Origin of the sequence: Allobosea sp., assembly GCF_035999205.1 — a bacterium.
In the GTDB taxonomy this organism is placed as follows: domain Bacteria; phylum Pseudomonadota; class Alphaproteobacteria; order Rhizobiales; family Beijerinckiaceae; genus Allobosea.
The window spans coordinates 53279-163588 of record NZ_DASYHA010000021.1; the positions used below are offsets into that span (position 1 = coordinate 53279).

A 110310-nucleotide genomic window follows, 5' to 3' on the forward strand; every position below is an offset into this window, starting at 1 on the left:
GGGCGTGGGTGATCGGGGCTGGCTTACCGCCTTGCCGTCGAACCTCCTCGTCATTCTGGACGCAGCGAAGCGGAGATCCGGAAACCATCGAAGGGCGATGCGTTCTACGATGGATTCCGGAGCGGCGCCGCTTGCGCGGCTTGTCCGGAATGACGGTGTGGGGATGATCGATGCTGGAGCCTGAAGATGGCGGCGTTGGCGTGAGCCGGGCCATGGCCCGCGCCTACACGCTCACCATCTGGGGCATCGCGCTCGGCATCCTCGTCTTCGCCATTGGTGTCGTCGCCTGGGCGCTCGCCGTCGGCAACGCGCAACTGTTCAAGGACGGCGTCGATTGGGTCTATGACGTCGCGCTCTATGGCATCGCGGCGCTCGTGTTCGGGCGCGACGGCCGGGCCGAGCGATTGGCGGCGATGGCGATCGGCGCGGTGATGGCCGTGGCGGGGTTGCACACGTTCTACGATCTCGCCGCGAAGATCATTGCGCCGCGGCCGATCGAGGTCTGGGCGCTCGGCTTCTCGGCCGGCAGCGCTGTCGTCATCGCGATCCTGATCGTCGGCGTGCTCTGGCGCTTCCGGCGCGAGGACAATCCCGTCATCAAGGCGACCTGGCTGTCGTCGCGCAACGACGTGATCTCGACGACCGGCTTCGCACTGCTCGGCCTCGCTGCCCGCGTCGCGCCGGTGCGCTGGCCGGAATATCTGTTCGACCTCTTCGTCGCCGGTATCTGCTTCCAGGCGACATGGGCGATCTGGCGCTCCCTGCGCGGGAAGCCTGCCGATCCGCCTGTGCAGGATAAGGCGGCGACAGGGCAGGCGGCCGGGCTATAAAGGCGGCACGCCTTCCGAGGAATGCCGCCAAGGACTCTGGCCCATGTCGATCGCCGAGAAACTGCCCTCCATCCTGATCGCCAATCGCGGCGAGATCGCCTGCCGGGTCATCCGCACGGCGCAGCGCCTCGGCCTGCGCACGATCGCGGTCTATTCGGAAGCCGATGCCGAGGCGCTGTTCGTACAGATGGCGGACGAGGCCTACCCGATCGGTCCGGCACCGGCGCGCGAAAGCTATCTCGACGCCGACAAGATCCTGGCGGTCGCCAAGCAGGCCGGCGCCGCCTGCATCCATCCCGGCTATGGCTTCCTCTCCGAGAATGCCGATTTCGCCGAGGCCTGCGCGGCAGCCGGCATCGTCTTCGTCGGGCCGCCGGCTTCCGCGATCCGCGCGATGGGATTGAAGGATGCCGCCAAGGCGCTGGTCGAGAAGGCGAATGTGCCTGTGGTGCCGGGCTATCACGGGGCCGAGCAGGGTGCCGATTTCCTGCGGGGCGAGGCGCGCCGGATCGGCTACCCCGTCCTGATCAAGGCCGTAGCCGGCGGCGGCGGCAAGGGCATGAGACGCGTCGAGCGGCCGGAAGATTTCGACGAGGCGCTGGCGAGCGCCCAGCGCGAGGGACAGAACGCCTTCGGCGATGCCCGGGTGCTGGTCGAGAAGTATGTGCTCTCGCCGCGTCATGTCGAGATCCAGGTCTTCGGCGACAGCCATGGCAATGTCGTGCATCTCTACGAACGTGATTGCTCGCTGCAGCGCCGCCACCAGAAGGTGATCGAGGAAGCGCCGGCGCCGGGCATGACCGCTGAGGTCCGCGCCGCCATGGGAAGGGCCGCGACCGAAGCCGCCCGCGCGGTCGGCTATGTCGGTGCCGGCACGGTCGAGTTCATTGCCGACGGGCGCGAGGGGCTCCAGGCCGATCGCTTTTACTTCATGGAGATGAATACCCGGCTTCAGGTCGAGCATCCGGTGACGGAGGCGATCACCGGGCTCGATCTGGTGGGGCTGCAATTGAAGGTCGCGGCCGGCGAGCCGCTGGGCTTCGCTCAGCAGGACGTCCGCGCGACCGGGCATGCCGTCGAGGCGAGGCTCTATGCGGAGGATCCGGAGAAGGGCTTCCTGCCCTCGACCGGCAAGCTCTGGGCGCTGCAGTTTCCCGAGGGCGAGGGCATCCGCATCGATACCGGCGTCGAGGCCGGCGATACGGTGACGCCGTTCTATGACCCGATGATCGCCAAGGTCATCGCCCATGGCGCGACCCGCGATGAGGCACTGGACCGGCTCGGCGAGGCGCTGGGCGAGACCCTGGTCGCCGGCCCGCGTACGAACCTCGCCTTCCTCAAGGCGCTGACCGAGGCGCAGGGGTTCCGTGACGGGCCGTTCGACACAGGTTTCATCGAGCGCAACCTCTCGGCGCTCGGCGCCGAGCCGCAGCCGCTCGACGCGGCGGCGGTAGCGGCGGCGGCACTCCAGCTCGAGGAGGAGCGCCAGCTCGCCGGGCTGACGCTGGCGTCCGAGCGGGCCGATGGCGAGCATCGTTCGCCCTGGCTCGATGCCGACGCGTTCTCTCTGATGCCGCGCCCTCCGCTGGGTCTGCCGCTGAACGTCGATGGCGAGCGCATCGAGGCCCGGATCGAATGGCATGAGGACGGCGCCATCGTCAGCCTGCCGGGCCATGACATCGGTGAGGGCGAGCATGAGGTCGCTCTCGCCGAAGCCGAGCCAGGGGCCTATTTCGCGCTCCATCGCGGGCGGCAGACGGCGGTCTCGCTGTTCGATCCCTTCGGCGTCGATCTGGACGCGGCGGCGGGCTCGGGTGGCGTCGTCAAGGCGCCGATGCATGGCAAGCTGATCGCGCTCTTCGTGTCAGTCGGCGACGCGGTGGTGAAGGGCCAGCGCCTTGCCATCGTCGAGGCGATGAAGATGGAGCATGTGCTGACCGCTCCGCGCGACGGCACCGTCAGCGAGGTCGCGGGCGTGCCGGGCTCGCAGGTGGCCGAAGGGGCCAAGGTGGTGGTGCTGGGGGAATAGGCGAGGCCGTGGAGTCGGTTGCGGTCGTTCTTTCGCGGACTGATTCAGGGCCTCGCAGTGACGGCGAACTTTCTCGCTACCCCAACCGCCCGATGACCGGAAACTGCTCGGCTTCATAGATCTGGCCCGAGACCGGCGCACTCTCGTCCGAGAGCCAGAAGGCGGTGTGGGCAGCGATTTCCTCCGGCTGCATGATGCGCCCGCTCGGCGCGTTGCGGAGCGGCACGTCCTTCTCCCAGCCGGGCTTGCGGCCCTCTCGCTGCTGGGTCGCATCCTCGTTGGCGGTCCAGGTCCAGCCGACATTGAGCTGGTTGACGCGGATGCGCTCCGGTCCGAGCGCGTCGGCCAGGTTGCGGGTCATCGTCATCAGCGCGCCCTTCGACATGGAATAGACGGTCAGGTTCCGCAGGCCGCACCAGGCGTTGAGCGAGCCGACGGTGACGATCGCGCCGCCGGACTTCTGCCGGCGGAAGGCGCGGATGGCGGCCTCGGCGCAGAGCAGCGGGGCGCGGGTGTTGACGGCGAACATGTGGTCGAAGAACTCCGCCGTGGTCTCGCCGATGACGCCGCGCGGATAGATGCCGGCATTGTTGACCAGGCCGTCGATGCGCCCGAAGGCCTGCAAGGTTGCGTCGACGATGGCCTGGGCCGTCATGGGGTCGGCGAGGTCTCCGGTCGCTCCGTGCGTGGAGGATCCGAGTTTGGACACCGCCGCTGCCACCTCTGCCGGGTCGCGCCCGTGGATCAGGACCTTCGCGCCCTCATCGACAAGACGCTTCGCCATCGCCTGGCCGATCCCGGTCGAGGAGCCGGTGACGAGAATGACCTTGCCTGCAAGTCCGAGCATGAATGCCTCCCTGTTTTCGGCATTGATAGCGCAGTCCCGCCCGTCATGCTCGGGTCTGCGTTTCGCTTCGGCGGAGAACGATATGTGCCCTTGCCGCATCTGTGGAGAAATGCCGCAGGTGCTGGCCGGGTCGCCGCGTCGGCATTAGGTTGCGCGGCATGGCTCTCCACCTGCTCAAGCTCTGCGTCGGCGCGGAATCGATCAGCGACCTCGAGGAATGGATCGAGGAGCGGATGGCGCTGGAGCGCCGGCTGGGGCTGCCGCAGGAGCAGACCCACACGACCCGCATGGTGCCCAAGAAGATCGAGGAGATCCTCGATGGCGGCTCGCTCTATTGGGTGATCAAGGGCCAGATCTCGGCCCGCCAGCGTCTCACCGATATCCGTCCCTTCACCGATGGCGAGGGCATCGGCCGCTGCCATCTGGTGATGGAGCCGGTCGTGGTGCCCGTCGAGCCGCGGCCGTTCCGGCCCTTCCAGGGCTGGCGCTATCTCCAGGCCAAGGACGCGCCGCGCGATCTGACCGATCGCGGCAGCGGCCTCGGCGAGATGCCGGAAGAGATGCGGCGCGAGCTTGCCGGGCTGGGGCTGCTCTGAGCGCCGGGACGATTTTCCCTACAACATCTTTATGCCGATCAGGCTCGGCCACCATCGATAACCTATGGAGGTGGTTCTATCTTCTTGCATGCCGCCGGTCGTATCGGCCGGACGCATCAAAGTAGAACACCATGTTCAGAACTCTTGCCGTCGTCCTTTCCCTCGCCAAGCGGCTGGATGTCCGCCTCACCAGCGGCGTCGGGATGCATGGACGTTACCTCACCGGGCTGAACCGGGCCCGGCCTGCTCGGCGCGCCGCCCAGCGCCGCCGGTCCGCGCCGAAGCACTGGCCAACGACCTTCGCGACGCACTGAGAGCGCGGCCTGGCGCTGCCAGAGCCCAACCCGTCACTCCCCGATATTGTCGATCAGGCGCGTGCCGCCAATCCGCGCGGCGACCAGCAGGCGGATCGACAGGGCAGCATCTGACCGATTTCCGCCCTTCACCGGTGGCGAGGGCATTGGCCGCAGCCATCTTGTGATGGAACCGGGCGGGCCGCGTCCGCTCCGGACCTTCCAAGGCAGGCGATCTGCAGGCCAAGGATGCGGCGGCGCGAACTCCCGGGGTGGGCCTGCTCTAGCGGCGTCCTCAGCGCGTCAGGCCGAGGAAGGCGAAGGGCTTGGCAGGCACGAAGCTCGCCGTCGCGTCGCCGGCATAGGTGTGGTCCTGGTCCTGCCCGAGATCGAGCTTGCGGACACCTGCCGCGGGCGCGAAGTCGAGCTTCTTCAGGTCGACCCAGAACGTGTTCGGCGTCAGCGCCGATTCGAAGAAATACAGCTTGCGGGCATGGTCGACGACGGTGCGCCAGCGGGTCGAAGAAATGTTCGGCTGGTCGGGCGTCGTCAGACCGAAGGGCACCGAGGCATTGCGGATGACGCTGAAGACGCTGGCAAGGGCGCGATTGGGATCGTCGAACTTCGGAATGGCGTTGACGTAGAACGAGGCCCGGACGAAGCGGTCCGAGGCGCGGTTGGTGCCGGGCAGCATCACGGTGCCGCCTATCTGTTTCCAGTATTCGGCCAGCGCCAGTTGCTGGTCAAAGGTCGGCGAGTTGGTCATGACCTGGTACTTCCGGTCATGGTGGATCACCTGCCGGCCACCGATATACTCGATGATGGCGCTGTCGCCGGTAGGATCGGACATCGAGAGATGCAGCGTCGTCATGCGGGTCTCGCCCGGCACCGCGTCGGTGACGACGGTGAAGGGCTCCTTGCGCAGCGCCTCGACCGCCTCCGCGACCGTGGCGAAGTTGTCGAGCACATACTGCCCCCAGGCTGCGATGGTGAGGCCGGGCTTCGCGTTGGCGTCAAACTTCGGATATTCGGATTCGACCAGCCAGAGCAGGTTCACCGCGAGCCCCGCCTCGTTGAGGCCATCCGTGGTCGAGACGTCGTAGCCCGAGGCGACGACGCTGCCATACTTCGCAGTCCACTTGACCGAGTTCGGCCCGGCTTCGCCATTGCGCTCGATGCCCCGCGGCAAGGCCCAGAGATTGGTCGCGACATCGACCTTCCAGTCCATCGAGCGCGCGGTCATGACCTGCCCGTTGGCACCGAAATAGACCAACCGGGTGCAGGCCTGAGCGGCTGTGTCCGCGAGGAGTAGCCCGGCGAGGGCGAGCGCCGCGATCCGGCGGTTTGCCCGGTGCCTGAACCCCAGTCGACCTTGAAGCGCTTCGCTCATCATCGTCCTCCTGCCGCGGTCAGACCGGGATATTGTCGATCAGGCGCGTGCCGCCGATCCGCGCCGCGACCAGAATCCGGATCGGCCCGTCCGCCAGCGACGTCACGGGGGCCAGGGACTGGGCGTGGCGCGCTTCCAGATAATCGAGCTCGAACCCGGCGGTGATGATCTCGGTCTGCGCCTCGCTCACGGCTTGGAAGAGCGGATCCTCATTGCGGATGCGGACGGCGAGTGCCTGCATCACCTGATGCAGCAGCGGCGCCAGCGCGCGATGCTCGGGCGAGAGGTAGCGGTTGCGCGACGACATGGCGAGGCCGTCTGGCTCGCGGATGGTCGGCAGGGGCACGATCTCGATGCCGAGATCGAGATCGGCGGCCATGCGCGTTACCACCTTCATCTGCTGGTAGTCCTTCTCGCCGAAGACGGCGAGATCGGCGCGGCTCTGGGTGAAGAGCTTGCAGCAGACCGTGGCGACGCCCTCGAAATGCGTCGGGCGGAAGCGGTCGTCGAGGCCGACGGCCGCCGGACCGAGCAGCAAGACGCGAGTGGCGAAGCCGGGCGGGTACATTTCCTCGACCGGCGGAAAGAAGATCGCATCCGCGCCGGCTTCGACCAGCTTGGCGCAATCGTCGTCGAAGGTGCGCGGGTACTTCTTGAAGTCCTCATGCGGGGCGAACTGCGTCGGATTGACGAAGATCGTGGTGATCACGCGCCGCGCATGGCGCTGCGCTTCCTTCACCAGGGCGATATGGCCCTCATGCAGCGCGCCCATGGTCGGCACGAGGCCGACCTTCTCGCCGGCTGCGTGCCATCCAGCCACCGCGGCGCGCATCGCGGCCACCGTCTCGAATACCGCGATCCCGGTCATCGGCGTCACCTTCTTTCGTGTGCCTGTCGCTTCGCCGGCCCTCATCCCGAAGAGGGCTGTGAAGTGGGACGCGTCGTGTCCGCTGACGGGTAGCAAATGTCCGGAGAACCGCCAATATCATGCTGATGACTGACAAGACCGACAGGGCCCTGGACAAGACTGCCGGCGCGGGCGTTGGCTCCCGCCCATCGGCGCCGGGCGAGATCGACCGCTTCCTCGGAGCCGCGAAGCAATTGGCCCCGCTGGCGACGGGCCAGGCGGGGCGCCTCGTCTTCGCGCTCGACGCGACGATGAGCCGCCAGCCGACATGGGATCTCGCCTGCTCGCTGCAGGCGCGCATGTTCGATGTCGCGGCGACGAGCGGCGGGCTTGCCGTCCAGCTCGTCTATTTTCGTGGCTTTGGCGAATGCCGGGCCTCGGGCTGGATCGGCGAGCCGCGACGCCTGACCGGGCTCATGACGACGATCGCCTGCCAGGGCGGCCAAACCCAGATCGCCCGGGTCCTCAAGCATATCCGCGACGAGGCCAAGGCCGTGCCGATCCGCGCCTTCGTCCTCGTCGGCGATGCGATGGAGGAGGAGGCGGATACGCTGGCGGCGGTCGCCGGCGAACTTGGCCTGCGCGGTATCCGCGGCTTCCTCTTCCAGGAAGGAGACGACCCGGCGGCAAGCGCAGCCTTCGCCATGATGGCGCGCCTAACCGGAGGGGCGCATGCGCGCTTCGACGTGAATGCGCCGCACTCGCTGCTGGAGCTGCTGCGCGGGGCCGCGGCTTATGCCGCTGGCGGGCGCGAGGCGATGATGAAGCTCGCCGGCACGAGTCCGGCCGTACGCGGGCTGCTTGGCGCAATCGATGGAGATCGCCGGTGACGCTGCTCTACGGCATCCTGGCGGTGCTGTTGTTCTGGTGGTTGTCGAAGCTCTTCGCCAGCGCCAACCCGAAGATTCTGGCCAAGGTGGTGAAGAGCGGCGGCGGCGTGCTCTCGCTCGGCGTCGCCGGGCTGTTGATGATGCGCGGCCGGATGGACATGGCGCTGTTCATGGGCGGCATCGGTGCCTGGCTGCTCGGCTGGAGCGCGACCGGCCCGGGTGGAATCCGCTTTCCCTGGGGCCAGGATGCGGCCGCGACGCCCGGCGCGCGCTCGAAGGTCACCTCGGCGCTGCTCGCGATGGAGCTCGACCATGACAGCGGGGCGATGACCGGAACGGTCAGTGGCGGCAGCTTCGCCGGGCGCAATCTCGACGATCTGTCTCTCGCCGAGATCGGTGCGCTGATGCGCGAATGCCTGGCGCGGGATCCGGAAGGTGCCCGCCTGCTAGAGGCATATCTCGACCGCCGGTCGCCCGGCTGGCGTGAAGACGCTGATCGTCACCGCGACGCGGGGCAGGGCCGCGCGCCGGGCACGGGCGCGATGACGCATCAGGAGGCCTACGAGATCCTGGGGCTTCAGCCGGGGGCGGGCGAGGAGGCGATCCGCGAGGCCCATCGCGCCCTGATGAAGCGCATCCACCCGGACGCCGGGGGCACCAGCGGTCTTGCCGCTCGCGTCAACCAGGCCAAGGACGTCCTTCTGAAGTGAAGGGCCGGCGGGGAACAGGGAGGAGGTCTGGTACGTCATATCGGCGTTCCCTATCCTTGTCCGTCAGCCGCGGGTGGCGAAGCAGGCGAAGCCGTCGCGCTTGAGCTTGGCGCAGGCGTTCTGAGCGTCCTTGGATTCCTCGAAGCCGGCGAAGCGGGCGCGGAAGAGCGTCGAGCCGCCCTTCTCCACCTTCTCCGTGAAGCCCGAGGCGACGGCGAGCGGACCGGAGGCCTTGGCGCGGGCGCGGGCGAGGATGTCCTTGGCCTTGGCTTCATCGTCGGTCGCGCCGAGCTGGATGATCCATTTGCCGGCGGTGGCGACGGCCGGGCGGTTCTCGCTCGCCTTCACCGGCTCGGGAGCCTTCTCGGCGAGCTTGGCGAGCGTGGTCGTGCCCGCGTCGCGCGCCTTCTCGGTCGGGCCGGGGAGTGGGGCGGCGGCGGGAGCCGGGGCGGACTTGTGCTCGGCAAGCTTGGCGACCGGCTTCTCCTCGGGCTCGGCCACCTTGGCGATCGAGGAGGTGACGTCGACATTCGCCGGCGGGCGCATGATCTTGCCGTCGGCCGCCGGGGCGCCGATCGACCAGCGCATGGCCGGCGGGGTCGTCGTCGCGGTGACGGGGCGCATGCCCGAGATCTGCAGTTGCTGCGCGTTGGCGCTCAGCGGGCGCGGCGGCGCGATCGGGGTCGTGGTCGGGACGGGCGCATAGGCGCGGGCCGCGGCCGGGACGGGCGCCTCGGCCTCGATGCGCGGACGCGGCACCGGGATCGGCGCAGGCTCGGCCGGGGCGGCGGCCACGACCGGGGCAGCGGCCACGACCGGGGCAGCCGGGCGCTGGCGCTCATGCACGCGCTCCTGCGGCCTCTCTTCCGGCTCAGGGGCTTCGGCGACCATGGTCGAAGCGCGACCGCTGGTGGCAGCCTTGGGCAGGTTGGCGACGACGAGGTCGGCCATGATCTTGTCGCGCGAGGCGCCGGAGCGCCCGCCGAGCACGACCGAGACGACATGGCGGCCATCGGCCTTGGCCGAGGTCATCAGGTTGAAGCCGGAGAGGTTGGTGTAGCCGGTCTTGATCCCGTCCACGCCCTCGATCCGGCCGAGCAGCTTGTTGTGGTTGCGGTAGGCGCCGCCGGCATAGTTGAACACCCGCGTCGAGAACATCGGGTAGTAGCGCGGGAAGCGCTCCTGGATCGCGCGGGCGAGGATGGTCAGGTCCCGCGCGGTCGTGATGTTCGGCGGGCTGTGGGGCAGGCCGTGCGGATTGTAGAAGGTCGAGCTGCGCATGCCGAGCGAGCGCGCCCGGGCGGTCATCATGCGGGCGAATTCGTCCTCGGAGCCGGCGACGTTCTCGGCGATCGCGACGGCGACGTCATTCGCGGATTTGGTGATGAGCGCCAGGATGGCGTCGCGCACCTCGATGGTCTCGCCCGGCGTGAAGCCGATCTTCGAGGGAGCCTGACGCGCCGCATAGGCGGAGACCGTCAACTCGGAGTTCATGTTGAACTTGCCGCGCTCGAGCTGCTCGAACAGCAAATAGAGCGTCATCACCTTGGTGATCGAGGCGGGGATGCGCGGGGCGTCCTCATTGACCGCATGCAGGGTGCGGCCGGACTTCACGTCCACGACCATCGCGGCATAAGGAGGGGCGTAGCCGCCACCGACATGGCGCCGCTTCTTGCGCGCCGCTTCGGCGGGAGACGCGACGGCTGCGACCGCAACCGCGGCGATACCGATCATTCCGACGAGCGCGCGAAAACGCACGCGCCGGGACCCAACGCAACTGAACACCATGGACCTGCCTCAACCAGAACTCTCGTCCCGGTCCCAAGGCCGCATCTGGCGACGTGGCATATGGGACACAGTGAGGGAGGTTAGGACGATGCGGTTACGGAGCCGTTAAAAAGCTAACGATCTCGGCGGGGCGCGCGGATGCGGGGAGCCTGCGTCTGATGCAATGCAGCGTGTCCTTGACATTCATGTTGCGGTGCACAATATGAGGGCAGTCCCGGTGGTGAACGCTTTTCATCTGGCTTTGGGGCGAGAAACCCGGGCCGTCAGGCTCGTCAGCAAGAGGCGGCACTCCGTGCCGAGGGAAGAAACATGATCCAGCAGTTCGAGACGATCCAGAAGGCCTCCAAAGAGAACGTCGATGCGGCCCTGAAGGCTTTCGGCGCCACCTCGAAGAGCGTCCAGACCATCGCCGTCGAGGCGACCGACTATGCCAAGAAGTCGTTCGAAGCCGGCACCGCGACGCTCGAGAAGCTCGCCGCCGTCAAGACCTTCGACAAGGCGCTCGAGATCCAGGCCGACTACATCAAGACCGCCTTCGAGGGCGCGGTCGCTCAGGCGACCAAGATGGGCGAGCTCTACACCTCGCTGGCCAAGGACGCCTACAAGCCGTTCGAAGGCATCGTCGCCAAGGTCGCTCCGGCCACCAAGTGAGCTGAGGTCGCGCCGCGGATAGCGGCGCCGGCTCGCTGATACGATACGAAGCCCGGCCTCACGGCCGGGCTTTTTGCGTTGCACCGATCCGTGACAAACCTGCCGCCTGTTTGAACCGATTGAAAACTGTCGCGAGGAGGCGCATGTCTTGGCGGATCGTCGCGGCGTGCCGCGGCCTGCAAGCCAGTGGTCCCTTCCCATGCTCGACAAAGCGATCCCGCCGCGTACCCTCACGCTCAACGCTGCCGACAATGTCGCAGTCGCCGTCGATCCGATCGATGTCGGTGTCACTGCGGCAGGCGTCACGGCGCTGAAGCGGATTCCGCGCGGCCACAAGCTGGCGCTGGCGCCGATTGCGACCGGCGAGCCGATCCGGAAATTCGGCCAGATCATCGGCTTCGCCACGGTCGACATTCCGCCCGGCGAATGGGTGCATGAGCACAATACCGGCTTCCATTCCTTCGAGCGCGACTATGCCTTCTGCGCCGAGGCCAAGCCCGAATTCGTGCTGCCGGTCGAACAGCAGGCGACCTTCCAGGGCTTCCGCCGCGCCAATGGCAAGGCCGGGACGCGCAATTACGTCGGCATCCTGACCTCGGTGAACTGCTCGGCTTCCGCCGCGCGCTTCATGGCCGAGGAGGTCAAGCGCTCCGGCCTGCTCGCCGATTATCCGAACGTGGACGGCGTCATCGCGCTGACCCACGGCACCGGCTGCGGCATCGACTACAATGGCGAGAGCTTCGAGGTGCTGAAGCGGACGACCTGGGGCTATGCTTGCAATCCGAACATGGCGGCCGTGCTTGTCGTCGGCCTCGGCTGCGAGGGCTTCCAGATCAAGCGCATGAAGGACGCCTATGGCGTCGAGGAAAGCGACGTCTTCCGGACGCTGACGATCCAGGAAACCGGCGGCACCAAGAAGGCTGTCGCCGCCGGAATCGAGGCGCTCAAGGTCATGCTGCCGATCGCCAACCGCGCGACGCGCGAGACGGTACCGGCTTCCGAACTGATGCTGGCCCTGCAATGCGGCGGCTCGGACGGCTATTCCGGCATCACCGCCAATCCGGCTCTGGGCAAGGCCGTCGACATCCTCGTCGAGCATGGCGGCACGGCGATCCTTTCCGAGACGCCGGAGATCTACGGAGCCGAGCATCTGCTGACGCGCCGCGCCGCGACCCGCGAGGTCGGCGAGAAGCTCGTCGGCATCATCAAGTGGTGGGAGGACTATACGGCGCGCGCCCGGATGGACATGAACAACAACCCGTCGCCGGGCAACAAGGCCGGCGGGCTCACGACCATTCTGGAGAAGTCGCTGGGTGCCGCGGCCAAGGGCGGCACCAAGACGCTCGCCGCCGTCTACAATTACGCCGAGCCGGTGAAGTCCAAGGGCTTCGTCTACATGGACACGCCCGGCTACGACCCGGTCTCGGCGACGGGCCAGGTCGCCGGCGGCGCCAATATCCTCGCCTTCACGACAGGCCGCGGCTCGGCCTATGGCTGCAAGCCGACGCCCTCGGTCAAGCTCGCGACCAACACGCCGATGTATCTGAAGCAGACCGACGACATGGACATCAACTGCGGCGATGTCCTCGACGGCGTGACGCTTGAGGAGAAGGGGCAGGAGATCTTCGACTACCTGCTGCGCATCGCGTCAGGCGAACATTCGAAGTCCGAAGAGATGGGCTACGGCGACGCCGAGTTCGTGCCCTGGCAGATCGGCGCGACGATGTGATGATTCACGATATCAATGTTCTGCATGCGGTCGCCTGCAATCCCGGCGCGGTGGCCTGCAGAACCGGGCGCTGTGAACCTCGCTCACTTTAACCTCCAATTTGCAGGCGGGCATGGCGCTGCGCAGCGACAGTCTGTTAGGCACGTCGTCGCCTGTGCCTCGCATCGCTGCAGGGCGCCCATTTCCGACGCCGTGATAGGCGTGGACGCGAGCGCCTGATTTGTCATTTCGGCCCCCAATCTCTCGATTTGGCCGAGCGAAGGCGCCCGCGAGTGCCGGCGGTCCTTACCCTTGGTCATTCCGCCGCTTTGCGGTATCCGGCAGCTTCAGCTTCGAGGACTGCCATGCCGAGTTCGACCGTATGTCGTGAAGAGCATTTTTCAACCGAATGGCATCGGTGCTTTGCCCAACGGCTCGGATTGGGAGATGTCGTCAATCGAAAGGCTTGGGAATTTACGGCGATTACCGCGGCTCTCGACGAGCGCGGTATGCTGCAACCGGGCCGTCGCGGCCTCGGCTTCGCCGTCGGGCGCGAGCCATTGAGTTCGTACTTTGCAGCATGTGGCGTCGACGTGCTCGCGACGGACCTCGGGTTGGGAGCGAAGAGGCCGAGCTGGACCAACCGCGCGCAGCATGCCGACACTCCTGACGCTATTCACTTTCCGAGTATCGTCGATCGAGCGATCTTCGATGAACGCGTCGCGTTCCGCGCGGCGGACATGCGCAAGTTGGACGACGATCTCGGTGTCAGTTCCTACGACTTCCTCTGGAGCGCCTGTGCGTTCGAGCACCTCGGGAGCCTGCGAAAGGGTACGGATTTCGTGCGCGATGCCATGCGTTTCCTGAAACCGGGCGGATTGGCGGTACACACAACCGAGTACAATGTCTCGTCGAATACAAAGACGGTGACGCGTGGACCGGCGGTGGTCTATCGTCGGCGGGATCTGGAAGAGCTGGATTATTCGCTCCGCATGCTTCGCTGCGGAATAGAAAAGATCGACTTCGATGCGGGCACAGGACCTCGGGATCTGAATTACGACGAGCCGCTCAAGACAGGTCAAGGCCGCGATCACATCAAGTTGGCAGGTTTCGGGGTCGTTTTCACCTCGGTGCTGCTCGTCATTCGCAAGGGTTGAAAGCGCGCCGGCGAAGCCTCGCCATGCCGGCTGCAAGCGCTGGAGGTCAGCCCTGCAGCAGCCTGACGCGCGTGCCCCAGGGGTCGGCGCTTTCGAAGCCGCCGGCCACGGGCGCGGTAGCCACACCTGCCGCCGCGAAACGCTCGGCCTTGGCCGTCATCAGCTCCGGCTTCTCCGTCATCAGTGAGAACCAGGCGAGCCCTGTGCTGCTGTCGTCGCGTCGGCCGGCGCCGGCGCTGTTCCAGGTGTTCATCGCCAGATGGTGGTGATAGCCGCCCGAGGACAGGAAGCTCGCCGTATCGCGCCGGCTCGTTGCCGACAGTCCGAGCAGATCCTTGTAGAATTTGTCGCCGGCCGCGACATCGCCGACGCGCAGATGGACATGGCCGATGCGCAGCCCGTCCGGCGCCCTGGCGTAGTTGGTCGCCTGAGTGTCGGTCAGCGTGAGGATGTCGTCGACATCGAGGCGATGCGTCCCCATCACGACGCGGCCGGCCTCCCAGCGCCAGCGCTCGGCCGGGCGGTCGGCATAGACCTCGATGCCGTTGCCCTCGGGATCGTTGAGATAGACCGCCTCGCTGACGCTGTGGTCGGCGAAGCCGGTCAGCGGCGTCTGGTTGCGCGCGACATGCACCAGCCAGCGCGCGAGGTCCTTGCGCGTCGGCATCAGGAAGGCCGTGTGGAACAGGCCGGCCTGCGTCGGTGGCTCCAGGGCAGCGCCGGGGCGGGAAGCCAGCGTCAGCAAGGCGCCGTCCGCAGTGCCGAGGGTCACGGCGCCTTCGCCGCGCGCCAGCACCGAAAGCCCGAGCACGTCCCGGTAGAAGGCACTGACGCGCTCGATGTCGCGCACGCGCAGCGCAGCCTGACCAATGCGCAGCGGCGTCTTGTTGGCGAAGCCCGGTCCGGCCGGCGGCGCCGCGACCGGGCCGCCCTCGGCCTGGGCCGCGCCCGTCATGGCGGCGGTGAGCGAGGATGCGCCGGCGAGGTGCAGCAGCGTGCGACGGGTGAGGGCGATCGTCATCGGGGTCCGGGCTCGAAATGCGCTTGCGGTTCTGCCCTGATGGCCATGGAATCCGGCGGAATGCATCTCACAAGCGCGTGCTTGGCGGGCCCGTGAACCGGGGCGGTCCTTGCCGCGACCAAGAAGCGGACCGGCAGCGCCATCAGGCGCGCCGGCATTTTTGTCCATAGGCTGGGGTCACCATGAAGACTGCATTTCTCGTCACCGTCCCGCGCGTTCTGCTGGGATTGCTTTTCCTCGTTTCAGCCGTCGACGGCTTCTGGTGGATGGCGACCGGCAGCCATCTGATCCATCCTCCGACGAGCGAGCGCGGCGTTGCCTTCGAGGTTGCGCTGCAGAATTCCGGCTTCTTCTGGCCGCTGCTGAAGACGGTCAACCTCGTCGGAGCGCTCAGCCTGCTGACCAATATCGCGCCGGCGCTGGGCCTCGCCCTGATCGCCCCGGTGATGGCGGTGATCGTGCTGTTCCATCTGGTGATCAATCCGCAGGGCATTCCCGTCGCGGTGATCCTCGTCGTGCTCGGCGGCCTGTTGGTCTGGGCCTATCGCGACCGCTACGCGGCACTGCTGCGCTGAAGGCCCGGTATCGAATGCAGGGCAAGCGACGCCGCAGCGCCGGGCAGTTCCCTCACAGGGTGCCGGGGGCGAGCCTGCGAGACGCGTTCAGAGCGAAAACCCGCGCAGCCGATCGCTGAGTTCGCCGATCCGGTCGGCGGCGACATTGGCGATGGCGATGCGCAGATGCTGCTCCTGCCCGGGGCCGAAATAGGGGCCGGGCAGGGCCAGCACGCCGCGCTGCTGGACCAGTTCGCGGACAACATCGGCTGCGGGCGTGCCAGCGAAGGGATGCGCGACATAGGCGAAATAGGCGCCGGCCGCGAGCACCCGCCAGCCATTGTGCGGCGCCATCGCCTCGCGGAACAGTGCGGCGCGGGCATTGATCTCGGTGCGGTTGGCCTCGCGCCAGTCGCGCGTGCCCTCGATGCCCCATGTGATCGCGGCCTGGCCTGCGCGTACCGGGCTGATCTGGACGCAGTCGAGCACCTTCGCGATCTGAGCCATGACGGCCTCGCCGGCCGTGATCGCGCCCAGGCGCCAGCCCGGAACGGCATAGGCCTTCGAGAAACTGTAGAGCCCGATCACGGAATCCTGCCAGCGCGTTGTGGCGAAGACTTCATGCGGTGCGGCAACGCCCGCGGGCAGGAAATCGCGGTAGGTCTCATCGAGCACCAGCCAGAGCCCGCGCCGGGCGCAGAGTTCGGCGAAGGCGGCGATGGTGGCGGGCGGATAGATCGCGCCGGTCGGGTTGTTGGGCGTCACCAGAACGATCGCGCGGGTGCCCGCATCGATCAGCGCTTCCGCCGTGGCGACATCGGGAACGAAGCCGGCTGCAGGGTCGCAAGGCAGGGGCCGGGCCTCGATGCCGAGCATGCGCAGCGTCATCTCGTGGTTGAAGTACCAGGGCGCGGGCAACAGCACGCTCTGGCCGGCCTTGGCCACGGCCATCATCGTCATCACGAAGGCCTGGTTGCAGCCCGAGCTGATCGCGACCTCAGCCGGCCTGAAGGCGGTGCCGTAGACGCGCGAAATCTCGGCCGCATAGGCCTCGCGCAGCGCCGTGTCGCCGGTGATCGGGCCATAGCGGGTGTTGTCGGGCAGGGCGGCGGCCTGCGACAGCCGCTCCAGCAGCGCCGCCGGCGGCGGTGAGCCCGGTACGGCCTGCGACAGGTCGACCAGCGGCCCGAAGCGCCCGTCATAGGCACGTGCCCAGCCCTGCGCCTGCGGGATCGGCGGGGTTCCGGTGTCGAGGAGGTCGGGGTTCAGGGCGGCGGGCGTCGTGGCGAGCATGGCCGGCAGCTTTGGAGCGCGGCCGCCTTTCCGTCAATCGATGTTGGCGCATGCGATGTTGGCGGACGCATGGGCCAACCGCTTGGATGCTCTGCCCGCCTGCGCCATATCTCGACGGCTGGGCAAGCGAACGGAGTGCGCATGCAGGACGAGACCAACGACGCCATCGCGGCGCTGCACGACATGCTCGATCGTGCCGCCTCCATCGTCGCCCTCACCGGCGCCGGCATCTCGACGGAATCGGGCGTGCCGGATTTCCGCTCGCCGGGCTCGCCCTGGATGGTCAACAAGCCGATCCCGTTCGAAGCCTTCGTCCAGAGCCGCGAAGCGCGCATCGAGGCCTGGCGGCGCAAGTTCGCGATGGACGACCATTATGCGGGAGCTGCCCCCAATCGCGGGCACCGGGCGCTCGCGCGGCTGGTTGCGGAGGGGCGTTCCCCCGCCGTCATCACGCAGAACATCGACGGGCTGCATCAGGCCTCGGGCGTGCCCGACGAACAGGTGATCGAGCTGCATGGCAACGGCACCTATGCGACCTGTCTCGCCTGCGGCTGGCGCCACGAGCTGGCGGCCATCCGCCCGGCCTTCGAGGCGACGGGCGAGCCGCCGGAATGCGTGATGTGCACCGGCCCGGTCAAATCGGCGACGATTTCCTTCGGCCAGGCGATGCCGCAGGACAAGATGAGCCGGGCGCAGCAACTGGCTCTCGAGTCGGAGCTTTTCCTGGTCGTCGGCTCGTCCCTCGTCGTCTATCCCGCGGCAACGCTGCCGATCATCGCGAAGAAACAGGGCGCGGAGCTGATCATCGTCAACCGCGAACCGACCGAGCTGGACGAGATCGCCGATCTCGTCGTGCGGGCCGAGATCGGGGCGGTGCTGGGTCGGTTGGCGGAATAGAGTGTAGACGGAGGCGCGGGCACGCCTTCCGCCTCGGTGCCGAAACGGGCGGTGCTTTGCGCTTACCAGGTCAGGCGCACGCCGAGCTTGCCGCCGACGGACCGGACTTCCTGGCCGCTCAGCTCGGTGGTGTAGTTCGCCTTGCCGTAGAGCGCGACGTTCTTGGTGACCTGGGCCGACAGGCCGGCCCCGATCTCTAGCGCGGTCGCGTTGCGGTCCGTCCGGATCGGATAGCCGTTGAACCGGACGGTGTCCGAGCCGTTCCCGAAATCGTGCCAGAGATTGGCGACGAGGAAGGGCTTCACCGGGACACCGTTCCAGTCGAGGTCGCCAACAAGGCGTGCGCCGAGCCGGCCGGTCAGCACATTGGCGCTGTCATAGGAGATCGCCGAGAACAGGTCCCGGTAGCGGTCACCCTGCTGGTGCTGGAAGATCAGCTGCGCCTGCGGTTCGAGCCGCCAGTTTGCCGAGAGCGCGATCGGATAGCCCGCTTCGAGCGAGGCGGAGAAGATCGTACCGCGGCTGTCCCCCTTCACCCCGAAGACCGAGCGCGCGTTCTGGTCGAGCCAGGAGCCCATCACGACGGCGTCGAGATAGGCACCCGAATTCCAGAAATGGGTCCAGTAGGCGCCGACGCTGTAGCTGGAGATGTCGAGCTTGCCGACCGACTGGTTGCGGCGCCCGATCGAGAAGCCTTTCACGTCTCCGCTCGTGTTGTGGTAGCCGAAGAAGATGCCGAAGCGGTCGCGCTGGCCGTTGGCGTGGTCGATGCCGTAGAGCGGCAGTCCGGCCTGCAGGCCCCAGAACGAGCCGTCGAATTTGGGGCTCGCGGTGCCGCGCCAGGCTTCCTCGTGATGACTTCCATAGGCCCGACCCCAACCGAGGCGCAGGACGCCATCGGCCGAGGCGTAGACCTGCTCGCCCTCGCGGTCGTGGAAGGTGCCGAGCGTGGTGCGCGCCGCACTTCGCGCCAGACTGGGAATCGCCGACTGGAGTGCGACTTCCGGACGGAACAGGATGACGCCAGGCCGCGTGCTGCCGCCGCCGCTGGTGCCTCCGCCGCCGCCCGAGCCGCCGCCTCCGGTGCCGCCGCCACCGCCGCTTCCACCGCCACCGTCGCCACCGCCGCCATCGGGGGTAGGATCAGGATCGGGGGGAGTGGGACCGGGATCCGGCTCGAAGTTGCGGAGATACCAGTTCTGCGCCGTGCCGGCAGTCACGCCGCCGCGATATAGCTGGTACTCGAAAGCGCCCGCCGCGACGCGGCCCGAAAGCGAGAACGCTCCCGGCACGGTCGTGCCGCCACTGGTCGCCTCGACGACGAGGATGCCGTTCCCGGTGGTGAGGTCGCCGGTCCCGCCGACATTGGTGATGCCGAGGCTGGTCGTGCCGCTCGCCGCGCCCGATTGGATGACGAGCTTGTCCGAGGGCGCTCCGTCGCCGGCGAGCACGGTGTTCAGCAGCAGGCGCCCGCCCTGGCCGATGTAGTTGCCGCGGATGACGAAGGCGTCGGTGACCGAGGAGCCGGCATTGGTCAGGTCGATCGTGCCGGCGTTCTCGACCGTGGTCAGGAGCCCCGAGGCGAACGGCGCCACCGTATGCGTTCCGTTGCCCGCGAACACGGTGCTGGTGGCATCGATCGTCAGCCTGCCCGTCCCGGTGCCGGAATCGCCGAGCGTGAGGGTCGAGTAGTTGTCGAAGGTCAGCTGCGAGCCATTGGTAAGCTGGAACAGCTCCCAGTTGACATAGCGGTAGACGCCGTCGCCGCGCGTATTGTCCCAGACGAGCTGGTCGGAGCCGAGGCCGCCATCGATGCGCAGGCCCGTCGCCAGGTTGGTCGGCGTCAGGTTGAGGAACAGGGCGTGATCATCCTCGGTCCCCATGTCGATGAAGCCGCTGATCGTGCCGCCGCTCCAGGTCAGGCGGTCCGCGCCGCCTTCGCCCTGGAAGTTCGTCGAAATGTGACCATCTACGATGAAGGCCTGGTCGTTGTCGGGGCCCATCAGGATCGGCGCGTTGACCGTGCCGCCGAGCATGACGAAGATGTCGTTGCCGGGGCCCATCTCGATCGTCCCGTTCTCGACCGGATCGGTGAATCGGGCGAAGGGGCGATTGGTCAGGATGTCGTTTCCGGCGCCGAGCCGAATGGCGACGTTGACCGTGCCGAGGTTGTCGACGACGTCATTCGAGGTGCCGCCCGTCGTGTCGATGCTCTGCATCACGGCGCCGGGCCGGTTGACGATGGTGTTGGTTCCGTTGCCGGTCAGCGTGATGGCGCCGTTGAAGGTGCCGAAATTGTCGATGAAGTTGGACGGGCCGGTCAGCGTGAAGACCCCACTGACCGTGCCGCGGTCGCCTGCTTCGGAGCCGTTGATGAAGCGGTTCTGCAGCGTGCCTGTCAGGGTCGCGCCCGCATTGAGCGTGCCCAGATTGTTGATCGTGTTCTGATAGCCGGTGATGTTGACCAGGCCGTTGACGTTGCGGCCGGCGAAGACGTTGAGGGTGTTCTCGCCGGCCCCGGTAATGGTGATGCCGCCGGAGTTGAAGGTGCCGTTCTGGTTGATGATGATGGTGCCGTCGCCGGAGCCGACGATCCCGCCATTCAGCGTGCCGGTGTTGTTGAGCGTCTTCGTGAAGCCGCTGACGCCGACGAAGTTCAGGGCGGGGCTACCCTGTAGCGTGCCGTCGTTGTTGACCGTGCTGTTGCCCGTCCCCTGGATGTCGACCGTTCCGGCCAGCGTCGTGCCCGAGACGACATTCACGGTGATGCCGGTATTGAGCGGGGCGGTGAAGCCCGTGCCGATGAAGCCGCCGCTGCAGGTCACGGTGTCGCCCGCGGCCGGCACCGCCGGGGCGCATTGCGCCATCGCGGGGCTTTCCAGCGCGCAGGTCATCGCGAACGACGCCGAGGCGCCGAGCAGGAGCGTCCGCAGGCGCGGCCTGCCGGCAGAGGGGGGCGACCCGGCCAAGCCGGACCGCGACGGATGTATGGGGGCGAAGGCCTCGGGCAGGGGAGGTCGTGTCGTCAGGGAATTGGCTTTGGGAGTCTCGGAGCATACGGCGCTCGATCGAATATTGTTCGGGAGCAAATGTCGCATGAGACAATCCGAATAATCATATCGATGCCGCAATTGATGTTCTGTTCTCCCATATTGGTCAACCCGAAGATGTCGCTGGGTGCGTGTCATAATCGAAGCAATTTTGAATCATTATTGTCTAATTGCCTGAGATGTTTGCCGATATTCGGTTTCTGTAGCCTGCCCGGGCGAAGGTGCTGCGGTGCGCTGAGGGCAGGGCCCCCTTGCATTCTGCGAATCGCGGCCCGGGCCAGCGGCGCTCTTGGCGCATGGCGACCGGCGTGCTGCCCGGCGCCGACAACCTGGGGCTCGGCCCGGCGTTGAGGGCGCGTTGATGTGGATGACGCAAAGCCGGCTGTATCGCGACTCCACAGCGATGTTATCCTGAGGCCACGAATCAAGCCATTTCGGGCGGGGGTGGGTGGCAAATGTCCGACGAGTTCGGTGAGAGCGGGCGGCGACCGATGGGACCGATCCAGTCACTCAACCGCGTGATGCGGCTCGACGGGCCAGAAGGGCTCGGTCACGAGGCCGCCGTCGAGCTCAGCGGTCACGTCAAATGGTTCGACGTCAGCAAGGGCTACGGCTTCGTCGTGCCCGAGGACGGCGGCGCCGACATTCTTGTCCATGTCACGATCCTGAAGCGCGACGGCTTCAACGCCATCGCCGAAGGCGCCCATATCGTGCTGGAGGCGGTGGCCAAGCCGCGGGGCCGCCAGGCCATCCGCGTCCTGTCGATCGACACCAGTGCAGCGCGGCACCCCGCCGAGATGCCGCTCGCGCGCACCAATGTGCAGGTCACGCCGACCAGCGGGCTCGAGCGGATGACGGTGAAGTGGTTCAACCGCCTGCGCGGCTTCGGCTTCGTCTCGGCCGGCGAGAACGCCCCTGACATCTTCGTCCATATGGAGACGATGCGGCGCTACGGGCTGGTCGAACTGATCCCGGGGCAGACCGTGCTGGTGCGCTACGGACCCGGACCCAAGGGCCTGATGGCAGCCGAGATCCGGCTGGAGCAGGGCGGGATCGCCAGCTCGCATTGAGACGACCGCAATTCGCAGGTCAGCGGAAGGCGCCCTTGTGGCGCCTTTTTCATTAGGGCCGCCCGATTGGGCAGGAAACCGACATTATCCCCCGGCCATGTCGGGGGCCGGGAAGCCCGAGTACAATCTAAAGCGCGAACGAGGTTCCGCAGCCGCAGGAGCTCGTGGCGTTCGGGTTGGTGATCCGGAAGGACTGGCCGACGAGATCGTCGACGAAGTCGATGGTGCAGCCTTCGAGCAGGTCGAGCGAGGTCTCGTCGATCAGGACGGTGGCGCCGTCACGCTCGATCACGAGGTCGCCGGGGGCCTTCTCCTGATCGACGTCGAAAATGTACTGGAAGCCCGAGCAGCCGCCACCGGCGACGCTGACGCGCAGCATCGAGCCCGGCGGTTCCTTCGCCATCACGGAGAGAATGCGGGTCGCGGCCTTGCCCGTCACGGCGATGCCGCGCGGATTGACCGGCATATCGGTCGTCATCATCAGATGCTCCTTGCACCTTCGTTACGCGCAAAGGTAATTGCGCCGCAACGCCTCTACAAGCAGGGGAGGCGACGGGTCTGCCATGCCGCATCCAGAGAAGCCCTTTTTCACGGCCGGGCCCGATTTCGAGCCTGGCGATCGCTGGCGCGCTCCTTACGCTTGCCGCACCGCGACGAGCCGTGGCCGGCTGATCGCCGAGCCGGCCTCGCCGACGCGCAACCCTTTCCAGCGTGATCGCGACCGGATCATTCATTCGACCGCGTTCCGTCGGCTCAAGCACAAGACCCAGGTCTTCGTCTCGCATGAGGGCGACCATTTCCGCACGCGGCTGACGCATTCCATCGAGGTCGCGCAGATCGCGCGCGCCTTGGCGCGGGCGCTCGGGCTCGACGAGGATCTGGCCGAGGCGCTGGCGCTCGCGCATGACCTCGGCCACACGCCCTTCGGCCATACCGGTGAGGATGCGCTCGCCGAGTGCATGGCCCCGTTCGGCGGCTTCGACCACAATGCCCAGACTCTCAGGATCGTGACGCGGCTGGAGCGGCGCTATGCCGGTTTCGACGGGCTCAACCTGACCTGGGAGACGCTGGAGGGTCTCGTCAAGCACAATGGCCCGCTCTTGTTCCCCGACGGGACACCGACCGAGCGCTACGCCACGACCGGCATTCCGGCGGCCATCGTCGAGTACCAGGCGAAGCAGGACCTCTGGCTGGATTCCTATGCCTCGGCCGAGGCGCAGGCCGCAGCCCTTGCCGACGATATCGCCTACAACGCCCATGACATCGATGACGGCTTGCGGGCAGGACTGTTCGGCCACGCCGAGCTCAAGGCGGTGCCGTTCCTTGCCGGACTGCTCGACGAGATCGAGTCGCTGCATCCCGGGCTCGAGACATCACGGACGACGAATGAACTGGTCCGGCGGGTGATCACCCGGTTCGTCGAGGGGGTGATCGTCGAGTCGCAGGCGCGGCTGGAAAAGCTGGCGCCGGCCGACGCCGATGCGATCAGGCGGGCGGGTGGGCCTGTGGTCGCCTTCCCGGCGGCGATCGAGGCTGCGGACCGCGAGATCAAGGCCTTCCTCTATCCGAACATGTATCGCCATGCCCGGATCGCGCCGATCCGTCGCGATGCGGCGCAGGTGGTGCGCGAGCTCTTCGGCCGCTTCAACGCCGATCCAGCATTGATGCCGGCCGACTGGGCGGCTGGCTGCGAGGGGCTCGACGCCCATCGCCGCGCGCGGCGGATTGCCGACTATATCGCCGGCATGACCGACTGGTACGCGCTCGACGAACACCGCCGCCTGTTTGACGCGACCCCGTCGCTGCGATAGGGCCGGGCATTCCCAAACCCGCCTAGCTTGTCCGTTCGCAGCAGATATTGGCCGCCATGAACCTGTTCGAGACCTATTCCGCCCGTGTCGCCGCCGCGATTTCGGCTCTTGCCGAGCGCGGGGCCCTGCCTGCCGGCCTCGATCTCGGGCGCGTCGTGGTCGAGCCGACCAAGGACCCGGCCCATGGCGATCTCGCGACCAATGCCGCGATGGTGCTCGCCAAGGAGGCCGGAACCAACCCGCGCGCGCTGGCTGCGCTTCTGGTCGAAGAGCTCTCGGGCGATGCCGAGATCGTCAAGGCGGAGATCGCCGGGCCGGGCTTCATCAATCTGACGCTGCAGCCGGCAGTGTTCACCGCGATCCTGAAGGACGCGGTCGAGCGAGGGCTGGAATACGGACGAGGGGCGTCCAAGCCCGAGCCGAAGATCAATGTCGAATATGTCTCGGCCAACCCGACCGGGCCGATGCATGTCGGCCATGGCCGTGGCGCCGTGTTTGGCGATTCGCTCGCCAACATCCTCGCCTTCGCCGGCCATGCGGTGACGCGCGAATACTACATCAACGACGCCGGTGCTCAGGTCGACGTGCTCGCCCGCTCCGCCTTCCTGCGCTACCGCGAGGCGCTGGGTGAGACCATCACCATTCCGGAGGGGCTGTATCCGGGCGATTATCTCGTCTCGGTCGGCCAGACCCTGGCCAAGGCGCATGGCGACGCGCTGCTGGGCAAGCCCGAAGCCGAATGGCTGCCGCTCGTGCGCCAGACCGCCATCGACGGCATGATGGCGATGATCCGCGACGATCTCGCCGCGCTCGGCGTCGTCCACGACGTCTTCTTCTCGGAGCGTTCGCTGCAGGTCGTCGACGGCAACAAGGATGCCGTGAAGGAAACGATCGAGGACCTGCGCTCGCGCGACCTGATCTATGAGGGCCGGCTGCCGCCGCCGAAGGGCCAGAAGGACGAGGACTGGGAGGATCGCGAGCAGACGCTCTTCCGCGCCACCAAGTTCGGCGACGATGTCGACCGGCCCCTGCTGAAGTCAGATGGCAGCTATACCTATTTCGCCAACGACATCGCCTATCACCGCTCCAAGTTCACGCGCGGCTTTCCCCAGATGATCGACGTCTGGGGCGCCGACCATGGCGGCTACGTCAAGCGCATGCAGGCGGCGGTGAAGGCCGTGACGCATGAGAAGGGCGAGCTCGACGTCAAGCTCTGCCAGCTCGTCAAGCTGCTGCGCAACGGCGAGCCGGTGAAGATGTCGAAGCGTTCGGGCGATTTCGTCACGCTGCGCGAAGTCATCGACGAGGTCGGCCGCGATGCGGTGCGCTTCATGATGATCTTCCGCAAGAACGACGCGACGCTCGACTTCGATCTCGCCAAGGTGGTCGAGCAGTCGAAGGACAACCCCGTCTTCTACGTCCAGTATGCCCATGCGCGCTGCGCCTCGATCTTCCGGCAGGCGCGTGAGGCGTTTCCCGATCTCGATCTAGCGCCGGCCGCGCTGGCGCGGTCCGATCTCGCCCGTCTGACCGACGAGGCGGAGGTTGGTATCGTCAAGTTGATCGCGTCCTATCCGCGAATCATCGAAGGCGCGGCGGCCGCTCACGAGCCACATCGCGTTGCGTTTTTTGTTCATGAGCTGGCGAGCGCTTTCCATTCGCTATGGAACAAGGGCAAAGACTCGCCGCAATTACGGTTCGTTAATCAAACTGATCGAGAGTCGACCTTGGCGAGGTTGGCGTTTGTGCATGCAGTGCGCGGCGTCCTTGCTTCCGGTCTGGCTGTCGCCGGAGTTGCGGCGCCGGAAGAGATGCGCTGACGGTCGGTTGGCCCTCAGTGCGCACAAGGTCAGGTTGACGGCAAGACGCTTTGGGCATCCCATGCGTGCGGTCGGCCTGCGCTGGAATGGATCGTGCCATGAGTGAGCCAGCTAGAAACCGTTTCGCGCTCGATCTCGAAGATCTTGAGCGCCAGCTTCGCAACGCCGGGCAGGCGCCGAAGGTCGGTCAGCCCGTCGACCCGCTGGCCGAGCTGACGCGTATCGTCGACCAGGGCGACCCGCTGAAGGACATCTTCGGGCATCGGGGGCAGGCGGCCGCGCCGCAGCGCGTGGCGGCGCCCTGGCAGGCCCAGGAGCAGCCGATTGCCCAGGCTCAGCCTCAGTTTCAGGGCCAGCCCCGGGGCCAGGTCCAGCCGCGGCAGGAACCGGTCTTCAATCCCGTCCAGGAGCTGCAGGCGGCTGTCGAGCAGTCGTCGCCGCCGGCCGAACTTCGCGGCGCGCTCGACGAGTTCGAGGCGCTGTTGCGCCGCACGGATGGCGGCCGGCCTGCACCCTCCCAGGCTGCGCCTGCTCCCGCTGCCGCGCCGGCGCGCACCGAGCCTCGCTTCGTCATCGAGGAAGAGAGCTTCGAGCTGCCCGAGCCGCAGTCCTATCAGCGGCCCGTGGCCGGGCAGGGCATGGCTGCGGCGCCGCGTGACCTCGACGAGGCGCGCGAGCCCTACCCCTATTATGACCAGCAGCACTATGATGCGCACCCGCAGCATGCCGAGCTGCCGGCCGATGACGAGATGCCGGTCCTCGAGCCGCGCCGCTCGCGCAAGGGCCTCTATGCCGCCGCGGCGCTGGTCCTGGTGGGCGTCGTCGGGGGCGGTGTCGTGATGTCGCAGCGCGGCGCGCTGCGCGGTTCGGATGGCCAGCCGCCGACGATCACGGCGGATGCCGGGCCGACCAAGGTCGAGCCGGCCAATCCCGGCGGTGCCGAGATACCGAACCAGAACAAGCAGATCTATGAGCGGCCGGGCGACACGTCGGCCGGGCCGACCAAGGTCGTCAGCCGCGAAGAGCAGCCGGTCGATGTCCAGCAGGCGGCGCGTTCGATGCCGTCGCGCGTCGTGCTGCCGGGGCCGGGCACCGGCACCGCCACGACCCCCGCGGCCAATGCGCTGTCGCAGGCGCCGGCCGTCATCGCGCGCGATCCTGCTCCGCTGGAGCCGGCGCTGACGCCGGTGCCGCCTGTGCCGGGGCTGGGCGAACCGCGCCGTGTCCGCACGGTTTCGATCCGCCCCGACGGGACGCCCGCGCCGGCTGCCAATGGCGCCGCGGGCTACACGAACGGTACCCTGTCGGCGGGAACGGATCCGGCGCAGCCGACCCGGCCGGGCCTGCTTGCCTCGACCGATCCGGCATCGACGACCGCTTCGGCGCAGCCGCGTCCGCGTCCGGCGACGACGCCGGCGCAGGAGGCCGCCAAGGTCCAGGAACCCGCCAAGGTGCAGGAACGCGCCGCGGCGACGACACCTTCCGCCCCGATGCGGGTCGCCAGCGTTCCGCCCGCGGCCCAGGCACCCGCCGCACCGGCACCTGCCACCGCCGCCATCCGCAGCGGAACCGGCGATTTCGTCGTCCAGCTTGGTGCGCCCGGCAGCGAGTCCGAGGCGCGGGCGACCTTCGCGGCGCTCCAGCGCAAATATCCGGGCCAGCTCGGCGGCCAGGCGCCGATCGTGCGCAAGACGGAGCTTGCAGGCGGGAAGACGGTGTACCGGCTCCGCGTCGGTCCCTATTCCCGCGAGGACGCCACGACGATGTGCACACAGCTCCAGGCTGCGGGCGGCCAGTGCTTCATCGCCAAGAACTGACGATCAAGCTCTAGCGGGCTCTAGAGCCCGGACCGTCAGGGTCGATTTCGAAACCGGCGGCGCCTCGCGCTGCCGGTTTTTCCGTTCGCGTCCGGCGCAACCCGTCTCGGCAGGATGGCTAGTGGTCCGCCCTGCCGTTTCATGCGAAGAGGCGCGCGGCAGTGTCGCCTTGAGCCTGCAGGGTGCGGCGACCGAAGACCACAAGAACACCGGAGGATACCATGGACCGTCGCAAATTCGTGAAGACAGCCGCTGCCGGCGCCGCGGGGAGCGCCGCCATCGCCGCTCCCGCCATCGCCCAGTCGCAGCCCAAGGTCGCCTGGCGCCTGACCTCGAGCTACCCGAAGAGCCTCGACACGCTGTTCGGTCTCTCGACGCAGGTCGCCAAGCGCGTCGCGGAAGCGACCGACGGCAATTTCCAGATCCAGGTCTTCGCGCCGGGCGAGATCGTCCCCGGGCTGCAGGCGCTCGATGCCGTGCAGAACGGCACGGTCGAGTGCAGCCACACCCTGTCGAGCTTCTATATCGGCAAGGACCCGGCCTTCGCCTTCGAGACCTCGCTGCCCTTCGGCTTCAACACCCGCCAGCAGAACGCGTGGCTCTATGCCGGCGGCGGGCTCGAGCTGTGCCGTGCCTTCATGCAGAAGCACAACCTCTACACCATCCCGTCGGGCAACACCGGCGCGCAGATGGGCGGCTGGTTCCGCAAGGAGATCAAGTCGCTCGAGGATCTGAAGGGCCTCAAGATGCGCATCGCCGGCATGGGCGGGCAGATCATGGCCAAGCTCGGCGTCGTGCCGCAGCAGATCGCCGGCGGCGACATCTATCCGGCGCTGGAGCGCGGCACGCTCGACGCGGTCGAGTTCTCCGGCCCGCTCGACGACGAGAAGCTCGGCTTCCAGAAGGTCGCGAAGTACTATTACTATCCCGGCTTCTGGGAAGGCTGCGCCAATGTCAGCTTCCTCGTGAACCTCGAGAAGTGGAACGCGCTGCCGGCGTCCTACAAGGCGATCGTCGAGGCGGCCTGCGCCGAGGCCAACGCGCTCTGCGTCGCCAAATACGACAATGGCAACCCGGATGCGCTCGTCCGCCTCGCCGGCACCGGGGCCGAGCTGCGGCCCTTCCCGCAGGAGGTGATGCTGGCCGCGTTCAAGGAGGCCTTCGCCATGTATGGCGAGCTTGCCGCCTCGAACCCGAACTTCAAGACCTTCTATGATTCCTTCCTGCCGTACTGGAAGAAGGAGAACCTGTGGTTCCGCGTCGCCGAGCTGCCCTTCGACGCCTTCAACGCGCAGATGGCCGCGCAGATGCGCTGAGCCCACAGGGCGAGGGGGCGGGACGCTTGACCGGCCCCCTCCGCCTTCCTACGCCTGAGCCATGACCTCACGCGCCTTCATCGCCGGCTGCCTCGGCACGAGCCTGACCCAAGACGAGCGTGCCTTCTTCAGGGATGCGCGCCCCTGGGGTTTCATCCTGTTCCGGCGCAACACGCAGGATCCCGCCCAGGTCGCGGCACTGACCGCCGAGATGCGCGAGACGGTGGGCTGGCACGCGCCGATCCTGATCGACCAGGAGGGCGGGCGGGTGCAGCGCATGGCGCCGCCGAACTGGCCGAAATATCCGCCGGCGCGGGCCTTCCTCGCGATCAACGACCCGCTCCTGCAGCGTGAGACCGTGCGGCTCTCGGCCCGGCTGATGGCGCATGACCTGAAGAGCGTCGGCATCGATGTCGACTGCCTGCCGGTTCTCGACGTGCCGGTCGCCGGCAGCCATGACGTGATCGGCGACCGCGCCTATGCGCATGAGCCTGACATGGTGGCGCGGCTCGGGCGCGCTGCGGCCGAGGGGCTGCTGGCGGGCGGCGTGCTGCCGGTGGTCAAGCACATGCCCGGCCATGGACGCGCGAAGGCCGACAGCCATCACGACCTGCCCGTCGTCGATGCAGGTCTCGAGGAGTTGCGGGCCCATGATTTCCGGCCCTTCCGGCATCTCGCCGACATGCCGCTGGCTATGACGGCCCATGTCGTCTTCACCGCGCTCGACGCCCGGCATCCGGCCACCGTTTCGCGGAAAGTCGTGCGCGAAATCATGCGCGGAGAGCTCGGCTATGACGGGCTGATCATGACCGACGACATCTCGATGAAGGCGCTTTCCGGCGGCTTTGCCGAAAAGGCGCGCGCCGCGATCCGGGCCGGTGTCGATGTCGTGCTGCATTGCCACGGCATCATGGAGGAGATGGTCGCGATCGCCGGTGCTGTGCCCGAAATGAAGGGCGACCGCGCCCGCCGCGCCGCGATGGCGCTGGCGCGCATCCGGCACGAGCCGGAACCGCTCGACGTCGAGGCTGCGCGGGCGCAATTGGCCAGCGCGCTTGCGTTGAGCGCCTGAACCGTCGAACCTGCGACAGGCTCGCGACTTTCGCGTGAGCGAGAGGGGGGCTGCCGGCCATGGCGGCGCAACTGCCATTCGAAGATGATGCTCCGCGTCGCGAGGACGAGCCGGCGCTGCTCGTCGACGTCGACGGCTATGAAGGGCCGCTCGACCTGCTGCTCGATCTGGCGCGCCGGCAGAAGGTCGACCTGCACCGCATCTCGATCCTGGCCCTAGCCGAGCAGTATCTCGTCTTCGTCGAGCAGGCGCGGGCGCTGCGGCTCGAACTCGCGGCCGACTATCTGGTGATGGCGGCCTGGCTCGCCTATCTCAAATCGCGCCTGCTGCTGCCGGAACCACCCAAGGGCGAGGAGCCGAGCGCGGCCGATCTCGCGACGGCGCTGGCGCTGCGATTGCGGCGGCTCGAAGCGATCCGTGCGGCCGCCCGCAAGCTCGCCTCGCGCGAGCGGCTGGGTCAGGATGTGTTCGCGCGCGGCGCGCCCGAGGCGATCGTCGCAGGCGCCAGGCCCGTCTGGGAGGCGGAACTCTACGACTTGCTGTCGGCCTATGCGCAGCAGCGGATGAAGCGGGTGCAGGGGCATATCTCGGTCGGCCAGCGCGTGGTCTGGTCGCTGGTCGAGGCGCGCGAGGCCTTGCAGAGGCTGGTCGGCGAGGCAGGCGACTGGACGCAGATCGACCCCTATCTGACCCGCTACATGTCGTCGCATGGCCTGCCGGCACGCGAGATGACGGCGACGGTCAGGGCATCGGCGCTCTCGGCCATGCTGGAGATGGTCAAGGAGGGCGTGCTCGACCTGCGCCAGGACGACGCTTTCGCGCCGCTCTATCTGCGCCGCCGCTCGGCACGCCCGCCAGTGCTGCCGCTTCTCAGCCGGGACGCGCCATGACGATGGCGATGACGGAGCCATTCGAGGATGACCGGGACGACGGTGGCCTGGAGGCCTTCGCGCAGGCGACGCGTGTGGCCGAGGCGCTGCTTTTCGCCTCCGCGACGCCGCTGACCGCGGAGGAGCTGGCGCATTCGATCCCGTCGGGCATCGACATCGGCCAGGTTCTGGAGCGGCTGACCGAGCTCTATGCGGCGCGAGGGGTCAATCTGCGTCAGGTCGCGGGCGGCTTCGCCTTCCGGACGGCGCCCGACCTGAGCTACCTGCTCGCGGCAGAGGCCGAGCCACCGCGGAAGTTGTCGCGGGCGGCGCTCGAGGTCCTGTCGATCATCGCCTATCACCAGCCGGTGACGCGGGCCGAGATCGAGGAGATCCGCGGCGTCGCCACGGCCAAGGGCACGCTCGACATCCTGCTGGAGGCGGGGTGGGTGCGCCTGCGGGGTCGGCGCCGCTCGCCGGGGCGGCCGGTGACCTTCGGCACGACACCGGGCTTCCTCGACCATTTCGGGCTCGACCGCATCGACGACCTGCCGGGGCTGGAGGAGCTGAAGGGCTCCGGCTTCATCGAGGGCCGCCTGACTCGTGACCTCGCCGTGCCCGTTCCCGACGACGATCCGGACCTGCGCGCCGATGAGGATCCGCTCGGCGACCTGTTCTCGCCGCTTGACGACGGCGACGGCGGCCCGCATGGGGCAGGCGGGTAGGGCTCTTCCATCCGCAGGGCATTTTCGTTGGCCGTTCAGGATACCAAATCACGCTGGCTCAACTGGGGTCGCCGGGGCACGGCGGGAGCGGCCATCCCGATGGCGCTCGCCTTCGATTCCGTGACGCAGCGCTTCGGCGACGTCACCGCCTTGAAGGATGTCTCGCTGTCGGTCGAGCCGGGCGAGATCATCGCCCTGCTCGGCCAGTCGGGCTGCGGCAAGACGACGCTGCTGCGGCTCGCCGCCGGCGTCGAGCGGCCAAGCGCAGGCCGCGTCCTGCTCGAGGGCAGGGACGTTTCCTCGCCTGCCGGTTTCGTCGAGCCGGAACGACGCGGGGTCGGGCTGGTCTTCCAGGACTATGCCCTGTTTCCGCATCTGACCGTCCGTGAGAATGTCCGCTTCGGCCTTGGCGTTCGCGGCGAGAGCGACGCCGCCATCGAGGCGACGGCGCTGCGGGCAATCGCTCGCGTCGGCCTCGCCGATCTCGCCGACGCCTATCCGCACATGCTTTCGGGCGGCGAACAGCAGCGCGTCGCCTTGGCGCGGGCGGTGGCGCCGCGGCCCGGCGTCCTGCTGATGGACGAGCCCTTCTCGAATCTGGACAGGCGCCTGCGCGATATCGTTCGCGACGAGACGGCGGCGCTGCTGCAGGAAACCGGTGCGACCTCGATCATCGTCACGCACGACCCCGAGGATGCGATGCGCATTGCCGATCGGATCGTGCTGATGCGGGCCGGCGAGATCGTGCAGATCGGCACGGGCGAGGAGCTCTACCGCAAGCCCGGCAGTCTCTTTGCCGCCCGATTCTTCTGCGATTTTAACGAGATCGCCGGCCGCGTCGCGCAAGGCGCCGTCGATACGCCATTCGGGCGCTTTCCGGCGAAGGGACTGGCCGAGGGGGCCGAGGCCGTGGTCTGCATCCGGCCACACGGAATCCGGATCGTGCCGAAGGGATTTTACCTGCCGGGCCGGGTGATGACGCGGCGCTTCCTCGGCGAGGTCGACCATCTGCTGATCGCGGTCGAGGGCTTCGAACGGCCGCTATCCGTCCGTGCCTCGCTGGCCGGCGCGACCAGGGAGGGCGAGGATGTCGGGCTCGACATTCCCTCCGACGAAGTTCTTGTGTTCCCCGCGGGGTACACATAGGTTCCGCCACAAGCGACCGGCCGGGGCCGGAATACCCCGGTCGCACATCAATTCGAAGGGGAGTCCGCCATGGGTGGCGTGAGTATCTGGCACTGGATCGTCGTCGGCGTCATCGTGATGCTGCTGTTCGGACGCGGCAAGGTTTCCGAGCTGATGGGCGACGTGGCCAAGGGCATCAAGTCGTTCAAGAAGGGCATGGCCGAGGACGAGACGCCCCCGCCGCCGCCGAGCGCCGCGACCCCGGCCGATCCGAAGATCATCGACGCGCAAGCGACCAATCCCGCTGCGGCCAAGGCCGAGACCAAGGCCTGAGGCCGAGCCGCCCGTCTTGGTCGGATCAGGCATGGCCAGATCAGGCTTGGGCGGGAGGTTGAGAGGACGAGCCGTCGATGTTCGACATCGCCTGGAGCGAATTCATGCTGATCGGGGCGGTCGCGCTCGTCGTGATCGGCCCCAAGGACCTGCCGAAGGCCATGCGCACGGCCGGCCAGGCCATCGGCAAGATTCGCCGCATGGCCGCCGAGTTCCAGGGGCAGTTCAACGACGCCATGCGCGAGGCCGAACTCCACGACCTGAAGAAGCAGGTCGAGGATGTCGGCGGCACCGTGTCCAGTTCGCTGAACACCGATTTCAAGCCTATCGACATGCCAGCCTCGACCGGGCTCGACGATGCGGCGATGAAGGAGGCCGAGGCCAAGCTGGCAGCGATTCCCGCGCCGGATCCGCTGCCACCGGTCGAGATCACGTCAGCCGAGACCGCTTCCGCTGAGGCATCCCCTGCGGTTACCGAGGAGGCGAAGCCCAAGCGTCGTCGCAAGGCCGCGGCCGTCGAGACGGCAGTAGAGCCCGAGCCTCAAGCTGAACCCGCGCCCGCCAAGGCGCCGCGCAAGCGCAAGACCGCCGCGGCCGAGCCGGGCGAAGGGAGCGCTGCATGAGCGTCGCCAATCCGCGCGAGGGCGAGGACGAGATCGAGGCCTCCCGCGCACCGCTGATCGACCATCTGATCGAATTGCGCTCGCGGCTGATCAAGTCGCTTGTCGCCTTCCTCGTGATGTTCTTCATCTGCTTCGCCTTCGCGACGCAGATCTACAACATCCTGGTCCAGCCCTATGTCTGGGCGGCGGGGCCAGGCGCCAATGTCCAGCTCATCTATACTGCCCCGCTGGAATACCTCTTCACGCAGATCAAGATCGCTGCCTTCGGGGCGGGCTTCTTCGCCTTCCCGGTGATTGCCACGCAGATCTACAAGTTCGTCGCGCCGGGGCTCTACAAGAACGAGCGTCAGGCCTTCGCGCCCTATCTCGCGGCGACACCGATCTTCTTCGTCGCAGGCGCGGCGATGGTGTTCTTCTTCGCCATGCCTGTGCTGATGAAGTTTTCCATCGGCATGCAGCAAGCGGCGACGGACGGGCAGGCGGGCATCGCGCTCCTGCCCAAGGTCAGCGAATATCTCTCGCTGATCATGACGCTGATCTTCGCCTTCGGCATCTCCTTCCAGCTGCCGGTGATCCTGACACTGCTCGGGCAGGCCGGCATCATTGATTCGACCTTCCTGAAGGAAAAGCGCCGCTACGCGATCGTCTTCGTCTTCGTGGTCGCAGCCGTGCTGACCCCGCCCGACGTGATCTCGCAGCTCATGCTCGCGATCCCGATGCTGCTGCTCTACGAGCTGTCGGTGTTCTCGGTGCGCCACGTCGAGAAGAAGCGCGCGGCCAAGCAGGCGGCGGACGATGCCGCTGACGCTGCGAGCGAGTAGGGCGCAATGGCAAGCCGCGTTATGTCCGGCCTTGTGCCGGGCATAACGTAGCGGGCTCGCTCCATCACCTTCCCTGTTCCCTAGACATGCATCCCGGTCTAGAGCATCACGCTGTTCCCGAACGTGACGGCGTGGCCTGACGACGATGTACGACATCAAATGGATTCGCGAGAACGCCGAGGCGTTCGACACCGGCTTGAAGCGGCGTGGGCTCGAGCCGCTGTCGTCGTCGCTGCTCGCGCTCGACGACACGCGCCGCGCGGCCATCGCCAAGGCGCAGAGCGCGCAAGAGCGCCGCAACGCCCTCTCCAAGGACATCGGCAAGGCGATGGGTGCGAAGGATGTCGCGCTCGCCGACAAGCTGAAGGCCGAGGTCGCGAGCCTGAAGGATTCGCAGCCGGCGCTGGAGGCGCAGGAGAAGGCTGCCAAGGACGCGCTCGACGAGCAACTCGCGGCCATCCCCAACAAGCCGAACGACGATGTGCCCGAAGGCGCGGACGAGCACGGCAATGTCGTGAAGTCGGTGCACGGCGAGAGGCCGGAGGAGACGGGCAAGCGTCTCGTCGGCATCAACCAGCCCAAGGAGCATTTCGAGCTGGGCGAGGCGCTCGGCCAGATGGACTTCGAGACCGCTGCGAAGCTCTCGGGCTCGCGCTTCGTCGTGCTCAACAACCAGATCGCTCGCCTGAGCCGCGCGATCGGGCAGTTCATGCTCGATACGCATACGGAGGAACACGGCTATACCGAGGTGATGCCGCCGCTGATGGTGCGCGACGACGCCATGTTCGGCACGGCGCAGCTTCCGAAGTTCCGCGACGATCAGTTCCGTGCCGGCGATGACCACTGGCTCATCCCCACCGCCGAGGTGCCGCTGACCAATCTCGTGCGCGAATCGATCGTCGCCGAAGAGGAGCTTCCGCGCCGCTATACCGCGCTGACGCCTTGCTTCCGGGCCGAGGCCGGCTCGGCCGGGCGCGATACGCGCGGCATGCTGCGCCAGCACCAGTTCGAGAAGGTCGAGCTGGTCTCGATCACCGCGCCGGAGAAGTCCGCCGAGGAGCATGAGCGCATGCTCGCCTGCGCCGAGGCCGTGCTGAAGAAGCTCGACCTGCATTATCGCGTAATGACGCTCTGCACCGGCGACATGGGCTTCGCCTCGCAAAAGACCTACGACATCGAGGTCTGGCTGCCCGGCCAGAAGACCTATCGCGAGATCTCGTCCTGCTCGGTCTGCGGCGATTTCCAGGCGCGGCGGATGAACGCCCGCTACAAGACCAAGGACGGCAAGGGGCCATTCTTCGTCCACACGCTGAACGGCTCCGGCACGGCGGTCGGCCGGGCCCTGATCGCGGTGATGGAGAACTACCAGAACGCCGACGGCTCGATCACCGTGCCCGACGTGCTGGTGCCCTATATGCGCGGCGTGACGCGCATCGAGAAGGCGTGATCCGGCGCCTTCGACCTCTCGTTGCTCCTGCTGAAGGCCTGACCCATGCGCATTCTCGTCACCAATGATGACGGCATCCACGCCGAAGGGCTGGCCGTCCTGGAGCGCATCGCGGCGCAGCTGTCGGACGATGTCTGGGTCGTCGCGCCCGAAACCGACCAGTCGGGCGTGGCCCATTCGCTGTCGCTGTCGAATCCGCTGCGGCTGCGCCAGATCTCGGCGCGGCGCTTCGCCGTCACTGGTACCCCGACCGACTGCGTGATCATGGCAGCGCGCTCGATCATGATCGAGAACCGGCCCGATCTGGTGCTGTCCGGCGTCAATCGCGGCCAGAACGTCGCCGAGGACGTGACCTATTCGGGCACGATCGCCGCCGCCATGGAGGGCACGCTGCTCGGCATACCCTCGATCGCGGTCAGTCAGGCCTATGGCCCCGGCGGGCGCGAGAACATCCGTTGGGACTGCGCCGAGCACCATGCTCCCGGCATCATCCGCCGCTTGCTGGCGGAAGGCATTCCCTCCGACGTGCTGTTCAATCTGAACTTCCCGAATGTCGCGCCGAGCGAGGTCGAGGGCATCGCGGTGACCGTGCAGGGCCGGCGCGACCAGGAGTTGCTGCAGCTGCAGCCGCGCCAGGACGGCCGCGGCAACCCGTATTTCTGGATTGCCTTCGCGCGCGGGAAGACGGAGCCGGCCAATGGCACCGATCTCAGGGCGCTGGCCGAGAAGAAGATCTCGGTGACGCCGCTCGAACTCGACCTGACGCATGAGCCGACGCTGACCCGCTTCGCGCGCGTGTTCGCTTAAGTGAACCTGCGCTTCCAGCCGCGTCATCCTGGGCGACCGAAGGTCGGCCCGGGATCCATCATGGGGAGCCGAGCTCTCCGATGGATCCCGGCGTTCCGCTTCGCTTCGGCCAGGATGAAGGCGCGGCTGGAATACACGCCGGCGCGCGCTGAACCATGACCGAGGGCGAGCGCGGCGGAATGGACGAGGAGGCGCCGGCCAGCGAGGGCGAGCGGACCGTCGCCTTCCTGCTGTCGCTGCGGGCGCAGGGCGTGCGTGATCTCACGCTTCTTCGCGCGATGGAACGGATCGCGCGCGAGCGCTTCGCTCCGGCGCGCTTCGCCGATCTCGCCCGGCAAGACGTGTCGGTGCCGCTGCCCTGCGGCCAGACCATGACGGCGCCGCACACGGTCGCCGCGCTTCTCACAGCGCTCGACATGCAGGCCTCGGCGCGCGTGCTCGAGGTCGGCACCGGCTCGGGCTATGTTGCGGCCCTCATGGCTGCGATGGGCGGCGAGGTCGTTTCGCTCGAACGCTACCGGACGCTGGCCTTGGCCGCACATGAGCGGGTCGCGGCGAGCGGGTATGGCGCTTCCGTCGAGCTGCGCCATGCCGACGGCTTCCAGCCGGACCGGACGCTCGGACGCTTCGACCGCATCCTGGTCAACGGCGTGACCCATGCGATTCCCGAATCACTGCTGATGCGCCTGTCGACGGGCGGGCGGCTCGTGGGGGCGCTGCGTGTCGAGGGCGCGGCGCGCCGGGTCGTGGTGACGCGCCTCGCGGATGGCGGCTTCGACCATGCGATGGGCCCGGCCATCCGCCTGCCGCCGCTGGTACCGGGGCTGGCGCGCGCCCTTTGAGGCGGTTTCTCGGAGTCGAACGAAAAAGCAAACGCGAAGGTGTGGCTCGAAACGGTTTCGTAACCTGAACGGGGCTTTAATGCTCCCCATCGAGTTGCGTTGTTCGCGAGTGCCAGTTCCATGCGTAGCCAAGCCGGATCGGTCAAGTTCAGCCTCGTCCTCCGCGCGTCGACAGCGTGCCTGCTCGCCTTGGGCGTCAGTGCCTGCTCGTCCGATACGATGCGGTTCACCGAGACCCCCTTCGCGAATCCCTTCAAGTCCGCCCAGGCTTCGGCCGCGGTGCGCGATCCAGCCACCACCGGTTCGATCGGTGGTTCGGCCAACACGCCGGTCTATTCGACGCCGGCGCCGGTCATGACCGCGGTCCGTTCCCAGCCGCTTCCGCCGCCGCAGTCGGCGGTTGCTCTGCGCAGTGCCGCGCCGCAGCCCGTTGCCGGCAATGCCTCGGGCTGGAGCGCACAGGGCGGTACCCCGATCGTGGTCGCCCAGGGCGAGACGCTCGACATGATCTCGTCGCGCTACGGCGTGCCGCGTGCTGCGCTGATCTCGGCCAACGGGCTGTCCAGCCCGAATGTCGCGCCGGGCTCTCGTCTGACCATCCCGGTCTACAACGCCGCTACCGCCGGCAGCGCGCCGGCGCCGAGGCAGCAGGTTGCGCAGGCCCAGCCCGAAACCCGCTCCGATGCGTCGCGTTTCGGGACCGGTCCCGCTCCTGCAGCGTCGGTCGCCGCGGTTCGCCCGGCTGCGCCGGTGCAGGACGCTCGTGCAAAGGCTCAGGCCGAGGCCAGGGCGGCTGCAGACGCCAAGGCCAGCGCCGCACAGCAGAAGGCGGCCGCCGCCGCTGAAGCCAAGGCGAAGGCGGAAGCCGATGCGCAGGCGATGCGCGATGCGCGGGCCCGTTTCGCAGCCGAGGCCAAGGCCAAGGCCGCCGCGAAGGTGTCCGCTCCTGTCGCTGCCGTTCCCGTCGCCAAGCCCGTCGCAGTTGCCAAGCCGGTTGTCGAGAAGCCCGTGGTCGCCGAGGCCAAGCCGGTTCGTGCTCCCGCTCCGGAGAAGGCCAAGCCGGTCGTCGTCGCTAGCGCGCCTGCGGTGGAGCCGAAGGCCACCGCCATTCCGAAGGCTGAGCCTGAACCCGCTGCGACCACCGCCAGCCTGCCGAAGCAGGAGGAGGCGGGCGAGAAGGCCGATTTCCGCTGGCCCGCTCGTGGCCGCGTCATCTCCGGCTTCAGCGGCCGGGGCGGCAACGAGGGCATCAACATCGCCGTGCCGGAAGGCACGCCGATCAAGGCGGCCGAGGGCGGCACTGTCGCCTATGCCGGCAACGAGCTGAAGGGCTACGGCAATCTCGTGCTGATCCGCCATCCCAACGGCTATGTCTCGGCCTACGCCCATAATGGCGAGCTGAACGTCAAGCGCGGCGAGACGGTGAAGCGCGGCCAGGTCGTGGCCAAGTCGGGCCAGAGCGGCAATGTCTCCTCGCCGCAGCTGCATTTCGAGCTGCGCAAGGGCTCGGCGCCGGTCGATCCGACACCCTATCTGAACAACTGAGCCGAACCTTCATCTCGCATCGGCACTCCCAGAAATCCGGATCCCGGCTTTCGGGCCGACGCTCCAGAGTTCACCCTTCGACCGGTCTCCGCGAGACCCCACCGGTCGGAACAAGGCGGGGCGGTCCCAGGAAAGGCCGCCCCGCCATTCTTTTTGGTTTTCGAGTTGGGGGAAGGGCCGCGCGAGCGGCCTTTTCTGTTTGCGAATGAGGTTCATGCCTCATTCGCCAGTGCGTCGCGCTGCCACCTTCTCCCGGTCGCGAGAAGCGCGGCGCCGCTTATCCCTCCAGCGTCTTGCCCAGGCGTCCCGCCAGATCCTGGATGTACTGCCAGGCCGTGCGGCCCGAGCGGGAGCCACGTGTGGTCGCCCATTCCAGCGCCTCGTGGTGGAGCGCCTCGCGCTCGATCTCCAGCCCGAAATGGCCGACATAGCCGTCGATCATCGCGAGATACTCGTCCTGGCTGCATTTGTGGAAGCCGAGCCAGAGGCCGAAGCGATCCGACAGCGAGACCTTCTCCTCGATCGCTTCGCCGGGGTTGATCGAGGTCGAGCGTTCGTTCTCCATCATATCGCGCGGCAACAGGTGTCGGCGGTTCGAGGTGGCGTAGAACACGACATTGCCGGGCCTGCCTTCGACGCCGCCGTCGAGCGCCGCCTTCAGCGACTTATAGGAGGTGTCGCCCCCGTCGAAGGATAGGTCGTCGCAGAAGACGATGGCGCGATGCGCGTCGGGGCGCAGCAGCCCCATCAGGACGGGCAGGCTCTCGATGTCCTCGCGGTGGATCTCGATCAGCTTGAGCGGAAGGGCCTCACCCTGCAGGCGCTGGTTGGTGTCGGCATGGACCGACTTGACCAGGGAGGACTTGCCCATGCCGCGGGCGCCCCAGAGCAGCACGTTGTTGGCCGGCAGGCCGCGGGCGAAGCGCTCGGTATTCTCGGCCAGCGTGTCGCGGACACGGTCGACCCCGCGCAGCAGCGAGAGCGCGACGCGGTTGACGCGCGCTACCGGCGCGAGTTCGGATCCGGCGGGATGCCAGACGAAGGCGTCGGCGAGCGTGAGGTCGGCCGGTTTGCGGGCTGGCGGGGCGATCCGCTCCAGCGCGTCGGCGATGCGCAGCAGCGTCGCGAGCGTCTGGTCAGTCTCGGTCGTGGCAGGGGAGGTCATGCTTGAGGTCATGCTGGGCAATATCCTGGCGGGCCTGCGAGAGGGCGATCCACAACAACCGTACCCGGCGGTACGGCAAATGGAACCCTAAACTGTGTGCCGCGACAAAGCGCAAGGCCATTGCGCGAACAGCGGCAAGCCCATAGGTGAGGAACGCGTCCGCGTCAGCGGCCGCGTCCGATTGATTTACCGGCGTCGCTGGCTATAGTCCGCGCGCTTTTTGAGCCTGACGATGGATTTGCCGCAGCCTGCGGCCGGCGGCGCGCCGCGCCGGCGTGATGAAGGAGCCCTTTCGTGATCACCCCCGCTTTCGCCCAAGCCGCCGGGGCCGGTGGCTCCACCGACATGCTGATGTCGCTGGTGCCGTTCGTCCTGATCTTCGTGATCATGTGGTTCCTGATCATCCGCCCGCAGCAGAAGCGCGTGAAGGCCCATCAGGAGATGATCAAGAACGTGCGTCGCGGCGACACGGTCGTGACCTCCGGAGGCATCATCGCCAAGGTCACCAAGGTGACTGACGACGCCGAGCTCGAGGCGGAAATCGCCGACGGCGTAAAGGTCAAGCTCGTCAAGGGCATGATCACCGACGTTCGCGCCAAGGGCGAGCCGGTCAAGAGCTAACCAGCCCCCGGCGGGCTACTCGGGTTCGGCCTCGCCAGGGGCCGGCCTGCGACAACAAGGCTGTTCACGCAGATGCTCCGTTTCCAGACCCGCAAGGTCATCGTCGTCCTGCTCGTGCTGCTCTTCGGCTGCGGCTTCGCGTTGCCGAACCTGTTCTCGCCCGAGACGCGCAAGGCGATCGAGGCAGGCGCTCCCTCCTGGATTCCGCGCATCCTGCTGCCGATCCATGCGATGGTGCTCGGCCTCGACCTGCAGGGCGGCTCGCACGTCCTGCTCGAGGTCGACCGGGCCGATCTCACGCGCAGCCAGGTGACGCAGTTGCGCGACGACGTCCGGCGCATCGTCCGTGATGAACGGGTCTCCTTCCAGGGCGGCATCGTGATGAACCCGCGGGGCGTGCAGATCCGCGTGCCGGATGCTGCCGACCGCGCCAAGCTCCTGCCGAAGCTGCGTGAACTCTCTCAGCCGATCGGGACGCTCGGCGCGTTCGGGCCTTCCGGCAACCAGTCGATCGCCGTCACCGAACAGCCCGATGGGCTGATCCAGCTTGCCGTCACGGATGCCGGCATCAACGAGCGCGTCAGGCGCGCCGTCGAGCAGGCGATCGAGGTCATCCGCCGCCGCATCGACGCGACCGGCACGACCGAACCGAACATCCAGAGGCAGGGGCTCGACCGCATCCTCGTCCAGGTCCCGGGCCTGCAGGATCCGCAGCGCCTGAAGGTGCTGCTCGGCGAAACCGCGAAGCTCGAGTTCCGCCTTGTGGCCGAACCGGGGGCGACCGATGTCGACATGCTGCCCTCGCAGGACGCCGGCGGCCAACTCGTCCCGGTGGCACGTCAGCCGATCGTCGACGGCGCGGACCTGATCGACGCGCAGCCCGCCTTCGATTCACGCACCAGCCAGCCGATCGTCAATTTCCGCTTCAACATCCGCGGGGCCCAGCGTTTCGGCCAGATCACGACCGAGAATCTCGGTCGGGCGCTCGCCATCGTGCTCGACAACAAGGTGATCTCGGCGCCGGTGATCCAGTCACCGATCACCGGTGGATCAGGCCAGATCTCCGGCAACTTCACCGTCGAATCGGTCAACAACCTCGCCATCCTGCTGCGCGCCGGCGCGCTGCCGGCGAAGATGACGATCGTCGAGGAGCGCACCGTCGGCCCCGGCCTCGGCGCCGACTCGATCCATGCCGGCAAGATGGCCACCGTGATCGCGACCATTCTGGTGATCATCTACATGATCGCGACCTATGGCGTGTTCGGCTTCATCGCCTCGATCGCTCTGCTCGTCCATGTCTGCCTGATCCTCGGACTGATGTCGGTGCTGGGCGCGACGATGACGCTGCCGGGCATCGCGGGCATCGTCCTGACGATCGGCACTGCGGTCGACTCGAACGTGCTGATCTATGAGCGCATGCGCGAGGAGGCCCATATGGGCCGCAGCCTCGTCTCGGCCCTGGAGGCGGGCTTCCAGCGCGCCTTCGCCACGATCATCGACTCGAACGTCACCATGCTGATCGCGGCCGTGGCGCTGTTCTCGCTCGGCTCCGGCCCGGTGCGCGGGTTCGCCGTGGTGTTCATCCTGGGCATCCTGACCACCGTCATCACCGCGGTCACGCTGACCCGGATGCTGATCGCGCTGTGGTATCGCTGGGCGCGCCCCAAGACCCTTCCGTTCTGACGCAAGCCAACTGCTCAAGGAGATCAGCGCATGCGTCTGGTTCGCATCGTTCCCGACAATACGACGTTCAAGATCGTCCGCTTCCGGCGGTTCAGCTACCCGTTCTCGGCGGCCTATTCGCTGCTGGTGCTGTTCCTGTTCGCGACCATCGGGCTGAATTTTGGCATCGACTTCCGCGGTGGCACGCTGATCGAGATGCAGGCGAAGTCCGGGAAGACCGAGATTGCCCAGATTCGCCAGACCGCGAACGGGCTCGGCTTCGGCGAGGCGGAGGTCCAGGAGTTCGGCCAGGCCGGCGACGTCTCGATGCGCTTCGCCCTGCAGCCCGGCGGTGAAGCCGCGCAGCAGCAGGTCGTCGTCAAGGCGCGAGAGGCGTTCTCGCAGAGTTTCGATTTCCGCCGGGTCGAAACCGTCGGCCCGCGCGTCTCGGGCGAGCTTGTCCAGGCCGGCACGCTCGGCGTCGTGCTCGCGATCGTCGGCGTGCTGATCTATCTCTGGTTCCGCTTCGAGATGCCGCTCGCCATCGGCGCGATCCTCGGCACGCTGCACGACATCGTGCTGACGATGGGCTTCTTCCTGATCACGCAGCTCGAGTTCAACCTGACCTCGATCGCGGCGATCCTGACCATCGTCGGCTATTCGCTGAACGAGACGGTGGTGGTGTTCGACCGCACGCGCGAATTGCTGCGGCGCTACAAGACCATGCCGGTCGCCGACCTGCTCGATCTCTCGGTGAACTCGACCCTGTCGCGCACCGCGATTACCTCGACCACGACGGTGCTCGCGCTGATCGCGCTCGTGCTGTTCGGCGGTTCGGCGATCGAGGGCTTCGCGCTGGTCATGCTGTTCGGCGTCGTGGTCTGCACCTATTCGGCGATGTTCATCTCGACGCCGGTGCTGCTCTACATGGATGTGCGCAGCACCGCCCAGCGCGAGGAGGCGCAGGAGCGCGCAGCCACCGCCAGCAAGGCCAAGGCCTGATTCCGCACGGCACGGAGGCGTCGGCATGACCCGCTTCGACGGATTCGTGCCCGGCCGGCACCAGCTCGACGCCTTCGGGGCTGGTGGCTTCCGCTTCGCCGGCATGAGCCATCGCGGCTCGGTGCTGGCGACGCCGGCCGGCATCCGGATCTGGCCGGTGACGCGCTTCGCCGAGATCACGCCGGAAAGCCTGAAGCCGGTGCTCGACGAGGCCGAGGCAATCGACTTCCTGCTGATCGGCACCGGGACCGACATCGCCTTCATCCCGCATGAATGGCGCGACCTGCTCAAGGCGAGCGGGATCACGGTCGAAGGCATGGCGACGGGTGCTGCGGCGCGGACCTACAATGTGCTGGTGGCGGAGGAGCGCCGCGTCGCGGCGGCACTGATCGCGGTCGATTAGCGCTACGTCGCGAGGCGTGGCTGCTGGCCGCCAACTCCGTCAAATCGTTCCCGCCATGTCGTTGAGACGTAGCCATGCGCCGCCGGCTCGTCCTACACTGCCGAGGCAGGGGCCAGGGGGCGGGCACTGGATCGAGGCAGGATGATGCCGCAGGCAACCGAAACCGACCGTCGCAGCGAGACCACGCTTTCGGCCTTGCCCCAGGCTTATGCGCATTGCGCGACGATGGTGCGCGAGGCCGACCACGATCGCTACATTACCTGCCTCTATGCGCCGGAATCGCAGCGGCCGGCGCTGTTCGCGCTCTATGCCTTCAGCCATGAGATCGCGCGCGTGCGGGCGCTGGTCAGCGAGCCGCTGCCCGGCGAAGTGCGGCTGCAATGGTGGCGCGACCTGCTCGAGGGCGAGGCGGGCGGCGAAGTGCAGGCGCATCCGGTCGCGGCCGCGCTGCTCGACACGATCGCGCGCTACCGCCTGCCGATCGCGCCGCTGACCGGGCTGATCGAGGCGCGCGTCTTCGACCTGTACGATGATCCGATGCCCTCCCTGCGTGACCTGGAAGGCTATGCCGGGGAGACCTCGAGCGCGCTGGTCCGGCTGGCATCGATCATCCTGGCCAATGGCCGCGACCCGGGCGGTGCGGCGGCGGCCGGCTATGCCGGTGTCGCCTACGCGCTGGCCGGGCTGATGCGCGCCTTTCCCTGGCATGCGGCGGAGGGGCAGGTCTATCTGCCGGCCGACATCCTCTCGCGCAACGGCGTCACCCGCGACGACATCGTGCGCGGGCGCGGCGGGCCCGGCGTGCTCTATTCGCTGAAGGAGCTGCGCGAGATCGCGCGCAGTCATCTGAAGAAGCTGAGCGACCTGCGCAGCACAATCCCCAGCGCGGTCATGCCGGCCTTCCTGCCGGCGGCACTGGTCGAGCCTTATCTCAAGCGCATGGAGCGCGGCGGCTACGATCCCTATCGCACGATCATCACGCTGCCGGCCTGGCGGCGGCAATGGGTGATCTGGCGGGCGGCGCGCCGGGCGGGCTGAACTCGCGGACGGGCCGATATGAAAAAGCCCCCGGCCGAGACCGGGGGCTTTCTGTTGCGGAGGCCGGTGGCGCTCAGACGTGGATCGAGCGGCTCTTGATCACCAGGATGGCGAAGATCGAGAGCGCGCAGCAGGCGACGATGTAGGCGGAGACATAGACCGGGCTGCCGCCGGCCCAGCCGACGAGTGCCTGCGCGATGAAGGGCGTCGGCCCCGCCACCAGCACGCCGTTCAACTCACGCGACATTGCCAGTCCCGAGAAGCGGTAGCGCGTCGGGTAGAGATTGGTCAGGAAGGCGCCCTGTGCGCCGGCGGTCGAGCCGAAGCCGAGGCCGTAGCCGAGCGCGATGCCGACCGTGCACCAGAGCAGGCTGCCGGTGTCGAACATCCAGAACAGCGGGAAGGCGAGTGCGGCAATGACGAGCGCGCCGAAGATATAGACCGTTGCCGAGCCGATCTTGTCGGCGAGGACGCCCATGAAGCCGACACCGACGATGCCGAAGAGCGAGCCGATGGTGACCGCGATCAGGCCATCCGTGCGGGTCATGCCGACGGTGTTGGTCATGTAGCTCAGCGAGAAGGCGCTGAGGATATAGGCGTTGGCGTTGTGAGCCGTTACCGACAGGAAGCCGAAGAGGACTTCCTTCGGACTGTTGAGGAAGAGCTCGCCGAGCGGAACGGACTGCTCATGCTTCTTGGCCTCGGCGCGGGCCATGGCCGCGACATATTCCGGCGTCTCGTCGAGATGCTTGCGGATATAGAGCGCCACCAGGAACAGCACGCCCGAGAGCAGGAAGGGCACGCGCCAGGCCCAGCCGAGCAGCACTTCTTCCGGTAGATAGGAGATGCCGAGGAAGGACAGGGTCGCGAGCATGATGCCGACCAGCGTCGCCGCATTCGGCAGTCCGGTGTAGAAGGCGCGCTTGTTGGCTGGTGCATATTCCGCGACCAGCACCATCGCGCCGGCCAGCTCGGCACCGGCGCCGAAGCCCTGGATCAGACGCATGATGACGAGCAGGACCGGCGCCATGATGCCGATGCTCTGATAGGTCGGGAGCAGGCCCATCAGCACGGTCGCGGCGCCCATCAGCGCAATGGTCAGGATCAGCGCCGGCTTGCGGCCGAACTTGTCGCCGATATGGGAGATCACGATGCCGCCGACCGGCCGGGCGAAGTAACCGACGGCAAATGTCGCGAAGGCGGCCAGCACGCCGGTGCTCGGCGACAGGTTCGGGAAAAAGAGCTTGTTGATGATCAGGCCGGAGGCGGCGCCGTAGAGGGCGTAGTCGTACCACTCGATCACGGTGCCGACGGTGGCGGCGGTCACCGCCTTGCGGATATTCGCGTCTTTCGCAGCCGGACGCGTCTCGGCATGGACATTCATCATGTCGTCGGTCGTTCCTCGACAATCTTCTGATCGAGGATCGGTAATCGACTGGAGCGCCCCCGGCCACGATGCTTGCTGCATTGCGGCATGCATAAAGGCGCTGACCATGGGTCAGAGAAATGAAGACAAAACGCTCAGAATCGACGTTTAACCGTGAAACACAGTCAAAACGCGCCCTGATTCAGCGCGTTTGAAGAGCTATTATGGGTTTATTCGACTTTAGTCGTATGCGTGTTCACGATCCGGTGGGATCGACTATTCCGCAGCCTCGGAAGCCTTGCCACCGGCCCAGCTTTCCATGTCCGCCTTGGCACGTGCCGTGAGCGCATGCTTGCGCGCGACGCTCTTGGCGGGGCCCTTCAGCTTCTTGCCGTCGGGGCCGTGCGTGGCCTGGCCCTCGATATGGGGAAACAGGCCGAAATTGATGTTCATCGGCTGGAAGGAGCGCGGCCCCTCGTCGATGGTGACGATGTGGCCGCCCGTGATGTGGTTGACGAGCGCGCCAAGCGCCGTCGTCGCCGGGGGCAGGTCGAGCTCGCGGCCGAGACGCTCGGCGGCTGCCATGCGCCCGCTGAGCAGGCCGATCGCGGCGCTCTCGACATAGCCCTCGCAGCCGGTGATCTGGCCGGCGAAGCGCAGGCGCGGCTCAGCCTTCAGCCGCAGGCGCTCGTCGAGCAGCTTCGGCGAGTTGAGGTAGGTGTTGCGGTGGATGCCGCCGAGGCGGGCGAATTCGGCGTTCTGGAGGCCGGGGATCATCCGGAAGATCGCGGCCTGCTCGCCGTATTTCAGCTTGGTCTGGAAGCCTGTCATGTTGAACAGGGTGCCGAGCGCATTGTCCTGCCGTAGCTGGACCACGGCATAGGCCTTGACCGTCGGGTTGTGCTTGTTGGTCAGGCCGACGGGCTTCATCGGGCCCCAGCGCAGCGTCTCGCGGCCGCGCTCGGCCATGACCTCGATCGGCAGGCAGCCGTCGAAATAGGGCGTGCCCTCCCACTCCTTGAACTCGGTCTTCTCGGCCGCGAGCAGCGCGTCGATGAAGGCCTCGTACTGGTCGCGGTCGAGCGGGCAGTTGATGTAGTCGGCGCCTGTGCCACCGGGGCCGGCCTTGTCGTAGCGCGACTGGAACCAGGCCTGGTCCATATCGATCGAGTCGAAATGGACGATCGGCGCAATGGCGTCGAAGAAGGCGAGCGAATCCTCTCCGGTGAGCGACTGGATACCCTGAGCCAGCGCCGGCGAGGTGAGGGGGCCGGTGGCAATGATGACCTTGTCCCATTCCGCAGGCGGCAGGCCCGCGATCTCGCCGCGGTCGATCGTCACGAGCGGATGCGCCTCGAGTGCGGCCGTCACGCTTTGCGAAAAGCCGTCGCGATCGACGGCCAGCGCGCCGCCAGCCGGAACCTGGTGCGCGTCGCCCTTGGCCATGATCAGCGAATCGAGCCGGCGCATCTCCCAATGAAGCTGGCCGACCGCGTTGCTGAGCGAATCGTCGGAGCGGAACGAGTTGGAGCAGACGAGCTCGGCGAGGCCTTCTGTCTTGTGGGCATCGGTGCCGCGGACGGGGCGCATCTCGTGGAGAACGACGGGGACGCCGGCCTGGGCGATTTGCCAGGCGGCTTCGGAGCCGGCGAGACCGCCGCCGATGATGTGAACGGGTTCCATAGCCTGCGGATGTGTCCGCCGCGGCCCGGAACGTCAAGTGAGACAGGGGCCAGAAACGCAAAATGCCCGCCGGGGGGCGGGCATTCGCTCTACAACCGGTCTTCGCGAGGGAGGGGAACGCGAGTCCAGGAGATACTACTTGTAGCCGCGCCCGCTTGCGGAGCGCGACGCCTTCAGACGGCAGCGTGGCTGCGCGCGACGAAGGCGATTTCCGAGCGCGACAGGCCGAGATCGTCGAGCTCGCGGTCGGTCAGACGGGAGAGCTCGCGAACGGTCTCGCGGTAGCGCAGGTAAGAGCGGATCTTGGCGGCGATCATGGTGACGAACATTGTGGCAGTCCTGTTTGAGTTCCGGAGCGGGTCGGTGCCCACAGCGATGAATTCGTTGTGCACTGCATATAAGTCAGCCATGCCTGCCCAAATAGGGGCCGTTTGTCAGTTCCGTTATGCGATGGGTGCATGAACCGGCGCCAATGCTGTCATTTTTGGTGTTTTGCCCGCGCTGAGCGGTTAACGGATCGGTAAGATTCGACTGAAATCTGCCTCGCGAATGGGCAAATCATCTCGCGACTGCGAAAAGAGAAGATCGGCTGCCCTTCGGATGGGCGATTCAGGCACCCGAGCGGCCTTCAACGGCTCTGGCGAGCCCGAATCGGCTCGATTCGGGGCGTTGCGCTCTTGGTGCGCCGAATGAGGGTGTGGTTAATGAAGGGTTGGTCCCCCTGGCTGCTCTCACGTGGCTGCGGAGAGCGTGATGCCGGTCCGCACATGCCCTGCCGATCCGTGCGCAGGCCTGCTGGTGGTGCAGCAATGGTGCCTGATGCCGCAGCGGCCAGCGCCGCGGCATCAGGTCAGGCGGTCAGTCGCAGCTTGTGAGCAGCTTCGAGGCCGCGGTCACGCCGGCGAGCGAGAAGGTGTAGCTGGTCTGGTTGCCGCGTGCGGAGCGCGCTTCCACCTCCATCTCGCGTCCGGCCCGCATCGCGGCGAGCAGCTCCGGCTCGCGCTCGAGCCGGCGCAGCCAGGCATTGCTGCCCTGCGTCACCATGTGGAAGCTCTCGTCGCCGATCGTCAGCGTGATCTCCGAGCCGCTGGCGAAGTCGTAGCCGGCCTGCAGGCTCGATTCCGTCGCCTGGGCTCCGTCGCTCGTCTGCACGAAGAAGTGCACGTCGCCATGGCGCAGCGTCGAAGGCTCGGCGGTGGCGGGCGTCGCGAGGATGTAGCAGCGGCGCTCCGCACCGGCGCCATAGGCTGCCGCGTTCCAGCTGCCGAAGCTGCCGAGCGGCGTCGCCGGGGCGGCCAGCGCCGGCACCGTTGCGACGAGGGCAAGCAGGGCGCAGGCGGCGCGGGGGGCGAGGTTGGTCATATCGTCTCCTTTCGTCCGAAGCGGGCAGGGTGGAAAGAAAGGGTTAACGAGGCATGACCGCGGCGCGGCCCTGCGGCACCAGGGCGCAGGCTGGTGGAGGACGTCGCCTTGCCGGAGCGCGACAACAAAACGGCCGGCCACAAGGTAGCCGGCCGGTGTCGCGTCGCGATCTTCAGGGCGCTCAGCCCTTGATGAAGGCGAGCAGGTCGGGGTTCACCACGTCGGGATGAGTGGTGCACATGCCGTGCGGCAGGCCCTCATAGACCTTCAGCGTGCCCTTCTTCAGCAGCTTGACCGCGAGCAGGGCCGAGTCGGCGATCGGGACGATCTGGTCGTCGTCGCCATGCATGACCAGCACGGGGACGTCGATCGCCTTGAGGTCCTCGGTGAAGTCGGTCTCCGAGAAGGCCTTGATGCAGTCGTAATGTGCCTTGGTGCCGCCCATCATGCCCTGGCGCCACCAGTTGTCGATGACGCCCTGCGAGACCTTCGCGCCATCGCGGTTGAAGCCGTAGAAGGGGCCTGCCGGCACGTCGACATAGAACTGCGCGCGGTTGGCGACGAGTGCGGCGCGGAAGCCGTCGAACAGCTCGATCGGCAGGCCGCCGGGGTTCTTCTCCGACTTGACCATCACCGGTGGCACGGCGCCGATCAGCACGGCCTTGGCGACGCGACCCTTCTCGGCGCGGGCGACATAATGGGCGACTTCGCCGCCGCCGGTCGAATGGCCGATATGGATGGCGTTTTTCAGGTCGAGCGCGGCGACGAGCTCGGCGACGTCGGCGGCGTAGGTGTCCATCTCGTTGCCGGTCGCCGTCTGGGTCGAGCGGCCATGGCCGCGGCGGTCATGAGCGATCACCCGGAAGCCCTTGTCGAGGAAGTAGAGCATCTGGTTGTCCCAGTCGTCGGCGCTGAGCGGCCAGCCATGATGGAACACGATCGGCTGCGCGCTCTTGGAACCCCAATCCTTGTAGAAGATCTCGGTGCCGTCCTTGGTGGTGATCGTGCTCATCATCGTATCCCCTTGGCTTCCGGGCGGCAGGAGCGTCGCCCTTCGATGTGGACGTTGTAGGCTTGCTGCTTCATGCTGGCGCTTGGCGGAACCGACATTGTGCAGCGGCAAAACTGACAAGATGACGACAGCCCCGACGATCATCGCCGAAATCGGGATCATCCAATATCCCGACGTTCAGCTAGCGGCGGTCTATGGATTGACCGATCTGTTCCGGATCGCCGGCGAGATGAGCGTGGCATGCGGCGGCCCCGAGGCACCGGTGATCCGGGTTTGCCACTGGCGACAGGCGGAGCACGGCACGGGCATCGAGCGCAGTTTCGACAGCCATCCGGGATCGCCGCACAAGCCCGGCCATCTGATCGCGCCGCCGAGCCTGATCAAGCCCGGCAAGATGCAGCCGATGCAGGGCTTCGCGAGCTGGATGGCGGCGCGCCATGCCGAGGGCACGACACTCTGCTCGGTCTGCGCCGGGGCCTTCGTGCTCGGCGAGACAGGCCTCCTCGAAGGACGCCCGGCAACGACGCACTGGGCCTTCGCCGAAGCGCTCGCCGAGCGCTTTCCCGCCATTCGCGTCGAGACCGACCGCATGGTCATCGATGATGGCGACATCATCACGGCCGGAGGTATCCTGGCCTGGACCGATCTCGGCCTGACGCTCGTCGAACGCCTGCTGGGGCCGAGCGTCATGCTCGCGACGGCGCGCTTCCTGCTCGTCGATCCGCCGGGGCGCACGCAGCGACCCTACGGTGCGTTCGTGCCGCGGCTGGACCATGGCGATGCCGCGATCCTGAAGGTGCAACACTGGCTCCAGGCGACGGGCGCCAAGGATCATGCCGTTCCGGCACTGGCGAAGCGGGCAGGGCTCGAGGAGCGCACCTTCCTGCGGCGCTTCCGCAAGGCGACCGGCCTGCGCCCGACCGAATACGCCCAGCAGATCCGGATCGCGAAGGCGCGCGAGGCGCTCGAACTGAGCAAGCGCCCGGTAGCTCAGATCGCCTGGGAGGTCGGCTATGGCGATGCCGCCGCCTTCCGCAAGCTGTTCCAGCGCATCACCGGGCTGTCGCCGGGCGATTACCGCAACCGCTTCGGCGTCGCGGCCTGAACCGTCAGGATCAGGCGCAGTCCTGCAGGCAGGCGGCCTGCCGTCAGGTCAGCATGTCGCGCACCAGCGGGATGACCTTCTCGCCATAGAGCGCGATGCTGCTGAGCATCTTCTCATGCGAGAGGGGACCGGCGCTGTACTTCATCTGGAAGCGCGAGAGGCCGAGCGTCTTGACCGTCGCCGCGATCTTGCGTGCCACGGTTTCGGGCGAGCCGACATAGAGCGAGCCGTGCTCGACCTCGCGCTCGAACTCGTCGCGGCCCATCGGCGGCCAGCCGCGTTCGGCGCCGATGCGGTCGCGCATGCGTTTGTAGTCGGCGAAGAAGGCCTCGCGCGCCTGCTCGTCGCTTTCGCCGACAAAGCCCGGAGAATGCACGCCGATCGGCTGCACCGGCTCGCCGAGCTGCGCGAAGGCGCGCCGGAAGAGATCGGCGTAAGGCGTGAAACGGGCGGGGTCGCCGCCGATGATGGCGAGCATCAGCGGCAGCCCGTAGCGGGCCGCGCGGACGACCGATTCAGGACTGCCGCCGACGCCGATCCAGGTCCGCAGGCGGCCGGTCTCGATCGGCGGGAAGACCCGCTGATTCTTGAGGGGAGGGCGGATCGTACCCTGCCAAGTCACGGATTCCTGGCTGACCAACGCCGCGAAGAGATCGAGCTTCTCGGCGAACAAGGTCTCGTACTGGCTGAGATCAAAGCCGAAGAGCGGAAAGGATTCGGTGAAGGAGCCGCGCCCCAGGATCACCTCGGCGCGCCCGTTCGAGATGGCGTCCACCGTCGAGAAGCGCTGGAAGACCCGGATCGGATCGTCCGAGCTCAGCACCGTCACCGCCGAGCCGAGCCGAATGCGGCTGGTCTTCGCCGCGATGGCTGCAAGCACCGTCTCGGGGGTGGATATTGCGAAATCGGCACGATGATGTTCGCCGACGCCGAAGAAATCGATGCCGAGACTGTCGGCGAGCACGGCCTCGTCGACGAGATTCCTGATCACCTGCGCATGCGGCAGCAGATTGCCGTCGGCCCCGGATGTGACATCGCCGAAGGTGTCGAGGCCGAGTTCAAGAGTGTCAGACATGGCATGTTCCGATGGCGAAATGGGCGTGGGCTGGCGTCGGGCAGGGCTGGTACCCCCTTCCGTGCCCGCTGACGACACCGGTCACGCGATGGTGTGCGGCGGGCATGCCATCCGGACATGGCGATGAGCGGCCGATCCGGAAGTGATTTTGCGGTATAGGGCCTATGCTGGATTCCCGGCCTGCGCCTGATCGATCGAACGAGGAACGCCTTGCCCACTCCCGAACTCATCGTCGCCCTGGGCGACGCCCGGTACCTTGTCGAGCGGCCGTTTGGCTCCTGGCCGCAGAACGCGGGCTTCGTCACCGATGTCACGGTCGATTCCCGGGGGCACATCTTCGTCATGCTGCGGCACGACCCGCTGACCCAGCCGAACGATCCCCGCGTGATCGAGCTGTCGCCCGAGGGCGAGTATCTCGGCGGCTGGGGAGGCGAACTGATCGCGGATTCGCACATGCTCACGGCGGACGCAGCCGGGCGCATCCTCTGCGTCGACCGCGACATGCACGAGGTCATCATCTGCTCGGCGGCCGGCGAGCGCATCAGCGGGCTCGGCCAGCGCGGCGAGCCGCTGGCGCCCTTCAACCATCCGACCGACGTGCATGTCTCGGACTGGGGCGACATCTATGTCGCCGACGGCTATGCCGCGAGCCGGATCCACCGCTTCTCGGCCTATGGCGTCCACATCCAGAGTTGGGGCGAGCAGGGCTGCGGCGATGGTCAGTTCGGCTGGCCGCATGCGATCTGGACGCATGCCGATGGCCGCGTTCTCGTCGTCGACCGCGCGCATCACCGTGTCCAGATCTTCGACCGCAACGGCAATCACCTCGGGAACTGGACCCATTTCCACGATCCGGTGGCGATCTGGGGCGACGCGGACGGCAACACCTATGTGACCGATACCCAGCCGACCCTCCAGAAGATCGGCCCGAATGGCGAGAAGGTCGGCCGCTGCCGGCCCTTCCTGATGGGCGCACACGGAATCTACGGCATGCCCGGCGGCGACATCCTCCTGGCCGAGAGTAGCCCGAGCCGGCTGACGCGCTTGCGGCTCCTGGACTGAGCAGCCCGCACCTCCCCGCGCCTGGGGCGGGGAGGACTTGCCATCGTGCGACCGAAGGGGAGCGAACCCGATGACCACCGTCAACGCCGCGACCGTCGGCATCGTGCTCCGCCGCGCCAGCCGCGACGATGTCGCCCGCATCGCGACCCTGATCATGCTGGGCTCGCCGCAGCCGCAGCTGACGCGGGAGGAGATTGCGGTCGAGGCCGCGCATCCGAGCTATCTCGACGCCTTCCTGGCGATCGACGCCTCCACGCACAGCGCGTTGTTCGTTGCGGAGGAGGAAGGCGCGGTGATCGGCACGATCCAGGTCACGCTGATCCCGGGGCTGATCGCGCGCGGGCGGATGCGCGCCAAGTTCGAGAGCGTCCATGTCGCGCCGGAGCGGCGCGGGCAGGGCATCGGCGCACTGATGGTCGCGCACGCGCTCACTTTCGCGCGTGAGAACGGGGCCGGAATAGCCGAGCTGACCTCGAACAAGGCGCGCGGCGACGCCCACCGCTTCTATGTCCGGCTCGGTTTCGAGCAGAGCCACGAAGGCTTCAAGATGGTGCTCTGAGACAGGTTTCAGCCGCTTTTGCACCTATATCCACGGCATGACGAGGCTGCGTGGCGCGAATTCGGACGCTCTTTCTCGCGCTGACGAAGAAGCCTACAAGTCGCTCTCCATTGTCTGCACCGTGACCGGAAGCGAAGCATGTCCGCCAGCCAGACCAAGCCGATCGACCTCTACTACTGGCCCACCCCGAACGGGTGGAAGATCACCATCATGCTGGAGGAGTGCGGGCTGCCCTACACCATCGTGCCGGTGAACATCGGCAAGGGCGACCAGTTCAAGCCGGAGTTCCTGGCGATCTCGCCGAACAACCGCATGCCGGCGATCATCGACCCGGAAGGGCCGGACGGGAGGCCGATCTCGGTCTTCGAATCCGGCGCGATCCTGCAATATCTCGGGCGCAAGACCGGGCAGTTCTATCCGGCGGATGAGCGCGCCCGCGTCGCGGTGGATGAATGGCTGTTCTGGCAGATGGGCGGCTTCGGGCCGATGCTCGGCCAGACGCATCACTTCCGGCTCTATGCGCCCGAGAAGATCCCCTACGCCGTCGATCGCTACACCAACGAGGCGAACCGGCTCTACGGCGTGCTGAACAAGCGCCTGGAAGGCCGCAACTATATCTGCGGCGACTATTCGATCGCCGACATGGCCTGCATCGGCTGGGCCAAGGGCTGGGAGAAGCAGGGCCAGGACCTCAAGCAGTTCCCCCATGTCGCGCGCTGGCTCGAGACGATGTTCGCGCGCCCGGCGGTCATGCGCGGCATCAAGGTCGGCGAGGCGCTGCGCAACCCGGCCGGCATCAGCACCCCCGAAGAGAAGGCGATCCTGTTCGGACAGAGAGCCCGCTGAGGCCGGACGCGCCGATAGCCCCGTGCGGCCTGATGGCCGCCGGGTTTCGGGCGAAAGCGTATCCGAGGGGATGCGCGGGGCGTTGTGGCGTCGCAGTCGACGGCTGCGTGCCGATGCCGATGTCGAATGTCTTAAGTCGAAGCAGCGCCGTCAGCCGCCACCTCGCCCCGCGCGCAGGTCTTTGATGCCGCCAGATCGCCTTCTGGTTATCCGTGTCACGGGTCGCGCAGCCTGACTCACCTGCGCGATGGCGATCTGCGCCTCCACCGTCCTCGAGCCCGCAACGGCCTGGGACGACGAAACCCGCAAACCCCGCCCGGCCGCACGATGCCTCGCGACAGCCCCCTTGGTCGGGCGGAGCGGGAAGAGCTTAAGCACGAGGCGGTGGCGCGGGGATAAGTTTTCGCGGGAGCTGTGACCCAAACCCCTTCCAATGACGGGAGGGGCTTCACGCGCCCGTCGTGTCAATCGCGCCGCCGGGTCCCTCAGTCCGCCCGCACCCACTTCACCGAGCGGCAGATCAGCCCGCCCATCACACAGCCCGAGGTCGTCAGCGCGTCGCCCGACAGAGTCATCGTGCCGGAATAGGTCTTGCCGTCCTCGGGGTTGAAGGCGCTGCCGGCCCATTTGCCGTCGCCTGACGGCTTCATGTCGTAGAGGATGCGCTGCCCGACCTTGGCCGGCCCGTCAGTCTTCTTGAGCCAGGTCAGCGTGCCGCACATCGCATCGCCGCATTTGGCGATGCGCACGCGCGAGGCACCGGTATCGCGCTGCCAGGTGCCGGCGACATCCTGCGCCGCGGCGGGCCCGATCGATGCAAACCCGACGACGATGAAGCCGAACCCGGCCAGTGACGCTCGCCGAGCATTCGATCCGATAGGCATGGCATACCTCCCTGTCAGACCACGCTATGTTGCATGGTTTAGATATGAACCATATCCGAGCGCGTAACGCTTTCCAAGCTGCCCTTGCGGCAGGGTGGACACCTCCTTCCGCAAGGGAGGGTGAATCCTCCGTCAACGCGCTCGGTCACATTCGTCGCGAGAGCCATTGAAAAGACTGCGCTTTTCTCAATCCGAGGATGAACGGGGCGTTGATTTAACCGCTCGCTCATCTCTCGTTGAGTTTCGATTCATCGCGAATTTTAGCGGCGCTTTTAAGGGCCGCCGCCAATCTCTGCCTCAACAAGCCGGGCCTTTGGACGGGTGGCCGGCACGAAACGAAGACAGAGGGTGGTTGTCATGGCACGCATGGAAATGAGCGCGATCCCCGCTTCCCTGGTGATCCCGAGCGAGGCTTCGGCCGAGGCCTATTACGAACTTGGCCTGATGCATGCGGCTGGCCGCGGCATCCCCGTCGACCTGGTCGCGGCGCAGAAGTGGTTCAACATCGCCCAGGCCCGTGGTTGCAGCCGCGCCGCGGCGCACCGCCAGGAGCTGGCGCTCGAGATGACGCGCGACCAGATCGCCGAGGCGCTGCGCGAGGCCCGCAGCTTCCTGACGCGTCACTGAGCGCCCCCGGAAGCGCAATCGCCTCCGCCGACGAGCCTTGTGGGGCAGGGAGGGCGCCGCTATAAGCGCGCCGCATTCCCCCGAATTTCCCCAAGGATCGACCGATGGCTGTTCAGCGTACCTTCTCCATTCTCAAGCCCGATGCGACGCGGCGCAATCTCACCGGCGCGGTCAACGCGGTCATCGAGAAGGCCGGCCTGCGCATCGTCGCGCAGAAGCGCATCCAGATGACCAAGGGCCAGGCCGAGACCTTCTATGCGGTCCATTCGGCGCGCCCCTTCTTCGGCGAGCTCGTCGAGTTCATGACCTCCGGCCCGGTCGTCGTCCAGGTTCTCGAAGGCGAGGACGGCATCGCGAAGTATCGCGAAGTCATGGGCGCCACCAACCCGGCGAATGCCGCCGAAGGCACCATCCGCAAGCTCTTCGCCGAGTCGGTCGGCGAGAACACGGTGCACGGCTCGGACGCGCCGGAGACGGCGGCGATCGAGATCGCCCAGTTCTTCTCGGGCAACGAGATCGTCGGCTGATTTCAGCCGATTGCTGAAAAGCACAGAAGGCGGGCCGGTCTCCGGCCCGCCTTTTTCATGTCGAGGACCCGGCATGGCCGGGAGCGAGCCCGGCCATGCCGAAGCAGGGCCTCAGAGCCCGCCCAGGGAGTAATTCGTTCCCGTGTCGAAGGAGTAGCTCGCCGAGAGGCCGATCGTGATCGAGTCGCGCGAGCCGTACGGCCTGACGATCGGCGAGCGGGTGGCGTCGCCGACGAGCCGCTTGTACTCGACATAGGCCGTCGTCTTGAAGTTGTCGGTCCAGTTGTAGGTGAGCTGCGCCAGCGCGCCGACCGAATGAACGCCGGTGTTGAAGCGCTGCAGCAGACCGCCCGTGCCGGGCATGGCCCCGCCGGTGCCGAAATAGGTCCGGACATAGTCGGCCGAGGCGATCCGCATGCGCGGGCCGGCGCCGAGCGTCCAGGCGCCGACAGTGGTGAAGGCGTCGAGCTTCAAGTCGGCCACGACGCCGTCATGGGCGACGATGCCGCGGCGGACATCGGCGCGGGCGCGCAGCCAGGAGGTCGGGTAGAATTCGACGAAGCCGCCGGCCTCGGCGCCGAACTTGGTCGAGGGCACTGCGACGAGCGCCGGATTGACTTCGGCACTGCGCTTCCAGAGCAGGTCGCCCGAGAAGCCGACCCGCCAGCCCTGGCCGGAGAAGACACCGATGCTGAGCATCGCGTCGTCCTCGGCCGACCACCAGGTGCTCTTCAGGCCTCGGCCCAGCGAGATGATCGGCCGTGCCCGAAACACATAGTCATCCGAGCCGGTATAGTCGGGCTGGTAGCGGACACCGGCACCGAGGGTAACGTACCAGTTCTGGGCCGACTGCGGCGAGGTGAGGGTGGTGTAGTCGGGCGACTGAGCCTGGGCTCGATCCGGCGACGACAAGACAAGGCAGGCGAGCAGGCCCGCCAGGAACGCAACGCTACGCATCAAACTGAACTCCAGCGCGAAAGGCGCCTCTCACGAATGGTGCGGGCAAAGTGAAGCATTAGGATTAACCCGAGGTTGATGCCTGGCTGCGGCGGGAGGCCGCGGGTGACCGGCGGCCCTGTCGATCAAGCAAGATGACGGCCACGCAGAGGGCGATGAGACTTGCGCACATTCCACTTTTTCCAATCATGCTCTACGACAGGCGCATGACCGAACTGCCACGCATCGCCCACCGCCCGTCGGTTTGCCCGCATGACTGCCCCTCCGCCTGTTCGCTGGAGGTCGAGGTCATCGACGGGCGCAGCATCGGCCGCGTCCGGGGCAGCAAGCGCCAGAGCTACACGGACGGCGTGATCTGCGCGAAGGTCGCGCGCTACGCCGAGCGCATCCATCATCCCGACCGCCTGCTGCATCCGCTGCGCCGGACCGGGCCGAAGGGCTCGGGCGAATTCGAGCGCATCTCCTGGGACGAGGCGCTGGACGAGATCGCCCGCCGGTTCCTGGCGATCGAGGCCGAGCACGGCGCCGATTCCATCTGGCCCTACTACTATGCCGGCACGATGGGGCTTGTCATGCGCGACGGCATCAACCGCCTGCGTCATGCCAAGCGCTATTCCGGCCAGTATTCGACGATCTGCACGACCACGGCCTGGACCGGCTTCATCGCCGGGACGGGGCGCCTCGCCGGGCCTGATCCGCGCGAGATGGCGAAGTCCGACTGCATCGTGATCTGGGGCACGAATCCCGTGCACACGCAGGTCAATGTGATGCACCACGCCATCAAGGCGCGGAAGACGCGCGGCGCGAAGATCGTCGCGATCGACATCTACCACAATGCGACGCTCGCCCAGGCCGACCTGCCGCTGGTGCTGCGGCCGGGCACGGATGCGGCGCTGGCCTGCGCCGTGATGCATGTGCTCTTCCGCGACGGCCATGCCGACCGCGACTATCTCGCCGCGCATACGGATGCGCCGGACGAGCTCGAAGCGCATCTGCAGAGCCGCACGCCGGAATGGGCCGCGGCCATCACCGGGCTTTCGGTCGCGCAGATCGAGGAATTCGCCGCGCTCGTCGGGACGCGCAAGAACAGCTTCTTCCGCCTCGGCTACGGCTTCGCCCGCCAGCGCAACGGCGCGGTCTCGATGCATGCGGCGCTCTGCGTGCCGACGGTGACGGGCGCCTGGCAATATGAGGGCGGCGGCGCCTTCCACAGCAACAGCGGCATCTATGCCTGGCGCAAGAGCCTGATCGAGGGGCTCGACGTCCGCGATCCACGCATCCGTGAGCTCGACCAGTCGCAGATCGGGCGCATCCTGACCGGTGATGCCGAGGCACTTCGGCAGGGCGGGCCGGTGAAGGCGCTGTTCATCCAGAACACCAACCCGGTTTCGGTCGCGCCCGAGCAGGAGCTGGTCAAGCAGGGCTTCGCCCGCGACGACCTCTTCACCGTCGTGCATGAGCAGTTCATGACCGAGACGGCGAAGATGGCCGACATCGTGCTGCCGGCGACCCAGTTCATGGAGCATGACGACATCTACCAGGGCGGCGGCCACCAGCACATCATGTGGGGCGGCAAGCTGATCGAGCCCGCCGGCGAATGCCGCTCGAACCATGATCTGATCTGCGATCTGGCCAAGCGTCTCGGCGCAGAGCATCGCGGCTTCGCGATGAGCCCGCGCGAGCTCGTCGACTGGACGCTGCGCGAAAGCGGGCGCGGCACGCTCGACGAATTGATCGCGAATGATTTCCTCGACGTGCAGCCGGATTTTCGCACGGCGCATTATCTCGACGGCTTCGGCTATCGCGATCGCAAGTTCCGCTTCAAGCCGGACTGGCCGAAGGTACCAAACCCCAATGCCGGCCGTGTCGGCCCCTGGCAGCAGATGCCGGCGCTGCCCGACTACTGGGACGTGCTCGACAATGTCGACGCCGAGCATCCCTTCCGTCTGGCAACAAGCCCGGCCCGGAGCTTCCTCAACTCGACCTTCACGGAGACGCCGAGCTCGGTGAAGAAGGAAGTCGGCCCGACGCTGATGCTGCATCCCGAGGACGCTGCCCGCCTGGACATCGCGGCCGGGGACGAGGTTGTCGTCGGTAACGCGCGCGGCAGCGTGCATCTCAGCGCGGTGCTGTTTGCTGGCGTCGTCCGCGGCGTCGTCATCGCCGAATCGATCTGGCCCAATGCGGCTCACAAGCACGGGCGCGGCATCAACACCATTACCGGGGCGGACGGGCCCGCCCCCTTTGGCGGGGCTGCATTCCACGACAACAAGGTCTGGATCAAGAAGGCGTGAGCGCACGCGGCGCGACCGGCGCTTTCTAGGCATCTTCCCGCGACGCAACCCCCGGTCGCGCGCAGACCCTTGACGTTTGGGCGGCAGTATGGCCCTTCCGCTGCGCAGGCGGGCCATACAGCGGCGCCAATGCGCCTGCGCGCCAAGGACAACTGAAATCATGATCATGCGGCGGATGGGTGCGGTCTTGCTGGCCGGTGGATTGTCTGTGCTGGCGGGGCTCGGTGCCCATGCGGCGAGCGGCTCGAGCGCCTTGCCGCCGCCCGATCCGACCGCCAAAAACCTGACGCCCTACCAGATTCAGCTGCGCGCCTTCGACGCTTGCCTGGTGACGCAGTCGCGGCTGATGAGCACGACGCGCGAAGCCGTGCACACACCGTGCAGCTGCTACGCCAAGGGCACCGTCACGGCGATGACCAAGGACGAGATCCAGGCCTTCCGCGACACCGGCTACTTCAACGACTCGGCGCGCGAGAAGGGCCTCGGCTTCATCGACCGCTGCAAGCTCAAGCGGCCGGTCTGATCGCTTCCACCTCCGGGAAGAAGCGCTCCCGCATCCGCGTCGCATAGGCGACGAGGCTGGGGCGCGCTTCGATCAGCCCCCGAAGCGGCGATTCGAACAGCGGCGTCAGCCCGGCGATCATGAAGGCGCCGAGCGCGGCGTCGCCGCCGGCAGGCTCGTCGCCCCCGAGATAGGCGCGATCCGCCAGGATAGCGACGATGGCGTCGAGCGCGCGTTCCGCCAGCTTGAGTTTCTCGGCCTGGCTGTGCCGGCCGAGACCATGGCCGTATAGGTTGCGGCGGACCGAGCGTCTGATCATCGCGCAGACCAGCGGGCGCAGCGGCGCGGGAACTGACTTGAAGAAGTTCACCGGGCCGCGCGCGAAATTGGCGTCGTCCATCCAGCGCTCGTCGACCATGATCCAGTAGATCTGCTCCTCGAGCATCTTCTCGACAGCCCAGAGCGTGCCCCTGCGCTCGGCGCTCAGGCCCTTGTCGAAGTCGATGCCGTGCCGGCCTTCGAGGTGAAAGCGGATGAAGCTCGAATCGGCGACGGTCACGCCGTCATCCACGATGACCGGCAGCTTGCGCTTCGGTGCGCGCTGCAGGTTGCCGGTGACCCGCCGGTAGGGCAGTCCCGAAAGCTTCAGCAGCAGTTCGGCCTTGATGCAGAACGGGCTGGGGTCCGGCGTTCCAAAGGCCGGCCCGAAGCTGTGCAATTCGATCATGATCCCCTCCGCAGACCGACCTCGACGAGGCCGGACCCTACTGACACGCTGCTGACAGGAGCTGTCAGCAGCGCTAGAGCATTGTGGCATCGGATAAGCGGAAGCGGGAACCGTCGCCATGCAGCGCGCCGAACGATTGCTCGACATGATCCAGAGCCTGCGCCGCCGGCGCCGGCCGGTGACGGCGGAGACGCTCTCCGCCGAGCTCGATGTCTCCGTCCGCACCGTCTATCGCGATATCGCGGCGCTGGTTCGCCAGGGTGTGCCGGTGCGCGGCGAGGCCGGAATCGGCTATGTGCTCGACGCCGGTTTCGACCTGCCGCCACTGATGCTGTCGCCGGACGAGATCGAGGCGGTGCTCGTCGGCATGCGCTGGCTCGGGGAGCGGGCCGATCCCGTACTGGCGCGGGCGGCGGAGGATGTCGTCAGCAAGGTCGCGGCGGTTCTGCCGCCGCATCTGCGGCCGATCCTGCTCGACGGCGCCCTGTTCGCGCCGGCCTATGGCCGTGACGCACCCGTCGACCAGGTCGATGTCGCCGCAGTGCGCGCCGCCATCCGGCAGGGCCGCAAGCTCGAGATGCGCTATCGCGACGAGAGCGGGCAGGACACGCAGCGCATGATCTGGCCGATCGGCATGACCTTCTACGAGCGGGTCCGCATCGTCATCGCCTGGTGCGAGCTGCGCCAGGCTTTCCGCCACTTCCGTACCGACCGGATCACCGATCTCGTCGCTCGCGAGGAGCGCTATCCGGCACGCCGCGCCGATCTGTTCCGGCGCTGGCAGAAGGAGGAGGAGGCGCGCTGCCGGGAGGAGAGCGAGCGGCGCGAACAGGCTCAGCGCCTGACGACGGCCCCGTCGACCAGCGCGACGCGGCCCGAGGCGACCTCGGCGAGCGCACGGGGATAGAGCAGGTGTTCCTGCACAAGGACGCGCGAAGCCAGCGTGTCCTCATCGTCGCCGGCCTGGACCGGCACCTTGGCCTGCATGATGACGGGCCCGGCATCGAGTTCGGGCACGACGAAATGCACGCTGCAGCCATGCTCGGCGACGCCGGCCTCCAGGGCCTGGCGATGCGTATGCGTGCCCTTGAACAGTGGCAGCAGCGAGGGATGGATGTTGATCAGCCGGCCTTCCCAGCGCCGTACGAACCACGGCGTCATGATCCGCATGAAGCCGGCCAGCACCACGAGATCGATCTGGTTGACGCGCAGGACCTCATCCATGGCGCGTTCGAAGGCCTCGCGATCCTTGTTGAAGGCGCGGTGATCGACGGTCGCGGTGGCGATGCCGAACGCCTTCGCGCGGTCGAGGCCGCCCGCGCCCGGCACGTTCGAGAGCACGAGAGCGATCTCGGCGGGGAAGCCGTCGGCGCGCGCAGCCTCGACCAGCGAAACCATGTTGGAGCCGCGGCCGGAGATCAGAATCCCGACGCGCGGGCGAGCGGTCGCAGTCGTCACAGGGCGAGCTTGCCGCGATAGGAGACCTGCTCCTCGCCCTCAGTCACGGGCACGATCTCGCCGAGCCTGACCGGGGCCTCGCCGGCCGCGACCAGCGCAGCCGCGACTTCCTCGGCCTTGGCGGCCTCGGCCGCAACGATCATGCCGATGCCGCAGTTGAACGTCCGCAGCATCTCGCGCTCGGCAACGCCGCCGACCTGGGCGAGCCAGCCGAAGACGGGCGGGACGGGAATGGCGGCGAGGTCGAGTGCGACGCCGAGCCCGTCCGGCAGGACGCGCGGGATGTTGTCGGGGAAGCCGCCGCCGGTGATATGCGCCAGCGCCTTGATGCCGGTCGTCGCCTTGATCGCGGCCAGCAGCGGCTTGACGTAGATCCGGGTCGGGACGAGCAGGGCCTCTGCCAGGCTGGTGCCGGTCGCGAAGGGGGCGGGCGCATCCCAGGCGAGCCCGCTCAGTGCGACGATGCGCCGGACGAGCGAGTAGCCGTTGGAGTGGACTCCGGAGGAGGGCAAGCCAAAGACGACATCGCCGGGCTGAAGGTCGGCGCGCGGCAGCAGCGAGCCGCGCTCGGCCGCGCCGACGGCGAAGCCCGCGAGATCGTAGTCCTTCTCGGCATACATGCCGGGCATCTCGGCGGTCTCGCCGCCGATCAGGGCGCAGCCGGCCTGCCGGCAGCCATCGGCGATGCCGCGCACGATCTCGACCCCGACCTTGGGGTCGAGCTTGCCGGTGGCATAGTAGTCGAGGAAGAGCAGGGGCTCGGCGCCCTGAACGATCAGGTCGTTGACGCACATCGCGACGAGGTCGATGCCGATCGTCGAATGCAGGCCGCTCTCGATCGCGATCTTGACCTTGGTGCCGACGCCGTCATTGGCCGCGACCAGGATCGGGTCGCTGAAGCCGGCGGCCTTGAGATCGAACAGGCCGCCGAAGCCGCCGATCTCGGCATCCGCTCCCGGCCGGCGCGTCGCGCGCACCAGCGGCTTGATCTGGTCGACCATCGCATTGCCGGCGTCGATATCGACGCCCGCCTGCGCATAGGTCAGTCCGTTCGCGCCCGGCTTGCTCATCTGGTTCCGCCTTCAGTTCCGTTCGCGCGAGCGATAGGGAAGCGGGCGGCGCCTTGCAAGGTTTCTCGCTGCCCCGGGCGGCGAAAGCGTCTGAAAACCGCCGGTGCGGCCGGCTCAGTTCGCGGCAGCGAGCTTGCCGCCAGCGCGCAGGAAGCGGGTCGGATCGACCGGCTCGTCGTTGATGCGGGTCTCGTAATGCAGATGTGGCCCGGTCGAGCGACCGGTGGTGCCGACGCGGCCGACGACTGTTCCGGTCGTCACGGTCTGGCCGACCGAGGCGAGGATCGCCGACATATGGGCGTAGCGCGTGGTGATGCCGTTGGCATGCTCGATCTCGACCATGTTGCCATAGCCGCCAGAATACTCGGCGGTGATGACCTTGCCGGGAGCCGTGGCCCGGATCGGCGAGCCGGTCTCGGCGCGGAAGTCGACGCCGGTATGCATGGCCGGCCCGCGGGTGAAAGGATCGACCCGGTAGCCGTAATTGGAGGTGAAGTCGGCGTCGCCGGCCATCGGCTTGGCGAGCGGCAATTGCTCGACCAGCCCGCGCAGCCGCATCACTGCCGAGATGCGCGGCTGCAAGGCGCTCAGCGTCGCCTCGAAGGGGCCCGCGGCAGGGTCGATCTTGAACGGGACGAACGGGCCGCCGACGCCCTTGGCGATGCCGCTCTGGGCCGCCATCCTGTCGGTGTCGAGCCCGGTCTCGGAGAGGGCGCCGCGCAGGCGCTTCTGCGAGGCGGCGAGCGAGTCATCCATCTCCCTGAGTGCGGCAAGCTGCGCGCCAGTCGTATTGGTGATGGCGCGATCCAGCCGGGTGAGGGCGGCGTCGACACGCTGCGCCGGCGGCTGCGCTTCCGCCTCGCCGGACTTCCAGGGGGCACCCTGATTGTCGCCGGCGCCGCGCAAGACCGGCGAGTCGGGCGCCGGCGTCGGCTTGGTCGGCATGATCGGCGCGAAGCTGGTGACACCGGATGCCCGGATCGGCTCCTCGGGCTTCAGTATGCGCGGCCGCAGGGGCGCCTTGGGCACCGTGACGATGCCGCCGGCCTGGAGCGTATCGGCGAGCGCGGTGACGAGGGATTGCCGCGATTCCAGCTCGGCCTGCCGCGTCGCCAGCTCGTCGACGCGGGCCTCGACGCCGTCCTGGTCGAGCAGGGCCCGGCTGGCGAGGCGGTCGACATCGGCGCGCAGGGCCGCGATCCGGTCTTCATAAGCATATTGGCGCGTCGTCTCGCGGGCGATCAGCCGCGCTGCGAGGTCGTCCTTGCTCAGGACGTACCAACCCGCCGCGCCGCTGCCCGCAGTGGTCAGCGCCAGCCAGGCGAGCCCGGCGAGCAGAGTCGAGCGGCGGATGGTGTAAGTCTTGTGCGTGACCAGGCCGGTGACCGGAAGGGCGGGGCCTGTCGAAGCGGGGTGAGTCATTTACGCGGGACCGGAAATTACGCTGCCGATGCCCCACTAGACCTTGTTAAGGTTAATCTTTCGCAAACCCCGCCTTGTCGCGCTCAAGGAGCTCTGGCCCGTCACAGCGCCTTGGCTGCCGCGAGAACCTCCTCGGCGTGCCCGGCGACCTTCACCTTGCGCCAGATCCGCGCGATCCTGCCGTCGCGGCCGATCAGGAAGGTGGTGCGCTCCACGCCCATGTAGGTGCGGCCATACATGCTCTTCTCGACCCAGATGCCATAGGCCTGCAGGGCCAGCAGTTCGTCGTCCGCGACGAGCGGAAATTCGAGCCCGTGCTTGGCCTTGAACTTGTCGTGGCGTTTGACCGGGTCAGGCGAGATGCCGACGATTTCCGTGTCCGCGGCGGCAAATTCCTTGCGCAGGCCGTTGAAGGCGATGGCCTCCTGCGTGCAGCCCGGCGTGTCGTCCTTCGGGTAGGCGTAGAGGACGAGCTTGCGCCCTTTGAAGTCCGACAGCGACAGGGTGCCGCCGCCATCGCGGCCGAGCGTGAAATCGGGAGCGGGATCACCATCCTGCAAGCTTGCCGGCAATGCCATTGATTCGCCTTCCTTTCGTCGCCTTCGTCCTGCATCGGCCGGCGCGAGGTCGCGAGCGATGATCGAGTACGGTCAGGCCGAGCCATCAGCGCGGCTTGCCGAATCGCCTGGCTCGGCTGCATCGACAGATGACGCCGCCTGTAGCGGATGGCGCCGAGCAACGCAGCCTCTAGCCGTCGAACCCGAAGCGGATCATTTGCCCGAGAGGACCGAGAAGGCCTTGCTGGACCAGGACGCGAACAAGCCGGAGGCCGCTTCGGCACCGATCGCGACGCCGGCTGCCGATTGCGACGTGGCCGAGGTGACGCGACGCGCCAAGGCGGGCCTCGTCACGATCGTGGTTGCGGTCGTGGTCGCGGTCGTGACGCTCGCCGGCGCGGCGGCGACCCTGCTGGTCACCGGCCTCGTGCCGCTGTCGGGGCTGGAGGGGCGCATCGCCCATGCGATCGAGGAGCGTCTCGGCCGTGACTGGACGGTCGAGGCTGCCGCCGCCGAGCTCGGGCGCATCGACGGACATTCTCAGCTTCGCGTGCGGCAGGTGTCGTTCCGCCACAAGAGCGGTGCCGCCATCCGCGCACCCGAAGCCATTCTCGGCTACGAGCCGATGGCGCTGCTGCGCGGCGAGATCCGGCTGACCTCCGTCGACCTGCGGGGCGTCAATGTCCGCCTCGGCGTCAACAAGGACGGCGCGCTGATCGTCAACGCCGATTCCGCTCCGGCCGAGACGCGACCGCCCTCGACCCTGCCCGACGCGGCTCAGTGGAACGCCTTCACCGGAATCATGGCCGCAGTCTCGACGCTGGGCCAGGGCGACGGCCTGCTCGGCGCGCTGGAGACGGCGGGCATGAACGGCGCCCGCCTCTTGCTGGTCGATCCGGATGGCCGTCAGAGGGCCAGTCTCGAGGATGTCGAGATCCGGCTGGCCCGCACCGGGGAGCGAGGTACCCGCCTGACCGCCAAGGGCCGCACCGGCCAGCGCTGGAAGGAGCTCGCGATCGACCTCTCGAGCGCGGCCGACGGCACGCAGCGCGCCGATATCGACATCGTCCGGTTCGAGCCGGCGGAAGCGGTCGCGCTCGCGATGGGGACCGGCGGGCTCGCCATCGAAGGGCTGCCGGTGCGCGGCAAGGCCAGCCTCAGCCAGGCGCCGGACGGTCGCAAGTCGATCGAGGCGCGGCTCGAAGTGCTGCCCGGCACCATCCGCTTCCCCGACAGCCCGGTACCGCCGATCGCCGTCGACGCCGCCCATGTCGAGATCGCCAGCAGTGGCGACCTTTCGACGATCGAGGTGAGATCCTTCGGCCTCAATGCGGGGGCCACGCGGCTGAACGGCACCGGCAGCCTGCGCGCCGATGGCAGTGCCTGGCGCTCCGGCCTGGAGGCGAAGGGGCAGCTCGCAGGCGTCGATGCCGATCCTCCGGTCGCGATCGATGCGCTCAAGGCGGAACTGCGGATCGATCCGGGCAGCAGCGAAGTGCGGATCGACACGATGTCGGTCCAGGGGCCGGGGATCAGGGCGGAAGGCCGTGGTCTCGTGCAGCAGGTCGGCGGCTCGCCCTTGCAGCGCTTTTCGATCGTCGCCACGGATTCCGATCCGCGCGCGGCCCTGGCGCTGTGGCCACGCTGGACCTCACCCGATGTCCACGGCACGCTCTCGCGCCAGTTCATCAGCGGCCGCCTCGCCTCGCTGCGGGTCGACATGGACTTGGCCGCCGAGGACCATGCCCGCCTGATGCAGGGCGCCGGCATCCCCGACAATGCGCTCTCGGTCGTCGTCGATGCCTCGCAGGTGCGCTTCCTGCCCGGTCCGGGACTGCCGCCGCTGATCGATGCCAGCGTGTCCGGGCGGACGACGGGGCGTACGGTCAAGCTCGCGATCAGCAAGGCGACGGCCGATCTCGGCAATGGCCGGCAGCTGCAGCTCAGCGAGGGCTCGTTCGACATCGCCGAGACATGGGTCAAGCGCACGCCAGCGCGCGCGGCGTTCCGCACGACCGGGTCGATGGAGGCGCTGACGGCGCTGTTCGGCTTTCCGGCGCTGAAGGAGTTTTCGCCTGGCGGGATCGACCCGGCGAGCCTGCGCGGCAACAGCGACCTCAAGAGCACGGTCAATCTGGCGCTGGTCGATGATCCGCAGCCGGGCGAAATCGTCGTCACCAGTACGGGCACGCTGACCGGAGTGGCCTCCGACACCCTGCTCGGTACCGAGAAGCTCGATAGCGGCAATCTGACCGTCAATGCTGACCGCAACGGCCTGCAGCTGCGCGGCGAGGCGCGCGTCGGCGGCGACAAGGCCCAGGTCGAGATTCGCCAGGACGCGCGCGGCAAGGGCGAGGCCAACCTGACGCTGACGCTCGACAATGCGGCGCGCCAGAAGCGCGGGCTCGGGCCCGAGGCCGGCATCAACGGCCCCGTCCAGGTGCGGGTGACGAAGGCGCTCGGGAAGGGCGCGGACCTGCCACCGCGTGTCGAGAGCGACCTGACCAAGGCATCGCTCGAAGGCGCGATGCCGGGCTTGAGCAAGCCGGCCGGACGGCCTGCGAAGCTGACCTTCAACTATCTCGCGGATCCCGACGGACCCGATCTCGACGATCTCGTGTTCGACTCGAATCCGGTCCTGATCCGCGGCAAGGTCGAGCTGAACCGCCAGAACGGCTTCGAGAGCGCCAGCCTGTCGCAGTTCCGGCTTTCCGCGGGCGACAACCTCAAGGTCGATGCCAAGCGCGATGGCAACGTCATGAAGCTGGTCGTGCGCGGTGCGGTCGCCGATGTCCGGCCCTTCATCCGGGATATTCAGCAGGCATCCGGCCCCTCCGCCCCCCGCGGCGACAAGCAGGCCGGGCGCGGCGGCGACATCGATCTCGATCTCGATGTGCCGATCCTCACCGGCTTCAACAACGAGGCGATCACCAACGCCACGCTCAAGCTCTCCAAGCGCGGCGGGGACATGCGCAGTGTCGCCTTCCAGGGACGCATCGGTCGGGCGGACGTGACCGCGAAACAGACGAGCGGGGCAGGGGCTCTACTTGTCCAGTCGGAGAATGGCGGCGCGCTGCTGCGGTTCGTCGATCTCTACCGCCGGGCCCATGGCGGCGATCTCATCCTCAATCTCGGTCCGGGCGAGACGCGCCAGAGCGGGGAGCTGCTGTTCCGTAATTTCGTGGTGCGCGACGAGCCGGCGTTGCAGCGCGTCGTCGGCGAGCATGCGGCGCAGGCGCTGTCGGCCGATCGCTCCGACAACAGCGCGGCCCGCGCGCCGATCAACGTCAACGAGGTCGCGTTCATCAAGCTGCGCGCGGAATTCACCCGCTCCGCCAGCCGCCTCGACATCTCGGACATGGTGATCTGGGGTCAGCAGGTCGGCTTCACCCTGCAGGGCAACGTCGACTATGGCCGCGACCGGGTCGATATCGGCGGCACCTTCGTGCCCGGCTACGCCTTCAACAATGCCTTCGCGCAGGTTCCGGTCGTCGGCGCGCTGCTCGGCGGCGGCAGCCAGTATGGCGGGCTCTTCGCGGTCAATTTCCGGATCGCGGGTACCGCGAGCGCGCCGACCATGACGATCAACCCGCTCTCGGCGATCGCGCCCGGCATTCTGCGCCGCTTCGTCGATCCGCTCGGCGGATCGCCTGCGCACCGACCGATTCAGCCGGGCCAGCCAGTGCCGGGGCGCTGAGGCCGACAGCGTGCGTCTTCCCGCACGCGCTGCGGCACGACGTGCTGCTGCGCAGATGCGGGATCGCTCGCGGGAGAGGGCGACTTCTCGTAGCGCGGTCGCATGTCTGCGGCGCATTGCTTCGCGCTGCACCGCGCACGGGATGCCAAGCGGAGAGCTTATTCCGGCCGCAGCAGGACGTGCTTCTTCTTGCCGAAGGAGAGCTTGACCGCGCCTTCCGCCGTGAGGTCGGCGAGGCCGAGCAGCGCGCGCTCGTCGGTCACGACCACGTCGTTCACGCGCAGACCGCCCGCCTTGACCTGGCGGCGGGCCTCGCCCGTCGAGGGCACGAGCCCCGCCTTGACGAAAGCGGTCAGGACGCCGACGCCCGGTTCGATCTCGGCCCGGTCGATCGCGACGCTCGGCAGGTCGGCCGCAAGCGTGCCTTCCTCGAAGGTCTTGCGGGCCGTCTCGGCGGCGGCCTCCGCGGCCTCGCGGCCATGCACGATCGCGGTGATCTCGGTGGCGAGGATCTTCTTCGCCTCGTTCAGCTCGGCACCGCCGAGCGCGGCGAGCCTGCCGATCTCGTCCAGCGGCAGCCGCGTGAACACCTTGAGGAAGCGGCCGACATCGGCGTCCTCGGTATTGCGGAAATACTGCCAGAAATCATAGGGGCTGAAGACGTCGGCATTGAGCCAGACCGCGCCATTGGCGGTCTTGCCCATCTTGGCGCCGGAGGAGGTCGTCAGCAGCGGTGTCGTCAGGCAGTAGAGCTGCGGCCCGCCCATCCGGTGCGAGAGATCGACGCCGTTGATGATGTTGCCCCACTGGTCGGAGCCGCCCATTTGCAGGCGGCAGCCGTAGCGGCGGTTGAGCTCCGTGAAGTCGTAGCCCTGCATGATCATGTAGTTGAATTCGAGGAAGGACAGCGACTGCTCGCGGTCGAGCCTGAGCTTCACCGAGTCGAAGGAGAGCATGCGGTTGACCGAGAAATGCCGGCCGACATCGCGCAGGAACTCGACATAGTTCAGCTTCAGGAGCCAGTCGGCATTGTTGGCCATCATCGCGTCGGTCGGGCCGTCGCCATAGCGCAGGATGCGGCCGAAGACCCGCTTGATGCTTTCGATGTTGGTGGCGATCTCCTCGACCGAGAGCAGCTTGCGCTGATCGTCGCGGAAGGAGGGGTCGCCGACCATGGAGGTGCCGCCGCCCATCAGCGTGATCGGGCGGTGGCCGGTCTCCTGGAACCAGTAGAGCATCGTCAACGAGATCAGGTTGCCGATATGGATGCTGGTCGCGGTCGCGTCATAGCCGACATAAGCCGTCTGCGTTCCCTGCCGGCACAGAGCATCGAGGCCCTCCGCATCGGAGACCTGATGGATGAGGCCGCGCTCGTCGAGAACGCGCAGGAAATCGGACTTGTAGGTGGTCATGGCGGCTTGCGATCTGATGGAGGTCGTTCCGCCGTCGTCTAGAGCATGTTCCGCGAAAGTGGAAACCGCTTTTGCGCCAAAGGCGCCCTTGGGGTCATCCCGGGACGCGGTCGAGCCACAATCCGGCCCGATCACGAGGTCGGGGCGGATCGACGATGTCTCGCGACAGCCCGAGATCGCCTAGTGCGCGCGCATCGAGGAGCGCGAGCGGTCTATTCCGGAATGCGACGCGGAATCCGCGCCGCAGGACTGTGAGCCAGCCCTGCAGGAGGGAAGCATCGCCCCGGGGAGCAAGCGGCGCCGTTTGCGGAAGACAGGTCATGATCCGATCCTCGGAGAGGCGGGCGGTGTCATCCGCCGCATGAGGTCGAATCTGGCGGAAGCGCTGCTCCGTCACAAAGCGGAAGATTGCTGCCTGCCATTAAGAGGGCTTATGCTTCGGCATGCCCGTCCCGTCCTCGCCGCTGAAGTTGCCACCGCTTGCAGCCGTCCGGGTCTTCGAGGCGGCGGCCCGCCATCAGAATTTCACCCGCGCGGCCGACGAGCTCGGCATGACGCAGGCCGCGGTGAGCTATCAGATCCGCCTGCTAGAGGACCGCGTCGGGGCGGCGCTCTTCGTCCGCCAGCCGCGGCAGGTCGTTCTGACGCCGCTGGGGCAGCGCCTCGCCGGGCCGGTCACCAAGGCGCTCCGCGACATCGGGACGGTGTTCGGCGAGATCTGCGAGGAGAACCAGACGGTCCTGACGATCTCGGCCCTGCAGACCGTGGCCATCACCTGGCTATCGCCGCGCCTGGCCCGGTTCCAGGTCGAGAACCCTCAATTCGACGTGCGGGTCCGGACATCCCAGCATCTGGTCGATTTCGCCACGGAAGCGGTCGACATGGCTGTGCGCTATGGGCCGGGCGGTTGGCCAGGGGTGACGGCGGAGAAGCTCTTCGACTGCCACTATGCGCCGCTCTGCACGCCGGAGCTGCGCGAGCGGCTCGGGCTTCGCGAGCCGGCAGATCTGCTGAATGCACCGCTTCTCAGCCCCGGTGATACCAAGTGGCGGACCTGGTTCGCCGATCTCGGCATCGATTCCTGGTCGCCGGCCGGCAGGACGACGATGACCCTCGACATGCAGGCCATGAGCATCCAGGCGGCGCTGCAAGGCCATGGCGTGGCGTTGGCCGCGCCGGAACTGTTCGCCTATGACATCGCCGCCGGACGGCTCACCTTTGCCGTCGGGCACGCCATTCGCTCCGACTGGGCCTATTGGGTCGTCTATCCGCAGGAGCGCCAGCGCGAGCGCAAGATCAGGCTGTTCCGCGACTGGATCCTGGCGGAAGCCGAGGCCGCGCGCATGACGCTTGCCAGGATGGCGGGAAGCCGGGGGATGACGGTCCCGGCTCCCTGAGGAGCAGGCTCAGACCTGCTCCTGCTCGCTCTTGATGATCTCGGGACCGACCATCCGGTCGAGATAGGCGCCGACCTGCTCCATCAGCACGTCGACCTTGCCGTCGAAGAAGTGGTTGGCGCCCTCGACCACGGTGTGCTCGATCTGGATGCCCTTCTGGGTCTTCACCTTCTCGATCACCGCCATCACCTCCTTGACCGGAGCGACGCGATCCTCCGAGCCGTGGACGAACAGGCCGGAGGACGGGCAGGGAGCGAGGAAGGAGAAGTCATAGCGGTTGGCCATCGCCGCGATCGACAGGAAGCCCTCGATCTCCGGACGGCGCATCAGGAGCTGCATGCCGATCCAGGCGCCGAAGGAGACGCCGGTGATCCAGCAGCTCTTGGCCTCGGGGTTCAGCGCCTGCATCCAGTCGAGCGCCGCGGCAGCGTCCGAGAGCTCGCCCGCGCCATGGTCGAAATGGCCCTGGCTGCGGCCGACGCCGCGGAAGTTGAAGCGCAGCGCCGAGAAGCCGCGGTTCACGAAGGTGTAGAACAGGTTGTAGACGATCTGGTTGTTCATCGTCCCGCCGAATTGCGGGTGCGGGTGCAGGATGATGGCCAGTGGCGCGCCGCGCTTCTTGGCGGGCTGGTAGCGACCCTCGATCCGACCGGCGGGTCCGTTGAAAATAACCTCGGGCATTGTCTCGTCGCCTTTTGTTGGGTCGGGGTCGCAAAGAGGCGGTCAAAAGACGGACATCGCGCCGTCAGATAACCCGTTCGCCCTTGACGGCCCCGCCGGTCGCGCCCTACATCAGGCGCTTAGAATGGTTCTAACGGCCGTGAACAAGACGGGAACATGCGAGCAGGTCGCCACATTCGGCGATGCCGCTGCCCCGGCCAAGGCCGGTTCGGACGGGCGGCTATAGCACGGCGCAGGGGTGCGAATTCAAGCATTTCGTGCCGGCTGCCTTCTTGAGGCCAGATTGGGAGCAACTGGGATCGTGATCGCCTCGGCGCGCGCCTATCTCGACCATAACGCCACCACCCCGGTTCGTCCCGAGGTGGTCGAGGCGATGGCGCGCGCGCTTGCGATGCCGGGCAACCCCTCATCCGTTCATGCCGAGGGCCGGGCGGCCCGTGCCACGCTGGAGCGGGCGCGCGAACAGGTCGCCGCCCTGGTCGGCGCCAAGGCCACCCATGTCGTCTTCACCAGCGGCGGCACCGAGGCCAACGCCACGCTGCTTTCGCCCGGGCTGATGGATTGCGATGGCGGTCGTGACTGCGTCCGTACGCCCGCCTCGCTCTTGCTCCATGGCGCGACCGAGCACCCGTGCGTGCGCGACGGCCATCGTTTCCCGGCGGCCGCAGCCGAGGTGATCCCGGTCGATGCAGACGGGCGCGCCGATCTCGCCTGGATCGCCGCCCGGCTGGAGCGCTTCGCGGCCGATCATCCGGGCGCCCGCGCGTTGGTTTCGCTGCATCTCGCCAACAACGAGACGGGCGTGATCCAGCCCATCGCCGAGGTCTCCGCGATCACGAGGCGCTTCGGGGCGCTGCTGCACAGCGATGCGGTGCAGGCCGCCGGCAAGGTCGCGCTCGACATCGAGGCGCTGGGCGTCGATGCGCTGACGCTGTCGGCCCACAAGATCGGCGGCCCGAAGGGCATCGGCGCGATCGTGTTCCGGACGGGAGCGCTCGAACTCGCCGACAAGCCAATTCGTGGCGGCGGGCAGGAGCGCGGCTGGCGCGCCGGGACCGAGAACGTCCCGGGTATCGTTGGCTTCGGTGCCGCGGCTGCGGTTGCGGGAGCCGCGCTCGCAGCGGAAGCAGGGCGCCTCGCCGCCCTGCGCGACCGGCTGGAGGAGGGGCTGCTGGCGCTCGCGCCGGATACGGCGATCTTCGGCCGTACCGCGCTGCGCCTGCCCAATACCGCCAACTTCGCGACCCCCGGGCTTACGGCCGAGACGACGTTGATCAAGCTCGATCTTGCCGGCGTCGCGCTCTCGTCCGGCTCGGCCTGTTCGTCCGGCAAGGTCAAGCGCTCGCATGTGCTGACCGCCATGGGCGTCGACCCCGCCATGAGCGCAGGGGCCTTGCGGGCGTCCCTCGGATGGACCACCTCCGAGGCCGAGATCGACCATTTCCTTGCGGCCTACGCGAAAGTGCTGGCCGCGCAACCCGATCGGAGCGCTCGGGCGGCCGCCTGAACGTTTCCGCACTACGAAGACCAAACCGGCGGGCCTTGAACCCGCGACTGGAGAATAGACATGGCAGCGGTCCAGGAGACCATCGATCAGGTCAAGTCGATCGACGTGACCGAATACAAGTACGGCTTCGTCACGGAGCTCGAGGTCGAGAAGCCCGCCAAGGGGCTGACCGAGGATACGGTTCGCTACATCTCGGCGCGCAAGAACGAGCCGGAGTGGATGCTCGAATGGCGCCTCGACGCCTTCCGCCGCTGGAAGACGATGACCGAGCCGGCATGGTCGCGGGTGCAGTACCCGCCGATCGATTACCAGGACATCTACTACTACGCGGCCCCGAAGAAGGGCGCCTCGCCGAAGTCGCTCGACGAGGTCGATCCGGCGATCCTGGAGACCTACAAGAAGCTCGGCATTCCGCTGCGCGAGCAGGAGGTGCTGGCCGGCGTCGCCCCTGAGAACCGCGTCGCGGTCGATGCCGTGTTCGACTCGGTCTCGGTTGTCACCACCTTCAAGAAGGAGCTGGCCGAGGCCGGCGTGATCTTCTGCTCGATCTCCGAGGCCATCCAGGAGCATCCCGAGCTGGTGAAGAAGTACCTCGCCACCGTGGTGCCGGTGACCGACAACTATTTCGCGACGCTGAATTGCGCCGTCTTCACCGACGGCTCCTTCGTCTACATCCCCAAGGGCGTGCGCTGCCCGATGGAGCTGTCGACCTATTTCCGCATCAACGAGCAGAACACCGGCCAGTTCGAGCGCACGCTGATCATTGCCGACGAGGGCTCCTATGTGAGCTATCTCGAGGGCTGCACCGCGCCCAAGCGCGACGAGAACCAGCTCCATGCGGCTGTCGTCGAGCTGATCGCGCTGGACGATGCTGAGATCAAGTATTCCACGGTGCAGAACTGGTTCCCCGGCGACGCCGAGGGCAAGGGCGGCATCTACAACTTCGTGACCAAGCGTGGCGATTGCCGCGGCAAGCGCTCCAAGATCTCCTGGACGCAGGTCGAGACCGGCTCTGCGATCACCTGGAAGTACCCGTCCTGCATCCTGCGCGGCGACGGCTCGCGCGGCGAGTTCTACTCGATCGCGGTGTCGAACGGGGCGCAGCAGGTCGATTCCGGCACCAAGATGATCCATCTCGGCAAGAACACGACCTCGAAGATCATCGCCAAGGGCATCGCGGCCGGCAAGTCGGACTCGACCTATCGCGGCATGGTCTCGGCCCATCGCAAGGCCATCGGCGCGCGCAACTTCACCAATTGCGACTCGCTCTTGATCGGCGACCAGTGCGGCGCCCACACCATCCCCTATATCGAGGCCAAGACCGGCACGGCGATCTTCGAGCACGAGGCCACCACCTCGAAGATCGGCGAGGACCAGATGTTCTACTGCCAGCAGCGCGGCCTTTCCGAGGAGGAGGCGGTGGCGCTGATCGTCAATGGCTTCGTCAAGGAAGTGCTGCAGCAGCTGCCGATGGAGTTTGCCGTCGAGGCGCAAAAGCTGATCACGATCTCGCTGGAAGGCTCGGTCGGCTGAGTGCCGTCACGGTCGGGCTCGTTCCGACCGGCCACGCCTTTCTACTCAACGCTCAAGTCGTGGATGCTCGGTACAGGGCCGAGCATGACGCGGCAGAAATCCGGACCTGAAACAATGCTCGAAATTCGCAACCTCGTCGTCAAGATCGCCGACGAAGACAAGCAGATCCTCAACGGCCTGAACCTCACCGTGAACGACGGCGAGGTCGCCGCCATCATGGGCCCGAATGGCTCCGGCAAGTCGACGCTGAGCTATGTCATCGCCGGCAAGGAGGACTATGAGGTCCTCGACGGCGAGATCCTGCTCAATGGCGAGAACGTGCTGGAGATGGAGGCCGATGCCCGCGCCGCTGCCGGCATCTTCCTCGCCTTCCAGTATCCGCTGGAGATCCCCGGCGTCGCCACCATGACCTTCCTCAAGGCGGCGATGAACGCGCAGCGCAAGGCGCGCGGCGAGGCCGAGCTTCTGACGCCGGACTTCATCAAGGCGGTCAACGGCGCGGCCGACAAGCTCGGCATCGCCCGCGACATGCTGCGCCGGCCGCTCAATGTCGGCTTCTCGGGCGGTGAGAAGAAGCGCATGGAAATTCTTCAGATGGCGCTGCTTTCGCCCTCCATGTGCATCCTTGACGAGACCGATTCCGGCCTCGACATCGACGCGCTGCGCATCGTCGCCGAGGGCGTCAATGCGCTGCGCGACAAGAACCGCGGCTTCCTCGTGATCACCCACTATCAACGCCTGCTCGACCACATCGTGCCGGATACGGTCCACGTCATGTCGAAGGGCAAGATCGTGAAGACCGGCGGCAAGGAGCTGGCGCTCGAGCTCGAGAAGTCGGGCTATGCGTCCTATGGGGAGGCGGCCTGACATGGGCATCGTCACCCCGCTGAAGACCGCGGCCGAACAGCAGCTCGTCCAGCAGTTCGCCGACATCAAGGCCGAGCTGCCGGGCGGCCCGGCCGTGCGCAAGCTGCGCGAGGATGCCTTCGCCGGCTTCGAGGTTCGGGGCCTGCCGCATCGCCGGCTCGAAACCTGGCGCTATACCGATCTGCGCACGCTGCTGCGCGAGGCCGCCCCGCTTGCGACCGGCCCTCGCACGCTCGACGCAGCGCGGGCGAAGCTCGCCGGACTCGCGCTCGATGCAACGGTCGTCGTACTTGTCGATGGCGCATTCGTGCCCGAGCTGTCCTCCCTGGAGGGTCTGCCCGAGGGGCTCTCCGTGCAGACGCTGGCCGATGCACTCGTCTCCGGTCGTGACGACCTTCCGCGCGTTCTCGCCGGACCGTCCGTCGCCGCCGATGATGCCGGGCTGATGCTCAATGCAGCGCTGATGCGTGACGGCTCCTTCATCGAAGTCGCCGCCGGCGTCGAGCTGGAGAAGCCGCTCGCGATCGTGCGCCTGTTCTCCGGCGAGAAGGAAATCTCGGTCTATGGCCGCTCGGTCGTGCTCGTCGGCGACAGCGCCAAGGCGACGATCGTCGAGATCAACGCCAGCCTCGGCAAGGCGCCGCAGCAGCTCAACGTTGCTCTCGTCATCGAGGCCGGGAACGAGACCGAGGTCGAGCATATCCGCCTGGTCACGGATCAGTCGGAGGGCTCTGTCGGCGTCTTCAGCCTGCTCGCGACGGTCGGTGCTCAGGCCAAGTTCGATTCCTTCGCGCTGGTCTGCGACGCCGCCACGGTTCGCCAGCAGCACTTCGTCCGCTACGCCGGCGAGCACAGCGAGGTCGGCCTGCGCGGCGTCAACCTGCTCGGCGGCACCGAGCATTCCGACGTGACGCTGGTGGTGGATCACGAGGTTCCGCACGGCACCAGCCGCGAGCTCTTCAAGTCGATCATCGGCGGCGAGGCAACCGGCGTGTTCCAGGGCAAGGTGATCGTGCGCCAGCATGCCCAGAAGACCGATGGCGGCATGAAGAGCAATGCGCTGCTGTTGAACGACGGCGCGAGCATGTTCAACAAGCCCGAGCTCGAGATCTTCGCCGACGACGTCGTCTGCGGCCATGGCGCGACTGTCGCGCAGATCGATGGCGAGCAGCTCTTCTACCTGATGGCGCGCGGCCTGCCGCGGCCGCAGGCCGAGGCGCTGGTCCTGCAGGCCTTCGCCGGCGAGGCGGTCGAATTCGTTCAGGACGAGGCGCTGCGCGACGTCGTCATGGCGAAGATCGAAGCCTGGCTCGGTGCGCGTGAAGCTTCCTCCGTGGTGAGTGCCGTCTGATGCCCTACATCAATCTCCAGATCACCAAGGGGGCGACCCGCCAGCAGAAGGCGGAGATCGTCAAGGAATTCACCGAGACACTGGTGCGCGTGCTCGGCAAGAACCCGCAGAACACCCATATCGTGATCCAGGAGATCGAGCGCGAGGATTGGGGCCATGGCGGCGAGCTGGTCGCCGACAAGGCTCCGGCGCCCGGAAAGGCCTGAGCCATGAACGTGCTGGCGAAACCCTATGACGTTGCGGCGATCCGCAAGGATTTCGCCATCCTGGGCCGCGAGGTCTATGGCAAGCCGCTGGTCTATCTCGACAATGCGGCCTCGGCGCAGAAGCCCGAGGTCGTCATCGAGGCGATGACGAAGCTGATGCGCGAGGACTACGCCAATGTCCATCGCGGGCTGCACTATCTCGCCAACGCCTCGACCGAAGCCTATGAAGCGGCTCGCGAAAGCGCGCGCCGCTTCCTGAACGCGGCGCATCTGGAAGAGATCATCTTCACGCGATCCTCGACCGGCGCGCTGAACACCGTCGCATCCTCGCTAGGCCGCCATCTCCAGCTCGGTGAGGGCGACGAGATCATCCTCTCGATCCTCGAGCACCACTCCAACATCGTGCCCTGGCACTACTGGCGCGAGCGTCATGGCGCCGTGATCAAATGGGCGCCGGTCGACGTGGACGGCAACTTCCTGATCGAGGAATTCGAGAAGCTGATCACGCCGCGGACCAAGGTGGTCTCGCTGACGCATATGTCGAACGCGATCGGGACGATCATTCCGATCGCCGAGGTTGCTGCGATCTGCCGCGCGCAGGGCATCCCGCTCGTCGTCGACGGCAGCCAGGGTGCGGTCCACCTGCCGGTCGACGTGCAGGCGCTGGGCTGCGACTTCTACGCCTTCACCGGCCACAAGACCTATGGGCCGACCGGCTCCGGCATCCTCTGGGGCCGCAAGGAATGGCTCGACAGGCTGCCGCCCTATGAAGGTGGCGGAGAGATGATCGTCACCGTCACCGAGGACGAGGTGACCTATAACGACCCGCCGCATCGCTTCGAATCGGGCACGCCGGCCATCGTTGAGGCGGTCGGGCTCGGCGCTGCGCTGGACTACATGATGGCGCTCGGGCGCGAGAACATCGCGGCGCATGAGGCCCGTCTCGGCGCCTATGCCATGGAGCGGCTCGGCGCGATGAACTCGATCCGCATCTTCGGCAAGGCCAGGGAGAAGGGCGCGATCGTCGCCTTCGAGATGAAGGGCGCGCATGCCCATGACGTCGCGACCGTGATCGACCGAGCCGGTGTCGCTGTCCGCGCCGGCACCCATTGCGCCATGCCGCTTTTGGCACGATATGGGGTGACGTCGACCTGCCGGGCCTCGTTCGGCCTCTACAACACCCTGGAAGAGGTCGATAAGCTCGTCGAAGCCCTGCAGAAGGCCGAGAGCCTGTTCGCCTGAGTAGGATTGCAAAGCCATGACCGATACCATTGCCGACGAGATCAAGCCGAACGCGCCTTCCATGGGCGTCGGTTCCAGCCTGCCTCCGGAGGAGATCGACCGCCTGACCGACGACATCGTCGCGGCGCTGAAGACGGTCTACGACCCCGAGATTCCGTCGGACATCTACGAGCTCGGCCTGATCTACCGCGTCGACATCGCCGATGACCGGCAGGTCACCATCGACATGACGCTGACGGCGCCGGGCTGCCCGGTCGCCGGCGAGATGCCCGGCTGGGTCGAGAATGCCGTCGGCGCCGTGCCCGGCGTCGCCTCGGTGACGGTCAACATGACCTTCGACCCACCCTGGGATCAGTCGCGCATGTCTGACGAGGCGAGGGTCGCGCTCGACATGTGGTGAGATCAGATCATCGGAGCGAATATCGTACTCGGTCCGATGATCTAACGCCTTGTTTGGCATCGGCTTTTCTGAAGGCCGCACTACACTTTTCTGGCCGATGCCCTAGACGGCTTCGGCCGTCTCGCGCATCATCGCCGCATGGGCCACACCAAGTGGGACTATATCGTCTTTCCGGTGCTCGCGGCGCTTGCGATCAGCGTGTTCTATGGCGCGTTGCGCCTGGTGGGCTTCTTCGGCCTCGGCATTCTCGGCCTTATCATCGGCTTCATCGCGGTGCGCATGGATCTGGAGCGGGATGCCGCGAGCCATGAGCCGCGCGTGCTGGAAGAGCAGTTCAAGGCGCGGGACCGCATGTCGCGCGCCGAGAAGGCCGATTTCTACGCCGCGCAGCGCGCCCGGCTGAAGCCGCTTTTGATTGCGCAGGTCGTGGCGGCGGGCTTCGTGATCCTCGGCTTCGGCTTCCATTTCCTGCTCTGACGGGCGCCCGCATGGTCTTCGACGAAACCCGTCTCGCCATCGTGCGCAGGGCCTTTGCCCGGCAGATGCTGGCGATTGCCGGCGTCGAGGGTGATATCCGGCTGGAGAACGCTTTCGCGGCCGTGAGCCGCGAGCGCTTCGTTGGACCGCCGCCCTGGACGATGTCGCGCGGAGGTGCCGGCTACCGCGGCCTCGCCTCCACCGATCCGACGATCCTCTATCAGGACATTCTCGTGGCCTTGTCGCCGGAGCGCGGGGTCAACAATGGCAGTCCTTCGCTGCATGCGTATTGGCTGCACGCCGCGAGGCTGCGCGAGGGCGAGAGCGTCGCGCATATCGGCTGCGGCACCGGCTACTACACGGCGCTGATCGCGGAGCTCGTCGGAGAGGGTGGCCAGGTCCTGGCCGTCGAATTTGACGCGGCGCTGGCCTCGCCCGCCGCGGAGAACCTTGCCGATCGCCCGCAGGTGGAGGTGGTCTGCGGCGACGGCGCTGCCCGGCCGCTGGAGCCCGTCGACTGCATCTATGTGAACTTCTCGGTCGAGCGACCGGCTGCTGCCTGGCTGGCGAGGCTGAAGCCGGGCGGGCGCCTGATCTTTCCACTGGGCGTTCCCAATGCCAGACGAAGCGGCCCGCGCGATGGGCGGCACGCACTCCATGGCCTCGGTCTCATGGTCGAGCGCGTCGAGGCCGGCTTCGCGGCGCGCTCGCTCGGCGGCGCCTTTTTCGTCTGCGCGGAGGGCGAGCTCGCGGCCGGGAAGGACGAGCGTGCAGCGCTGATGGCCGCGTTCGAGGGCGGCGGTTCCGAATTCATCCGCAGCCTGCGCTGGAGGGAGCCGCCTTCGCCCGGCCGCTCCTGGTTCATCGGCTCGGGCTGGAGCCTGAGCTATGACGAGCCGGGCGCTTGACCGAGCCGTCCGTCTATCGCCTCATGTGATCGAACGCATTAGGCAGCTTCATTATCGCGCGGCGGCGATCGGTGGCATCAAGGCGCCCGGGCCGCTTCGGACCGCGTCGGGGAGACTGACATGCGCACCTACGCCTATGAGACCGTCGACGTCTTCACGGAAGAGCGCTTCGGCGGCAACCAGCTCGCGGTCTTCACCGACGCGCGAGGCCTCAGCGATGCGGAGATGCAGTCGCTCGCCGCCGAGATCAACTACAGCGAGACCACCTTCGTGCTGCCGCCGGACGATCCGGCGCATACGGCAAGGGTCCGCATCTTCACGCGCACGAACGAAATGCCCTTCGCCGGGCATCCGAATGTCGGCACGGCCTTCGTGCTCGCCCGGCATGGCCGCGCCGAGGGCGGCGTGCTGCGCTTCGAGGAGATTGCGGGCCTGGTCGAGGTCCAGGTCGCCACGAGCGCGAGCGGGGAGGTCACCGGCGCCACCATCGCCGCGCCGCAGCCGCTTTCGACCGGCGTCGAGCTGCCAGCCGAGGCGATTGCCGCCTGCGCGGGATTGGCGCCTGCCGATGTCGTGGTGAGCCGGCACCGGCCTGTTCGCGCCTCGGTAGGCGTGCATTTCGTCCTCGCCGAAGTGACGGGCCCGGCCCTTTCGCGCGCGACGCCGGACCTGGGCCAGTTCCGCGCGGTCCGCGACGCGACGCCGGCGCTCGAGGGGCGCTTCTCGCTGTTCATCTATGCCCGCGACGGCGCGGATATCCGGGCGCGCATGTTCGCGCCGATCGGCGGCACCTGGGAGGATCCCGCGACCGGCAGCGCCAGCGCCACGACCGCAGCCCTGCTCCTGTCCCTCGATGGCGGCGACAGCGCGAGCTTCACGCTGACGCAGGGCGTCGAGATGGGGCGGCCGAGCCTGTTGCGGCTGACCGCCACGCGGGGCCCGGACGGCATCCGCGCGACGGTCGGCGGCACCTGCGTGCCGGTCTTCCGCGGCGAGGCGCTGCTTTAAGGCTTTCGACCGCGCTCTGAACCATCCCGTCATCCCGGGCACCGCAGGTCGTCCGGATCCATCATAGGGCGATGTCGTGCCCTATGATGGATCCCGGAGCTGCGCGGCTTCGCCGCTTGTCCAGGATGACGGTGCGCTTTCTGCCATGGCGGACAGCTAACCGAGGACGTCCAGACCCAGCTCCGCGCGCGCCCGCTTCGTCAGGCCCGCCGCCACCAGCCGGTGGCTTTCGCGCAGATAGTCCTGCAACGCGTCGTCCGGCATGGCCTCGTCGGTCAGGCGCTGGATCCAGCTCATCCCGCGCGAGGCGAGGTAGGGCGCCGGGCGCAGGCCCGGCTGCTCCTTCAGGATGTCATAGCTCGTCCAGGAGCATTTGAAGGTGACGGAGAGAGCCACGCCGTCATCGGTGCGGGCGATCGCGAAGACCTTGTCGCCGACCTTCCAGACATGGGCGCCGCCCCATTGCACGACCGTGCGCGTGGCGGGCAGGCCAGCGCAGAAGGCGTTGTAGTCGTCCAGATTCACCGTCAGTAGCTCTCGGCGTCGATGCCGTGGGCGGCCGCAGCCGCCTTGATCTGCGACCAGGTCTCGTCGTCGAGCGGAATGCCGTTGGCCTGCCGCTCGATCCGGACGGCGCGCTCCTTGTCGCCGGGGGCGAGCACCGGATTGGACTTGTCCTGCGGCTGGGCAGCGCGGACGAAGGCGAGATAGCTCTCGGTCCGGGCCTTGCGCAGCCCGGCATCGGGCTCGAGCCGGGCCGGGTCGATCAGGATGCCGAAGAGCGAGTTGATGACCCAGCTCTTGTGCGGCTTCTCGTCGATGCGGGCGGCTCCCATCAGCCCGGCCGAAAGCAGTTCGGCGATCAGCGAGAGGCCCGCGCCCTTGTGGTCTCCGAACGGCAGGAGCGCGCCCAATGCCTCGTCGCCGACGAGGCCGTGCTGGAAGACATGCCTCGGCTCGATCGTCGGCCGGCCCTCGCCGTCGATGATGTAGCCCGGCGGCACCGGCTCACCCTTGTTCAGCGCGACGCGGGCCTTGCCATGGGCCATCCGGCTGGTGGCGAAATCGAGGATGATCGGGTCTCCGCCGGGCACCGGGATGCCGATGGCATGCGGGTTGGTGCCGAAGCGCGCCTCCCTGGCCGCGTAGGGCGCGACGATGGGCGGCCGGCCGGCGACATTGACCCAGAACAGCGAGATCAGCCCATGCTCGGCCGCGGCCTCGGCATAGTGGCCGATACGGCCGATATGGTGGGCGTCGAGCAGGTTGAGGATCGCGACCCCGCCGGCCTTCGCCATGTCTGCCGCCTGCTCGACGGCGTTGCGGGCTGCCGGCTGGCCGAGCGCAACGCCGGCATCGACGATCAGGAAGGGGGCCGCATCGAGCCGGGGCTTCGAGTGCGAGTGCGGCGACAGGTTTCCGTCCGCAAGCGACTGGAAATAGAGCGGCAGCATGCCGACGCCGTGGCTGTCATGGCCGCTGAGATTGGCGAGGACGAGGTGGTCGGCGGTCTCTCGGGCCTCATCCGGCGTCCAGCCGGCCTTGATGATCATGTCGCTGACGAGGGCGCGAAGCGCTTCGGGGCGGTGCGTGCGATAGGCCATGATGTGATGTCGCCAGATGAGCTGCCGGTTTGTCAGTCGCCACAGTGCATGAGCAGGCAGGGCATGCAACATGCGGCGCGAGAAGAACGCCCTGCGCCGGCCCATCTCGACGTTCCGCTCAGCAATCCTTATGTAGTGGTCTGCAATCTTGCTTCGCCGGGCCTTGAACCCGAACGAGGAGGGACGTGGGATGTTTTCGATACCCGGCCTGAAGGTCGTCTCGCTCACCGACGCGGCGGCCGCGCGCATCCGCGAGATCATGGCGCAATCGGCGGGTGACGAGCCGGCTCTCGGCCTGCGCGTCGGCGTCAAGAAGGGCGGCTGCGCCGGGATGGAGTATACCTTCGAGATCGCGCGCGAGACGGCCAAGGGCGACGAGATCGTCACCGAGAAGGATGCGACGGTGATCGTCGACGCCAAGGCCGTGCTGTTCCTGCTCGGAACGGAACTCGACTTCAAGACCGACCGCTTCTCCTCGACCTTCGTGTTCAACAACCCAAATCAGGTCTCGGCCTGTGGCTGCGGCGAGTCGGTCGAGATCAAGCCGCGCACAGAGGCGGCCGTCGCGCAGTAGCAGCGCATTTCAAGCAGTTCGGATGGGACATAGCGTGCGTTGCGCTCGCCTTGATGCGGGCTCTGCCGCCCAACTCCGCACTCAGGCGACGCGGCTCGTAGCCTCGATCGCGTCCTCCGTCACGGTGCGGTTCCTGCCGCTGCGCTTGGCCGCCATCAGGGCCTGGTCGGCGCGGTCGGTCAGGGACGCCGCCGTGTCGCCGCGCGCATAGCTGGCGACGCCGAGCGAGATGGTGATGCGGCCGAGGTTCTCGTTGGTCGAACGCTTGACGAGTTCGCGCGTCAGTAGCGCCTGGCGCACGGTCTCGGCGCCGAACTTGCCGGCGATGAGGTCGGCGTCGGGCAGGATGATCGCGAACTCCTCGCCGCCGAAGCGCGTGATGATCGCCTTGTCCTTGAACTTGTCCTTCATGGTGCGGGCGACGAGGCGCAGCACCTGATCGCCGGTCAGATGGCCATGGGCGTCGTTGAACTGCTTGAAGAAGTCGATATCGGCCATGACCAGCGCGAAGGGCTCGCGCCGCAGCGTCGCCTGATCGATCGATTTCTGCAGCATCTCCTCGAAGTGGCGGCGGTTGGCGAGGCCGGTCAGCGGGTCGGTCAGAGCCTCGGCGCGGGTGGCTTCGAGGGCTTCACGGAGATTGCGGATCTCGTTGGAGCTGTCGCGCAGCTGCGCCTCGAGCTTGGTCTTGCGCGTCACCTCTTCGCGCGTCGAGAGCACCAGCGCCTCCACCCATTCGCGCAGCTTGGCGCGGTCGGCTGGCGGGGGCACGTCCTCCGACATCGCGCAGAGGCGGCCGTGATAGCGCTCGCTCGAATCCAGGGCCTGGTCGACCAGCGTCATCAGCCCATCGATCTCGCCGAGGACCTGCAGGCTGGTGCGCTCGGCATGGCGGGCCAGGCGCTCGGTGCTGATGAAGCGATCATAGAGATTGTCGATGTCGGCCGCGCCGACCGGGCCGTCATTGGCGGTGATGATCGCATTCATCGCCATGCTGATCGCCGGCATGTCGCCGCTCAGATGGGCATACCAGACCTCGAAGGCACGGGGGTAGCTGGGAGAACCGTGCTGGCGCATGGCTGCGACCACGCGCTCGGCGAGGTCGTCTGACGGGGAAGCCTGAAACTCGCTCATGCGATCGATGGCCCGAAGATGAGCCGACTCACGGCGCGTAGCCATGAGAGCCCCGATTGAAAATCGAAGCGGGACATCCTGTCCGTCACAACGGCGGCATGCGCCCGTCCGTGGCCGCGACGTTCATCGCGTCCATGCGCTGACCCTAGGCAAGGCTAGTTAAAATGCGGTTGATAACCGAGGCTTACCCGACACGAACGGGGCGCAGCAGGAAGGCCGGGACGTGATCGCCGAGGCCCTTGACCTTCGGGCCGTCGTCATCGTCGCGGCGGCGCGCTTCGGGGGCGCGGTCATGCCGAGCCGGCTTGCCGGCGGCGGCTGCCGCGGCGGCTCCGTCCGTAGCCGCGCCCTCGCCACGGATCTTGGTCCGGGTGGGGCCATCGGCCCCGGCGCGCCGGCGGCGCGGGGCTGCATCCTCCTCCCCATCAGCACGCTCGACCCGGATCGGCCGCGGTGCGGATTCGGGCTCGGCGCGCGGGCCGCGCTCGGGTCGGCCGCGACCGCGTTCGCCGCCACGTCCGCGACGCTCGTCGCCGCGCCCGCCACGCCCGGAGCGCTCCTCGCGCGGAGCACCGGGGGGCAGGGCGTCGAGGGTCTGCCCGTCTTCCCAGGTGATGGCCTGGCCGATCAGCTTCTCGACTGCCGCAACGAGCTTCTCGTCATGGCGGGTGACGATGGTGAAGGCGGTGCCGAGCCGCCCGGCGCGTCCGGTGCGGCCGATGCGGTGGACATAGTCCTCGGCATGGGTGGGCACGTCGTAGTTGAAGACATGGCTGACGGCGGGGATATCGAGCCCGCGCGCCGCGACGTCACTGGCGACGAGGATCGGGTTCTCGCCGGTGCGGAAGGATTCCAGCGCCGCCATGCGGGCATATTGGTCCATGTCGCCATGCAGGGAGACTGCCGGAAAGCCGTGCTTCTGCAGGGATTTGTGCAGCGTCGCGACATCGCGCTTGCGGTTGCAGAACACGATCGCGTTCTGCAGGTCGGTCGCGCCCTTGATCAGCTTGCGCAGCGTCTCGCGCTTCTCGAAATCTTGGCTGTTGGAGGCGATCAGCCGCTGGGTGATCGTCGCCGCCGCCGTCGCAGGCCGGGATACCTCGACGCGCACCGGGTTGTGCAGGAACTGCTCGCTGATGCGCGTGATCTCGGGCGGCATCGTCGCGGTGAAGAACAGCGTCTGGCGGGTGAAGGGGACGAGCTTGCAGATGCGCTCGATGTCCGGGATGAAGCCCATGTCGAGCATGCGGTCGGCCTCGTCGATGACGAGCAGCTCGACGCCGGTCAGGAGCAGCTTGCCGCGCTCGACGTGATCGAGCAGGCGGCCGGGCGTCGCGATCAGGACATCGACGCCGCGCGTGATCTTGGCATCCTGGTCGCCAAAGGACACGCCACCGATCAAGAGCGCGACGGACAACTTCTGGTTGACGCCGTAGCGGGTGAAGTTCTCCTCGACCTGGGCGGCGAGCTCGCGCGTCGGCTCAAGGATCAGCGTGCGCGGCATCCGGGCCCGGGCGCGGCCGGTCTCCAGGATCGTCAGCATGGGCAGCGTGAAGGCGGCGGTCTTGCCCGTTCCGGTCTGGGCGATGCCCAGCACGTCCTTGCGGGCCAGGACATGCGGGATCGCCTGCGCCTGGATCGGGGTCGGGTTGTTGTAGCCTGCGGTCGTGACGGCTGTCAGAACCTTTTCACTCAGGCCGAGTTCGGCAAAAGACATCGATGGTTGCGCTTCTTCAGGGTCGGTGACACGTGGCGGGATGACCTACTCAACCGCGACGGTGGCGCGACTTCTCTTTCCTGCGCGCCTTCGGACCCGTGTGCAATGCAGAAAAAGCACGGCAAAGTCAATAATCTAGCGATCGAGGAGCCTGTCTGCACGATGACTGAACCGCTTGTCCTGATTCCCGGCCTGAGCTGCGACGCCAATCTATACGCGCCGCAATGGCCGGCGCTCGCTTCGGGGCGGCCGATCCTGGTCGCTGCGCATGATCGCGACGAGACCCTCGGGGAGATCGTGCAGCGGCTGCTCGCGGTCGCGCCCGAGCGTTTCGCGCTGTGCGGGCTGTCGATGGGCGGCTACGCGGCATTCGAGGTGATGCGCCAGGCGCCGCAGCGTGTGACACGGCTTGCCCTGCTCGATACGAGCGCGAAACCTGCGACGCCGGAAACGAATACTCCGCGCGAGCAGATGATCGCTCTGGCGGAGAAGGGCGCCTACGACAACGTCACGACGCTGATCTGGCAGAGACTCGTCGCGCCGTCTCGCCTGTCCGATGAGCCATTGCGATTGCTGGTGCGCACCATGGCGGACAATATCGGCGCCGATGGCTTCGTGCGCCAGCAGCGCGCGATCATGGGGCGGCCGGATTCGCGACCGGGACTCGCTGCGATCGACGTTCCGACGCTGGTCCTGGTGGGGGACGAGGATCTGATCACGCCGCCCGTCGAGGCGCAGGAGATCGCAGGCGGAATCGGTGCCAATGCGCGGCTGGTGACGCTGCCCGGCTGCGGCCATCTCTCGACGCTGGAGCAGCCGGAGGCGGTCACCTGCGAATTGCAGGCCTGGCTGGGGTGAGCCTCAGCGCGGGACGACGCAAGGATCGAGCTTGGTCTCGTTGGCGGTCTTTCGCAGCGAGCCCGTGATCATCGGGTCGGTCGACTTGCCCTTGGCGGCGGCTGCCGCCACTTCCGCCAGGCGGTCCCTGTCGAGATTTTCGGTCCGGCTCGAGACGAAATTGGCGGCGATCACGGAAAGGAACGCGATGGCGGCGCCGGCCTTGGCGATGTCGGCGACCATGGTACCGCGCTCGTTCTTCCGAAACAGGTCGATGAGCCGCATCGGGCCCTCCCGGGTGAGAAGGGCGGCACAGCGCCCCTGTAGGGTCACCTTGCGACATCAGCCGTAAAAGGATGGTTAGCGAAGCGTTGCCTTGATCGCGCGTGCTGTAACGATCGGCTGGCCGAACGGGCATCCGCTCAGACGGCGAGACCCTCGAGGCGGGCGCGGTTCTCGCGGAAGACTTTGCGCAGCGCCGCCATGACGGCGATGACGGCCGGTCGCTGCCGTGACACCTCATGCGTCACGAGGAAGATATCGTCCGCCGTCCTGTCCGGCGGCGGCTGCAGCCGCAGCAAGGTTTCGTCGGCGTCGGCCATGAAGCAGGGTGCCATCGAGACAGTCCCCGACGATCGGATGCTCTCGTAGCGCGCGGCCGAATCGCCGACGCGGGCCGCGATCGGCCGGCCGGCCGCATAGGCCCGGATGTGCTCGTCGATGCGCGAGGAAGTCTCCCGGCTGACGGAGATGACCGGCGCGGTCGCGGGATCGACGTCGCGGCGGACATAGAGCGCCTGGACGAGCCGCCCGACCTTCTGGCCGAAATAGCCGGGTTCATCCGGGACCTTCGTCATCCGCAATGCGATGTCGGCGTCGCCGCGAGCGAGGTTCAACCGGTCGCGCGTGCTGATGATGACGATCTCGATGCCACCTGCGTCGGCCGAGATCGCTGCGGCATATTTGGTCAGGAACAGACTGATTGATGTCGTCGCCGTGATCCTGACTGGCGCATCGGCGGCCGTGCGCGCGGATTTCGCGCGGCTGGCGAAGCGCTCGGCGGCGGCGGCCACTTTGCCGGCCTCCTGCGCGAGCTCTGCGCCTGTCACCGTCAGGACGAGACGGTTGGCGCCGCGCCGGAACAGCTGCACGCCAAGCCCGCGCTCGAAGGCCTTGAGGCGGCGCGCGATCGTCGCCTCGCTCAGGCCGAGCCGGAGCGCTGCCAGGGCCAGCGACCCGCTTTCGGCGATGGCGTGGAAGATCCCGATATCATCCCAGCCGGGCGATGCCAGATCGCCGTCGCGTCGAGATGGAGGGGGAGCAGGCTGCCCCATGCGATCAGCGGCCAGGGCGCGGAAGAGGGAGCAGAGCGGGCGAGGCGGTCATCGGGGCGGCGCGGTGCGTGGGGCATGGCGGGACCATGCCCGCACCCCGGCGCCATGGCAGCCCGGCATGTTTGGCACCCAACCCCTCAGGAATGCAGGGCTCTGCCATGACAGCCTCGACGATGTGGGCCGGACGGCCGGCCCGCGTCACAGGTCGATCAGCTCGCCCGCGAAGGCGGCGCGCTCCTGGATGAAGACGAAGCGCGCCTCGGGCTTGTTGCCCATCAGCCGCTCGACCGTGTCGGAGGTCTCGTCACGCGCTTCATGGTCGACCATGACCTTGAGCAGGATGCGCTTGCTCGGATCCATGGTGGTTTCCTTGAGCTGGGCCGGCATCATTTCGCCCAGGCCCTTGAAGCGGCTGATCTCCGGCTTCTTGCCCTTGAAGACCGAGGCGATCAGCTCGTCCTTATGCGCGTCGTTGCGGGCATAGACCGATTTGCCGCCGTGCTGGAGCCGGTAGAGCGGCGGCACGGCGAGATAGAGATGGCCCTTCTCGATCAGCCGCGGCATCTGCCGCCAGAAGAAGGTGACCAGCAGCGAGGCGATGTGGGCGCCGTCGACATCGGCGTCGGTCATCACGATGACCTTCTCGTAGCGCAGGTCGTCCTCGCGGAACTGGCTGCCGATGCCGCAGCCCAGCGCGAGGATCAGGTCGGCGAGCTGCTGGTTCTGGTTCAGCTTCTCGCGCGTCGCATTGGCGACGTTGAGGATCTTGCCGCGCAGCGGAAGAATGGCCTGCGTGGTGCGATTGCGCGCCTGCTTGGCCGAACCACCGGCGGAATCACCCTCGACGATGAAGAGTTCGGAGCCGGCTGCGCCGGCCGAACTGCAATCCGCCAGCTTGCCGGGCAGGCGCAGCTTGCGCGTCGCGGTCTTGCGCGAGACCTCCTTTTCGAGGCGGCGGCGCAGGCGCTCCTCGGCCCGGTCGACCGACCAGTCGAGCAGCTTCAAAGCCTGCTGCGGCGCGGCCGCGAGCCAGTGGTCGAAGGCATCGCGCACCGCATTCTCGACGATGCGGGAGGCTTCGAGCGTCGCCAGCTTGTCCTTGGTCTGACCCTGGAATTCCGGCTCACGAATGAAGACCGAGAGCATCGCGGCGCAGGTCGCCATGACGTCGTCCGATGTCACCTGCGCCATGCGTTTGGACTGGCCGATGCGCTCGGCGTGGTCGCGCAGGCCACGCAGCAGGGCGATGCGCAGGCCCTGTTCATGCGTGCCGCCTTCCGGCGTCGGAATGGTGTTGCAGTAGGACGAGGAGAAGCCGTCCTCGCCGGTGGCGAGCCAGGCGACCGCCCATTCCAGCGAGCCGTGGCTGCCTTCCCTGGTGATCTTGCCGGAGAAGATCGGCTCGGCGACGAGGTCTTTGCCCTCGATCTCGCGGCCGAGATAGTCGCGCAGGCCGCCGGGGAAGCGGAACACGGCCTCGGCCGCGACATCGCCCTCGGGCTTCAGCAGCGCAGGCGCGCAGCGCCAGCGGATCTCGACACCGCCGAAGAGATAGGCCTTGGAGCGCGCCATCCGGAACAGGCGGGCGGGGATGAAATGCGCGCCCTCGCCGAAGATCTGCGCATCGGGATGGAAGCGCACGCGTGTGCCCCGCCGGTTGGCCACCGGCCCGACCGTCTCCAGCGGTCCCTGCGGGATGCCGCGCGAGAAGACCTGACGATAGAGCACCTTGCCGCGGGCGACCTCGACCTCGAGCCGGTCGGAGAGCGCGTTCACCACCGAGACGCCGACGCCATGCAAGCCGCCCGAGGTTTCATAGGCTTTCGAGTCGAACTTTCCGCCGGCGTGCAGCGTCGTCATGATGACTTCAAGCGCCGACTTGCCGGGGAATTTCGGATGCGGATCGACGGGGATGCCGCGGCCGTTGTCGGTGACGGCGATCGAGCCGTCTTCCAGCAGTTCGACATCGATGAAGCTGGCATGGCCTGCCACGGCCTCGTCCATGGCGTTGTCGATCACCTCGGCGAAGAGGTGGTGCAGAGCGCGCTCGTCGGTGCCGCCGATATACATGCCTGGCCGGCGCCGCACCGGCTCCAGGCCTTCGAGCACCTCGATCGCCGAGGCATCGTAGCCAGTCTCGGACAGGGTGCCGTTGCGCGGTGGCGGCGCCGTCGGGCTCGGCGTCGCAGCGCTCGCGGGCATGTCCGATCGCGACGGGGCCGGCTTCGGCTCGGCCGCCCGGGGCATCGGCGCTGCCGGCCGCTCCGGTTCCCCGCCAAAAAGATCGCCGTTCTCCGCCATCGTGTCCGCAGGCCCCTGATTCGCGACTGTAAATGTTAGCCCAGATGCGGCTTCGCCGCGCTGCGGCACTTCCTACAGGCAAGGGCGCGCGGAGGGAACGCCTCCCGTCGTCACAGTGTCACGCGATACCGTAAACTGGCGGCGATGGAACCGATCCGTTCAGAGTGCATTAACCCTACAGACTGAAGATTGACCTCGACGATCGAAGGGCTGGGCGGCGTGCCGCCAGCTGCTATGATCACCGAAAAATGGGGGAGGGTGTCGTGGCGTCTGGTGCGTTGGTAGCGAGGGGAAGCGTGGCCGGCCTGGAACGGGCGGCGCGCCTTGCCGGCGAGGCCTTCGGGCATGAGGAGCCTGCCCCGCTGAGCCTGGCCGCGACCGGCCCTTCGCGCTGGAACGCCTGGCTGTCGGCCGGGCTCGCCGCGATTTCGGGACGGCTGACGCTCGGCATCCGCTGATCGCGAACACCCGATCACGAACAGCCGCCATCCGTCGATGACGCGCCGGCGCAAACCGTTCAGGCTGCGGTCTGCATTTTCGCGATGACCGCGAGCAGGGCGTCGGCGCTGCCGGCCCATGAAAAGCGCTGTGCGTTGTCGTGGCCATCCGCGATCAGCCTGTCACGTTTGCCAGGGTTCTCCAACACGGTCCGCATCGCCTGCACCAACGTCTGCGGCTGCATCGGATCGAAATAGAACGCGGCCTCGCCGCAGGCTTCGCGGACTGGCGCAATGTCCGAGGCCAGGACCGGGCAGCCCTGCGACATCGCTTCGAGAGGAGGGATGCCGAAGCCCTCATAGAGGCTCGGGAAGACGAAGGCGGTGGCGCGCCGCTCCAGAGCTGCGATCTCGGCATCACTGAGGCGGCCGGCGAAGACGAGACTGTCGCCGCTGCCATAGTCGCCGCCGTTGAAGACGCGGGAATGGATGCCGCCAACGATCACGAGCTTCTGGCCGGGAGCGGCCAGCGCCTCGAAGGCGCGGATGGCAAAGGCGATGTTCTTGTTGGGCTTGAGCGTGCCGACGAGCAGGAAATAGTCGCCGCCTGCGAGCTCGAGCCGGTCCAGAACGGCCTCGTCCGGAGTCAGGCCGGCGAAATGGTCGGTGGCGTTGTAGACGACCGAAATCCCCTCGGGATCGACCCGGAAGATCTCGCCCAGTTCCTGTCGGGAGAAATGCGAGACCGTCGCGATCGTCGCCATTCGCGTCAGCACGGCCCCCAGCAGGCCATGGAGCAGCCTATAAGAGCGGCTGAATGAGTCCGGGTGACGGAAGATCGTTGCGTCATGGATGACGGTCAGCTGGTGTCGCTTCAGCAGGGGCCCGCTGCCGCCGAAGCCGAGGAGCAGGTCGCGGCGGGCGCGCCAGGCCAGCGCGGTCTGCTCCCAGAGATGGCCGGCCCCGCCGCCGAGGCGCTCGACGCGGATCGCCCCGAGATCGAGATCGACGGCGGCGCCGTCAGGCACGATCAGCCGCCAATCCGCTCCGCGCAAGGCTTCCGGCACGGCACCGGCGCCGATTTTCCGGTCGAGCGCCTGCGTCAGTTCGCGGGCGAAGCGCTGCACGCCCGTGAGCGGCTGGGCCAGGAAGCGGCCATTGATGCTGATCGTGTTCAAGGGCCGCCGTCCTCAGGCCCAGGGGCGAGCCCTGGCAATTCGGCGCACTATGCCCGCCCGGCGTAAAGACGATGTTTCCAGCTCGGCCAGGCCGCCCTTGGCCCGGCCGAGGCGCGGGGTGTGCAGGGGCGCGGACAAAAAAAGCCGGGGCGTCGCCGCCCCGGCTGTTGAGGTGGACCGCGCTAGACCGCGGTCGGGAGGAAAATCGCGGCCGGTCCTTTGCTCTGGCGTCGGAACTTCCCGAAAAGTGCATTCCACTCTTCGATCCGATGCCGGGACCGGCCGAAATCCTCAGTAGGAGTAGTACATCGCGAACTCGACCGGGTGCGGCGTCATTTCGAACTTCGCCACATCCTGCATCTTGAGCTCGATATAGCTCTCGATGAAGTCGTCATTGAAGACGCCGCCGGCCTTGAGATAGGCGTTGTCCTTCTTGAGCGACTCCAGGGCCTCGCGCAGCGAACCGCAGACCGTCGGGATCTTCTTCAGCTCGCGCGGCGGCAGGTCGTAGAGATCCTTGTCCATGGCCGGGCCCGGATCGATCTTGTTGATGATGCCGTCGAGGCCGGCCATCAGCATGGCGGCGAAGGCGAGGTAGGGGTTCGCCATCGGATCGGGGAAGCGGACCTCGACGCGCTTGGCCTTGGGCGAGGTCGTCCACGGAATACGGCAAGAGGCCGAGCGGTTGCGCGCCGAATAGGCGAGCAGAACCGGGGCTTCATAGCCGGGGACGAGGCGCTTGTAGGAGTTCGTCGACGGGTTGGTGAAGGCGTTCAGGGACTTGGCGTGCTTGATGATGCCGCCGATGTACCACAGGCACTCCTGCGAGAGGTCGGCATACTTGTTGCCGGCCATGGTCGGCTTGCCGCCCTTCCAGATCGACTGGTGGACGTGCATGCCCGAGCCGTTGTCGCCATAGATCGGCTTCGGCATGAAGGTCGCGGTCTTGCCGTAGCTCTGCGCGACGTTGTGGATCGCGTACTTATAGACCTGCATCTGGTCGGCCATGTGGGTCAGCGTGTCGAACTTCATTCCGAGTTCGTGCTGCGCCGAGGCGACCTCGTGGTGATGCTTCTCGACCTTGACGCCCATGGCAGCCATGGCCGCCAGCATCTCGCCGCGCATGTCCTGCGCCGAATCCTGCGGCGGGACGGGGAAGTAGCCGCCCTTGGTGGCGATGCGATGGCCGAGGTTGCCGCCCTCGTATTCGGTCTGGCCGTTGATCGGCAGCTCGACGTTGTCGAGCTTGAAGCCCGTGTTGTACGGGTCGGCGGAGATCTTGACGTCGTCGAAGACGAAGAACTCGGCCTCGGGGCCGACATAGATGGTGTCGCCGATGCCGGTCGACTTGAGATAGGCCTCGGCCTTCTTGGCGATGCCGCGCGGGTCGCGGCCGTAGGGCTCGCCGGTGGCCGGCTCGAGCACGTCGCAGGTGATGACCATCGTCGCGGCCGAGAAGAACGGGTCCATGACGGCCGTGGTCGGGTCCGGCATCAGGAGCATGTCGGACTCGTTGATCGCCTTCCAGCCGGCGATCGAGGAGCCGTCGAACATCGTGCCCTCGGCGAAGATGTCCTCGTCGATCATGGTGACGTCGAAGGTCACATGCTGCCACTTGCCGCGCGGGTCGGTGAAGCGGAAGTCGACATATTTGACGTCGTTGTCCTTGATCGCCTTCAGGACATCCTTGGCGTTCTTCATCTCAGCATTCCTCTTAAGGTCGTTTCTCAACTCATACGATCCGCGGGGTCATCAGACCGCCGGGCCGCCGAACTCTTGGGTCGGGATGAGCCCTCAGATCGCGTCCGCGCCGGTTTCTCCGGTGCGGATGCGGATCGCCCCCTCCACCGTCGATACAAAAATCTTGCCATCGCCGATGCGCCCGGTCTGGGCGGCCTTCATGATCGCCTCGATGGCGCCATCGACCATCTCGTCGGCGAGCACGATCTCGATTTTGACCTTCGGCAGGAAGTCGACGACGTATTCGGCGCCGCGATAGAGCTCGGTGTGGCCCTTCTGCCGCCCGAAGCCCTTGGCCTCCAGAACGGTGATGCCCTGCAGGCCGACCTCCTGAAGCGCCTCCTTCACCTCGTCCAGCTTGAACGGCTTGATGATCGCTTCGATCTTCTTCATCTGCCGACCGGCCTCCTCTACGCGCCAATTCGATCCCGGAACGAGCATCCGGATCCTCTGGATCCGCCGGCCCGCTCGCCTGCCGCGGGACGGCGAATTCGTCTCAGATCGCTCATAGCATCGGCGCATTCATGCCGCCATGCGGCAGCGCGGTCGCGGATGCCTGATGATAGGGCAAAAAACAGATGATAAAATAGCCAATTGCTTAAAGCGTGATCATTTCTGGGCTTGGCGGCCCGGGCTTGCTCGCGCGGCCGGGCTCTCCGATGATGCCGGCATGCAAGCGCCTGCCTCGACGAAACTCGCCCTGCTCGACGTTGCTGGCATGGTGGCGGCCGATCGAGCCACGATCGGGGCCGGGACGCCGGGACATGTGCTGATGGAGCGCGCCGGGCAAGCCGTGGCGGACGTCGCCGACAGGCTTGCGCCTGCGGGCGCCCGTATCCTCGTGCTGTGCGGGCCGGGCAACAACGGTGGGGATGGCTTCGTCGTCGCCCGGCTGCTTCGCGAGCGCGGCCGACGCGTCACCCTGGCCCTGGCCGGCGAACGGTCGCGGTTGACCGGCGACGCCGCTGTCATGGCGGGGCTCTGGACCGGCCCCGTCGAGCCGATCGCCGGCTTGCTGCCGCAGGATCATGACCTGATCGTCGACGCCTTGTTCGGCGCCGGGCTGAGCCGGCGGCTCGAGGGGGAGGTTGCCGGCCTTGTCGCCGCCGTCAATGCTTCGGGGCGTCCCGTCATCGCGGTCGATGTGCCCAGCGGGCTCGCCGGTGATACCGGGCGCAGCGAGGGCGAGGTCGTCAGGGCCAGCCAGACGGTGACCTTCTTCCGGCTCAAGCCCGGGCATCTGCTGCAGCCGGGGCGCGCGCTCTGCGGGGAGGTGACGCTTGCGGATATCGGCATCCCGGCGGATCTCGTCTTCACCGCGGAGCATCCCGCGACGATGTTCCGGAACGCTCCCGGGCTGTGGCGGCGTGCCTGGCCGGCCCACGCCGCCGAGACCCACAAATATCGGCGCGGTGCCGTGCTCGTCGTGGCGGGTGGTCTGGCCGGGGTCGGCGCGCCACGGCTGGGCGCGCGCGCCGCGCTTCGCATCGGGGCGGGGCTGGTGAGTGTCGCCTGCCGGCCCGAGGCCCTGGTTGCGCATGCCGCGCGCGGTCCCGATGCCCTGATGCAGCGCTCGGTGGCGACTGTCGAAGAGCTCGGCGAAATGCTCGGCGAGGCGAGGTTGTCCGCCGTCCTGGCCGGCCCGGCCCTGGGACTCGACCTGCCGGCGCGCGAAGCGGTGCAGGCCGTCCTGCGGAGCGCGGTCCCGGCCGTTCTCGATGCCGATGCATTGACCCTGATGGCGCAGGCAGGCGGCCTCCGCCGGCTCATCGAGCGACGCGGCGCACCTTGCGTATTGACCCCGCACGAGGGCGAATTCACGCGCCTGTTCGGGAGCGTGCCTGAAATCGCCCGGGCGGCATCCAAGCTCGACAGGGCGCGGCACGCCGCGGGTCGTTCCGGTGCGGTCGTCGTTCTCAAGGGCTCCGATACGGTGATCGCATCGCCCGATGGGCGCGCCGCCATCAACACGACCGGCTCGGCCGCCCTCGCGACGGCGGGCTCCGGCGACGTGCTGGGCGGATTGATCGCGGGCCTGCTGGCCCAGGGCATGCCGGCTTTCGAAGCGGCCTGTGCGGCCGTCTGGCTGCACGGGCGCGCCGGGGAGGCGCTCGGGTTCGGGCTGATCGCCGACGACCTGCCGGAAGCGGTCATGCGACTGGTGAACGAGGATGCGCTCAGCGACCCGAACGCGACCTGAACGAAGAGGGCCCGCCCTCAGCAGAGGACGGGCCCTCGGGCGCCTCAGGAACTCAACTCGACGGGAACGCTACTCACGCAGAGCGCCCATTCAGTTGCCGGCGTAGCTCACGGCCGGAGCGGCGGTGAGCTGCTCCTTGGTCATGTTGATCTTGCCGTGGTCCGGATACATCGCCGGCGCCTTGGGGGCCGAGGCGCTCGGGGCCGTGGCCATCCCGCCGCCGGAGGCGCTGCCGCCGCCCGCAGGGGCAGGCGCCGGCGCCGCGCTGGGCAACGGCTGGTCGCTGAAGCTGACCTGCTCGAACGGGATCGCAACGTCCTTCGAGCCGATGCCGAGGAAGCCGCCGACACCGACGGTGACCATCTCGATCTTGCCGGCCTTGTCGAACAGCACTTCGGTGATGTCACCCACCTTCTTGTTGTCGGGGCCGTATACGTCGACGCCGATCAGCTTGGTCGCGCGCCACTTGCCCTGTCCGGCGAGATTGTTCTCGGGAACCTTGGCCGGTTCGGTCGCCGGCGCCGGGGTTGCGGCGGGTGCGCTCGGAGCGGTCGGCGAGGGCGTGCTGGTCTGTGCGAGCGCCGTCGCGGCCATGAGTGCGAAGCCAAGAGATGTCGCTGCAACATGTCGTTTGAACATGATGTCCTCCAAAAGTATCCGCTTCACAGCGGCTCGGATGACAAACGTTGAAGATCGCGGATTGTTTCCGGCGCGCTCGCAAATGTTTCGGGTCGGCTCACAACAATCCTGTGCCGTATGGATGTCGATGTTCTTGACGCTGCGCCAGCGAACTCGGCCAGGCCCAGACGGAACGCCGGCGGTCACGGCGTTCCTTCGCAGGCGCGCGGTTCTCCGATATGAATATTGCCGACCTGCCAGCGCCGAAAGGAATGCGCCGATGCCTGGAGCTGCCGTGACCATCATTCTGGGCGAGGCGCAGCTGGCCGCTTTGGACCGTTATCTCCGGGACCACAAGCCGACGCTGACGCGCGAGCAGGCGCTGTCCGAGATCGTGGCGGCCTGGGCGAATGCTCAGCCGGGGACGCCGCCTCTGCCGGCGGACGAGGGCCTGCGGCCGGAAGAGCTCAACGCCAGCAACGACACTTGATGGAGGGCAGGTCCCTGCAGGGCAGGCGCTTGCCGGGGAGGTGCCTGCAGCGGGGGCGCTTCGAGGTCTCCGGCTCGCCGCGGCCCTTCACTCCTCCGCGTCGTCCAGCCTGAGCTCGAAGGCCAGCATCGCCTCCGCGAGAGCCGCGAGCTCCCGCTCCTTGGCGGGACTGTCCGCCGCCGCGTTCAGCTCCGCGACCCGGCGCTGGGCGCGCTCATAGTCTTCGTCGGTGTGGATGACGATGGGCTCTTTCACGGTCAGTCCTTCCAATCTGTCGCGTCGTCGTGCTTGCGGTCCCAGCGCTGCACGGCTTCGATCAGAGCGTCGCGCTCGCGCTGTTCGGCTTCGCCGCGCGTCGCCTTGTCGAGGGCAGCGATCTTCTGCGTCGCAAGCTCGTAATCCTCGATCGTCTCGATCCTGATGCGTATCCGGTCGTTCTCGCCCGGATGCGCGCCGTGCTCGATCGTGGTTCGCATGGTCATTCCCCGACTATAGGCTGAATCCGCAACGGAACTACCCGCGGGCCTGCGTCCGGTTCCGGATCGCTGCGCCCTTAAGACTTCCGCAAGGTTGCCTGCGTGATTCGTTGGGTGTTGCATGTGGTCGAAGGACGGCTTTGCCGTGGAGCGCGCTGCCATGTTCAGGTTGGTCGTCACGCTGGTGTTTGCCGTCGGCGCCGTCGCCGTATCCTCGCGATCCCAGGCCTTCTGGGATCGCTCGCAGGTGTCGCATTGCGCCGACGCCACGACGGATGCCGAGCGGCTCCGCCATCGCTGCTATGAACTCAAGGCCTATGCGGATCCGGGCTGGCCTGCGCTGGGCCTGGGCGAAGGCGTCTATGGCTATCGGGCGTATCGCTACAAGTCGCCGGTGCCGGCGCTGCCGCCCGGGGGGCGCCCGCCGGTGCGTCGTCTCGGCTGAGCGTCGCGTGTACGACGGCCGCAGGGCGCTTCAGGCTGATGGATGCGCGGATTTCCGGCTTGCGGTGGTGAGCGGGGAGGGGATCGAACCCTCGACCACATGATTAAAAGTCACGTGCTCTACCACTGAGCTACCCGCCCTCACTGCGCGCTGACATACGGAGGCGGCGTGGCGTGGTCAACCATGGCGAGGGACTGCCCCCAGGGAAAAGCCTGCCCGCCAAGGACAACGCGAAGGCCGGCGGCGGCCAAAGCGTCAGGCCAGCGCGCCGCGCGACGGGCTTTGGTGCCGGCCGTTAACGCGCGATAAACCAACCCGCCATAGCCTGCGACCATGGTCATCCGCCGCGGCGTCAGATCCGTCCTCATCGCGCTCGCGCTCTACCTCGTGTCGGGCGCGGCGGTGAGCTATTTCATGTTCCATGCCCGGCACGGCGCGCGTGGCCTAGAGGCGCGCGATACCCTGCAGGGCTCGCTGCGCGAGATGGAGGCCGAGCTCGCCGGCCTGACGGCCGAGCGCAAGCTCTGGGAGCAGCGCCTGGCGCTGGTGCGCGACGAGGCGGTCGACCGAGACGTGCTGGAGGAGCGCGCGCGCGAGACCCTCGGCCGCGTCCACCGCAACGACGTTATCCTCATGGGGCGCTGAAAAGCGCTGGAAAACGCCGGCAAATAGTCCCATGCGTATCGATTAACTGGATTTCAGTTACTTCAAGAAAATCCTTTCATTGCAGAGGCTTGGCTCATGCTGCAATGCGAGATAGCCGCCTCGCCAAGGGTTTTGCGATCCTCTACAACCAAGGTCGTATGTTCCTTGGAGGACCGCCGATGGCCGTTGCCGCGCGCAAGACGAAAGCTCCCGCCCAAGCCAAAGCCGCCGCTAAGCCGGCGAAGGCGCGTTCCGGAAAGTCCGGCAGTGAGAAGGCGACGGGGCCAGCGCCCAGCAACATCCCTGTCTTCAGCAAGGACGAGGATCTCCACGCCTATCGCGAGATGCTGCTGATCCGCCGCTTCGAGGAGAAGGCCGGCCAGATGTACGGCATGGGCCTGATCGGCGGCTTCTGCCATCTCTATATCGGGCAGGAAGCGGTGGTCGTCGGCATGCAGATGGCGTCGAAGGAAGGCGACCAGGTCATCACCGGCTATCGCGACCACGGCCACATGCTGGCCTGCGGCATGGAATCGCGCGGCGTGATGGCGGAGCTGACCGGCCGGCAGGGCGGCTATTCCCGCGGCAAGGGCGGCTCCATGCACATGTTCTCCCGCGAGAAGAATTTCTATGGCGGCCACGGCATCGTCGGCGCGCAGGTCTCGCTCGGCACGGGTCTCGGCTTCGCCAACTGGTATCGCGAGGATGGCCGCGTCTCGCTCGCCTATTTCGGCGACGGCGCCGCCAATCAGGGGCAGGTCTATGAGAGCTTCAACATGGCCCAGCTCTGGAAGCTGCCGGTCGTGTTCGTGATCGAGAACAACCGCTACGCCATGGGCACGGCGGTCAACCGCGCCTCGGCGCAGACCGATTTCTCGCGTCGCGGCGTCTCCTTCGGCATCCCGGGCGAGCAGGTCGACGGCATGGACGTCCGCGCCGTGCGCGACGCGGCCAACCGGGCGATCGAGCATGCCCGCACGGGCAAGGGTCCCTACATCCTCGAGATGCAGACCTATCGCTATCGCGGCCACTCGATGTCGGACCCGGCGAAGTACCGCTCCAAGGACGAGGTCCAGCGCATGCGCGAGGAGCACGACCCGATCGAGCAGGTGAGGGGCCGCCTGACCCGCGAGTTCAAGGTCGGCGAGGACGAGCTCAAGGCGATCGACGCCAAGGTGCGCGAGATCGTCAACGACGCGGCCGAGTTCGCGACGCATGATCCGGAGCCGGATGTCTCCGAGCTCTTCACGGACATCCTGCTGGAGCCGGCGAAGGCCTGACGCCTTCGTAACCCCGCCTCTCCCTTTCCGCCTCGTGCAATCATTCCGGGTGCGTACATGCCGATCGACATTCTCATGCCTGCCCTTTCGCCGACCATGGAGCAGGGCAAGCTCGCCAAATGGCTGAAAGCCGAGGGTGACAAGGTCAAGGCCGGCGACATCATCGCCGAGATCGAGACCGACAAGGCGACCATGGAGGTCGAGGCGGTCGACGAGGGCATCCTCGCCCGGATCCTGATCGCCGACGGCACCGAGAACGTCGCCGTCAACACGCCGATCGGCGTCATCGCGGCCGAGGGCGAGGACATCGACGCCGCGGGCGTGCCGGTTGGCGAGGAGAAGGCGACGCCGGCTCCCGCCGCGAAGGCTGCGCCCGCACCTGCCGCGGAAGCCCCGGCCGCCACTGCTCCGGCGACCGTGCCGGCCCAGGCGAAATCCTACGACGCCTCCTCGGAATTCCCGGCCGGGGCCGAGATCGTCACGATGACCGTCCGCGAGGCGCTGCGTGACGCCATGGCGGAGGAGATGCGCCGCGATGGCGACGTCTTCGTCATGGGCGAGGAGGTCGCGGAGTACCAGGGCGCCTACAAGGTCACGCAGGGGCTGCTGCAGGAATTCGGCGCCAAGCGCGTCATCGATACCCCGATCACCGAGCATGGCTTCGCCGGCATCGGCGTCGGCGCGGCGCTGACCGGCCTGAGGCCCATCGTCGAGTTCATGACCTTCAACTTCGCCATGCAGGCGATCGACCAGATCATCAACTCCGCCGCCAAGACGCTGTACATGTCCGGCGGACAGATGGGCTGCCCGATCGTGTTCCGCGGCCCCAACGGCGCGGCCGCCCGCGTCGGCGCCCAGCACAGCCATGACTACGCCGCGTGGTACTCGAACGTGCCCGGCCTCAAGGTGGTGATGCCCTACAGCGCCTCCGATGCGAAGGGCCTGCTGAAGAGCGCGATCCGCGATCCGAACCCGATCATCTTCCTCGAGAACGAAATCCTCTACGGCCGGACCTTCGAGGTTCCGAAGAGCGAGGACTTCCTGGTGCCGATCGGCAAGGCCAAGGTGGTGCGGCCGGGCAGCGACGTCACCATCGTCTCCTTCGGCATCGGCATGACCTACGCGCTCGGTGCGGCCGAGGCGCTGGCCAAGGAGGGCATCGAGGCCGAGGTCATCGACCTGCGCACGATCCGCCCGATGGACATCGAGACCGTCGTTGCCTCGGTGCAGAAGACCAATCGCTGCGTCGCCGTCGAGGAAGGCTTCCCGCAGTCCGGCGTCACCGCCGAGATCGGCATGAAGATCATGGAGGCGGCCTTCGACTATCTCGACGCGCCCGTCGCCCGCGTCACCGGCAAGGACGTGCCGATGCCCTATGCGGCGAACCTCGAAAAGCTCGCGCTTCCGAACATCGGCGAGGTCGTCGCGGCGGCCAAGGCCGTCTGCTATCGCTGAGAGAGGGCTGCCCGATGCCGACCAACATCCTGATGCCCGCTCTGTCCCCCACCATGGAGAAGGGCAATCTCGCCAAGTGGCTGAAGAAGGAAGGCGACACGATCAAGTCCGGCGACATCATCGCCGAGATCGAGACCGACAAGGCGACCATGGAGGTCGAGGCGGTCGACGAGGGGATCCTCGCCAAGATCGTGGTGCCGGAAGGCACGGCCGATGTCGCGGTCAACGAGGTCATCGGCGTGATCGCGGCCGAGGGCGAGGACGCCAAGGCGGCCGCCGCGCCGGCCAAGGCCGAGGCCCCCAAGCCGGAGGCTGCCAAGGCCGAGGCGCCGAAGGCCGCGCCGGCCGCCGCCGCCGCCCCTGCGCCTGCCGCTGCCTCCGGAGAGCGCCCCTTCGCCTCGCCGCTGGCGCGCCGCCTCGCCAAGGAGGCCGGGCTCGACCTGTCGAAGGTGCAGGGCTCCGGCCCGCATGGCCGCATCGTCGAGAAGGATATCGAGACGGCGAAGGCCGGTGGCGGCGCCAAGGCTGCTCCCGCAGCGGCTCCGGCGGCCGCCGCCGCCGCGAAGCCCGCTGCCGCGCCTCTGGCGACCGGCCCGTCGGACGAGCAGGTCAAGAAGCTGTTCGAGCCGGGCTCCTATGAGGAGATCCCGCATGACGGCATGCGCAAGACCATCGCGCGCCGCCTGACCGAGTCGAAGCAGACCATCCCGCATTTCTACGTCACGGTGGATTGCGAGCTCGACGCGCTGCTCAAGCTGCGCGGCGAACTCAACGCCGCGGCGCCGGAAAAGGACGGCAAGCCGGCCTACAAGCTCTCGGTCAACGACATGGTGATCAAGGCGCTGGCGCTGGCGCTCAAGGCGGTGCCGGATGCCAATGTGAGCTGGACCGAGAACACCATGCTCAAGCACAAGCACGCCGATGTCGGCGTCGCCGTCGCGATCCCCGGCGGGCTGATCACCCCGATCATCCGCGACGCCTGCCACAAGTCGCTGTCGCAGATCTCGAACGAGATGAAGGACATGGCGGCGCGCGCAAAGAGCCGCAAGCTCAAGCCCGAGGAGTATCAGGGCGGCACAACGGCGGTCTCGAATCTCGGCATGTTCGGCGTGAAGGACTTCGCAGCCGTGGTGAACCCGCCGCATGCGACGATCCTGGCGGTCGGCGCGGGCGAGCAGCGCGCGGTGGTGAAGGGCGGCCAGCTCGCGGTCGCGACGGTGATGTCGGTGACGCTCTCGACCGACCACCGTGCCGTCGACGGCGCGCTCGGTGCCGAGCTGCTGGCGGCCTTCAAGGGCTATATCGAGAAGCCGATGGCGATGCTGGTTTGAGGGGAGCCTGACCATGGCTGACTACGACATCATCATCATCGGCTCCGGCCCCGGCGGCTATGTCGCTGCCATCCGCGCCGCGCAGCTCGGCTTCAAGACCGCGATCGTCGAACGCGAGCATCTCGCCGGCATCTGCTCGAACTGGGGCTGCATCCCGACCAAGGCGCTGCTGCGCTCGGCCGAGATTCTGCACTATGGCCAGCACGCCAAGGATTACGGGCTTGTGCTCGAAGGCTCGTTCAAGGCGGATCTGGCCGCCATCGTCCAGCGCTCGCGCGGCATCGCGGCCCGGATGAACAACGGCGTCCAGTTCCTGATGAAGAAGAACAAGGTCGACGTGATCTGGGGCGAGGCGGTGCTGACCAAGCCCGGCACGATCAAGGTCGCCCCGACGAAGAAGCCGGCGCAGCAGCCGCAGGTGCCGCCGCCGAAGAACGCCAAGGGCGAGGGCACCTACACCGCCGACCACATCATCGTGGCGACCGGCGCCCGGCCGCGCGCGCTTCCGGGTCTGGAGCCGGACGGCAAGCTGATCTGGACCTATTTCGAGGCGATGAAGCCCGAGAAGATGCCGAAGTCGCTGCTCGTCATGGGCTCCGGCGCCATCGGCATCGAATTCGCCTCGTTCTATCGGACGATGGGCGTCGAGGTGACGGTCGTCGAGGTGCTGCCGCAGGTCGTGCCGGTCGAGGACGCCGAGATCGGCGCCTTCGCCCGCAAGGCCTTCGAGAAGCAGGGCATGAAGATCCTGACCGGCGCCAAGGTCACCAAGGTCGAGAAGGGCGCCGACAGCATCACCGCCCATATCGAGGACGAGAAGGGCGCCAAGCAGACGATCACGGCAGACCGGATGATCTCGGCCGTCGGCGTCGTCGCCAATGTCGAGAACATCGGGCTGGAGGCCGTCGGCGTGAAGACCGATCGCGGCTTCATCGCGATCGACGGGCTCTGCCGCACCAACGTCAAGGGCGTCTATGCGATCGGCGACGTCGCCGGCCCGCCGATGCTGGCGCACAAGGCGGAGCATGAGGCGGTCATCTGCGTCGAGGCCATCAAGGGGCTGCATCCGCACCCGATGGACAAGAACATGATCCCGGGCTGCACCTATTGCCATCCGCAGATCGCCAGCGTCGGCCTGACCGAGGCCAAGGCGAAGGCCGCCGGCCATGAGCTCAAGGTCGGCCGCTTCCCCTTCGTCGCCAACGGCAAGGCGGTCGCGCTCGGCGAGGACCAGGGGCTGGTCAAGACGATCTTCGACGCCAAGACCGGCAAGCTGCTCGGTGCCCACATGGTCGGCGCCGAAGTCACCGAGCTGATCCAGGGTTTCGTCGTCGCGATGAACCTCGAGACGACCGAGGAAGAGCTGATGCACACCATCTTCCCGCATCCGACCCTGTCGGAGACGATGAAGGAAAGCGTGCTCGACGCCTATGGCAAGGTGCTGAACGCGTAAGGTCGCGTCGAGGTCTTTCGCTCGGAGCCACCGTCGTCATCCCGGGCTTGCCCCGGGATCCGTCGGAGGGCTCCGGAGCTCTACGATGGATCCCGGAGCTCCGCTTCGCTGCGTCCGTGATGACGCGGAGGTTCCTCCGCGAAACGGTCCAACGCTCTCGATTTTCGGCCAGACCATCGACATACTCGGTCGATGCCGCCACGCACCCGCAAGCCCCGCGACACCGAGCGCGTCGTCCCCGACGACAAGGTCGAGATCCTTCCGCCTGGCCGCGGCCTCGTGCTCGACTGGCGCGTGATCGCGCCGACGGTCGCGTTCGGCACGGTGGCCGGCTTCGTTGCGAGCTTCGTCGTCGGAGGCGGCGGGTTGCTACGTCATGCGATCGTCGGCCTGCTCGGCATGCTGGTCGGGCAGGGCCTGGTAAGGCTGACCGGCTGGCGGGTCAGCACCGGCAAACGCCTGCTCGACGAGGGCGCCATGGCGGTGATCGGCGCGATCCTCGTCGTCCTGCTGGCACGTTTCATCGCCTGAGGGAACCTCCTAGCATCGTCGCCGTTGTCAGGACGCGCGCGCCGATGTCGGCTGCGACTGGCTTTGGGGGACTACGCAACATGGAAAGCTTCGCCGCCACGATGGCCCAGCCGGGCTATGGCTTCTTCGCGACCATCCTGATCGGCATGCTCGCTGGCTGGATCGCCGAGAAGATCACCTCCTCCGACCACGGGCTCTTCACGAACATGCTGGTCGGCGTCGCCGGCTCCTTCCTCGGCAGCCGCCTCGCGGAGCTGCTGGATATCCGGATCTTCGGCTTCTGGCGCACGCTTGCTGCCGCCATCAGCGGCGCCGTCATCGTCATCGTGATCTGGAACGCGGCACGCGGTCGCAATTGACGCCTCAGCATGCCCGGATGGCGTCAGGCGGGACCGCCCGAGGTTGCCCTGCGGCGCCGGGGCGATTAGCTAGAGGGCGGGCGGCGGCCCCTGAGCCACCGCGATGGATTTGTCCCGATGGCTCTCGTCCTCGATCTGCTCAACCGCGATCCGCGGCCCAATATCGGCAACCCGAAGGCGGAGGCCTCCTCCGCGCCGGCGGAGCTGCGCCATCCGGAGAAGCAGAAGCGGCCGGAGAACCCGATCCTGCGCAAACCGGACTGGATCCGCGTCAAGGCGCCGGGTTCGCCGAAATGGGCGGAAACGCAGAAGATCGTGAAGGCCGAGAAGCTGGTGACGGTCTGCGAGGAAGCCGGCTGCCCGAACATCGGCGAGTGCTGGGAGAAGAAGCACGCCACCTTCATGATCATGGGCGACACCTGCACGCGGGCCTGCGCCTTCTGCAATGTGAAGACCGGCGTTCCCCAGCCGCTCGACCATGAGGAACCCCGCAAGATCGCGGAGGCCGTCGCCAAGCTAGGCCTCGAGCATGTCGTGATCACCTCGGTGGATCGCGATGACCTGAAGGATGGTGGCGCCGAGCACTTTGCCCGCGTCATTGCCGCGATCCGCGCCACTTCGCCCAAGACGACGATCGAGATCCTGACGCCGGACTTCCTGCGCAAGCCCGGTGCGCTCGAGGTCGTGGTCGCGGCCAAGCCCGACGTCTTCAACCACAATCTCGAGACGGTGCCGGGCAAGTATCTGACCGTGCGTCCCGGCGCGCGCTATTTCCATTCGCTGCGCCTGCTGCAGCGGGTCAAGGAGCTCGACCCGACCATCTTCACCAAATCCGGCATCATGGTCGGCCTGGGCGAGGAGCGGAACGAGATCCTGCAGCTGATGGACGATCTGCGCTCGGCCGATGTCGACTTCATCACCATCGGCCAGTATCTCGCCCCTTCGCGCAAGCACCACGCCGTGATCCGCTTCGTCACGCCCGACGAGTTCAAGGGCTTCGAGGCCATCGCCTATGTGAAGGGGTTCCTGATGGTGTCCTCGACGCCCCTGACGCGCTCCTCGCACCATGCCGGCGAGGATTTCGCGCGGTTGCGCGACGCCCGGGCGGCAAAAACCGCCGGCTGACCCGCCATGCCGATGTTCAACAATACCCGCCGGGTGAAGCACACGCCCGAGCAGATGTTCGCGCTCGTCGCGGATGTCGAGAAGTACCCGCAGTTCCTGCCGCTCTGCGAGGGGCTGAAGGTGCGCCGCCGGACGCCGCGCGAAGGCGGCGGCGAGGTGCTGCTGGCCGACATGACCGTCGGCTACAAGGCGATCCGCGAAACCTTCACCAGCCGGGTCACACTTGATCCCGGGAACCTCAAGGTTCTGGTCGAGTATGTCGACGGCCCGTTCCGCTATCTCGAGAACCGCTGGACATTCAAGCCTGACCCCAAGGGCTGCGAGATCGGCTTCTTCATCTCCTACGAGTTCGCCAGCCGCATGCTCGGGCTGCTGATGGGAGCGATGTTCGACAAGGCCTTCCACAAGTTCGCCGAAGCCTTCGAACGCCGGGCGGACCTCGTCTATGGCCGTGACGCAACGAAAGCTTCGGTGACGGCGCCTTAAGCTGTTGCTGCCAATGTTCCCGCGAAAACAGCCGGGGACATCGCATGGATGCGCCAACGACGAATGCGGTTGCCCGGTTCGAGGACCGCCGCCTGGCAGCGACGCTGCCGCTTTACGCCGGCACGATCTTCCTTTCCGCGTTCCTGCTCTTCGGCATCCAGCCGATGTTCGCCAAGATGGTGCTGCCGCGCCTCGGCGGTTCGCCGGGCGTCTGGTCGGTCGCCATGGTGTTCTTCCAGGCCATGCTGCTGGCGGGATATGGCTACGCCCACTGGCTGGTCAGCCGTTGCACCGTCCGCCGCGCGGCGCTGATCCACATCGCGCTGATGGGGCTGGTGCTGCTGACGGCGCTGCCCATCGGCATCGCCTCCGGTTTCGAGCGCCCGCCGCAGCAAGGCGAGGCGCTCTGGTTGGTGATGCTGTTCATGGCCTCCGTTGGCTTGCCGTTCTTCGCAGTCGCAGCGAACGGGCCGCTCCTCCAAGCCTGGTTCGCGCGCACAGGCCATCCGCATGCGAGCGATCCCTATTTCCTCTACGCGGCGTCGAATGTCGGCAGCTTCCTCGCGCTCATCGCCTACCCCTTCCTGGTCGAGCCGTTCCTGACGCTCTCTGGCCAGGCGACGAGCTGGGCCTGGGGTTTTGGCCTGCTGCTCGCCGGCATCGCCGCATGCGCCGGGCTCGGCCTCGGCCGCTCCATCGAGGCGTCGTCGACGGGGGGCGGATCTGCCCTCGTCCCGACGATGGTCCCGGCACGGCAGAAGCTGGGCTGGGTCGCGCTTGCCTTCGTTCCGTCGGGGCTCCTCGTGGCGGTGACAGCCCATCTCTCCACAGATGTCGCCTCGGTGCCGCTGCTCTGGGTCGTGCCGCTCGCGCTCTTCCTGTTGACCTTCGTCATCGTCTTCCAGCGCAGGCCGCTGCTGCAGCCGGGCTGGATGCTCACGGCGCAGCTAGTGCTCGTGGCCGTCCTGCTGCTGCGGATGGCTTTGCAGATCAAGCTCGGTTGGGGCGGCGAACTCGCCCTGCACCTTGGCCTGTTCTTCGCCACGGCGATGGTGGCGCATGGTGAACTCGCCCGACGCCGCCCGGATGCCGCGAATCTGACGCAGTTCTATCTCTGGATGTCGGTTGGCGGCGTCCTCGGCGGCCTGTTCTGCGGCCTGATCGCGCCGGCGATCTTCAACTCGGTCGTCGAGTATCCGCTGTTGATCATCGCCGGCGTGCTGTGCCGGCCGGGTTTCACGACCATCCGCCTGCCGCGCCTCGTGCAGCTCGGGCTAGCCGGCCTTGCGCTCGTCGGCTTCTGCTCGCTCGTCGCCACGGAGCAGCAGCGCACCGACTCGATCCGCTCCTTCTTCGGCGTCAACAAGATCACGGACAGCGCGGATGGCCGCTTCCGCACCCTTGTCCATGGCAGCACTGTCCATGGCGCGCAGCGCCTGCGCAACGATGACGGAACCGAGGTGACCGGCCGGCCTGAGCCGCTCTCCTACTACTTCACGGGCGGTGCGATTGCCGACGGCATCGACGCGGTGCGCCAGGCCCGCGGCGGCAAGCTGGACGGTGTCGCCGCCATCGGCGTCGGGACCGGCTCGCTCGCCTGCCAGATGCGCCAAAGCGAGGGCTGGACCTTCTACGAGATCGATCCGGAGGTCGTGCGCATGGCGACCGATCCGTCCCGGTTCAGCTTCTTCAGTTCGTGCGCGCCCGATGCGCGCTTCGTTCTCGGCGACGCGCGGCTGACCTTGGCCGATGCGGCCGACGGTTCGCTCGACCTGATCGTCGTCGACGCCTTCTCGTCGGATGCCATCCCGATTCATCTGATGACGACGGAAGCGATCGGGCTCTATCTCGCCAAGCTCAAGCCGAACGGGGCCGTGCTGTTCCACATCTCGAACCGCAACATGGACCTCGCGCCGATCGTGACGGCGACCGCTCATGCCAAGAGCCTGACGACCTGGATCAGGTCGCGACAGCAGACCCCTGACCTGCTGGCGCAGATGAAGTACTCGCCCCATGTCGCCATGGTCGCGCGACGCGAGGAGGATGTCCGCCTGCCGGCAGAGCAAGGCTGGGTTCGGCAGGACGCGCCTGGAATCGCCCGCGCCTGGCGCGACGATTATGCCGATGTGATCGGTGCGATCTGGCGTAAGCTCGCGAACTGAAGCGCGCTTCAGGTGTCGGAGGAGGCAACGCGCAGCATCTCGAGCGCGACCAGCACGGAGCGACGCCGGATCTCGTCGCGCGACAGAGGCCCGAAGCGCATTTCCCTGTGCTCGCTGCCATTCGGGCCGCTG

At 67.3% G+C, this 110310-nt stretch carries 107 protein-coding genes and 1 tRNA gene (2 of these 108 only partly in view); 69 read left to right on the plus strand and 39 right to left on the minus strand.

Annotated elements, in window-relative coordinates; genetic code table 11:
* From VGN82_RS10905 to VGN82_RS10915, 3 genes are all read left to right on the plus strand, one after another.
* Positions 1-12, plus strand: partial view of an SDR family oxidoreductase gene (locus tag VGN82_RS10905; RefSeq protein WP_327527045.1) — the end only. 750 nt of this gene lie to the left of the window's left edge; only the last 12 of its 762 coding nucleotides appear in the window; its start codon lies off the left edge, out of view; it ends in the stop codon at positions 10-12.
* A gap of 158 nt (positions 13-170) precedes the next feature.
* Positions 171-830 (plus strand): cation efflux transmembrane domain-containing protein, encoded by a 660-nt coding sequence (locus tag VGN82_RS10910; RefSeq protein ID WP_327527046.1) that lies wholly within the window; start codon positions 171-173, stop codon positions 828-830.
* Positions 831-873: 43 nt separating this feature from the next.
* The gene (locus tag VGN82_RS10915) at positions 874-2859 is read left to right on the plus strand and encodes an acetyl-CoA carboxylase biotin carboxylase subunit (RefSeq protein WP_327527047.1); all 1986 of its coding nucleotides are present in this window, start codon (positions 874-876) and stop codon (positions 2857-2859) included.
* A 76-nt stretch (positions 2860-2935) separates the two neighbouring features.
* Here the strand turns inward: VGN82_RS10915 and VGN82_RS10920 are convergent, their stop codons facing one another.
* The gene (locus VGN82_RS10920; protein WP_327527048.1) at positions 2936-3706 is read right to left on the minus strand and encodes an SDR family NAD(P)-dependent oxidoreductase; all 771 of its coding nucleotides are present in this window, start codon (positions 3704-3706) and stop codon (positions 2936-2938) included.
* A 158-nt stretch (positions 3707-3864) separates the two neighbouring features.
* Here VGN82_RS10920 and VGN82_RS10925 point away from each other — a divergent pair, with 158 nt between their 5' ends.
* Entirely contained in the window at positions 3865-4302 is a 438-nt protein-coding gene (locus VGN82_RS10925) for a DUF1489 family protein (protein ID WP_327527049.1), read from the plus strand.
* Between the two features lie 588 nt (positions 4303-4890).
* On the opposite strand, the gene VGN82_RS10930 is transcribed toward VGN82_RS10925, so the two are convergent.
* Together VGN82_RS10930 and panC are read right to left on the minus strand one after the other, a co-directional pair.
* Positions 4891-5985 carry a linear amide C-N hydrolase gene (locus VGN82_RS10930; RefSeq protein ID WP_327527050.1) on the minus strand — a complete coding sequence of 365 codons (1095 nt, stop codon included), beginning with the start codon at positions 5983-5985 and terminating at the stop codon, positions 4891-4893.
* A gap of 19 nt (positions 5986-6004) precedes the next feature.
* The gene (panC, locus tag VGN82_RS10935; protein WP_327527051.1) at positions 6005-6853 is read right to left on the minus strand and encodes a pantoate--beta-alanine ligase; all 849 of its coding nucleotides are present in this window, start codon (positions 6851-6853) and stop codon (positions 6005-6007) included.
* Between the two features lie 125 nt (positions 6854-6978).
* Between panC and VGN82_RS10940 the strand changes: the two genes are divergently transcribed.
* Both VGN82_RS10940 and VGN82_RS10945 read left to right on the plus strand, forming a co-directional pair.
* The gene (locus VGN82_RS10940; RefSeq protein WP_414644280.1) at positions 6979-7722 is read left to right on the plus strand and encodes a VWA domain-containing protein; all 744 of its coding nucleotides are present in this window, start codon (positions 6979-6981) and stop codon (positions 7720-7722) included.
* Positions 7719-8432, plus strand: a complete 714-nt coding sequence (locus tag VGN82_RS10945) for a DnaJ domain-containing protein (RefSeq protein WP_327527053.1) — start codon at positions 7719-7721, stop codon at positions 8430-8432. The genes VGN82_RS10940 and VGN82_RS10945 overlap by 4 nt, the downstream gene beginning before the upstream one ends.
* 63 nt (positions 8433-8495) lie before the next feature.
* On the opposite strand, the gene VGN82_RS10950 is transcribed toward VGN82_RS10945, so the two are convergent.
* A complete protein-coding gene (locus tag VGN82_RS10950; protein WP_414644266.1) occupies positions 8496-10190 on the minus strand; it encodes an SPOR domain-containing protein in 1695 nt (564 codons plus the stop codon).
* A gap of 339 nt (positions 10191-10529) precedes the next feature.
* Here VGN82_RS10950 and VGN82_RS10955 point away from each other — a divergent pair, with 339 nt between their 5' ends.
* The 3 genes from VGN82_RS10955 to VGN82_RS10965 all read left to right on the plus strand — a co-directional run bounded on the left by VGN82_RS10955 (position 10530) and on the right by VGN82_RS10965 (position 13736).
* Positions 10530-10871, plus strand: coding sequence for a phasin family protein (locus VGN82_RS10955; RefSeq protein ID WP_327527054.1), 342 nt, complete (start codon positions 10530-10532; stop codon positions 10869-10871).
* Between the two features lie 199 nt (positions 10872-11070).
* A complete protein-coding gene (locus VGN82_RS10960) occupies positions 11071-12600 on the plus strand; it encodes a UxaA family hydrolase (protein WP_327527055.1) in 1530 nt (509 codons plus the stop codon).
* Between the two features lie 344 nt (positions 12601-12944).
* A complete protein-coding gene (locus VGN82_RS10965) occupies positions 12945-13736 on the plus strand; it encodes an SAM-dependent methyltransferase (protein WP_327527056.1) in 792 nt (263 codons plus the stop codon).
* Between the two features lie 46 nt (positions 13737-13782).
* On the opposite strand, the gene VGN82_RS10970 is transcribed toward VGN82_RS10965, so the two are convergent.
* Positions 13783-14757, minus strand: coding sequence for a VOC family protein (locus VGN82_RS10970; RefSeq protein WP_327527057.1), 975 nt, complete (start codon positions 14755-14757; stop codon positions 13783-13785).
* 182 nt (positions 14758-14939) lie between these two features.
* On the opposite strand from VGN82_RS10970, the gene VGN82_RS10975 reads away from it, so the two are divergent.
* A complete protein-coding gene (locus tag VGN82_RS10975) occupies positions 14940-15332 on the plus strand; it encodes a hypothetical protein (protein ID WP_327527058.1) in 393 nt (130 codons plus the stop codon).
* Positions 15333-15419: 87 nt separating this feature from the next.
* Here the strand turns inward: VGN82_RS10975 and VGN82_RS10980 are convergent, their stop codons facing one another.
* On the minus strand, positions 15420-16604 hold the full coding sequence (locus VGN82_RS10980) for an aminotransferase (protein ID WP_327527059.1): 1185 nt from the start codon (positions 16602-16604) through the stop codon (positions 15420-15422).
* A 141-nt stretch (positions 16605-16745) separates the two neighbouring features.
* Between VGN82_RS10980 and VGN82_RS10985 the strand changes: the two genes are divergently transcribed.
* Positions 16746-17501: an SIR2 family NAD-dependent protein deacylase gene (locus tag VGN82_RS10985; RefSeq protein WP_327527060.1), complete on the plus strand. Its 756-nt coding sequence runs from the start codon at positions 16746-16748 to the stop codon at positions 17499-17501.
* Between the two features lie 62 nt (positions 17502-17563).
* On the opposite strand, the gene VGN82_RS10990 is transcribed toward VGN82_RS10985, so the two are convergent.
* Entirely contained in the window at positions 17564-20470 is a 2907-nt protein-coding gene (locus VGN82_RS10990) for an autotransporter family protein (RefSeq protein WP_327527061.1), read from the minus strand.
* A 536-nt stretch (positions 20471-21006) separates the two neighbouring features.
* On the opposite strand from VGN82_RS10990, the gene VGN82_RS10995 reads away from it, so the two are divergent.
* Positions 21007-21621, plus strand: coding sequence for a cold-shock protein (locus VGN82_RS10995; RefSeq protein WP_414644268.1), 615 nt, complete (start codon positions 21007-21009; stop codon positions 21619-21621).
* Between the two features lie 127 nt (positions 21622-21748).
* Here the strand turns inward: VGN82_RS10995 and VGN82_RS11000 are convergent, their stop codons facing one another.
* On the minus strand, positions 21749-22102 hold the full coding sequence (locus VGN82_RS11000; RefSeq protein ID WP_327527062.1) for a HesB/IscA family protein: 354 nt from the start codon (positions 22100-22102) through the stop codon (positions 21749-21751).
* Positions 22103-22184: 82 nt separating this feature from the next.
* Between VGN82_RS11000 and VGN82_RS11005 the strand changes: the two genes are divergently transcribed.
* The 15 genes from VGN82_RS11005 (at position 22185) to VGN82_RS11075 (ending at position 38594) form a co-directional block, all read left to right on the plus strand.
* The gene (locus VGN82_RS11005; protein ID WP_327527063.1) at positions 22185-23432 is read left to right on the plus strand and encodes a deoxyguanosinetriphosphate triphosphohydrolase; all 1248 of its coding nucleotides are present in this window, start codon (positions 22185-22187) and stop codon (positions 23430-23432) included.
* Between the two features lie 56 nt (positions 23433-23488).
* On the plus strand, positions 23489-25252 hold the full coding sequence (gene argS / locus VGN82_RS11010; RefSeq protein ID WP_327527064.1) for an arginine--tRNA ligase: 1764 nt from the start codon (positions 23489-23491) through the stop codon (positions 25250-25252).
* A 98-nt stretch (positions 25253-25350) separates the two neighbouring features.
* Entirely contained in the window at positions 25351-27069 is a 1719-nt protein-coding gene (locus tag VGN82_RS11015; RefSeq protein WP_327527065.1) for an SPOR domain-containing protein, read from the plus strand.
* Positions 27070-27290: 221 nt separating this feature from the next.
* On the plus strand, positions 27291-28385 hold the full coding sequence (locus VGN82_RS11020) for a TRAP transporter substrate-binding protein (protein ID WP_327527066.1): 1095 nt from the start codon (positions 27291-27293) through the stop codon (positions 28383-28385).
* 61 nt (positions 28386-28446) lie between these two features.
* The gene (gene nagZ, locus VGN82_RS11025) at positions 28447-29457 is read left to right on the plus strand and encodes a beta-N-acetylhexosaminidase (protein WP_327527067.1); all 1011 of its coding nucleotides are present in this window, start codon (positions 28447-28449) and stop codon (positions 29455-29457) included.
* Positions 29458-29516: 59 nt separating this feature from the next.
* Entirely contained in the window at positions 29517-30347 is an 831-nt protein-coding gene (locus tag VGN82_RS11030) for a segregation and condensation protein A (RefSeq protein ID WP_327527068.1), read from the plus strand.
* Between the two features lie 8 nt (positions 30348-30355).
* Positions 30356-31051: an SMC-Scp complex subunit ScpB gene (gene scpB / locus VGN82_RS11035; protein ID WP_327527069.1), complete on the plus strand. Its 696-nt coding sequence runs from the start codon at positions 30356-30358 to the stop codon at positions 31049-31051.
* Positions 31052-31150: 99 nt separating this feature from the next.
* On the plus strand, positions 31151-32197 hold the full coding sequence (locus tag VGN82_RS11040) for an ABC transporter ATP-binding protein (protein WP_414644281.1): 1047 nt from the start codon (positions 31151-31153) through the stop codon (positions 32195-32197).
* 69 nt (positions 32198-32266) lie between these two features.
* Entirely contained in the window at positions 32267-32509 is a 243-nt protein-coding gene (locus VGN82_RS11045) for a twin-arginine translocase TatA/TatE family subunit (RefSeq protein ID WP_056799197.1), read from the plus strand.
* A 77-nt stretch (positions 32510-32586) separates the two neighbouring features.
* Positions 32587-33132, plus strand: a complete 546-nt coding sequence (gene tatB, locus VGN82_RS11050) for a Sec-independent protein translocase protein TatB (protein ID WP_327527071.1) — start codon at positions 32587-32589, stop codon at positions 33130-33132.
* Positions 33129-33953, plus strand: coding sequence for a twin-arginine translocase subunit TatC (gene tatC / locus VGN82_RS11055; protein WP_327527072.1), 825 nt, complete (start codon positions 33129-33131; stop codon positions 33951-33953). Before tatB ends, tatC begins: the two co-directional genes overlap by 4 nt.
* A gap of 145 nt (positions 33954-34098) precedes the next feature.
* Positions 34099-35400, plus strand: coding sequence for a serine--tRNA ligase (serS, locus tag VGN82_RS11060; RefSeq protein ID WP_327527073.1), 1302 nt, complete (start codon positions 34099-34101; stop codon positions 35398-35400).
* 45 nt (positions 35401-35445) lie between these two features.
* Positions 35446-36207, plus strand: a complete 762-nt coding sequence (surE, locus tag VGN82_RS11065; protein WP_327527074.1) for a 5'/3'-nucleotidase SurE — start codon at positions 35446-35448, stop codon at positions 36205-36207.
* Positions 36208-36362: 155 nt separating this feature from the next.
* On the plus strand, positions 36363-37049 hold the full coding sequence (locus VGN82_RS11070) for a protein-L-isoaspartate O-methyltransferase family protein (protein ID WP_327527075.1): 687 nt from the start codon (positions 36363-36365) through the stop codon (positions 37047-37049).
* 120 nt (positions 37050-37169) lie between these two features.
* Positions 37170-38594 (plus strand): peptidoglycan DD-metalloendopeptidase family protein, encoded by a 1425-nt coding sequence (locus VGN82_RS11075; protein ID WP_327527076.1) that lies wholly within the window; start codon positions 37170-37172, stop codon positions 38592-38594.
* 277 nt (positions 38595-38871) lie between these two features.
* Here VGN82_RS11075 and VGN82_RS11080 read toward each other — a convergent pair whose 3' ends face one another.
* Positions 38872-39759, minus strand: coding sequence for an ATP-binding protein (locus VGN82_RS11080; RefSeq protein ID WP_327527345.1), 888 nt, complete (start codon positions 39757-39759; stop codon positions 38872-38874).
* Between the two features lie 345 nt (positions 39760-40104).
* Between VGN82_RS11080 and yajC the strand changes: the two genes are divergently transcribed.
* The 5 genes from yajC to VGN82_RS11105 all read left to right on the plus strand — a co-directional run bounded on the left by yajC (position 40105) and on the right by VGN82_RS11105 (position 44485).
* Positions 40105-40380: a preprotein translocase subunit YajC gene (gene yajC, locus VGN82_RS11085; protein WP_327527346.1), complete on the plus strand. Its 276-nt coding sequence runs from the start codon at positions 40105-40107 to the stop codon at positions 40378-40380.
* A 72-nt stretch (positions 40381-40452) separates the two neighbouring features.
* Positions 40453-42063 (plus strand): protein translocase subunit SecD, encoded by a 1611-nt coding sequence (gene secD / locus VGN82_RS11090; protein ID WP_327527077.1) that lies wholly within the window; start codon positions 40453-40455, stop codon positions 42061-42063.
* A 30-nt stretch (positions 42064-42093) separates the two neighbouring features.
* Positions 42094-43044, plus strand: a complete 951-nt coding sequence (gene secF / locus VGN82_RS11095) for a protein translocase subunit SecF (protein ID WP_327527078.1) — start codon at positions 42094-42096, stop codon at positions 43042-43044.
* A 25-nt stretch (positions 43045-43069) separates the two neighbouring features.
* Complete coding sequence (locus tag VGN82_RS11100) at positions 43070-43447, plus strand: Mth938-like domain-containing protein (protein WP_327527079.1); 378 nt, start codon at positions 43070-43072, stop codon at positions 43445-43447.
* 144 nt (positions 43448-43591) lie between these two features.
* The gene (locus VGN82_RS11105; protein WP_327527347.1) at positions 43592-44485 is read left to right on the plus strand and encodes a phytoene/squalene synthase family protein; all 894 of its coding nucleotides are present in this window, start codon (positions 43592-43594) and stop codon (positions 44483-44485) included.
* A gap of 73 nt (positions 44486-44558) precedes the next feature.
* Here the strand turns inward: VGN82_RS11105 and VGN82_RS11110 are convergent, their stop codons facing one another.
* From VGN82_RS11110 to VGN82_RS11130, 5 genes are all read right to left on the minus strand, one after another.
* Positions 44559-45872 carry an MFS transporter gene (locus VGN82_RS11110; RefSeq protein ID WP_327527080.1) on the minus strand — a complete coding sequence of 438 codons (1314 nt, stop codon included), beginning with the start codon at positions 45870-45872 and terminating at the stop codon, positions 44559-44561.
* A 255-nt stretch (positions 45873-46127) separates the two neighbouring features.
* Positions 46128-47534, minus strand: a complete 1407-nt coding sequence (gene trmFO, locus VGN82_RS11115) for a methylenetetrahydrofolate--tRNA-(uracil(54)-C(5))-methyltransferase (FADH(2)-oxidizing) TrmFO (protein WP_327527081.1) — start codon at positions 47532-47534, stop codon at positions 46128-46130.
* Positions 47535-47707: 173 nt separating this feature from the next.
* Positions 47708-47863 carry a DUF1127 domain-containing protein gene (locus VGN82_RS11120; RefSeq protein WP_158487384.1) on the minus strand — a complete coding sequence of 52 codons (156 nt, stop codon included), beginning with the start codon at positions 47861-47863 and terminating at the stop codon, positions 47708-47710.
* A gap of 529 nt (positions 47864-48392) precedes the next feature.
* Positions 48393-48896 carry an invasion associated locus B family protein gene (locus tag VGN82_RS11125; RefSeq protein WP_327527082.1) on the minus strand — a complete coding sequence of 168 codons (504 nt, stop codon included), beginning with the start codon at positions 48894-48896 and terminating at the stop codon, positions 48393-48395.
* A gap of 181 nt (positions 48897-49077) precedes the next feature.
* On the minus strand, positions 49078-49908 hold the full coding sequence (locus VGN82_RS11130) for an alpha/beta fold hydrolase (RefSeq protein ID WP_327527083.1): 831 nt from the start codon (positions 49906-49908) through the stop codon (positions 49078-49080).
* A 121-nt stretch (positions 49909-50029) separates the two neighbouring features.
* Between VGN82_RS11130 and VGN82_RS11135 the strand changes: the two genes are divergently transcribed.
* Positions 50030-51013 (plus strand): GlxA family transcriptional regulator, encoded by a 984-nt coding sequence (locus VGN82_RS11135; RefSeq protein ID WP_327527084.1) that lies wholly within the window; start codon positions 50030-50032, stop codon positions 51011-51013.
* 43 nt (positions 51014-51056) lie between these two features.
* Here the strand turns inward: VGN82_RS11135 and VGN82_RS11140 are convergent, their stop codons facing one another.
* Positions 51057-52088, minus strand: a complete 1032-nt coding sequence (locus tag VGN82_RS11140; protein ID WP_327527085.1) for an LLM class flavin-dependent oxidoreductase — start codon at positions 52086-52088, stop codon at positions 51057-51059.
* A gap of 210 nt (positions 52089-52298) precedes the next feature.
* Between VGN82_RS11140 and VGN82_RS11145 the strand changes: the two genes are divergently transcribed.
* The 3 genes from VGN82_RS11145 (at position 52299) to VGN82_RS11155 (ending at position 54555) form a co-directional block, all read left to right on the plus strand.
* A complete protein-coding gene (locus VGN82_RS11145) occupies positions 52299-53150 on the plus strand; it encodes an NHL repeat-containing protein (protein ID WP_327527086.1) in 852 nt (283 codons plus the stop codon).
* A gap of 70 nt (positions 53151-53220) precedes the next feature.
* Entirely contained in the window at positions 53221-53709 is a 489-nt protein-coding gene (locus tag VGN82_RS11150) for a GNAT family N-acetyltransferase (RefSeq protein ID WP_327527087.1), read from the plus strand.
* A 138-nt stretch (positions 53710-53847) separates the two neighbouring features.
* Positions 53848-54555 (plus strand): glutathione S-transferase N-terminal domain-containing protein, encoded by a 708-nt coding sequence (locus VGN82_RS11155; protein ID WP_327527088.1) that lies wholly within the window; start codon positions 53848-53850, stop codon positions 54553-54555.
* A 485-nt stretch (positions 54556-55040) separates the two neighbouring features.
* Here VGN82_RS11155 and VGN82_RS11160 read toward each other — a convergent pair whose 3' ends face one another.
* On the minus strand, positions 55041-55439 hold the full coding sequence (locus tag VGN82_RS11160) for a DUF2147 domain-containing protein (protein WP_327527089.1): 399 nt from the start codon (positions 55437-55439) through the stop codon (positions 55041-55043).
* 357 nt (positions 55440-55796) lie between these two features.
* Here VGN82_RS11160 and VGN82_RS11165 point away from each other — a divergent pair, with 357 nt between their 5' ends.
* On the plus strand, positions 55797-56066 hold the full coding sequence (locus VGN82_RS11165; protein ID WP_327527090.1) for an SEL1-like repeat protein: 270 nt from the start codon (positions 55797-55799) through the stop codon (positions 56064-56066).
* Between the two features lie 104 nt (positions 56067-56170).
* The gene (gene ndk / locus VGN82_RS11170) at positions 56171-56593 is read left to right on the plus strand and encodes a nucleoside-diphosphate kinase (protein WP_327527091.1); all 423 of its coding nucleotides are present in this window, start codon (positions 56171-56173) and stop codon (positions 56591-56593) included.
* 111 nt (positions 56594-56704) lie between these two features.
* On the opposite strand, the gene VGN82_RS11175 is transcribed toward ndk, so the two are convergent.
* Positions 56705-57550, minus strand: coding sequence for a MipA/OmpV family protein (locus VGN82_RS11175; protein WP_327527092.1), 846 nt, complete (start codon positions 57548-57550; stop codon positions 56705-56707).
* A gap of 206 nt (positions 57551-57756) precedes the next feature.
* On the opposite strand from VGN82_RS11175, the gene VGN82_RS11180 reads away from it, so the two are divergent.
* Together VGN82_RS11180 and VGN82_RS11185 are read left to right on the plus strand one after the other, a co-directional pair.
* Complete coding sequence (locus tag VGN82_RS11180; RefSeq protein ID WP_327527093.1) at positions 57757-59844, plus strand: molybdopterin-containing oxidoreductase family protein; 2088 nt, start codon at positions 57757-57759, stop codon at positions 59842-59844.
* 160 nt (positions 59845-60004) lie between these two features.
* Positions 60005-60367, plus strand: coding sequence for a hypothetical protein (locus VGN82_RS11185; RefSeq protein ID WP_327527094.1), 363 nt, complete (start codon positions 60005-60007; stop codon positions 60365-60367).
* Here the strand turns inward: VGN82_RS11185 and VGN82_RS11190 are convergent.
* Complete coding sequence (locus tag VGN82_RS11190) at positions 60351-61073, minus strand: glutathione S-transferase family protein (RefSeq protein WP_327527095.1); 723 nt, start codon at positions 61071-61073, stop codon at positions 60351-60353. The two genes, VGN82_RS11185 and VGN82_RS11190, sit on opposite strands and share 17 nt — an antisense overlap.
* A gap of 118 nt (positions 61074-61191) precedes the next feature.
* On the opposite strand from VGN82_RS11190, the gene VGN82_RS11195 reads away from it, so the two are divergent.
* The gene (locus tag VGN82_RS11195; protein ID WP_327527096.1) at positions 61192-61980 is read left to right on the plus strand and encodes a helix-turn-helix transcriptional regulator; all 789 of its coding nucleotides are present in this window, start codon (positions 61192-61194) and stop codon (positions 61978-61980) included.
* On the opposite strand, the gene purN is transcribed toward VGN82_RS11195, so the two are convergent.
* The 4 genes from purN to VGN82_RS11215 form a co-directional block, all read right to left on the minus strand.
* Positions 61908-62531, minus strand: a complete 624-nt coding sequence (gene purN, locus VGN82_RS11200; protein WP_414644271.1) for a phosphoribosylglycinamide formyltransferase — start codon at positions 62529-62531, stop codon at positions 61908-61910. The two genes, VGN82_RS11195 and purN, sit on opposite strands and share 73 nt — an antisense overlap.
* On the minus strand, positions 62528-63601 hold the full coding sequence (purM, locus tag VGN82_RS11205; RefSeq protein WP_327527097.1) for a phosphoribosylformylglycinamidine cyclo-ligase: 1074 nt from the start codon (positions 63599-63601) through the stop codon (positions 62528-62530). Before purM ends, purN begins: the two co-directional genes overlap by 4 nt.
* A 114-nt stretch (positions 63602-63715) precedes the next feature.
* Positions 63716-65023, minus strand: a complete 1308-nt coding sequence (locus VGN82_RS11210) for a peptidoglycan DD-metalloendopeptidase family protein (protein WP_327527098.1) — start codon at positions 65021-65023, stop codon at positions 63716-63718.
* A 101-nt stretch (positions 65024-65124) separates the two neighbouring features.
* Positions 65125-65601: a peroxiredoxin gene (locus VGN82_RS11215; RefSeq protein WP_327527099.1), complete on the minus strand. Its 477-nt coding sequence runs from the start codon at positions 65599-65601 to the stop codon at positions 65125-65127.
* 220 nt (positions 65602-65821) lie between these two features.
* Here VGN82_RS11215 and VGN82_RS11220 point away from each other — a divergent pair, with 220 nt between their 5' ends.
* A complete protein-coding gene (locus tag VGN82_RS11220; RefSeq protein WP_327527100.1) occupies positions 65822-69277 on the plus strand; it encodes a hypothetical protein in 3456 nt (1151 codons plus the stop codon).
* Between the two features lie 158 nt (positions 69278-69435).
* Here VGN82_RS11220 and tyrS read toward each other — a convergent pair whose 3' ends face one another.
* Entirely contained in the window at positions 69436-70689 is a 1254-nt protein-coding gene (gene tyrS / locus VGN82_RS11225) for a tyrosine--tRNA ligase (RefSeq protein WP_327527101.1), read from the minus strand.
* Positions 70690-71132: 443 nt separating this feature from the next.
* Between tyrS and gcvA the strand changes: the two genes are divergently transcribed.
* Complete coding sequence (gene gcvA, locus VGN82_RS11230) at positions 71133-72086, plus strand: transcriptional regulator GcvA (RefSeq protein WP_327527102.1); 954 nt, start codon at positions 71133-71135, stop codon at positions 72084-72086.
* Positions 72087-72095: 9 nt separating this feature from the next.
* On the opposite strand, the gene VGN82_RS11235 is transcribed toward gcvA, so the two are convergent.
* Positions 72096-72767 (minus strand): alpha/beta hydrolase, encoded by a 672-nt coding sequence (locus VGN82_RS11235; protein WP_327527103.1) that lies wholly within the window; start codon positions 72765-72767, stop codon positions 72096-72098.
* Between the two features lie 301 nt (positions 72768-73068).
* Here VGN82_RS11235 and VGN82_RS11240 point away from each other — a divergent pair, with 301 nt between their 5' ends.
* The 10 genes from VGN82_RS11240 to VGN82_RS11285 all read left to right on the plus strand — a co-directional run bounded on the left by VGN82_RS11240 (position 73069) and on the right by VGN82_RS11285 (position 82266).
* On the plus strand, positions 73069-74274 hold the full coding sequence (locus VGN82_RS11240) for a cysteine desulfurase family protein (RefSeq protein ID WP_327527104.1): 1206 nt from the start codon (positions 73069-73071) through the stop codon (positions 74272-74274).
* A 60-nt stretch (positions 74275-74334) separates the two neighbouring features.
* Complete coding sequence (sufB, locus tag VGN82_RS11245; protein WP_327527105.1) at positions 74335-75807, plus strand: Fe-S cluster assembly protein SufB; 1473 nt, start codon at positions 74335-74337, stop codon at positions 75805-75807.
* 114 nt (positions 75808-75921) lie between these two features.
* The gene (gene sufC, locus VGN82_RS11250; RefSeq protein WP_327527106.1) at positions 75922-76674 is read left to right on the plus strand and encodes a Fe-S cluster assembly ATPase SufC; all 753 of its coding nucleotides are present in this window, start codon (positions 75922-75924) and stop codon (positions 76672-76674) included.
* Position 76675: 1 nt separating this feature from the next.
* On the plus strand, positions 76676-78025 hold the full coding sequence (locus VGN82_RS11255) for a SufB/SufD family protein (protein ID WP_327527107.1): 1350 nt from the start codon (positions 76676-76678) through the stop codon (positions 78023-78025).
* Complete coding sequence (locus VGN82_RS11260; protein ID WP_327527108.1) at positions 78025-78231, plus strand: tautomerase family protein; 207 nt, start codon at positions 78025-78027, stop codon at positions 78229-78231. Before VGN82_RS11255 ends, VGN82_RS11260 begins: the two co-directional genes overlap by 1 nt.
* Positions 78232-78234: 3 nt before the next feature.
* Entirely contained in the window at positions 78235-79473 is a 1239-nt protein-coding gene (locus VGN82_RS11265) for a cysteine desulfurase (protein WP_327527109.1), read from the plus strand.
* A 61-nt stretch (positions 79474-79534) separates the two neighbouring features.
* Entirely contained in the window at positions 79535-79873 is a 339-nt protein-coding gene (locus VGN82_RS11270; protein WP_414644282.1) for an SUF system Fe-S cluster assembly protein, read from the plus strand.
* 138 nt (positions 79874-80011) lie between these two features.
* Positions 80012-80350, plus strand: a complete 339-nt coding sequence (locus tag VGN82_RS11275) for a hypothetical protein (RefSeq protein ID WP_327527111.1) — start codon at positions 80012-80014, stop codon at positions 80348-80350.
* Between the two features lie 11 nt (positions 80351-80361).
* On the plus strand, positions 80362-81258 hold the full coding sequence (locus VGN82_RS11280; RefSeq protein ID WP_327527112.1) for a protein-L-isoaspartate O-methyltransferase family protein: 897 nt from the start codon (positions 80362-80364) through the stop codon (positions 81256-81258).
* A 120-nt stretch (positions 81259-81378) separates the two neighbouring features.
* The gene (locus VGN82_RS11285; protein WP_327527113.1) at positions 81379-82266 is read left to right on the plus strand and encodes a PhzF family phenazine biosynthesis protein; all 888 of its coding nucleotides are present in this window, start codon (positions 81379-81381) and stop codon (positions 82264-82266) included.
* Positions 82267-82422: 156 nt separating this feature from the next.
* Here the strand turns inward: VGN82_RS11285 and VGN82_RS11290 are convergent, their stop codons facing one another.
* Positions 82423-82791, minus strand: coding sequence for an MmcQ/YjbR family DNA-binding protein (locus VGN82_RS11290; protein WP_327527114.1), 369 nt, complete (start codon positions 82789-82791; stop codon positions 82423-82425).
* A gap of 2 nt (positions 82792-82793) precedes the next feature.
* Positions 82794-83870 carry a malate/lactate/ureidoglycolate dehydrogenase gene (locus VGN82_RS11295; protein ID WP_327527115.1) on the minus strand — a complete coding sequence of 359 codons (1077 nt, stop codon included), beginning with the start codon at positions 83868-83870 and terminating at the stop codon, positions 82794-82796.
* 190 nt (positions 83871-84060) lie between these two features.
* Here VGN82_RS11295 and VGN82_RS11300 point away from each other — a divergent pair, with 190 nt between their 5' ends.
* Entirely contained in the window at positions 84061-84444 is a 384-nt protein-coding gene (locus tag VGN82_RS11300; RefSeq protein ID WP_327527116.1) for a HesB/IscA family protein, read from the plus strand.
* Between the two features lie 81 nt (positions 84445-84525).
* Here VGN82_RS11300 and VGN82_RS11305 read toward each other — a convergent pair whose 3' ends face one another.
* On the minus strand, positions 84526-85578 hold the full coding sequence (locus tag VGN82_RS11305; RefSeq protein WP_327527117.1) for a GGDEF domain-containing protein: 1053 nt from the start codon (positions 85576-85578) through the stop codon (positions 84526-84528).
* 184 nt (positions 85579-85762) lie between these two features.
* Complete coding sequence (locus tag VGN82_RS11310; protein ID WP_327527118.1) at positions 85763-87295, minus strand: DEAD/DEAH box helicase; 1533 nt, start codon at positions 87293-87295, stop codon at positions 85763-85765.
* A 162-nt stretch (positions 87296-87457) separates the two neighbouring features.
* On the opposite strand from VGN82_RS11310, the gene VGN82_RS11315 reads away from it, so the two are divergent.
* Complete coding sequence (locus VGN82_RS11315; protein WP_327527119.1) at positions 87458-88153, plus strand: alpha/beta fold hydrolase; 696 nt, start codon at positions 87458-87460, stop codon at positions 88151-88153.
* A 3-nt stretch (positions 88154-88156) separates the two neighbouring features.
* Here VGN82_RS11315 and VGN82_RS11320 read toward each other — a convergent pair whose 3' ends face one another.
* From VGN82_RS11320 to parE, 3 genes are all read right to left on the minus strand, one after another.
* Positions 88157-88417, minus strand: coding sequence for a hypothetical protein (locus VGN82_RS11320; protein WP_327527120.1), 261 nt, complete (start codon positions 88415-88417; stop codon positions 88157-88159).
* 137 nt (positions 88418-88554) lie between these two features.
* Positions 88555-89466: a LysR family transcriptional regulator gene (locus VGN82_RS11325; RefSeq protein ID WP_327527121.1), complete on the minus strand. Its 912-nt coding sequence runs from the start codon at positions 89464-89466 to the stop codon at positions 88555-88557.
* A 198-nt stretch (positions 89467-89664) separates the two neighbouring features.
* Positions 89665-91713, minus strand: a complete 2049-nt coding sequence (gene parE / locus VGN82_RS11330) for a DNA topoisomerase IV subunit B (RefSeq protein ID WP_414644273.1) — start codon at positions 91711-91713, stop codon at positions 89665-89667.
* A gap of 350 nt (positions 91714-92063) precedes the next feature.
* Here parE and VGN82_RS11335 point away from each other — a divergent pair, with 350 nt between their 5' ends.
* On the plus strand, positions 92064-92225 hold the full coding sequence (locus tag VGN82_RS11335) for a hypothetical protein (protein ID WP_327527123.1): 162 nt from the start codon (positions 92064-92066) through the stop codon (positions 92223-92225).
* Positions 92226-92284: 59 nt separating this feature from the next.
* On the opposite strand, the gene VGN82_RS11340 is transcribed toward VGN82_RS11335, so the two are convergent.
* The 3 genes from VGN82_RS11340 to VGN82_RS11350 all read right to left on the minus strand — a co-directional run bounded on the left by VGN82_RS11340 (position 92285) and on the right by VGN82_RS11350 (position 95515).
* Positions 92285-93382, minus strand: coding sequence for a glycosyltransferase family 4 protein (locus VGN82_RS11340; protein WP_327527124.1), 1098 nt, complete (start codon positions 93380-93382; stop codon positions 92285-92287).
* Between the two features lie 291 nt (positions 93383-93673).
* Complete coding sequence (glnA, locus tag VGN82_RS11345; protein ID WP_327527125.1) at positions 93674-95083, minus strand: type I glutamate--ammonia ligase; 1410 nt, start codon at positions 95081-95083, stop codon at positions 93674-93676.
* A gap of 93 nt (positions 95084-95176) precedes the next feature.
* Positions 95177-95515, minus strand: coding sequence for a P-II family nitrogen regulator (locus tag VGN82_RS11350; protein WP_066724541.1), 339 nt, complete (start codon positions 95513-95515; stop codon positions 95177-95179).
* 277 nt (positions 95516-95792) lie between these two features.
* Here VGN82_RS11350 and VGN82_RS11355 point away from each other — a divergent pair, with 277 nt between their 5' ends.
* Positions 95793-97322: an NAD(P)H-hydrate dehydratase gene (locus tag VGN82_RS11355; protein WP_327527126.1), complete on the plus strand. Its 1530-nt coding sequence runs from the start codon at positions 95793-95795 to the stop codon at positions 97320-97322.
* A 90-nt stretch (positions 97323-97412) separates the two neighbouring features.
* On the opposite strand, the gene VGN82_RS11360 is transcribed toward VGN82_RS11355, so the two are convergent.
* Positions 97413-97961 carry a PRC-barrel domain-containing protein gene (locus tag VGN82_RS11360; protein ID WP_327527127.1) on the minus strand — a complete coding sequence of 183 codons (549 nt, stop codon included), beginning with the start codon at positions 97959-97961 and terminating at the stop codon, positions 97413-97415.
* Positions 97962-98220: 259 nt separating this feature from the next.
* Here VGN82_RS11360 and VGN82_RS11365 point away from each other — a divergent pair, with 259 nt between their 5' ends.
* Positions 98221-98430 (plus strand): hypothetical protein, encoded by a 210-nt coding sequence (locus tag VGN82_RS11365; RefSeq protein ID WP_327527128.1) that lies wholly within the window; start codon positions 98221-98223, stop codon positions 98428-98430.
* A gap of 87 nt (positions 98431-98517) precedes the next feature.
* Here VGN82_RS11365 and VGN82_RS11370 read toward each other — a convergent pair whose 3' ends face one another.
* Complete coding sequence (locus VGN82_RS11370; protein WP_327527129.1) at positions 98518-98685, minus strand: hypothetical protein; 168 nt, start codon at positions 98683-98685, stop codon at positions 98518-98520.
* A 2-nt stretch (positions 98686-98687) separates the two neighbouring features.
* On the minus strand, positions 98688-98906 hold the full coding sequence (locus VGN82_RS11375; RefSeq protein ID WP_327527130.1) for a hypothetical protein: 219 nt from the start codon (positions 98904-98906) through the stop codon (positions 98688-98690).
* A 160-nt stretch (positions 98907-99066) separates the two neighbouring features.
* On the opposite strand from VGN82_RS11375, the gene VGN82_RS11380 reads away from it, so the two are divergent.
* Positions 99067-99351, plus strand: a complete 285-nt coding sequence (locus VGN82_RS11380; RefSeq protein WP_327527131.1) for a hypothetical protein — start codon at positions 99067-99069, stop codon at positions 99349-99351.
* A gap of 65 nt (positions 99352-99416) precedes the next feature.
* On the opposite strand, the gene VGN82_RS11385 is transcribed toward VGN82_RS11380, so the two are convergent.
* Positions 99417-99491 (minus strand) — tRNA-Lys (locus VGN82_RS11385).
* A gap of 193 nt (positions 99492-99684) precedes the next feature.
* Between VGN82_RS11385 and VGN82_RS11390 the strand changes: the two genes are divergently transcribed.
* From VGN82_RS11390 to VGN82_RS11435, 10 genes are all read left to right on the plus strand, one after another.
* Entirely contained in the window at positions 99685-99996 is a 312-nt protein-coding gene (locus VGN82_RS11390; RefSeq protein WP_327527132.1) for an FtsB family cell division protein, read from the plus strand.
* Positions 99997-100175: 179 nt separating this feature from the next.
* Positions 100176-101276 carry a pyruvate dehydrogenase (acetyl-transferring) E1 component subunit alpha gene (pdhA, locus tag VGN82_RS11395; RefSeq protein ID WP_327527133.1) on the plus strand — a complete coding sequence of 367 codons (1101 nt, stop codon included), beginning with the start codon at positions 100176-100178 and terminating at the stop codon, positions 101274-101276.
* Between the two features lie 57 nt (positions 101277-101333).
* Positions 101334-102731 (plus strand): pyruvate dehydrogenase complex E1 component subunit beta, encoded by a 1398-nt coding sequence (locus VGN82_RS11400; RefSeq protein ID WP_327527134.1) that lies wholly within the window; start codon positions 101334-101336, stop codon positions 102729-102731.
* Between the two features lie 14 nt (positions 102732-102745).
* Positions 102746-104062, plus strand: coding sequence for a pyruvate dehydrogenase complex dihydrolipoamide acetyltransferase (locus VGN82_RS11405; protein ID WP_327527135.1), 1317 nt, complete (start codon positions 102746-102748; stop codon positions 104060-104062).
* Between the two features lie 13 nt (positions 104063-104075).
* Positions 104076-105515, plus strand: coding sequence for a dihydrolipoyl dehydrogenase (lpdA, locus tag VGN82_RS11410; protein ID WP_327527136.1), 1440 nt, complete (start codon positions 104076-104078; stop codon positions 105513-105515).
* 192 nt (positions 105516-105707) lie between these two features.
* Positions 105708-106046 (plus strand): GlsB/YeaQ/YmgE family stress response membrane protein, encoded by a 339-nt coding sequence (locus VGN82_RS11415; protein ID WP_327527137.1) that lies wholly within the window; start codon positions 105708-105710, stop codon positions 106044-106046.
* Positions 106047-106126: 80 nt separating this feature from the next.
* The gene (locus tag VGN82_RS11420; RefSeq protein ID WP_327527138.1) at positions 106127-106405 is read left to right on the plus strand and encodes a GlsB/YeaQ/YmgE family stress response membrane protein; all 279 of its coding nucleotides are present in this window, start codon (positions 106127-106129) and stop codon (positions 106403-106405) included.
* 117 nt (positions 106406-106522) lie between these two features.
* Complete coding sequence (gene lipA / locus VGN82_RS11425) at positions 106523-107530, plus strand: lipoyl synthase (protein WP_327527139.1); 1008 nt, start codon at positions 106523-106525, stop codon at positions 107528-107530.
* A 6-nt stretch (positions 107531-107536) separates the two neighbouring features.
* Positions 107537-108016 carry a type II toxin-antitoxin system RatA family toxin gene (locus VGN82_RS11430; protein WP_327527140.1) on the plus strand — a complete coding sequence of 160 codons (480 nt, stop codon included), beginning with the start codon at positions 107537-107539 and terminating at the stop codon, positions 108014-108016.
* 44 nt (positions 108017-108060) lie between these two features.
* The gene (locus VGN82_RS11435) at positions 108061-110178 is read left to right on the plus strand and encodes a fused MFS/spermidine synthase (protein ID WP_327527141.1); all 2118 of its coding nucleotides are present in this window, start codon (positions 108061-108063) and stop codon (positions 110176-110178) included.
* Between the two features lie 8 nt (positions 110179-110186).
* Here VGN82_RS11435 and VGN82_RS11440 read toward each other — a convergent pair whose 3' ends face one another.
* Positions 110187-110310, minus strand: the final stretch of a protein-coding gene (locus tag VGN82_RS11440; protein WP_327527142.1) for a CinA family protein. Its footprint extends 371 nt past the window's final position; only the last 124 of its 495 coding nucleotides appear in the window; its start codon lies beyond the right edge, outside the window; it ends in the stop codon at positions 110187-110189.

What these genes read in the sequence shown, in the direction of transcription:
- VGN82_RS10910 (WP_327527046.1), top strand. Translation starts at nt 171, where the DNA reads ATGCTGGAGCCTGAAGATGGCGGCGTTGGCGTGAGCCGGGCCATGGCC.
- VGN82_RS10915 (WP_327527047.1), top strand. Translation starts at nt 874, where the DNA reads ATGTCGATCGCCGAGAAACTGCCCTCCATCCTGATCGCCAATCGCGGC.
- VGN82_RS10920 (WP_327527048.1), bottom strand. Translation starts at nt 3,706, where the DNA reads ATGCTCGGACTTGCAGGCAAGGTCATTCTCGTCACCGGCTCCTCGACC.
- VGN82_RS10925 (WP_327527049.1), top strand. Translation starts at nt 3,865, where the DNA reads ATGGCTCTCCACCTGCTCAAGCTCTGCGTCGGCGCGGAATCGATCAGC.
- VGN82_RS10930 (WP_327527050.1), bottom strand. Translation starts at nt 5,985, where the DNA reads ATGAGCGAAGCGCTTCAAGGTCGACTGGGGTTCAGGCACCGGGCAAAC.
- panC (WP_327527051.1), bottom strand. Translation starts at nt 6,853, where the DNA reads ATGACCGGGATCGCGGTATTCGAGACGGTGGCCGCGATGCGCGCCGCG.
- VGN82_RS10940 (WP_414644280.1), top strand. Translation starts at nt 6,979, where the DNA reads ATGACTGACAAGACCGACAGGGCCCTGGACAAGACTGCCGGCGCGGGC.
- VGN82_RS10955 (WP_327527054.1), top strand. Translation starts at nt 10,530, where the DNA reads ATGATCCAGCAGTTCGAGACGATCCAGAAGGCCTCCAAAGAGAACGTC.
- VGN82_RS10960 (WP_327527055.1), top strand. Translation starts at nt 11,071, where the DNA reads ATGCTCGACAAAGCGATCCCGCCGCGTACCCTCACGCTCAACGCTGCC.
- VGN82_RS10965 (WP_327527056.1), top strand. Translation starts at nt 12,945, where the DNA reads ATGCCGAGTTCGACCGTATGTCGTGAAGAGCATTTTTCAACCGAATGG.
- VGN82_RS10970 (WP_327527057.1), bottom strand. Translation starts at nt 14,757, where the DNA reads ATGACGATCGCCCTCACCCGTCGCACGCTGCTGCACCTCGCCGGCGCA.
- VGN82_RS10975 (WP_327527058.1), top strand. Translation starts at nt 14,940, where the DNA reads ATGAAGACTGCATTTCTCGTCACCGTCCCGCGCGTTCTGCTGGGATTG.
- VGN82_RS10980 (WP_327527059.1), bottom strand. Translation starts at nt 16,604, where the DNA reads ATGCTCGCCACGACGCCCGCCGCCCTGAACCCCGACCTCCTCGACACC.
- VGN82_RS10985 (WP_327527060.1), top strand. Translation starts at nt 16,746, where the DNA reads ATGCAGGACGAGACCAACGACGCCATCGCGGCGCTGCACGACATGCTC.
- VGN82_RS10995 (WP_414644268.1), top strand. Translation starts at nt 21,007, where the DNA reads ATGTCCGACGAGTTCGGTGAGAGCGGGCGGCGACCGATGGGACCGATC.
- VGN82_RS11000 (WP_327527062.1), bottom strand. Translation starts at nt 22,102, where the DNA reads ATGATGACGACCGATATGCCGGTCAATCCGCGCGGCATCGCCGTGACG.
- VGN82_RS11005 (WP_327527063.1), top strand. Translation starts at nt 22,185, where the DNA reads ATGCCGCATCCAGAGAAGCCCTTTTTCACGGCCGGGCCCGATTTCGAG.
- argS (WP_327527064.1), top strand. Translation starts at nt 23,489, where the DNA reads ATGAACCTGTTCGAGACCTATTCCGCCCGTGTCGCCGCCGCGATTTCG.
- VGN82_RS11015 (WP_327527065.1), top strand. Translation starts at nt 25,351, where the DNA reads ATGAGTGAGCCAGCTAGAAACCGTTTCGCGCTCGATCTCGAAGATCTT.
- VGN82_RS11020 (WP_327527066.1), top strand. Translation starts at nt 27,291, where the DNA reads ATGGACCGTCGCAAATTCGTGAAGACAGCCGCTGCCGGCGCCGCGGGG.
- nagZ (WP_327527067.1), top strand. Translation starts at nt 28,447, where the DNA reads ATGACCTCACGCGCCTTCATCGCCGGCTGCCTCGGCACGAGCCTGACC.
- VGN82_RS11030 (WP_327527068.1), top strand. Translation starts at nt 29,517, where the DNA reads ATGGCGGCGCAACTGCCATTCGAAGATGATGCTCCGCGTCGCGAGGAC.
- scpB (WP_327527069.1), top strand. Translation starts at nt 30,356, where the DNA reads ATGACGGAGCCATTCGAGGATGACCGGGACGACGGTGGCCTGGAGGCC.
- VGN82_RS11040 (WP_414644281.1), top strand. Translation starts at nt 31,151, where the DNA reads ATGGCGCTCGCCTTCGATTCCGTGACGCAGCGCTTCGGCGACGTCACC.
- VGN82_RS11045 (WP_056799197.1), top strand. Translation starts at nt 32,267, where the DNA reads ATGGGTGGCGTGAGTATCTGGCACTGGATCGTCGTCGGCGTCATCGTG.
- tatB (WP_327527071.1), top strand. Translation starts at nt 32,587, where the DNA reads ATGTTCGACATCGCCTGGAGCGAATTCATGCTGATCGGGGCGGTCGCG.
- tatC (WP_327527072.1), top strand. Translation starts at nt 33,129, where the DNA reads ATGAGCGTCGCCAATCCGCGCGAGGGCGAGGACGAGATCGAGGCCTCC.
- serS (WP_327527073.1), top strand. Translation starts at nt 34,099, where the DNA reads ATGTACGACATCAAATGGATTCGCGAGAACGCCGAGGCGTTCGACACC.
- surE (WP_327527074.1), top strand. Translation starts at nt 35,446, where the DNA reads ATGCGCATTCTCGTCACCAATGATGACGGCATCCACGCCGAAGGGCTG.
- VGN82_RS11070 (WP_327527075.1), top strand. Translation starts at nt 36,363, where the DNA reads ATGACCGAGGGCGAGCGCGGCGGAATGGACGAGGAGGCGCCGGCCAGC.
- VGN82_RS11075 (WP_327527076.1), top strand. Translation starts at nt 37,170, where the DNA reads ATGCGTAGCCAAGCCGGATCGGTCAAGTTCAGCCTCGTCCTCCGCGCG.
- VGN82_RS11080 (WP_327527345.1), bottom strand. Translation starts at nt 39,759, where the DNA reads ATGACCTCCCCTGCCACGACCGAGACTGACCAGACGCTCGCGACGCTG.
- yajC (WP_327527346.1), top strand. Translation starts at nt 40,105, where the DNA reads ATGCTGATGTCGCTGGTGCCGTTCGTCCTGATCTTCGTGATCATGTGG.
- secD (WP_327527077.1), top strand. Translation starts at nt 40,453, where the DNA reads ATGCTCCGTTTCCAGACCCGCAAGGTCATCGTCGTCCTGCTCGTGCTG.
- secF (WP_327527078.1), top strand. Translation starts at nt 42,094, where the DNA reads ATGCGTCTGGTTCGCATCGTTCCCGACAATACGACGTTCAAGATCGTC.
- VGN82_RS11100 (WP_327527079.1), top strand. Translation starts at nt 43,070, where the DNA reads ATGACCCGCTTCGACGGATTCGTGCCCGGCCGGCACCAGCTCGACGCC.
- VGN82_RS11105 (WP_327527347.1), top strand. Translation starts at nt 43,592, where the DNA reads ATGCCGCAGGCAACCGAAACCGACCGTCGCAGCGAGACCACGCTTTCG.
- VGN82_RS11110 (WP_327527080.1), bottom strand. Translation starts at nt 45,872, where the DNA reads ATGATGAATGTCCATGCCGAGACGCGTCCGGCTGCGAAAGACGCGAAT.
- trmFO (WP_327527081.1), bottom strand. Translation starts at nt 47,534, where the DNA reads ATGGAACCCGTTCACATCATCGGCGGCGGTCTCGCCGGCTCCGAAGCC.
- VGN82_RS11120 (WP_158487384.1), bottom strand. Translation starts at nt 47,863, where the DNA reads ATGTTCGTCACCATGATCGCCGCCAAGATCCGCTCTTACCTGCGCTAC.
- VGN82_RS11125 (WP_327527082.1), bottom strand. Translation starts at nt 48,896, where the DNA reads ATGACCAACCTCGCCCCCCGCGCCGCCTGCGCCCTGCTTGCCCTCGTC.
- VGN82_RS11130 (WP_327527083.1), bottom strand. Translation starts at nt 49,908, where the DNA reads ATGAGCACGATCACCACCAAGGACGGCACCGAGATCTTCTACAAGGAT.
- VGN82_RS11135 (WP_327527084.1), top strand. Translation starts at nt 50,030, where the DNA reads ATGACGACAGCCCCGACGATCATCGCCGAAATCGGGATCATCCAATAT.
- VGN82_RS11140 (WP_327527085.1), bottom strand. Translation starts at nt 52,088, where the DNA reads ATGTCTGACACTCTTGAACTCGGCCTCGACACCTTCGGCGATGTCACA.
- VGN82_RS11150 (WP_327527087.1), top strand. Translation starts at nt 53,221, where the DNA reads ATGACCACCGTCAACGCCGCGACCGTCGGCATCGTGCTCCGCCGCGCC.
- VGN82_RS11155 (WP_327527088.1), top strand. Translation starts at nt 53,848, where the DNA reads ATGTCCGCCAGCCAGACCAAGCCGATCGACCTCTACTACTGGCCCACC.
- VGN82_RS11160 (WP_327527089.1), bottom strand. Translation starts at nt 55,439, where the DNA reads ATGCCTATCGGATCGAATGCTCGGCGAGCGTCACTGGCCGGGTTCGGC.
- VGN82_RS11165 (WP_327527090.1), top strand. Translation starts at nt 55,797, where the DNA reads ATGGCACGCATGGAAATGAGCGCGATCCCCGCTTCCCTGGTGATCCCG.
- ndk (WP_327527091.1), top strand. Translation starts at nt 56,171, where the DNA reads ATGGCTGTTCAGCGTACCTTCTCCATTCTCAAGCCCGATGCGACGCGG.
- VGN82_RS11175 (WP_327527092.1), bottom strand. Translation starts at nt 57,550, where the DNA reads ATGCGTAGCGTTGCGTTCCTGGCGGGCCTGCTCGCCTGCCTTGTCTTG.
- VGN82_RS11180 (WP_327527093.1), top strand. Translation starts at nt 57,757, where the DNA reads ATGACCGAACTGCCACGCATCGCCCACCGCCCGTCGGTTTGCCCGCAT.
- VGN82_RS11185 (WP_327527094.1), top strand. Translation starts at nt 60,005, where the DNA reads ATGATCATGCGGCGGATGGGTGCGGTCTTGCTGGCCGGTGGATTGTCT.
- VGN82_RS11190 (WP_327527095.1), bottom strand. Translation starts at nt 61,073, where the DNA reads ATGATCGAATTGCACAGCTTCGGGCCGGCCTTTGGAACGCCGGACCCC.
- VGN82_RS11195 (WP_327527096.1), top strand. Translation starts at nt 61,192, where the DNA reads ATGCAGCGCGCCGAACGATTGCTCGACATGATCCAGAGCCTGCGCCGC.
- purM (WP_327527097.1), bottom strand. Translation starts at nt 63,601, where the DNA reads ATGAGCAAGCCGGGCGCGAACGGACTGACCTATGCGCAGGCGGGCGTC.
- VGN82_RS11210 (WP_327527098.1), bottom strand. Translation starts at nt 65,023, where the DNA reads ATGACTCACCCCGCTTCGACAGGCCCCGCCCTTCCGGTCACCGGCCTG.
- VGN82_RS11215 (WP_327527099.1), bottom strand. Translation starts at nt 65,601, where the DNA reads ATGGCATTGCCGGCAAGCTTGCAGGATGGTGATCCCGCTCCCGATTTC.
- tyrS (WP_327527101.1), bottom strand. Translation starts at nt 70,689, where the DNA reads ATGACCACCTACAAGTCCGATTTCCTGCGCGTTCTCGACGAGCGCGGC.
- gcvA (WP_327527102.1), top strand. Translation starts at nt 71,133, where the DNA reads ATGCCCGTCCCGTCCTCGCCGCTGAAGTTGCCACCGCTTGCAGCCGTC.
- VGN82_RS11235 (WP_327527103.1), bottom strand. Translation starts at nt 72,767, where the DNA reads ATGCCCGAGGTTATTTTCAACGGACCCGCCGGTCGGATCGAGGGTCGC.
- sufB (WP_327527105.1), top strand. Translation starts at nt 74,335, where the DNA reads ATGGCAGCGGTCCAGGAGACCATCGATCAGGTCAAGTCGATCGACGTG.
- sufC (WP_327527106.1), top strand. Translation starts at nt 75,922, where the DNA reads ATGCTCGAAATTCGCAACCTCGTCGTCAAGATCGCCGACGAAGACAAG.
- VGN82_RS11255 (WP_327527107.1), top strand. Translation starts at nt 76,676, where the DNA reads ATGGGCATCGTCACCCCGCTGAAGACCGCGGCCGAACAGCAGCTCGTC.
- VGN82_RS11260 (WP_327527108.1), top strand. Translation starts at nt 78,025, where the DNA reads ATGCCCTACATCAATCTCCAGATCACCAAGGGGGCGACCCGCCAGCAG.
- VGN82_RS11265 (WP_327527109.1), top strand. Translation starts at nt 78,235, where the DNA reads ATGAACGTGCTGGCGAAACCCTATGACGTTGCGGCGATCCGCAAGGAT.
- VGN82_RS11270 (WP_414644282.1), top strand. Translation starts at nt 79,535, where the DNA reads ATGGGCGTCGGTTCCAGCCTGCCTCCGGAGGAGATCGACCGCCTGACC.
- VGN82_RS11275 (WP_327527111.1), top strand. Translation starts at nt 80,012, where the DNA reads ATGGGCCACACCAAGTGGGACTATATCGTCTTTCCGGTGCTCGCGGCG.
- VGN82_RS11280 (WP_327527112.1), top strand. Translation starts at nt 80,362, where the DNA reads ATGGTCTTCGACGAAACCCGTCTCGCCATCGTGCGCAGGGCCTTTGCC.
- VGN82_RS11285 (WP_327527113.1), top strand. Translation starts at nt 81,379, where the DNA reads ATGCGCACCTACGCCTATGAGACCGTCGACGTCTTCACGGAAGAGCGC.
- VGN82_RS11295 (WP_327527115.1), bottom strand. Translation starts at nt 83,870, where the DNA reads ATGGCCTATCGCACGCACCGCCCCGAAGCGCTTCGCGCCCTCGTCAGC.
- VGN82_RS11300 (WP_327527116.1), top strand. Translation starts at nt 84,061, where the DNA reads ATGTTTTCGATACCCGGCCTGAAGGTCGTCTCGCTCACCGACGCGGCG.
- VGN82_RS11305 (WP_327527117.1), bottom strand. Translation starts at nt 85,578, where the DNA reads ATGAGCGAGTTTCAGGCTTCCCCGTCAGACGACCTCGCCGAGCGCGTG.
- VGN82_RS11310 (WP_327527118.1), bottom strand. Translation starts at nt 87,295, where the DNA reads ATGTCTTTTGCCGAACTCGGCCTGAGTGAAAAGGTTCTGACAGCCGTC.
- VGN82_RS11315 (WP_327527119.1), top strand. Translation starts at nt 87,458, where the DNA reads ATGACTGAACCGCTTGTCCTGATTCCCGGCCTGAGCTGCGACGCCAAT.
- VGN82_RS11320 (WP_327527120.1), bottom strand. Translation starts at nt 88,417, where the DNA reads ATGCGGCTCATCGACCTGTTTCGGAAGAACGAGCGCGGTACCATGGTC.
- VGN82_RS11325 (WP_327527121.1), bottom strand. Translation starts at nt 89,466, where the DNA reads ATGGGGCAGCCTGCTCCCCCTCCATCTCGACGCGACGGCGATCTGGCA.
- parE (WP_414644273.1), bottom strand. Translation starts at nt 91,713, where the DNA reads ATGCCCCGGGCGGCCGAGCCGAAGCCGGCCCCGTCGCGATCGGACATG.
- glnA (WP_327527125.1), bottom strand. Translation starts at nt 95,083, where the DNA reads ATGAAGAACGCCAAGGATGTCCTGAAGGCGATCAAGGACAACGACGTC.
- VGN82_RS11350 (WP_066724541.1), bottom strand. Translation starts at nt 95,515, where the DNA reads ATGAAGAAGATCGAAGCGATCATCAAGCCGTTCAAGCTGGACGAGGTG.
- VGN82_RS11355 (WP_327527126.1), top strand. Translation starts at nt 95,793, where the DNA reads ATGCAAGCGCCTGCCTCGACGAAACTCGCCCTGCTCGACGTTGCTGGC.
- VGN82_RS11360 (WP_327527127.1), bottom strand. Translation starts at nt 97,961, where the DNA reads ATGTTCAAACGACATGTTGCAGCGACATCTCTTGGCTTCGCACTCATG.
- VGN82_RS11365 (WP_327527128.1), top strand. Translation starts at nt 98,221, where the DNA reads ATGCCTGGAGCTGCCGTGACCATCATTCTGGGCGAGGCGCAGCTGGCC.
- VGN82_RS11375 (WP_327527130.1), bottom strand. Translation starts at nt 98,906, where the DNA reads ATGCGAACCACGATCGAGCACGGCGCGCATCCGGGCGAGAACGACCGG.
- VGN82_RS11380 (WP_327527131.1), top strand. Translation starts at nt 99,067, where the DNA reads ATGTTCAGGTTGGTCGTCACGCTGGTGTTTGCCGTCGGCGCCGTCGCC.
- VGN82_RS11390 (WP_327527132.1), top strand. Translation starts at nt 99,685, where the DNA reads ATGGTCATCCGCCGCGGCGTCAGATCCGTCCTCATCGCGCTCGCGCTC.
- pdhA (WP_327527133.1), top strand. Translation starts at nt 100,176, where the DNA reads ATGGCCGTTGCCGCGCGCAAGACGAAAGCTCCCGCCCAAGCCAAAGCC.
- VGN82_RS11400 (WP_327527134.1), top strand. Translation starts at nt 101,334, where the DNA reads ATGCCGATCGACATTCTCATGCCTGCCCTTTCGCCGACCATGGAGCAG.
- VGN82_RS11405 (WP_327527135.1), top strand. Translation starts at nt 102,746, where the DNA reads ATGCCGACCAACATCCTGATGCCCGCTCTGTCCCCCACCATGGAGAAG.
- lpdA (WP_327527136.1), top strand. Translation starts at nt 104,076, where the DNA reads ATGGCTGACTACGACATCATCATCATCGGCTCCGGCCCCGGCGGCTAT.
- VGN82_RS11415 (WP_327527137.1), top strand. Translation starts at nt 105,708, where the DNA reads ATGCCGCCACGCACCCGCAAGCCCCGCGACACCGAGCGCGTCGTCCCC.
- VGN82_RS11420 (WP_327527138.1), top strand. Translation starts at nt 106,127, where the DNA reads ATGGAAAGCTTCGCCGCCACGATGGCCCAGCCGGGCTATGGCTTCTTC.
- lipA (WP_327527139.1), top strand. Translation starts at nt 106,523, where the DNA reads ATGGCTCTCGTCCTCGATCTGCTCAACCGCGATCCGCGGCCCAATATC.
- VGN82_RS11430 (WP_327527140.1), top strand. Translation starts at nt 107,537, where the DNA reads ATGCCGATGTTCAACAATACCCGCCGGGTGAAGCACACGCCCGAGCAG.
- VGN82_RS11435 (WP_327527141.1), top strand. Translation starts at nt 108,061, where the DNA reads ATGGATGCGCCAACGACGAATGCGGTTGCCCGGTTCGAGGACCGCCGC.